Source organism: Pseudomonas monachiensis, assembly GCF_047345015.1.
GTDB lineage: Bacteria > Pseudomonadota > Gammaproteobacteria > Pseudomonadales > Pseudomonadaceae > Aquipseudomonas > Aquipseudomonas monachiensis.
In genome coordinates this window covers 5,736,667-5,848,404 of the sequence record NZ_CP178857.1, presented here as the reverse complement: position 1 = coordinate 5,848,404, position 111,738 = coordinate 5,736,667, and the positions used below count along the sequence as shown (strand labels likewise).

At 61.2% G+C, this 111,738-nt stretch carries 105 protein-coding genes, 2 pseudogenes and 1 riboswitch (1 of these 108 only partly in view); of the genes and pseudogenes, 51 read left to right on the top strand and 56 right to left on the bottom strand.

Annotation, left to right across the window (positions count from 1 at the left end; translation table 11 throughout):
- Positions 1-1,164, bottom strand: partial view of a class I SAM-dependent rRNA methyltransferase gene (locus tag ACMDB8_RS26370; protein ID WP_046039197.1) — the 5' portion only. The gene continues 33 nt to the left of window position 1, outside the view; only the first 1,164 of its 1,197 coding nucleotides appear in the window; its start codon is at positions 1,162-1,164; the stop codon falls past the left edge of the window.
- 153 nt (positions 1,165-1,317) lie between these two features.
- Between ACMDB8_RS26370 and ACMDB8_RS26365 the strand changes: the two genes are divergently transcribed.
- Positions 1,318-2,187: an HDOD domain-containing protein gene (locus ACMDB8_RS26365; protein WP_056726464.1), complete on the top strand. Its 870-nt coding sequence runs from the start codon at positions 1,318-1,320 to the stop codon at positions 2,185-2,187.
- A 42-nt stretch (positions 2,188-2,229) separates the two neighbouring features.
- Positions 2,230-3,042 (top strand): bifunctional DNA-formamidopyrimidine glycosylase/DNA-(apurinic or apyrimidinic site) lyase, encoded by an 813-nt coding sequence (gene mutM, locus ACMDB8_RS26360; RefSeq protein WP_409078161.1) that lies wholly within the window; start codon positions 2,230-2,232, stop codon positions 3,040-3,042.
- Between the two features lie 126 nt (positions 3,043-3,168).
- Here the strand turns inward: mutM and ACMDB8_RS26355 are convergent, their stop codons facing one another.
- The 5 genes from ACMDB8_RS26355 to ACMDB8_RS26335 all read right to left on the bottom strand — a co-directional run bounded on the left by ACMDB8_RS26355 (position 3,169) and on the right by ACMDB8_RS26335 (position 7,856).
- Complete coding sequence (locus tag ACMDB8_RS26355; RefSeq protein WP_003195146.1) at positions 3,169-3,420, bottom strand: YfhL family 4Fe-4S dicluster ferredoxin; 252 nt, start codon at positions 3,418-3,420, stop codon at positions 3,169-3,171.
- A 148-nt stretch (positions 3,421-3,568) separates the two neighbouring features.
- Positions 3,569-4,048, bottom strand: a complete 480-nt coding sequence (coaD, locus tag ACMDB8_RS26350; RefSeq protein ID WP_046039203.1) for a pantetheine-phosphate adenylyltransferase — start codon at positions 4,046-4,048, stop codon at positions 3,569-3,571.
- A gap of 115 nt (positions 4,049-4,163) precedes the next feature.
- Complete coding sequence (locus tag ACMDB8_RS26345; protein WP_056726466.1) at positions 4,164-5,759, bottom strand: GMC family oxidoreductase; 1,596 nt, start codon at positions 5,757-5,759, stop codon at positions 4,164-4,166.
- 92 nt (positions 5,760-5,851) lie between these two features.
- On the bottom strand, positions 5,852-6,397 hold the full coding sequence (locus ACMDB8_RS26340) for a hypothetical protein (RefSeq protein ID WP_056726467.1): 546 nt from the start codon (positions 6,395-6,397) through the stop codon (positions 5,852-5,854).
- 28 nt (positions 6,398-6,425) lie between these two features.
- Complete coding sequence (locus ACMDB8_RS26335) at positions 6,426-7,856, bottom strand: coniferyl aldehyde dehydrogenase (RefSeq protein WP_409078160.1); 1,431 nt, start codon at positions 7,854-7,856, stop codon at positions 6,426-6,428.
- 145 nt (positions 7,857-8,001) lie between these two features.
- On the opposite strand from ACMDB8_RS26335, the gene ACMDB8_RS26330 reads away from it, so the two are divergent.
- Together ACMDB8_RS26330 and ACMDB8_RS26325 are read left to right on the top strand one after the other, a co-directional pair.
- Complete coding sequence (locus ACMDB8_RS26330; protein ID WP_008048320.1) at positions 8,002-8,673, top strand: TetR/AcrR family transcriptional regulator; 672 nt, start codon at positions 8,002-8,004, stop codon at positions 8,671-8,673.
- A gap of 32 nt (positions 8,674-8,705) precedes the next feature.
- Positions 8,706-9,560, top strand: coding sequence for a sulfurtransferase (locus tag ACMDB8_RS26325; protein ID WP_056726469.1), 855 nt, complete (start codon positions 8,706-8,708; stop codon positions 9,558-9,560).
- 131 nt (positions 9,561-9,691) lie between these two features.
- Here the strand turns inward: ACMDB8_RS26325 and ACMDB8_RS26320 are convergent, their stop codons facing one another.
- The 9 genes and pseudogenes from ACMDB8_RS26320 to ACMDB8_RS26280 form a co-directional block, all read right to left on the bottom strand.
- The gene (locus ACMDB8_RS26320) at positions 9,692-10,531 is read right to left on the bottom strand and encodes an AraC family transcriptional regulator (protein ID WP_409078159.1); all 840 of its coding nucleotides are present in this window, start codon (positions 10,529-10,531) and stop codon (positions 9,692-9,694) included.
- A 3-nt stretch (positions 10,532-10,534) separates the two neighbouring features.
- Positions 10,535-11,530 (bottom strand): hydrolase, encoded by a 996-nt coding sequence (locus ACMDB8_RS26315; protein ID WP_236709709.1) that lies wholly within the window; start codon positions 11,528-11,530, stop codon positions 10,535-10,537.
- A 100-nt stretch (positions 11,531-11,630) separates the two neighbouring features.
- Positions 11,631-13,076: a M16 family metallopeptidase gene (locus tag ACMDB8_RS26310; protein ID WP_409078158.1), complete on the bottom strand. Its 1,446-nt coding sequence runs from the start codon at positions 13,074-13,076 to the stop codon at positions 11,631-11,633.
- Entirely contained in the window at positions 13,069-14,415 is a 1,347-nt protein-coding gene (locus ACMDB8_RS26305; RefSeq protein WP_409078157.1) for a M16 family metallopeptidase, read from the bottom strand. Before ACMDB8_RS26305 ends, ACMDB8_RS26310 begins: the two co-directional genes overlap by 8 nt.
- 238 nt (positions 14,416-14,653) lie before the next feature.
- Positions 14,654-15,979, bottom strand: a pseudogene (locus ACMDB8_RS26300) (M16 family metallopeptidase); the annotation flags it as partial.
- A 30-nt stretch (positions 15,980-16,009) separates the two neighbouring features.
- Positions 16,010-17,335, bottom strand: a pseudogene (locus tag ACMDB8_RS26295) (M16 family metallopeptidase); the annotation flags it as partial.
- A gap of 117 nt (positions 17,336-17,452) precedes the next feature.
- Positions 17,453-18,064, bottom strand: a complete 612-nt coding sequence (gene rsmD, locus ACMDB8_RS26290) for a 16S rRNA (guanine(966)-N(2))-methyltransferase RsmD (RefSeq protein WP_223541323.1) — start codon at positions 18,062-18,064, stop codon at positions 17,453-17,455.
- Complete coding sequence (locus ACMDB8_RS26285) at positions 18,064-19,554, bottom strand: M16 family metallopeptidase (RefSeq protein WP_409078156.1); 1,491 nt, start codon at positions 19,552-19,554, stop codon at positions 18,064-18,066. The genes rsmD and ACMDB8_RS26285 overlap by 1 nt, the downstream gene beginning before the upstream one ends.
- Positions 19,547-20,902, bottom strand: a complete 1,356-nt coding sequence (locus ACMDB8_RS26280) for a M16 family metallopeptidase (RefSeq protein ID WP_056726476.1) — start codon at positions 20,900-20,902, stop codon at positions 19,547-19,549. Before ACMDB8_RS26280 ends, ACMDB8_RS26285 begins: the two co-directional genes overlap by 8 nt.
- Positions 20,903-21,246: 344 nt before the next feature.
- Between ACMDB8_RS26280 and ftsY the strand changes: the two genes are divergently transcribed.
- The 4 genes from ftsY (at position 21,247) to rpoH (ending at position 25,414) form a co-directional block, all read left to right on the top strand.
- Positions 21,247-22,752, top strand: a complete 1,506-nt coding sequence (gene ftsY, locus ACMDB8_RS26275; RefSeq protein WP_409078155.1) for a signal recognition particle-docking protein FtsY — start codon at positions 21,247-21,249, stop codon at positions 22,750-22,752.
- Positions 22,749-23,420, top strand: coding sequence for a cell division ATP-binding protein FtsE (ftsE, locus tag ACMDB8_RS26270; protein ID WP_007975383.1), 672 nt, complete (start codon positions 22,749-22,751; stop codon positions 23,418-23,420). Before ftsY ends, ftsE begins: the two co-directional genes overlap by 4 nt.
- Positions 23,417-24,439, top strand: coding sequence for a permease-like cell division protein FtsX (ftsX, locus tag ACMDB8_RS26265; protein ID WP_409078154.1), 1,023 nt, complete (start codon positions 23,417-23,419; stop codon positions 24,437-24,439). The genes ftsE and ftsX overlap by 4 nt, the downstream gene beginning before the upstream one ends.
- A 120-nt stretch (positions 24,440-24,559) precedes the next feature.
- The gene (rpoH, locus tag ACMDB8_RS26260; protein WP_007975386.1) at positions 24,560-25,414 is read left to right on the top strand and encodes an RNA polymerase sigma factor RpoH; all 855 of its coding nucleotides are present in this window, start codon (positions 24,560-24,562) and stop codon (positions 25,412-25,414) included.
- Between the two features lie 147 nt (positions 25,415-25,561).
- On the opposite strand, the gene mtgA is transcribed toward rpoH, so the two are convergent.
- Positions 25,562-26,284: a monofunctional biosynthetic peptidoglycan transglycosylase gene (mtgA, locus tag ACMDB8_RS26255; protein WP_056726479.1), complete on the bottom strand. Its 723-nt coding sequence runs from the start codon at positions 26,282-26,284 to the stop codon at positions 25,562-25,564.
- 74 nt (positions 26,285-26,358) lie between these two features.
- Here mtgA and ACMDB8_RS26250 point away from each other — a divergent pair, with 74 nt between their 5' ends.
- From ACMDB8_RS26250 to trmB, 4 genes are all read left to right on the top strand, one after another.
- Positions 26,359-26,730, top strand: a complete 372-nt coding sequence (locus ACMDB8_RS26250; protein ID WP_056726480.1) for a DUF423 domain-containing protein — start codon at positions 26,359-26,361, stop codon at positions 26,728-26,730.
- A 90-nt stretch (positions 26,731-26,820) separates the two neighbouring features.
- Positions 26,821-27,021, top strand: a complete 201-nt coding sequence (gene thiS / locus ACMDB8_RS26245; RefSeq protein WP_167394879.1) for a sulfur carrier protein ThiS — start codon at positions 26,821-26,823, stop codon at positions 27,019-27,021.
- Positions 27,022-27,081: 60 nt separating this feature from the next.
- Positions 27,082-27,876, top strand: a complete 795-nt coding sequence (locus ACMDB8_RS26240) for a thiazole synthase (protein WP_007975390.1) — start codon at positions 27,082-27,084, stop codon at positions 27,874-27,876.
- A gap of 9 nt (positions 27,877-27,885) precedes the next feature.
- A complete protein-coding gene (trmB, locus tag ACMDB8_RS26235; RefSeq protein WP_056726481.1) occupies positions 27,886-28,611 on the top strand; it encodes a tRNA (guanosine(46)-N7)-methyltransferase TrmB in 726 nt (241 codons plus the stop codon).
- A gap of 131 nt (positions 28,612-28,742) precedes the next feature.
- Here the strand turns inward: trmB and ACMDB8_RS26230 are convergent, their stop codons facing one another.
- The 10 genes from ACMDB8_RS26230 to ACMDB8_RS26185 form a co-directional block, all read right to left on the bottom strand.
- Positions 28,743-29,066 carry a DUF3392 domain-containing protein gene (locus ACMDB8_RS26230; protein ID WP_007987827.1) on the bottom strand — a complete coding sequence of 108 codons (324 nt, stop codon included), beginning with the start codon at positions 29,064-29,066 and terminating at the stop codon, positions 28,743-28,745.
- Positions 29,067-29,075: 9 nt separating this feature from the next.
- Entirely contained in the window at positions 29,076-30,281 is a 1,206-nt protein-coding gene (gene hemW / locus ACMDB8_RS26225; RefSeq protein WP_409078153.1) for a radical SAM family heme chaperone HemW, read from the bottom strand.
- Complete coding sequence (rdgB, locus tag ACMDB8_RS26220; RefSeq protein WP_409078152.1) at positions 30,278-30,874, bottom strand: RdgB/HAM1 family non-canonical purine NTP pyrophosphatase; 597 nt, start codon at positions 30,872-30,874, stop codon at positions 30,278-30,280. Before rdgB ends, hemW begins: the two co-directional genes overlap by 4 nt.
- Positions 30,871-31,305 carry a DUF4426 domain-containing protein gene (locus tag ACMDB8_RS26215; protein ID WP_056726484.1) on the bottom strand — a complete coding sequence of 145 codons (435 nt, stop codon included), beginning with the start codon at positions 31,303-31,305 and terminating at the stop codon, positions 30,871-30,873. Before ACMDB8_RS26215 ends, rdgB begins: the two co-directional genes overlap by 4 nt.
- A 26-nt stretch (positions 31,306-31,331) precedes the next feature.
- Positions 31,332-31,952, bottom strand: a complete 621-nt coding sequence (metW, locus tag ACMDB8_RS26210) for a methionine biosynthesis protein MetW (protein WP_056726485.1) — start codon at positions 31,950-31,952, stop codon at positions 31,332-31,334.
- Between the two features lie 7 nt (positions 31,953-31,959).
- Positions 31,960-33,099 carry a homoserine O-succinyltransferase MetX gene (gene metX / locus ACMDB8_RS26205; RefSeq protein WP_056726486.1) on the bottom strand — a complete coding sequence of 380 codons (1,140 nt, stop codon included), beginning with the start codon at positions 33,097-33,099 and terminating at the stop codon, positions 31,960-31,962.
- A gap of 184 nt (positions 33,100-33,283) precedes the next feature.
- Positions 33,284-33,577, bottom strand: a complete 294-nt coding sequence (locus tag ACMDB8_RS26200; protein WP_056726487.1) for a DUF167 domain-containing protein — start codon at positions 33,575-33,577, stop codon at positions 33,284-33,286.
- 4 nt (positions 33,578-33,581) lie between these two features.
- Positions 33,582-34,172 carry a YggT family protein gene (locus ACMDB8_RS26195; protein ID WP_056726488.1) on the bottom strand — a complete coding sequence of 197 codons (591 nt, stop codon included), beginning with the start codon at positions 34,170-34,172 and terminating at the stop codon, positions 33,582-33,584.
- A 10-nt stretch (positions 34,173-34,182) separates the two neighbouring features.
- Complete coding sequence (proC, locus tag ACMDB8_RS26190) at positions 34,183-35,001, bottom strand: pyrroline-5-carboxylate reductase (RefSeq protein WP_056726489.1); 819 nt, start codon at positions 34,999-35,001, stop codon at positions 34,183-34,185.
- Between the two features lie 35 nt (positions 35,002-35,036).
- Positions 35,037-35,723, bottom strand: a complete 687-nt coding sequence (locus ACMDB8_RS26185) for a YggS family pyridoxal phosphate-dependent enzyme (RefSeq protein ID WP_056726490.1) — start codon at positions 35,721-35,723, stop codon at positions 35,037-35,039.
- Positions 35,724-35,779: 56 nt separating this feature from the next.
- Between ACMDB8_RS26185 and ACMDB8_RS26180 the strand changes: the two genes are divergently transcribed.
- Positions 35,780-36,814, top strand: coding sequence for a type IV pilus twitching motility protein PilT (locus tag ACMDB8_RS26180; RefSeq protein ID WP_056726491.1), 1,035 nt, complete (start codon positions 35,780-35,782; stop codon positions 36,812-36,814).
- 104 nt (positions 36,815-36,918) lie between these two features.
- Here ACMDB8_RS26180 and ACMDB8_RS26175 read toward each other — a convergent pair whose 3' ends face one another.
- Positions 36,919-37,539: a C40 family peptidase gene (locus ACMDB8_RS26175; RefSeq protein ID WP_056726492.1), complete on the bottom strand. Its 621-nt coding sequence runs from the start codon at positions 37,537-37,539 to the stop codon at positions 36,919-36,921.
- A 251-nt stretch (positions 37,540-37,790) separates the two neighbouring features.
- On the opposite strand from ACMDB8_RS26175, the gene ACMDB8_RS26170 reads away from it, so the two are divergent.
- The gene (locus tag ACMDB8_RS26170) at positions 37,791-38,219 is read left to right on the top strand and encodes an NINE protein (protein ID WP_056726493.1); all 429 of its coding nucleotides are present in this window, start codon (positions 37,791-37,793) and stop codon (positions 38,217-38,219) included.
- 99 nt (positions 38,220-38,318) lie between these two features.
- Here ACMDB8_RS26170 and ACMDB8_RS26165 read toward each other — a convergent pair whose 3' ends face one another.
- From ACMDB8_RS26165 to gshB, 7 genes are all read right to left on the bottom strand, one after another.
- A complete protein-coding gene (locus tag ACMDB8_RS26165) occupies positions 38,319-39,590 on the bottom strand; it encodes a dihydroorotase (protein WP_056726494.1) in 1,272 nt (423 codons plus the stop codon).
- Positions 39,587-40,591 carry an aspartate carbamoyltransferase catalytic subunit gene (locus ACMDB8_RS26160; protein ID WP_056726495.1) on the bottom strand — a complete coding sequence of 335 codons (1,005 nt, stop codon included), beginning with the start codon at positions 40,589-40,591 and terminating at the stop codon, positions 39,587-39,589. The genes ACMDB8_RS26165 and ACMDB8_RS26160 overlap by 4 nt, the downstream gene beginning before the upstream one ends.
- Positions 40,592-40,618: 27 nt before the next feature.
- Positions 40,619-41,122: a bifunctional pyr operon transcriptional regulator/uracil phosphoribosyltransferase PyrR gene (gene pyrR, locus ACMDB8_RS26155; protein WP_056726496.1), complete on the bottom strand. Its 504-nt coding sequence runs from the start codon at positions 41,120-41,122 to the stop codon at positions 40,619-40,621.
- 78 nt (positions 41,123-41,200) lie between these two features.
- A complete protein-coding gene (ruvX, locus tag ACMDB8_RS26150; RefSeq protein WP_056726497.1) occupies positions 41,201-41,638 on the bottom strand; it encodes a Holliday junction resolvase RuvX in 438 nt (145 codons plus the stop codon).
- On the bottom strand, positions 41,638-42,210 hold the full coding sequence (locus ACMDB8_RS26145; RefSeq protein ID WP_056726498.1) for a YqgE/AlgH family protein: 573 nt from the start codon (positions 42,208-42,210) through the stop codon (positions 41,638-41,640). The genes ruvX and ACMDB8_RS26145 overlap by 1 nt, the downstream gene beginning before the upstream one ends.
- A gap of 180 nt (positions 42,211-42,390) precedes the next feature.
- Positions 42,391-43,290 (bottom strand): energy transducer TonB, encoded by a 900-nt coding sequence (locus ACMDB8_RS26140; protein WP_056726499.1) that lies wholly within the window; start codon positions 43,288-43,290, stop codon positions 42,391-42,393.
- Between the two features lie 64 nt (positions 43,291-43,354).
- Positions 43,355-44,308, bottom strand: coding sequence for a glutathione synthase (gene gshB, locus ACMDB8_RS26135; RefSeq protein WP_056726500.1), 954 nt, complete (start codon positions 44,306-44,308; stop codon positions 43,355-43,357).
- Positions 44,309-44,543: 235 nt separating this feature from the next.
- Between gshB and pilG the strand changes: the two genes are divergently transcribed.
- The 15 genes from pilG to madM all read left to right on the top strand — a co-directional run bounded on the left by pilG (position 44,544) and on the right by madM (position 62,021).
- Positions 44,544-44,948: a twitching motility response regulator PilG gene (gene pilG, locus ACMDB8_RS26130; protein WP_007987791.1), complete on the top strand. Its 405-nt coding sequence runs from the start codon at positions 44,544-44,546 to the stop codon at positions 44,946-44,948.
- Positions 44,949-45,005: 57 nt separating this feature from the next.
- Complete coding sequence (gene pilH / locus ACMDB8_RS26125; RefSeq protein ID WP_007897961.1) at positions 45,006-45,371, top strand: twitching motility response regulator PilH; 366 nt, start codon at positions 45,006-45,008, stop codon at positions 45,369-45,371.
- A gap of 10 nt (positions 45,372-45,381) precedes the next feature.
- Positions 45,382-45,921 (top strand): chemotaxis protein CheW, encoded by a 540-nt coding sequence (locus ACMDB8_RS26120; RefSeq protein WP_056726501.1) that lies wholly within the window; start codon positions 45,382-45,384, stop codon positions 45,919-45,921.
- Positions 45,922-46,089: 168 nt separating this feature from the next.
- On the top strand, positions 46,090-48,150 hold the full coding sequence (locus ACMDB8_RS26115; RefSeq protein ID WP_056726502.1) for a methyl-accepting chemotaxis protein: 2,061 nt from the start codon (positions 46,090-46,092) through the stop codon (positions 48,148-48,150).
- Positions 48,151-48,187: 37 nt separating this feature from the next.
- Positions 48,188-54,094: an Hpt domain-containing protein gene (locus ACMDB8_RS26110; RefSeq protein WP_409078151.1), complete on the top strand. Its 5,907-nt coding sequence runs from the start codon at positions 48,188-48,190 to the stop codon at positions 54,092-54,094.
- Entirely contained in the window at positions 54,087-54,545 is a 459-nt protein-coding gene (locus ACMDB8_RS26105) for a chemotaxis protein CheW (RefSeq protein WP_409078150.1), read from the top strand. The genes ACMDB8_RS26110 and ACMDB8_RS26105 overlap by 8 nt, the downstream gene beginning before the upstream one ends.
- Positions 54,546-54,762: 217 nt before the next feature.
- Positions 54,763-56,433 carry a malonate decarboxylase subunit alpha gene (mdcA, locus tag ACMDB8_RS26100; protein ID WP_056726505.1) on the top strand — a complete coding sequence of 557 codons (1,671 nt, stop codon included), beginning with the start codon at positions 54,763-54,765 and terminating at the stop codon, positions 56,431-56,433.
- Complete coding sequence (locus tag ACMDB8_RS26095) at positions 56,433-57,308, top strand: triphosphoribosyl-dephospho-CoA synthase (protein ID WP_409078149.1); 876 nt, start codon at positions 56,433-56,435, stop codon at positions 57,306-57,308. The genes mdcA and ACMDB8_RS26095 overlap by 1 nt, the downstream gene beginning before the upstream one ends.
- Entirely contained in the window at positions 57,308-57,607 is a 300-nt protein-coding gene (locus tag ACMDB8_RS26090) for a malonate decarboxylase subunit delta (protein WP_056726507.1), read from the top strand. Before ACMDB8_RS26095 ends, ACMDB8_RS26090 begins: the two co-directional genes overlap by 1 nt.
- Positions 57,600-58,451 carry a biotin-independent malonate decarboxylase subunit beta gene (locus tag ACMDB8_RS26085; protein WP_056726508.1) on the top strand — a complete coding sequence of 284 codons (852 nt, stop codon included), beginning with the start codon at positions 57,600-57,602 and terminating at the stop codon, positions 58,449-58,451. The genes ACMDB8_RS26090 and ACMDB8_RS26085 overlap by 8 nt, the downstream gene beginning before the upstream one ends.
- Positions 58,448-59,251 (top strand): biotin-independent malonate decarboxylase subunit gamma, encoded by an 804-nt coding sequence (gene mdcE, locus ACMDB8_RS26080; RefSeq protein WP_409078148.1) that lies wholly within the window; start codon positions 58,448-58,450, stop codon positions 59,249-59,251. The genes ACMDB8_RS26085 and mdcE overlap by 4 nt, the downstream gene beginning before the upstream one ends.
- Positions 59,245-59,865 (top strand): malonate decarboxylase holo-ACP synthase, encoded by a 621-nt coding sequence (locus tag ACMDB8_RS26075; protein ID WP_056726510.1) that lies wholly within the window; start codon positions 59,245-59,247, stop codon positions 59,863-59,865. Before mdcE ends, ACMDB8_RS26075 begins: the two co-directional genes overlap by 7 nt.
- Positions 59,862-60,773, top strand: a complete 912-nt coding sequence (gene mdcH / locus ACMDB8_RS26070; RefSeq protein ID WP_409078147.1) for a malonate decarboxylase subunit epsilon — start codon at positions 59,862-59,864, stop codon at positions 60,771-60,773. The genes ACMDB8_RS26075 and mdcH overlap by 4 nt, the downstream gene beginning before the upstream one ends.
- Positions 60,774-60,838: 65 nt before the next feature.
- Positions 60,839-61,255 carry a malonate transporter subunit MadL gene (gene madL, locus ACMDB8_RS26065; RefSeq protein WP_056726512.1) on the top strand — a complete coding sequence of 139 codons (417 nt, stop codon included), beginning with the start codon at positions 60,839-60,841 and terminating at the stop codon, positions 61,253-61,255.
- Position 61,256: 1 nt separating this feature from the next.
- Positions 61,257-62,021 (top strand): malonate transporter subunit MadM, encoded by a 765-nt coding sequence (madM, locus tag ACMDB8_RS26060; protein ID WP_056726513.1) that lies wholly within the window; start codon positions 61,257-61,259, stop codon positions 62,019-62,021.
- 158 nt (positions 62,022-62,179) lie between these two features.
- Here the strand turns inward: madM and ACMDB8_RS26055 are convergent, their stop codons facing one another.
- On the bottom strand, positions 62,180-63,094 hold the full coding sequence (locus ACMDB8_RS26055) for a LysR family transcriptional regulator (protein ID WP_046039288.1): 915 nt from the start codon (positions 63,092-63,094) through the stop codon (positions 62,180-62,182).
- A gap of 131 nt (positions 63,095-63,225) precedes the next feature.
- Here ACMDB8_RS26055 and trhA point away from each other — a divergent pair, with 131 nt between their 5' ends.
- Positions 63,226-63,843 carry a PAQR family membrane homeostasis protein TrhA gene (trhA, locus tag ACMDB8_RS26050; protein ID WP_007975433.1) on the top strand — a complete coding sequence of 206 codons (618 nt, stop codon included), beginning with the start codon at positions 63,226-63,228 and terminating at the stop codon, positions 63,841-63,843.
- On the opposite strand, the gene ACMDB8_RS26045 is transcribed toward trhA, so the two are convergent.
- Entirely contained in the window at positions 63,840-64,757 is a 918-nt protein-coding gene (locus tag ACMDB8_RS26045) for a LysR family transcriptional regulator (RefSeq protein WP_056726514.1), read from the bottom strand. The genes trhA and ACMDB8_RS26045 overlap by 4 nt on opposite strands.
- 109 nt (positions 64,758-64,866) lie before the next feature.
- On the opposite strand from ACMDB8_RS26045, the gene ACMDB8_RS26040 reads away from it, so the two are divergent.
- Genes ACMDB8_RS26040 through ACMDB8_RS26030 form a run of 3 tightly spaced genes read left to right on the top strand, consistent with a single transcriptional unit; the run spans position 64,867 to position 67,418 of the window.
- On the top strand, positions 64,867-66,108 hold the full coding sequence (locus ACMDB8_RS26040; protein WP_056726515.1) for a D-amino acid dehydrogenase: 1,242 nt from the start codon (positions 64,867-64,869) through the stop codon (positions 66,106-66,108).
- Positions 66,109-66,135: 27 nt separating this feature from the next.
- Complete coding sequence (locus ACMDB8_RS26035) at positions 66,136-66,486, top strand: RidA family protein (protein WP_007975437.1); 351 nt, start codon at positions 66,136-66,138, stop codon at positions 66,484-66,486.
- Between the two features lie 29 nt (positions 66,487-66,515).
- Positions 66,516-67,418, top strand: coding sequence for a transporter substrate-binding domain-containing protein (locus ACMDB8_RS26030; RefSeq protein ID WP_056726516.1), 903 nt, complete (start codon positions 66,516-66,518; stop codon positions 67,416-67,418).
- Between the two features lie 81 nt (positions 67,419-67,499).
- On the opposite strand, the gene ACMDB8_RS26025 is transcribed toward ACMDB8_RS26030, so the two are convergent.
- Entirely contained in the window at positions 67,500-68,219 is a 720-nt protein-coding gene (locus ACMDB8_RS26025; RefSeq protein WP_056726517.1) for a 16S rRNA (uracil(1498)-N(3))-methyltransferase, read from the bottom strand.
- A gap of 157 nt (positions 68,220-68,376) precedes the next feature.
- A complete protein-coding gene (locus ACMDB8_RS26020; protein ID WP_056726518.1) occupies positions 68,377-69,783 on the bottom strand; it encodes an adenosylmethionine--8-amino-7-oxononanoate transaminase in 1,407 nt (468 codons plus the stop codon).
- 223 nt (positions 69,784-70,006) lie between these two features.
- Here ACMDB8_RS26020 and ACMDB8_RS26015 point away from each other — a divergent pair, with 223 nt between their 5' ends.
- The 3 genes from ACMDB8_RS26015 to ACMDB8_RS26005 all read left to right on the top strand — a co-directional run bounded on the left by ACMDB8_RS26015 (position 70,007) and on the right by ACMDB8_RS26005 (position 73,194).
- Positions 70,007-71,758 carry a flavin monoamine oxidase family protein gene (locus ACMDB8_RS26015; RefSeq protein WP_409078146.1) on the top strand — a complete coding sequence of 584 codons (1,752 nt, stop codon included), beginning with the start codon at positions 70,007-70,009 and terminating at the stop codon, positions 71,756-71,758.
- 264 nt (positions 71,759-72,022) lie between these two features.
- Positions 72,023-72,574: a cytochrome b gene (locus ACMDB8_RS26010; RefSeq protein ID WP_056726520.1), complete on the top strand. Its 552-nt coding sequence runs from the start codon at positions 72,023-72,025 to the stop codon at positions 72,572-72,574.
- 32 nt (positions 72,575-72,606) lie between these two features.
- Positions 72,607-73,194 (top strand): YceI family protein, encoded by a 588-nt coding sequence (locus tag ACMDB8_RS26005; RefSeq protein WP_015097179.1) that lies wholly within the window; start codon positions 72,607-72,609, stop codon positions 73,192-73,194.
- Positions 73,195-73,340: 146 nt separating this feature from the next.
- Here ACMDB8_RS26005 and ACMDB8_RS26000 read toward each other — a convergent pair whose 3' ends face one another.
- The 4 genes from ACMDB8_RS26000 to ahcY form a co-directional block, all read right to left on the bottom strand.
- Positions 73,341-75,209, bottom strand: coding sequence for a DEAD/DEAH box helicase (locus tag ACMDB8_RS26000; protein WP_056726521.1), 1,869 nt, complete (start codon positions 75,207-75,209; stop codon positions 73,341-73,343).
- Between the two features lie 222 nt (positions 75,210-75,431).
- Positions 75,432-76,250, bottom strand: a complete 819-nt coding sequence (locus ACMDB8_RS25995) for a substrate-binding periplasmic protein (protein WP_056726522.1) — start codon at positions 76,248-76,250, stop codon at positions 75,432-75,434.
- A 192-nt stretch (positions 76,251-76,442) separates the two neighbouring features.
- Positions 76,443-77,288, bottom strand: coding sequence for a methylenetetrahydrofolate reductase [NAD(P)H] (metF, locus tag ACMDB8_RS25990; RefSeq protein ID WP_056726523.1), 846 nt, complete (start codon positions 77,286-77,288; stop codon positions 76,443-76,445).
- Between the two features lie 160 nt (positions 77,289-77,448).
- Positions 77,449-78,858: an adenosylhomocysteinase gene (gene ahcY / locus ACMDB8_RS25985; protein ID WP_056726524.1), complete on the bottom strand. Its 1,410-nt coding sequence runs from the start codon at positions 78,856-78,858 to the stop codon at positions 77,449-77,451.
- Between the two features lie 23 nt (positions 78,859-78,881).
- Positions 78,882-78,984: riboswitch (S-adenosyl-L-homocysteine riboswitch) on the bottom strand.
- Positions 78,985-79,182: 198 nt separating this feature from the next.
- On the opposite strand from ahcY, the gene ACMDB8_RS25980 reads away from it, so the two are divergent.
- Together ACMDB8_RS25980 and ACMDB8_RS25975 are read left to right on the top strand one after the other, a co-directional pair.
- A complete protein-coding gene (locus ACMDB8_RS25980; protein WP_056726525.1) occupies positions 79,183-79,587 on the top strand; it encodes an acyl-CoA thioesterase in 405 nt (134 codons plus the stop codon).
- Positions 79,588-79,759: 172 nt separating this feature from the next.
- Positions 79,760-80,656: a formate/nitrite transporter family protein gene (locus ACMDB8_RS25975; RefSeq protein WP_056726526.1), complete on the top strand. Its 897-nt coding sequence runs from the start codon at positions 79,760-79,762 to the stop codon at positions 80,654-80,656.
- A 3-nt stretch (positions 80,657-80,659) separates the two neighbouring features.
- Here ACMDB8_RS25975 and ACMDB8_RS25970 read toward each other — a convergent pair whose 3' ends face one another.
- Complete coding sequence (locus ACMDB8_RS25970) at positions 80,660-81,829, bottom strand: MFS transporter (RefSeq protein WP_056726527.1); 1,170 nt, start codon at positions 81,827-81,829, stop codon at positions 80,660-80,662.
- A 218-nt stretch (positions 81,830-82,047) separates the two neighbouring features.
- Between ACMDB8_RS25970 and ACMDB8_RS25965 the strand changes: the two genes are divergently transcribed.
- Together ACMDB8_RS25965 and ACMDB8_RS25960 are read left to right on the top strand one after the other, a co-directional pair.
- Complete coding sequence (locus ACMDB8_RS25965; RefSeq protein WP_056726528.1) at positions 82,048-82,881, top strand: EamA family transporter; 834 nt, start codon at positions 82,048-82,050, stop codon at positions 82,879-82,881.
- Positions 82,882-82,912: 31 nt separating this feature from the next.
- Complete coding sequence (locus ACMDB8_RS25960; protein ID WP_056726529.1) at positions 82,913-83,296, top strand: MAPEG family protein; 384 nt, start codon at positions 82,913-82,915, stop codon at positions 83,294-83,296.
- Positions 83,297-83,386: 90 nt separating this feature from the next.
- On the opposite strand, the gene mltA is transcribed toward ACMDB8_RS25960, so the two are convergent.
- Entirely contained in the window at positions 83,387-84,559 is a 1,173-nt protein-coding gene (gene mltA / locus ACMDB8_RS25955) for a murein transglycosylase A (RefSeq protein ID WP_056726530.1), read from the bottom strand.
- 128 nt (positions 84,560-84,687) lie between these two features.
- Between mltA and ACMDB8_RS25950 the strand changes: the two genes are divergently transcribed.
- Positions 84,688-85,137, top strand: coding sequence for a c-type cytochrome (locus ACMDB8_RS25950; protein WP_056726531.1), 450 nt, complete (start codon positions 84,688-84,690; stop codon positions 85,135-85,137).
- 66 nt (positions 85,138-85,203) lie between these two features.
- Here the strand turns inward: ACMDB8_RS25950 and ACMDB8_RS25945 are convergent, their stop codons facing one another.
- From ACMDB8_RS25945 to ACMDB8_RS25930, 4 genes are all read right to left on the bottom strand, one after another.
- Positions 85,204-85,599, bottom strand: a complete 396-nt coding sequence (locus ACMDB8_RS25945; protein WP_056726532.1) for a DUF1090 domain-containing protein — start codon at positions 85,597-85,599, stop codon at positions 85,204-85,206.
- A gap of 96 nt (positions 85,600-85,695) precedes the next feature.
- Positions 85,696-87,375: an NAD-dependent DNA ligase LigB gene (ligB, locus tag ACMDB8_RS25940; RefSeq protein ID WP_409078145.1), complete on the bottom strand. Its 1,680-nt coding sequence runs from the start codon at positions 87,373-87,375 to the stop codon at positions 85,696-85,698.
- 198 nt (positions 87,376-87,573) lie between these two features.
- The gene (metK, locus tag ACMDB8_RS25935; RefSeq protein WP_008050251.1) at positions 87,574-88,764 is read right to left on the bottom strand and encodes a methionine adenosyltransferase; all 1,191 of its coding nucleotides are present in this window, start codon (positions 88,762-88,764) and stop codon (positions 87,574-87,576) included.
- Positions 88,765-88,782: 18 nt separating this feature from the next.
- A complete protein-coding gene (locus ACMDB8_RS25930) occupies positions 88,783-89,778 on the bottom strand; it encodes an ArsR/SmtB family transcription factor (protein WP_223541335.1) in 996 nt (331 codons plus the stop codon).
- A gap of 261 nt (positions 89,779-90,039) precedes the next feature.
- Here ACMDB8_RS25930 and tkt point away from each other — a divergent pair, with 261 nt between their 5' ends.
- The 6 genes from tkt to fba all read left to right on the top strand — a co-directional run bounded on the left by tkt (position 90,040) and on the right by fba (position 96,285).
- The gene (gene tkt, locus ACMDB8_RS25925) at positions 90,040-92,037 is read left to right on the top strand and encodes a transketolase (RefSeq protein ID WP_409078144.1); all 1,998 of its coding nucleotides are present in this window, start codon (positions 90,040-90,042) and stop codon (positions 92,035-92,037) included.
- A 181-nt stretch (positions 92,038-92,218) separates the two neighbouring features.
- Positions 92,219-93,271, top strand: coding sequence for an erythrose-4-phosphate dehydrogenase (gene epd / locus ACMDB8_RS25920; RefSeq protein WP_056726537.1), 1,053 nt, complete (start codon positions 92,219-92,221; stop codon positions 93,269-93,271).
- 12 nt (positions 93,272-93,283) lie between these two features.
- A complete protein-coding gene (locus tag ACMDB8_RS25915) occupies positions 93,284-94,447 on the top strand; it encodes a phosphoglycerate kinase (RefSeq protein ID WP_056726538.1) in 1,164 nt (387 codons plus the stop codon).
- Positions 94,448-94,481: 34 nt separating this feature from the next.
- On the top strand, positions 94,482-94,703 hold the full coding sequence (locus tag ACMDB8_RS25910; protein WP_056726539.1) for a hypothetical protein: 222 nt from the start codon (positions 94,482-94,484) through the stop codon (positions 94,701-94,703).
- Between the two features lie 56 nt (positions 94,704-94,759).
- Entirely contained in the window at positions 94,760-95,101 is a 342-nt protein-coding gene (locus ACMDB8_RS25905) for an MliC family protein (protein ID WP_056726540.1), read from the top strand.
- Between the two features lie 119 nt (positions 95,102-95,220).
- On the top strand, positions 95,221-96,285 hold the full coding sequence (fba, locus tag ACMDB8_RS25900) for a class II fructose-bisphosphate aldolase (RefSeq protein ID WP_007981624.1): 1,065 nt from the start codon (positions 95,221-95,223) through the stop codon (positions 96,283-96,285).
- Between the two features lie 87 nt (positions 96,286-96,372).
- Here the strand turns inward: fba and ACMDB8_RS25895 are convergent, their stop codons facing one another.
- Complete coding sequence (locus tag ACMDB8_RS25895; protein WP_056726541.1) at positions 96,373-97,041, bottom strand: polysaccharide lyase family 7 protein; 669 nt, start codon at positions 97,039-97,041, stop codon at positions 96,373-96,375.
- A gap of 323 nt (positions 97,042-97,364) precedes the next feature.
- Between ACMDB8_RS25895 and ACMDB8_RS25890 the strand changes: the two genes are divergently transcribed.
- Genes ACMDB8_RS25890 through ACMDB8_RS25880 form a run of 3 tightly spaced genes read left to right on the top strand, consistent with a single transcriptional unit; the run spans position 97,365 to position 100,356 of the window.
- Entirely contained in the window at positions 97,365-99,488 is a 2,124-nt protein-coding gene (locus tag ACMDB8_RS25890; protein WP_223541339.1) for a putative bifunctional diguanylate cyclase/phosphodiesterase, read from the top strand.
- Positions 99,489-99,533: 45 nt separating this feature from the next.
- Complete coding sequence (locus tag ACMDB8_RS25885; protein ID WP_046039320.1) at positions 99,534-100,022, top strand: M48 family metallopeptidase; 489 nt, start codon at positions 99,534-99,536, stop codon at positions 100,020-100,022.
- A 37-nt stretch (positions 100,023-100,059) separates the two neighbouring features.
- Positions 100,060-100,356, top strand: a complete 297-nt coding sequence (locus ACMDB8_RS25880; protein WP_008050237.1) for a winged helix-turn-helix domain-containing protein — start codon at positions 100,060-100,062, stop codon at positions 100,354-100,356.
- A 141-nt stretch (positions 100,357-100,497) separates the two neighbouring features.
- Here ACMDB8_RS25880 and ACMDB8_RS25875 read toward each other — a convergent pair whose 3' ends face one another.
- Complete coding sequence (locus ACMDB8_RS25875; protein WP_056726543.1) at positions 100,498-100,950, bottom strand: GNAT family N-acetyltransferase; 453 nt, start codon at positions 100,948-100,950, stop codon at positions 100,498-100,500.
- A 258-nt stretch (positions 100,951-101,208) separates the two neighbouring features.
- On the opposite strand from ACMDB8_RS25875, the gene ACMDB8_RS25870 reads away from it, so the two are divergent.
- Complete coding sequence (locus ACMDB8_RS25870) at positions 101,209-101,946, top strand: substrate-binding periplasmic protein (RefSeq protein ID WP_056726544.1); 738 nt, start codon at positions 101,209-101,211, stop codon at positions 101,944-101,946.
- A gap of 157 nt (positions 101,947-102,103) precedes the next feature.
- Here ACMDB8_RS25870 and yccS read toward each other — a convergent pair whose 3' ends face one another.
- The 6 genes from yccS to ACMDB8_RS25840 form a co-directional block, all read right to left on the bottom strand.
- On the bottom strand, positions 102,104-104,287 hold the full coding sequence (gene yccS, locus ACMDB8_RS25865) for a YccS family putative transporter (protein ID WP_056726545.1): 2,184 nt from the start codon (positions 104,285-104,287) through the stop codon (positions 102,104-102,106).
- A gap of 218 nt (positions 104,288-104,505) precedes the next feature.
- A complete protein-coding gene (locus tag ACMDB8_RS25860) occupies positions 104,506-105,684 on the bottom strand; it encodes an NAD(P)/FAD-dependent oxidoreductase (RefSeq protein WP_056726546.1) in 1,179 nt (392 codons plus the stop codon).
- A 153-nt stretch (positions 105,685-105,837) separates the two neighbouring features.
- Positions 105,838-107,175 carry an ATP-dependent RNA helicase DbpA gene (gene dbpA, locus ACMDB8_RS25855; RefSeq protein WP_236709710.1) on the bottom strand — a complete coding sequence of 446 codons (1,338 nt, stop codon included), beginning with the start codon at positions 107,173-107,175 and terminating at the stop codon, positions 105,838-105,840.
- A gap of 105 nt (positions 107,176-107,280) precedes the next feature.
- Positions 107,281-108,708 (bottom strand): multidrug transporter subunit MdtD, encoded by a 1,428-nt coding sequence (gene mdtD / locus ACMDB8_RS25850; RefSeq protein ID WP_056726548.1) that lies wholly within the window; start codon positions 108,706-108,708, stop codon positions 107,281-107,283.
- A 133-nt stretch (positions 108,709-108,841) separates the two neighbouring features.
- Entirely contained in the window at positions 108,842-110,179 is a 1,338-nt protein-coding gene (locus ACMDB8_RS25845) for a TldD/PmbA family protein (RefSeq protein ID WP_409078143.1), read from the bottom strand.
- Entirely contained in the window at positions 110,179-111,621 is a 1,443-nt protein-coding gene (locus ACMDB8_RS25840; protein WP_056726550.1) for a TldD/PmbA family protein, read from the bottom strand. The genes ACMDB8_RS25845 and ACMDB8_RS25840 overlap by 1 nt, the downstream gene beginning before the upstream one ends.
- Positions 111,622-111,738: the final 117 nt, after the last annotated feature.

Genomic DNA, 111,738 nt, shown 5'->3' with positions numbered 1-111,738 from the left:
CTTGATGTACCGCGTCTCGGCAATGGCCGGGTGCACTGGATGATCCGGACCTTGACCACCACGTTCCAGTATCTGAATGTTGCGGTCCAGGTGACGGGCGCTGGTCAGCAGAATGTTCTGCAGGTCGTCTTCCGGCAGGTGCATCGAGCACGATGCGCTGACCAGGATGCCGTCCTTGGTGAGCAGGCGCATGGCTTGTTCGTTCAGGCGGCGGTAGGCGCCTTCGCCGTTCTTCATGTCTTTCTTGCGCTTGATGAACGCCGGCGGGTCGGCCACGATCACGTCGAAGCGTTCCTCGCTGGCTTTCAGCTCTTTGAGGGCTTCGAACACGTCGCCTTCGATGCAGGTCATTTTCTCGGCGAAGCCGTTCAGCGCGGCGTTGCGCTCGACACCGTCGAGGGCGAAGGCCGAAGCGTCGACGCAGAACACTTCACTGGCGCCGAACGCGGCAGCCTGCACGCCCCAGCCGCCGATGTAGCTGTAGAGGTCGAGCACGCGTTTGCCTTTGGCGTACGGCGCCAGGCGTGCGCGGTTCATGCGGTGGTCGTAGAACCAGCCGGTTTTCTGACCCTGGATGACCGGGGCTTCGAATTTCACGCCGTTCTCTTCGAGGGCAACCCACTCCGGCACCAGGCCGAATACGGTTTCTACGTAGCGGGTGAGGCCTTCGGCGTCACGGGCAGCGGAGTCGTTCTTGAACAGGATGCCGCTCGGCTTGAGCACTTGGGTCAGCGCTGCAATCACGTCGTCTTTATGGGCTTCCATGGTCGCCGAGGCGATCTGTACCACCAGGATGTCGCCGAAACGGTCGACCACCAGGCCTGGCAGCAGGTCGGAATCACCGTAGACCAGGCGGTAGAACGGCTTGTCGAACAGACGATCACGCAGGGACAGGGCTACGTTCAGGCGATGCACCAGCAGCGACTTGTCCAGCGGCAACTTGATGTCGCGCGACAGCACACGGGCGCAGATCAGGTTGTTCGGGCTCATGGCAACGATGCCCAGCGGCTTGCCGCCGGCGGCTTCGAGGATCGCCTGGTCGCCGGCCTTGAAACCGTGCAAAGGCGTAGCGGCTACATCGATTTCGTTGCTGTAGACCCACAAGTGACCGTTGCGCAGACGACGGTCGGCGTTGGCTTTGAGGCGCAGGCTAGGCAGGGACATGTCGTCGCTCCGGAAAAAAGAGCGGGAGTATAGCGTGTTGGGACCCCGGATTGGCCTGCAAGTGGACATGTGGCGAGTGTTGTCATGCGATTTGGTATGTCGGATCCAACTTCATAAAGGTTAGAATCACCGTCTGACCCAGAGTGTGCACAAATGTCCCAAGAGCTGACTTCCGAACAGATCCAACAAGCCCTGCAGGGCATCAGCGTACCGGCCCAGCCGCAAATCATGGTGGATTTGCAGATGGAGCAGTACATGCCCGATCCGGACCTGGAAGTCATTGCCAAACTGATCTCCCAGGATCCGGGACTTTCCGGGTCCCTGCTGAAGATCGTCAATTCGCCGTACTACGGGCTGAGCAACAAGATTGCTTCGATCCAGCGCGCGGTGAATCTGCTGGGCAGCCGTTCGGTCATCAACCTGATCAATGCGCAGTCGATCAAGGGCGAGATGAATGACGACACCATTGTCACCCTGAACCGTTTCTGGGACACCGCTCAGGACGTGGCCATGACCTGCCTGACCCTGGCCAAGCGCATCGGCATAGAGAACGGCGATGAAGCCTATGCCCTGGGCCTGTTCCACGACTGCGGCGTGCCCTTGATGCTCCAGCGCTTCCCCGACTACATGGGCGTTCTGGAGCAGGCCTATGCCAACGCCAGCGCCGAATGCCGGGTGGTGGACACGGAGAACCAGGTGTTCAATACCAATCACTCGGTGGTCGGGTATTACACGGCCAAGTCCTGGCGCCTGCCGGAACACGTGAGCGCGGCGATCGCCAATCACCACAATGCCCTGGCGATCTTCAGCGATGAATCTTCGCGCAACAGTTCGTTGAAGAACCTGTTGGCGATCCTGAAGATGGCCGAGCACATTTGCGCGTCGTACCGCGTGCTGGGCAATCAGACCGAAGATCACGAGTGGAACAGCATCGCGCCGCTGGTGCTCGATTATGTCGGCCTCTCGGACTACGACTTCGAGACCCTCAAGCAGACGATCCGCGACCTCGGCACTCATCGCTGAGTGTCGGAACCTTCCAGGCCATGCGCCTGAGCCGAGAGCACCATGCCTGAATTGCCAGAAGTCGAAACCACCCGTCGCGGCATCGCGCCGTACCTGGAGGGTCAGCGTGTCAGCCGGGTGATCGTGCGTGACCGGCGCTTGCGCTGGCCAATTCCCGAAGACCTCGATGTGCGGTTGTCCGGACAGCGTATCGTGCTGGTGGAACGACGCGCCAAGTACCTGCTGATCAATGCCGAAGTCGGCACCTTGATCAGCCATTTGGGTATGTCAGGCAATTTGCGGCTGGTGGAAGCCGGGCTGCCGGCGGTCAAGCATGAGCATGTGGACATCGAACTGGAGTCGGGCCTGGCCCTGCGTTACACCGACCCGCGACGCTTCGGCGCAATGCTCTGGAGCCTCGACCCGTTCAATCACGAATTGCTGATCCGCCTGGGCCCTGAGCCACTGACTGACCTGTTCGACGGCGAGCGTCTGTTCCAGCAGTCCCGCGGACGTTCGATGGCGGTCAAGCCGTTCATCATGGACAACGCGGTGGTGGTGGGCGTGGGCAATATCTACGCGACTGAAGCGTTGTTCGCCGCCGGGATCGATCCGCGCCGCGAAGCCAAGAGCATTTCCCGTGCGCGTTACTTGAAGCTGGCCATCGAGATCAAGCGCATCCTGGCCGCCGCCATCGAGCGCGGCGGTACAACGTTGCGGGACTTTATCGGCGGTGACGGTCAGCCTGGTTATTTCCAGCAGGAACTGTTCGTGTACGGCCGTGGCAGTGAACACTGCAAGGTCTGTGGCACGGGCTTGCGGGAAGTGAAGCTCGGGCAGCGCGCCAGCGTGTTTTGCCCGCGTTGTCAGAGCTGATACGTCAGTTAGATTTTCAGTGAGGCTGATGACGCCTTCGCGAGCAAGCCCGCTCCCACAGGGGAATGCATTCCAAATGTGGGAGCGGGCTTGCTCGCGAAGGCGGCCTGACAGGCGCCGAATGGCTTAAGCCTTCCCGGTAATTTTCCGGTACTTCTCCATCAACTGCTCTTCAGTCTCCGGATGAGCTTCGTCCAGTGGAATGCAATCCACCGGGCAAACCTGCTGGCACTGCGGTTCGTCGTAGTGGCCGACACACTGGGTGCACAGGTTCGGGTCGATCACGTAGATCTCTTCGCCTTGGGAAATGGCGGCGTTCGGGCACTCGGGTTCGCAGACGTCGCAGTTGATGCAATCGTCGGTGATGATCAGGGACATGCTAACTCCAGCCAGGGCGGCAAGCCCGGGCGCAATAAACCAATGCGCACAATTGTGCCGCATTGGCGCCCGCAGTGCACGCGGGCGCGATCAAGTGCAGAAAGGTGCAGGCTGCGAAAGCTGAAAAGACCGCAGTCTGCGCCAGCTCCTACTTCTTGAAGCGTTCGGTCAGTGCATCCGCCACCACAGGGTGCACGAACTTGGTGATATCGCCGCCCAAGGCTGCAATTTCACGGACCAGCGTCGAGGAAATGAACGAATAACGCTCGGACGGGGTCAGGAACAGGCTTTCCACGTCCGGCGCCAACTGGCGGTTCATGTTGGCCAGCTGGAATTCGTATTCGAAGTCCGACACCGCACGCAAACCACGCAGGAACACATTGGCGTTCTTCTCTTTGGCGAAGTGCGCCAACAGCGTCGAGAAGCCGACGACTTCAACGTTCGGCAGATGTTTAGTGACCTCGCGCGCCAGTTCTACCCGTTGTTCCAGAGGAAACAGCGGGTTTTTCTTCGGGCTCGCGGCGACGGCGATGATCACGTGATCGAACAGGCGCGAGGCGCGTTCGACCAGATCGCCATGGCCCTTGGTAATAGGGTCGAAGGTACCTGGGTACAACACTCGGTTCATCGCGTCGTCCTGGCGGGAATCCGTTGGGGAGTCGGATGGTATCGCAGCCTTCCCGGTCGGCCAAGTCGCCTGTTGGGTAAGAAAGCACTATAGACGATGGGAATATTCGTCATTTTCATGGATTTTTTAAACGTTCGGCCAGGGAAGTCGCCAGTTGTGCCGTCAGTCCGTAGACCGACAACTGCGGATTGGCGCCAATGCTGGTGGGGAACAGCGAGCCGTCGTGAATCGACAGATTGCCCAGTTGGTGATGTCGGCCGAGGCTGTCGGTCACCGCGATTGTCGGGTCTTCTCCCATGGCGCAACCGCCCATCACATGGGCACTGCCCAGGCGTGTGCGATACAACTCCAGGCTCAGGCTGTCGATCAGCGTGCGCGCTTCGGCGAGGGTCTTCACGTAGCGGGCGTCGGCGTGCATCGGCATCACGGCCTTGGCGCCACCGGCAAACTGGATCTCGGCCATGGTATGGAACGCCCGACGCAATCCATCCCAGGCGTAGGGTGATAGCTGGTAATCCAGCACCGGCGTGTCATCGCTGCGCAATTCGACGCTGCCACCGGGGCTGTCCGGGTGAAAACCGTCCCGCAGCAACGCCAGCATGGCGTGGGTATGGGCCAGATTGGCCATGTGCTGCGAGTTTTCCTGGCCGAAACCACCGAGCAGTGTCGTGGCCAGCGCCGGATGCAGGGGCGGGACTTCCAGTTTGTAGGACATCTTGCCCGTGGTGCCGTCCTGCCACTGGAAATGGTCGGAATAGATCGACTGCGGCGCGCCGTAGAAAGGGTTGACCACTTCGTCGAACAACGCAGCGGACATGTTCACCGGGTGCAGGAATGTGCGTTTGCCCAGGCGCTTGTGCGGATCGGGTGCTCCGGAACGCATCAGCAGGGCCGGGCTGTTGATGCCGCCACCGGCCAGCACGAAATGCCGCGCCTTGACCGTGATGGTGCGTCCGGTCGGTGCGACGCAGCGTTCATCCATCGCCGAACATTGCAGGCCGATGACCTTGTCGCCGCTGATGTTGAGTTTTTCGGCGCGGGCCAGGTAAAGCAGCTCGCCGCCTTTTTCCAGGGTTGCTGGAATGGTGGTGACCATCATCGATTGCTTGGCGTTGGTCGGGCAGCCCATGCCGCAGTAGCCGAGGTTCCAGCAGCCGCGAACGTTGCGCGGGATGACGTGCCATGAGTAATTCAGTGCTTCGCAGCCCTTGCGGATCACATCGTTGTTGGCGTTGGGTGGCACCATCCACGGCGCGACGCCCAGGCGTTGCTCCATTTTCTCGAACCACGGCGCCATTTCCGCCGGGCTGTGGCCCTTGACGTTGTGCTCTTTGGCCCAGTGTTCCAGGGTCGGCTCCGGAGTGCGGAAACTGGAAGTCCAGTTGATCAGCGTGGTACCGCCCACTGCCCGGCCCTGGAGGATGGTGATCGCGCCGTCCTTGCTCATGCGGCCGATGCCTTCCTGGTAAAGGCTGGCGTAGGCCTGGTCTTCCAGCAGCTTGAAGTCGCTGCTGGTCTTGAGCGGGCCTTCCTCGATCAGCAGCACCTTGTAGCCGGCGGCACTGAGGATTTCGGCGGTGGTGCCGCCGCCGGCACCACTGCCGATGATCGCCACGTCCGCTTCGAGCGTCAGGTCCTGGGTCAGTTGCGAGCCGTTGTAGGTTTTCCAGCCTCGGGCCATGCCTTCGCGGAACGGATCGGGTACGGGCATCTTTCAGGTTCTCTTTATTATTTTGGATGCGGTGGTGTGGCGACTGGCGCCATCGCGGGCAAGCCACGCTCCCACAGGTTATGTGCAGAGTTTTAAACGGTGGGTGGCCCGGGATACCCGCAATGCGCCCACGATTCCTTGCGGCCGTACCAGGCCATCATCACCAGTTGCAGCAAGGAACTGTGACCCATGCGCAACAGGCTCAACGAGCTGTTTTCCCAGCGGTTCAGAAACTGCCGGATATCATCGGCCCTGGCATTTTCCCAGCTGCCCCAGATCCCGGTCAGCGGTCCGCGGGTCACGGCCATGCCCAGCACATCGAACAGTTGCTGGGTCAGCTTGAGCATCTCCGGCGACAGGTGGGCGAGGTTGTAGTCCAGGCTTTTCAGTGTGCCCTCGACAGCCTCGGGCATCCGTTCGGTGGTCACGGCACCCTCGAGCATGACCGGAATCAATGCCCGCAAGAACAGCAGGTCGCCGCTGCGCAACGTGACAAAACCATTGGCCGGAACGCTCGACGAGCAACCGCTGAGGCTGGCTCCGAGCCCGGCGGTGGCAAGGAAAGCTGTGGCGCCGAGGCTGAATTTAAGCAGCCCGCGCCGTGACAGCGCGGGTGTATCGGACAGGCTGGGGATCATTATTGTTATTACCTGACGGTGATGATCGTTAGCGGATGAACAGCTTCTGGATCAGCTTCTGAATCGACTTGCCGTACGGCGGGTAGATCAACTTCGCGGCGTTGAACCGTTGTTTGATCAACACGCCTTTGGCCTTGCTGAAGGTCAGGAAGCCTTCATGGCCGTGGTAGTGGCCCATGCCCGAGGCACCGATGCCGCCAAACGGCATGTCGTCCTGGGCGACGTGCAGCAGGGTGTCGTTCAGGCACACGCCGCCGGAATGGGTTTCGTGCAGCACGCGCTGTTGTTCGCGCTTGTCGTAGCCGAAGTAATACAGCGCCAGTGGGCGAGGGCGCTGGTTGATGTAGGCAAAAGCCTGGTCCAGATCCTTGTACGGCACGATCGGCAGCAGCGGCCCGAAGATTTCGTCCTGCATCACCGTCATCTCGTCCGTGACGTTGAGCAGCAGGCTATGGCCCATGCGGCGGCCCTGGCCCTGGTCGAACAGCGGCATCAGCAGCGCACCCTTGCTGGTGGCGTCGCTGACGTAACCGTTGAGACGCGCCAGTTGTCGCTCATTGATGATCGCGGTGTAGTCCGGGTTGTCGGCCAGCGTCGGATAGAACCCGCGGACGGCTGTGCGATAGGCTTCGACGAAACTTCCGACGCGATCCTCCGGCACCAGCACATAGTCAGGGGCCACGCAGGTCTGGCCGGCATTCAGGGTCTTGCCGAAGGCGATGCGCTCGGCGGCGTCCTTGAGCGGCACGTCGTGAGAAACAATGGCCGGGGACTTGCCGCCCAGTTCCAGGGTCACCGGGGTCAGGTTTTGCGCAGCGGCGCGCATCACGTGTTTGCCAATGCTGGTGGCGCCGGTGAACAGCAGGTGATCAAACGGCAGGCGTGAAAACGCCACGCCCATATCCGCCTCGCCCAGGACCACGCAAACCAGGTCTTCGGGGAAGATTCGCGCCAGCAGTTGCTTCATCAGCAAGCCGGTCGCGGGGGTCGACTCACTGAGTTTGAGCATTACCCGATTGCCCGCCGACAGCGCGCCGACCAACGGACCGATGGCCAGGTACAGCGGATAGTTCCACGGCACGATGACCCCGACCACGCCCAGCGGTTGGTAAACCACTTTGGCCGAAGCCGGCTGGAAGGCGGCGCCCACCTTGCGTCGCGAGGCGCGCATCCAGCCCTTGAGGTGTTTGCTGGCGTAATGGATGCCGTGCAGGCTGGGCATCAGTTCGGCGAGCAGGGTTTCATCGGCGCTGCGATGGCTGAAGTCCTGGCTGATCGCATCGATCAGGGCCTGGCGTTCATTGTTCAATAAATCCTTTAGTGCCTTGAGCCATTGCTGGCGCTGCGCGGCCGGTGGCATCGGGTTGGCGGCGTAGGCGGCACGCTGTGCGTCGAACAGGGCCTGAAGCTCTTCCAGCGGCTGCTGTAGGTTCTGCAGGTAGGAAATTTCAGCAGTCATGGTCGGCTCCGGATTTATTGTAATGAAGCACTTTTTAGAGTCTATGCTCTAAAAAGTCAAATGACATCCTGGAACAGCTTGGTTTTATCCGCTCGCGGATAGATCTAAGATGCCCGTCAACGCACTCTGAATTAAAGCTCAAGCCATGGCCCCACGGATCAAAACCAGCGAGCGCATCGTGCAGAACAGCCTGGAGCTGTTCAATCAGCAGGGCGAGCGCAGCATCAGCACCAACCACATTGCTGCCCACATGGAAATTTCCCCGGGCAACCTGTACTACCACTTCCCGAACAAGCAGGCGATCATCGCCGTGCTGTTCAGCGAGTACGAAAGCCTGGTGGACAGCTTCCTGCGCCCGCCCCAGGGCCGCGCCGCCACGGTGGAAGACAAACGCTTCTACCTCAAGGAGCTGCTGTCGGCGATGTGGCGCTACCGGTTTCTGCATCGCGATCTCGAGCATCTGCTCGACAGCGATCCGGACCTTGCCGACCGCTATCGACGCTTCTCCCAGCGCTGCCTGATCCAGGGTTCGGCGATCTACGAAGGTTTCGTCGCCGCCGGCATCCTGAAGATGGACAAGGTGCAGATCGAGTCCCTGACGCTCAATGCCTGGATCATCCTCACTTCCTGGGTGCGCTTCCTGTGCACCACGCGGGAGAACTCCAGCCACTTGAGCGAACAGGCCATTAAACGCGGGGTGTATCAGGTGCTGGTGCTGGAAGCCGGGTTCGTCACGGATGAGGCCCGCGATGCGGTCAGCGCCTTGTTCGAAGAGTTTTACGTGCCCCTCGCCCAGGCGCTGGAAGAAGTACAGTAGGATCAAGTTCGAGTTATTCAAAGGAGCCCGCTATGCCCATTGCGCAACTGATCAGCCCGCAAGCACTGGACCTGAAAAAGGACCAGCCGGGGCTGGTGATTCTGGATTGTCGTTTTGCCCTCGAAGACCCGGATTACGGTCAGCGCAGCTATGCCGAAGGGCACATCGCCGGTTCGAGCTATGCCGACCTCGAACGCGATCTGAGTGGTGCCGTGGTCAAGGGCGTGACCGGGCGTCATCCGTTGCCCGAGCCGGCGCAACTGATCGAGCGCCTGCAAGCCTGGGGCATCAATGCCGATAGCGAAGTGGTTCTGTATGACGACGGTCCGGGAGCCTATGCGGCGCGGGCCTGGTGGTTGCTGGCATGGCTGGGCAAGCGCGACGGTGTATTCATCCTCGATGGCGGTCTCAAGGCCTGGCACGCGGCCGGTTTGCCGCTGAGCCTGGATGCGCCGGTGATCACCCCTGGATCCTTCACCGGCAGTCCTGACACGGCGTTGCTGATCAGTGCCGAGCAGCTGCAAAAGCGCCTTGCACGGCCGGAACTGACCCTGCTTGATGCCCGCGCACTGCCGCGTTTCAAGGGTGAAATGGAACCAATCGATCCGGTTGCCGGGCACATTCCCGGTGCCCAGTGTGCGGCGTTTACCGACAACCTGGACAGTGACGGGCGCTTCCTGCCAGCCGATCAGCTCAAGCAGCGCTTCGCCGCGAAATTGGGCGATCGCTCACCGAGTGATCTTGTAGCGTATTGCGGTTCCGGTGTGACGGCGTGCCACAACCTGTTTGCGCTGTGTCTGGCCGGTTATCCGTTGGGTTCGTTGTATGCCGGGTCGTGGAGCGAGTGGATCAATGAGCCTGCGCGGGGCATCGCCACCGGCGAATGAGCGCCACGAAACCTTGTGGGAGCGAGCTTGCTCGCGATGGGGCCATTACATTCAATATTGATGCTGATTGTTAAGCCGCCATCGCGAGCAAGCTCGCTCCCACAGGGATGGATGGTGTTTGTGAGACCTCGTTAAGCCTCAAGTCCCCGCTTTGCACTGCGATACGCCCCCGGTCCAACCCCATACACCTGCTTGAACTGTCGGCTCAGATGGCTCTGGTCGGCAAACCCCAGTTGCATCGCAACTTCCAGCGGCAAACAACCACTTTGCAGCAAGGCCCGCGCCCGGGCGATGCGTTGTTGCATCAGCCAGGTGTGTGGCGGCATACCGGTGGCCCGACGGAACACCCGGGCGAAATGGAATGGCGAGAGGTTGACCGCCGCCGCCAGCACCTCCAGGGAGGGTGGTTCTGCCAGTTGTGCGTGCAGCAGTTCCTTGGCCACTGTCACCGCCCGGTGTTCTTTCCCGGGTTTTCCAGCGTTCGGAACCGCCGCATGACGCTGCAACAGCGACAGCATCAGTTCGCGCCAGACCGTTTGTTGCTGCAATGCGGTGGCGGGGCTTTCCAGTAAACGGTGAAGCTGGCAGAAACCGTTCACCAGATCCCGATCGCGATACAGCGTGGCGCCGAACGCCGGCAAGTGATGGGTCGGCAGTTCGAGTTCGGCCAGTAGCGAAGTTATCTGCCCGCTGTCTGGATAAAACGCCCGGTACAGCCAGCCATCCTCGGTGCCTTTGTGGCCGGTGTGCAGTTCATCGGGGTTGATCAGCACCAGCGTGCCGCTACCCGCCAGGTGTTCGGCGCCGCGATAGCGATAACGCTGGGCGCCGGCCATGATCATGCCGATCACATAGCCGTCATGCACATGGGGGGCAAAGCGATGATCGATGTAGCGGGCGGACAACAACTCGACCCCGGCCAGTGGCGGGGTTTGCCAGAATTGGATTGACTCGCCTTGTTCGGCATCCATGATTCAAGTGCGCCCTGCGGCGGCCAGCCACTCGGGGATGCGCCGTTCCAGGTAGTAACCCGGTTGCCTGAGCGTGCCGTCGACGAAGCCGACATGCCCGCCCTTGGCTTGCAGTTCGAATTGCGTGCAAGCGGACAACTCGTCGACTTGCGGCAGGCTGTGGGGAAAAACGAAGGGGTCGTCGGCGGCCTGAATCATCAAGGTCGGCGTACGAATTTCACCAAGGAAATAGCGGCTTGAGGCGCGACGATAGTAATCCTCGGCATCGGCGAAACCGTGCAGTGGTGCGGTGACGCGACCATCGAAATCCCAGAACGTGCGCATGTTTTCCATGGATCCGAGGGCCGCCAGTGCGGCCAGGCCCTCCTCGCGTCCGTCGTGCTGGAACTGTCGCTGTTTGTTCTTGATGTAGGCGACCATCTCGCGCATGAAATGTGCCTGGTAAACCTTGGAAAAGCCTTGGCCGATACGGTCGGCGCACTGGTCCAGGCGGAACGGCACCGACACCGCCACGGCGCCCATCAAATTACTGTCGCTACCGGTTTCGCCCAAATGCTTGAGCAGGACATTACCGCCCAGGGAGTAACCCACCGCATACAGTGGCGCCAGAGGCCGTTTGGCCCGCAAGTGTTTGATGGCTTCGGCCAGGTCTTCACTGGCACCGGAATGGTAACTGCGCGGCAGCAAATTGGGTTCGCCCGAACAACCGCGCCAGTTCAGCGCGACGCTGGCCCAACCTCGGTCGTCCAGGGCCTTTTGCATGCCAGCGACATAAGGCGAATTCGAGGAGCCGGTGAGCCCGTGCAACACCAGTACCAGGGGTGCGTTGGCGCTGTGTGGGCCATGCCAGTCGAGGTCGAGGAAGTCGCCGTCTTCAAGCCACAGGCGTTCGCGTTCGCGGTCGATGTGCACGGTTTTACGCCACAGCGGCCCCCACAAGGTTTGCAAGTGCGGATTGCCGATGCCGAAGGCAGGGGTAAAGGACGGCGGTGGGGCCAGGGCGGGGTGCGGTTGCACAGTCATTCTCGGTGGAGGTGTTCATGAGTCTGCCCGAAGACGCGGCGGGGCAGCGCCGCGACCGCGTCATCATGGCTGCTGTCTAACTTGCCACAATCTCGCCAGGCATGCGACACATGGCATTGGTTGCGCTTTCGCTCGGAGCTGGCAGCGGTTGTTGATCTGTCTTCGGCCCCAGAATGACAACGCGCCATTGGTCGGCGTGGTGATGCCGGTTGAGCGCGCTTTTGATTGAAGCGAGGTCCAGCTTCAAGGCCGCTTGCGTGGAAAAATCGAGGTCCAGCGGCAGATCGTGGGCGCTGATGATTTGCAATCGCTTCAGGATCTGCGCGTTGGTAGCACTGTTCAACGGTGAGCTACCGGCCAGTTGCTGTTGGATGTCGTCAAGTTCCTGTTGGGTCGGCCCTTGGGCGAGGAAGTCGCTGAACATTGTTTTGATATGGGCCAGCACGGCATCGGCCTGCTCTGGTGGGGCCTGCAATTGAACGGTCAGCCACCCCTGTGCCTGAAGAGCTGAAAGGCCGGCTTCAACGTGGTAGGTCAGGCCTCGGCGCTCACGAAGTTCATTCATCAGTCGGTTGGTGAAAATACTGCTGGCCATGTAAAGCGCGACATAGTCCGGACTGCTTCGCAGGACACTTGGCTGGGTAAGACGCAGGTAAGCCTGGGTCGATGGTCGCTCAATGCGCAGCAGACCTGGAGCGCCTGGGCTTGTCACTGGCTGGATCGCGGCAATGGCCGGTCCCAGGGGCAAGGCCGCTGATATCTGCGCACCGATGCGCTGGGCTTCTTCCTCGGTGAGGTCGCCGACCAGTGTGATCTGGGCATTGCCCGCGGCATAAGCCTGGCGATGAAAGTCTTGCGCCTGGGTGCGGGTGATGGAGGTAAGCCCGGCCCGGGTTCCATAGAGGGACTGAGCATAACCGTGGCCGGGAAACATCTGGCCGAGATTGGCTTCTCGGGCTTGAGCGGCATGGGACTGATCTTCAAGGTCCAGAAAGTACTGAAATTGGGATTTCACCTCAGGCAGGGATTCTTCCGGCAACAGCGGCTTGCCGAGTACCTGGGCGAACAGCTCCAGGGCTGGAGTGCGCCGTGATTCGTCACTCAGGCTACGCAGGGAAAGCCAGGTCCGGTCCTGGCTGATACCCATGTCCATCCTTGCCCCCAGATTATCGAACGTCGCCTGTATGGCATTGACGTCCTTGCCAGCCACACCCTCATTCAAAAGGCCATAGGTGAGCGCAGCCAGGCCGGGTTGATCTGGTGTGAGGGCGCTGCCGGCGGCAAAGCTCACCAGGGCATCGAACATCGGCAGGCCGGGGATGCGGATGAACAGGATCTTCGTTCCGCCGAGGGTTTTGTAACCCTTGATCGGCAGTGTGCGGTGGGTCGTCGGAGTCTGGGGTTCATTGAGCGATTGCAGCGCTGGTTTCCGGGGCGCCGTGGTTGCAGCGGCAGGGGCCTGGGTACTCAACAGCATGCCGGCCAGGATCAATCCATTGATGAGGCCTTTGAACTTATCCATTGTTTTTCTCCGGCAAGATTTTCGCGGTAGTCAGGCGATCACGCGTCAGGTACGTCTTTGCCACCTCCTGAATCTCCAGGGGCGTAACTTTGCTCAACTCATTCGTATCCTGATCGGCCAGCCGCCAGTCCAGGCCGATGGTTTCCAGCAGGCCCAAGGTGTTGGCCTGCCCTTCCAGATCGTCCTGCGCATAAACGGTGTCAGCGATCAGGAGATTTTGCGCGCGTTCCAGCTCCGCCGGTTCCGGTGCCTTGTTCTTCAGTGATTCGATCACTTGCCACAGGCGGGCAAGGGCTTCGTCAGCATCATTGAGCTTGTCCGGGTTGAGCTGTGTGCTGATGGTCAGCAACGAATCACCACGATTGAAGGCGTCGTACTCTGAGCGGGCCTCAGTGAATATCGCTTCGCTCAGTTGCAGTTGTTGTTTGATCCGCGCGCTACTGGATCCGGCCAGTAACATATTAAGAAGGCGCAGGGCATGGGCGGTCCGACGATCCGGTGCCGTGGCCAGGCTTGGCGCGTTGAAGCTCATGATCAGGCGTGGGGAAGCTATCGGTGCATACAGGGTCAGTGACCGTTCACCGGCAGAAGCCAGCTCGACGGGGGCATGGGCCACGGGTGTCGCGCGCCGCTCAAGATGGCCGAAGTGCTGCTGTGCAAGGGCCTTGATCCGCTCAGGCGTTACATCGCCAACCACCACCAGCGTCGCATTGTTTGGCGAATACCAGGCCTGATACCACTGCCGCAATTGCACGGCGTTCATGCGTTGCAAATCGTGCATCCAGCCAATCGTCGGGGTGCGATAGCCGCTGGCCGGGTAGGCAATGCTGTTCAGTCGCTCGCGAGCCGAAGCGATGATTCCATCATCAACGTGCATCCGGCGCTCTTCCTGAATGACCTTGAGCTCCGGAGTGAAGTCCTGTTCATTGAGCTCGGCCGTACTCATCAGGTCAGCCAGTATTTCGAAAGCAACACCTGTCCGGGCAGAGGGCAGTGTCTGGTGAAACGACGTGTAGTCCGTGTAAGTTACGGCGTTTTCACTGGCGCCAATCTTCTTCAGTATCGCCTCGAACTCTCCGGCGCAGGCCTTGCTGCTGCCTTTGTAGACCATGTGTTCGAGGGCGTGGGACAGGCCCGACTGGCCGGGCGGTTCGTAGCTTGCACCGACCTTGATCCAGAGTTGGGCGGTGACAATGGGGGAGCGGTGGTCCTCGCGCACGACAACCTTGAGGCCGTTATCCAGTACGAAGTCTTGCGTCGCAGGGGGGGTCGCCGCGCTGGCCATGAGCGGCAGCCAGGCGATGAAGGGCAGCACAAGCGTGCTGCATGAGATGTTCATCCGTGTTCATCCTCAGTGGTTTGCAGTTAATTGCGCAAACCACTGTGGATGATCCGTAAGGACGTCAGGCGGTAACTATGTAGTGCACTTCACGACCGGTTTGGGGTGGTCGTCTCGCGGGAATCAGAGGTGCGTTGCTCGCAGCTTGTCTGGAAATACCGTGCACCACAGCCGGTCCGCAAGGGACAGGAAACAATTGATGGTGGGTCCATTATTAATGTTCCGGAACCCCCAGCGGTTACTCGAAAGGGTTATCAGTAGGGGCCGGTAACGGCTTTTGCGGCACGGTCGGGCCAGCACTGACGATGACCATCTTGTCCATGCTCAGGTGTTTGTTCATGGCGGCCTTGACCTGCTCGACGGTCAGGGCCTGGGACTGTTGCATGAAGTCTTCCAGGTGACTCAACGGCAAATTAAAGTAGCCGATGACCGCCAGTTGATCGACGATATCGGCGTTGCTGGCGGTGGACAGCGGGAAGCTGCCGGCCAATCCGCGCTTGGCATCGTCAAGCTCTTTTTCGGTCGGGCCGTTCTCAAGGTAGTCGGCCAGCACGTCCTGCACCAGTTTCACGGTGCCTTCGCTCATTTCGGCGCGGGTTTGCAGTTCGATCATGAACGGGCCACGCACCTGCTTTGGGGTGAGGCTCGAATACACGCCGTAAGTCAGGCCGCGTTTCTCGCGCACTTCGCTCATCAAGCGGGTGCCGAAGCCGCCGCCACCGAGAATCTGGTTACCCATGGACAACGCCGCGTAATCCGGGTCGTAGCGGTCGATGCCCAATTGCGCGAGTATCAGGTTGGTCTGCTTGGACGGGAACTCGATATGGCCGACGCTGGCCTTGGGCTCGACCGGTTGCGCGATTTTCGGCAAGGCTGGCCCTTTGGGCAGGGCGCTGGAAATCTGGGCAGCAATCGCTTCGGCTTCCGCGCGGGACAGGTCGCCGACCAGTGCGATCCCAACGTTACCGGCTGTATAGGCTTTCTCGTGGAAAGTACGCAGTTGCGCCAAAGTAATCGCCGGTACGGTTTCCGCCGTGCCGTAGCTGGAATGAGCGTACGGATGATCACCATACAAGCGGCTCATCAGTTCCAGGTTCGCCAATTTACCGGGGTCCTGCTTGTAATATTCGAAATGGGTGAATATCAGATTCTTCATGCGGGTTAACGAGTCGGCCGGGAAGATTGGTTTGCCCACGACTTCAGCGAACAGCTTCAGGGCCGGCTCGCGCTTGTCCTTGGCACTCAGGCTGCGCAGCGTAGCGACTGCCATGTCGTTATAAGTGTCGTTGCCGAAATTGGCGCCAAGGTCTTCGAAGCCCTGGGCAATGGCACTGGCGTCTTTGCCGGCCACTCCTTCGCCGAGCATGGCGTTGGTCAATAGCGCCAGACCGAGTGCGTTGCCGTCGTGGCTGCTGCCGGCGGCGAAGGTCAGGCGCATGTCGAACATCGGCAGTTCATGGGCTTCGACAAACAGCACCTTGGCACCGTTGGCTGTGTTCCAGGTTTGTACGTCAAGTTTGCGGGAGCTCGGTACTTTGCCGTCGAGCATCGCCAGTGATTCCACCGGCAGGTTGGGGCCATCAGGACCGTCAGTCTCATGAGTTGTTTCCTCGGGCAAGGCATGGGCAACACTCACGCGAGAGCGGGTGAAAAATGTGTGGGCCGCTTTCTGGATGTCCTCGGCAGTTACCTCCTGCAGACCGGCAAGTTCAGTATCCATCAGCTTCCACGACAGGCCGATTGTTTCCAGCTGTCCGATGGTGTGAGCCTGACTGTTGATCAAGTCTCGTTGGTAGACCAGTTGAGCGATCGCTCGAGCGCGCGCCCGCTCGATTTCTTCAGCAGAAGGCGCGGTGGTTTTGAGCTGTTCGAGCAGTCGCCACAGGCCGGCTTCAACCTGCTCTATGGTTTTGTGTTTCCGGACGTTAGGTGTCGCTGACAAGGTGAACAAGCTGTCGCCTCGGGTGTAGGGGGAGTAGTACGAGGACGCAAAGGAGACAAGCTCTTCACCACGTTGCAATAGCGCCGGGATACGGGCGCTATAACCACCATCAAGCAGGGACACAATCAGCCGCAAGGCGTTTACCGCGTGTTTGTCTTCGGCGGTGGCTATACCGGGCACGTTGAACGCCATGAGTATTTCCGGTTCCCGGGTCTGTGTGTGCACTGTAATCCTGCGTTCGCCTGGCTCTGCCAGTTCCAGCGGAATCTTGACTGGGGGGATGTCACGACTTTGGATCGGCCCGAACCAACGCTGGGCCAGAGTGACGACCTCTTCCTGTGTCACATCACCCACCACAACTAGCGTGGCATTGTTCGGCGCATACCAGGATTGGTACCAGTGACGCAGCTCTTCGATCTTCATGCGCTCAAGATCGGCCATCCAGCCAATGGTTGGCGTTCTGTAGCCGCTGCTGGGGAAAGTGATGGTAGAGAAGAGTTCTCGCGCCCTGCTCATCGAGCTGTCGTCGACACGCAGGCGGCGTTCTTCCTTGATGACTTCGATCTCTTTATTGAACTCTTCGGCTGGCAGGTGTGCGTTCACCATGCGGTCGGCTTCGAGTTCGAAGGCCACGCCAAGGTAGTCGCGGGACAGCAACTGGTAATAAACGGTAGCGTCGTCGCTGGTGAAGGCATTCTCCTCAGCGCCGAGGCTGCGCAATATTATCGATGCTTCACCGGGTCGGGTTTTATTGCTGCCCTTGAACACCATGTGTTCCAGGGCGTGGGATAGCCCCGATTGCCCCGGATGTTCATAGCTGGAACCGACTTTGTACCAGAGCTGGGAGATCACCACAGGTGCTCGATGATCTTCGCGAACGATGATCTTCAGGCCATTTTCGAGAGTGCACTCATGCGTAGGGGTTGGAGTTCGTTCAGTCATTGGCTTGTTCATCCATTGGTTATTCATTGCATCCATGCGAGACATTTCGCACGTCAACGATGATCCAGGAGCAGAGGAACAAGCCACCTCAGATGTGTTGCGTTTTAAGAAGCCACCGTGGTGCCGGGCAAGCCATCGGCCTGCCCGTGCGCTTTACTCGGCAGGGTTTTCAGTGCTGCGCTGCCACAATGAGTAATACACGCGCCCGGATTTCTGTTCCCGGTGCAGGCGCCAGTTCTCCGGCAGGCCCAGGGTCGACGGCGCCGACTCGCTTTCGGTGTACACCCAGGCGTCTTCGGCCAGCCATTGGCGCTCTTCGAGCAACTTGCAGACGGTGGGCAGCAGGTCCTGGTTGAACGGCGGGTCAAGGAACACCAGGTCGTAGGCCGTTGCGGTCTGGGTTTCCAGGTAGCGCAGGGCGTCGGCGGTCTGGACCTGGCCGTTGGTGCAACGCAATGTGCCCAGGTGTTCCTTCAGGCTGGACACCGCGATGCTGCTGGCGTCCAGCGCCTGACCCATGGCTGCGCCGCGGGACAGGGCTTCGAGGAACAGCGCGCCACTGCCGGTGAACGGGTCGAGTACCTTGGCACCGGGTACATAAGGTGCGAGCCAGTTGAACAGGGTTTCACGCACTCGGTCCGGCGTCGGGCGCAGGCCCGGGGCGTCGGGGAAGCTCAGCTTGCGGCTGCGCCATTCACCGCCGATGATGCGCAACTGGTTTACGCCGTTGTGGACGTTTTTGGCGGGTTTTTTAGGGTGGGCCATTAATGCTCCGGAACCCCGAGCGGCTGCTCGGAAGGTTTATCAGTAGGGGCCGGTAACGGCTTTTGCGGCACGGTCGGGCCAGCGCTGACGATGACCATCTTGTCCGTACTCAGGTGTTTGTTCATGGCGGCTTTGACCTGCTCGACGGTCAAGGCCTGGGACTGTTGCATGAAGTCTTCCAGGTGACTCAGCGGCAAGTTGTAAAAACCGATGGCGCCCAGCTGACCGACGATATCGGCGTTGCTGGCGGTGGACAGCGGGAAGCTGCCGGCCAGTTCGCGCTTGGCGTCGTCCAGCTCTTTTTCGGTCGGGCCGGTATTAAGGTAGTCGGCCAGTACATCCTGCACCAGTTTCAGGGTGCCCTCGCTCATCTCGGCACGGGTTTGCAGGTTGATCATGAACGGGCCGCGTGCCTGCATCGGGGTGAAGCCCGAATACACGCCGTAAGTCAGGCCACGCTTTTCGCGCACTTCACTCATCAAGCGGGTGCCGAAGCCGCCGCCACCGAGAATCTGGTTACCCATGGACAACGCCGCATAGTCCGGGTCGTCGCGATCGATGCCCAGTTGCGCAAGCATCAGGTTGGTCTGCTTGGACGGGAACTCGATATGGCCGACGCTGGCCTTGGGCTCGACCGGTTGCGCGATTTTCGGCAAGGCCGGGCCTTTGGGCAGGGCGCTGGAAACCTGGGCGGCAATCGCTTCAGCTTCCGCGCGGGACAGGTCGCCGACCAGCGCGATCACCACATTACCGGCTGCGTAGGCTTTCTCGTGGAAAACACGCAGCTGTGCCTGGGTTATCGCCGGGACGGTTTTCGCCGTGCCATCGCTGGCGTGTGCGTACGGGTGATCACCGTACAAGCGGTTCATCAGTTCCAGGCTCGCCAGTTTGCCGGGGTTCTGTTTCTGGTATTCAAAACCGGCGAGCATCTGGTTCTTGATGCGGGCCAGCGAGTCGGCAGGGAAAGTCGGCTTGCCGATGACTTCGGCGAACAGCTTCAGGGCCGGTTCGCGCTGGTCCTTGGCACTCAGGCTGCGCAGCGAAGCGATTGCCATGTCCTTATAAGCGCCGTTGCCGAAATCGGCACCCAGGCCTTCGAAGCCCTGGGCAATGGCACCGACGTCCTTGCCGGCCACACCTTCGTTGAGCATGGCGTTGGTCAACACCGCCACGCCCGGTGCATCGCCGTCCTGGCTGCTGCCGGCAGCGAAGATCAGGCGCATGTCGAACATCGGCAGCTCATGGGCTTCGACAAACAGCACCTTGGTGCCTTCGGCGGTGTTCCAGGTCTGCACGTCCAGCTTGCGGTGTTGCGGTGCCTTGCCGTTGAGTTCGGTCAGCGATTGCAGTTTCTGGCTGGCCTTGGCCTTGTCGAGGGCTTCGCTGGCATTGGTTTCACCGGAGCGCGACAGATAGAACGCGGCGGAGCCGATAACGGCGACGGCGACCAGGCCGATCAGGGCCAGGCGGGAGGGTTTACGCTCACTCATGAGTCGTCTCCAGAGGCAATACATGGGCGACGCTGAGACGTTCGCGGGTGAAGTACAGCTTGGCGGCTTTCTGGATGTCTTGCGGCGTGACGCTTTCCAGATCGGCCAGTTCGGTGTCCATCAGTTTCCATGACAGGCCGACCGTTTCCAGTTGGCCGATGGCGGTGGCCTGGCTGGTGATCGAGTCGCGCTCGAAGACCAGGCCGGCGATGACTTGTGCGCGTACGCGTTCCAGTTCTTCGGCGGTTGGCGCCGTGGTTTTCAACTGGTCGAGCAGCTTCCACAAACCGGCTTGCGCCTGGGCGATGGTCTTGTGTTTCTGCGAGTTTGGCGATGCCGACAGAGTGAAGAGGCTGTCGCCACGGGTGTAGGCGTCGTAACTCGACGAGCCGCCGGACACCAGTTCTTCTCCGCGTTCCAGTTGCGTCGGGATGCGCCCGCTGTAGCCGCCGTCGAGCAGCGCCGAGATCAGACGCAGGGCATTGACCAGGCGCTTGTCTTCGGCGGTGGCGATGCTCGGCACGTTGAAGGCCAACATCAGGCTGGGCAGTTGGGTCTGTACGTGCAGAGTGATCTGGCGCTCGCCTGGTTCGGCCAGTTCCAGCGGTTTTTTTGCGGCGGGCACATCACGCTTGGCGATCGGGCCGAAATAGCGTTGGGCCAGGGTTTTGACTTCGTCCGGAGTGACATCGCCAACCACCACCAGCGTAGCGTTGTTGGGCACGTACCAGGTTTCGTACCAGTGGCGCAGCTCTTCGACCTTCATCCGCTCAAGGTCGGCCATCCAGCCGATGGTCGGCGTGTGATAGCCGCTGGCCGGGTAGGCCATGGCCTTGAAGCGCTCGTAGGCCTTGGCCATCGGCTTGTCGTCGGTACGCAGGCGACGTTCTTCCTTGATGACCTCGATTTCCTTGGCGAACTCGTCGGGCGGCAGGCGCAGGCTGGCCATGCGGTCGGCTTCCAGCTCGAAGGCAACGCCCAGGCGATCACGGGCCAGCACCTGGTAGTACGCGGTGAAGTCGTCACTGGTGAATGCGTTCTCTTCGGCGCCGAGGTCGCGCAGGATCAGCGAGGCTTCGCCGGGGCCGACTTTCTCGCTGCCCTTGAACATCATGTGCTCCAGAGCGTGGGACAAACCGGTATTACCCGGCGTCTCGTAGCTGGAGCCGACCTTGTACCAGACCTGGGAAACCACCACGGGCGCACGATGGTCTTCGCGCACGACCACCTTCAAGCCATTGTCGAGAGTGAATTCGTGGGTGGGTTGCGGGTCGGCAGCCAAGGCCGAAAGGGGCAGGCAAACTGTGCTGAGCAGCAGGCCTGCGGCGCGGCGGGCAAGAGCATTCATTCGTTTTCAAACCTTTGGGGCTGCCCGCTTGGTCTTAGCCTAGGCGGGCGAGGAGGTGCTAGGATACTGATCCGTTTTACTGGCGGCCACGCCTATCAGGCCTTTGATTGGCCTGCGGGTTGTATGGGTTACCGGCAGAAACTTTGAGTTTGTCAGCTAAACTCTGCGTTTTCGCCGACGATGCCGTTCCAGTCCTTCGTATTAGTCGAGTTTTGAGGTGCCGTTGAGCACCTCGACAAAATGTTGCGCGTGAACAAGCTGGGTCAATCGCAGTCTGTTCTGCATCGAATATTTATTTGCCGGGGCGCCATTGGCGCGTCGCTACCGTGAGATAGCCGTCCTCCATGTTTGGTTCCAACGACGACAAGAAGACCCCAGCTGCGGCTGGCGAGAAAAAAAGCCTGTTCGGATGGCTGCGCAAAAAGCCGCAGGAACCCGTCGTCGAACAGCCACAAGCCATTCCTGAACCAGCGCCGACGCCGGTCCCGGTAATAGAAGAAGCGCCCGCGTCGGTTGTTTTGCCGATTGCCGAGCCGTTGCAGCAACCCAAGGTTGAAGCCGCTCCCGAACCCGTCAGCGAAATCGTCACCGAACAGCCGTTGGCCCCGACGGCCGAGCCGTGGTTGACCCTGCCGGTGGCCGAAGAACCCGTGGCATTGGTCGAAAATGACCTGGCTCCTCACGTGACACCACCGATTCCGGCTCCGGTAGCGTTTACGCCTGCACCGGCTCATGTGCCTGTGGTCGAACCTATTGTTGAGCCAGCCGTCGTAGCCGAGCCTGTGCCTGTTGTCAGCCAGCCAGAGGTTCCGGTATTCGTTGCTCCGGTTGCTCAAGCACCGGCACCCGCTCCGATTCCTGAGCCGATCGCGGTACCCGTTGAAGCTCCGGCGGAGCTGGTACGCACCGAAGAAACCAAAGCCGGTTTCTTCGCCCGCCTCAAGCAGGGCCTGTCCAAGACCAGCGCCAGTATCGGCGAAGGCATGGCCAGCCTGTTCCTGGGCAAAAAGGTTATTGATGACGAGCTGCTCGAAGACCTCGAAACCCGTTTGCTGACCGCCGACGTTGGTGTTGAAGCCACCTCGGTGATCATTCAGCGTTTGACGCAGAAGGTTGCGCGCAAGGAGCTGGCCGACGCCGATGCCCTGTACAAATCCCTGCAAGCCGAGCTGGCAGCGATGCTCAAGCCTGTCGAGCAGCCGCTGAAAATCACCTCGCAGAACAAGCCGTTCGTGATTCTGGTCGTCGGCGTCAACGGTGCCGGCAAGACCACAACCATCGGCAAGCTGGCGAAGAAACTGCAGCTGGAAGGCAAGAAAGTCATGCTCGCCGCCGGCGATACCTTCCGTGCCGCGGCGGTGGAGCAATTGCAGGTCTGGGGTGAGCGCAACAAGATCCCGGTGATCGCGCAGCACACTGGCGCCGACTCGGCCTCGGTGATCTTCGATGCCGTGCAGGCCGCCAAAGCCCGTGGCATCGATGTGTTGATCGCCGACACCGCCGGCCGCCTGCACACCAAAGACAACCTGATGGAAGAGCTGAAAAAGGTTCGTCGGGTGATCGGCAAGCTCGACGCCGACGCCCCGCACGAAGTGCTGTTGGTGCTTGACGCCGGCACCGGCCAGAACGCCATCAACCAGGCCAAGCAATTCAACCAGACCGTCGAACTGACCGGCCTGGCGCTGACCAAGCTCGACGGCACCGCCAAGGGCGGGGTGATTTTCGCCCTGGCCAAGCAATTCGGCCTGCCGATCCGCTACATTGGCGTCGGCGAAGGCATCGATGATTTGCGTACCTTTGAAGCAGAACCCTTTGTCCAGGCATTGTTTGCCGAACGGGAGCGTTCATGATTCGTTTCGAACAGGTCGGTAAGCGCTACCCGAACGGTCACGTCGGCTTGCATGAGCTGAGCTTTCGAGTCCGTCGTGGCGAGTTCTTGTTTGTCACCGGCCATTCCGGCGCCGGTAAATCCACGCTGTTGCGCCTGTTGCTGGCGATGGAGCGCCCGACCAGCGGCAAGCTGCTGCTCGCCGGGCAAGACCTGAGCACCATCAGCAACGCGCAGATTCCTTTCTTGCGCCGGCAGATCGGCGTGGTGTTCCAGAATCACCAGTTGCTGTTCGATCGCACGGTGTTCAATAACGTCGCGCTGCCTTTGCAGATCCTGGGGCTGTCCAAGGCCGAGATCGCCAAGCGCGTGGACTCGGCACTGGAGCGCGTGGCGCTGTCGGATAAAACCGATCTGTACCCGGGCGACCTGTCCACCGGTCAGCAGCAGCGCGTCGGCATCGCCCGCGCCATCGTCCATCGTCCGGCCTTGCTGCTGGCGGATGAACCGACCGGTAACCTCGACCCGCGTCTGGCCGCCGAGATCATGGGCGTGTTCGAAGACATCAATCGCCTGGGTACCAGCGTGCTGATCGCCAGTCACGACCTGGCCCTGATCGCCCGCATGCGCCATCGCATGCTGACGTTGCAACGCGGTCGATTGATCGGTGACGGGGAGGCCGCGGTATGAGCGCAACACGTAGCCCCAAGGTTTCCGAGCGTGTGGCCCCGAAGGCCGCCGATCCGCAGCCGCAAAAGAAAAAACGCGATGATGACGACGGGCCGGACTTTGCCACGTTGTTCCGCGCCTGGATCGAAAGTCATCGTGCCAGTCTGGTGGACAGCCTGCGCCGCCTGGGCAAGCAGCCCATCGGCAGTTTCTTCACCTGCATGGTGATGGCGGTGGCCCTGAGTTTGCCCATGGGGCTGTCACTTTTGCTAAGTAACGTCGAGCGCCTCGGTGGCTCCTGGCAGCGTGCGGCACAGATTTCCCTGTATCTGGACCTTGAGGCCAAGCCGGCCGAAGGTGAATCTCTGCGCGATCAGATCAAGGGCATGCCTGGCGTCGCCGAGGCCGAATATGTTGGCCGGGATCAGGCGCTGGAAGAGTTCCAGCAACAGTCCGGGCTGGGCGAGGCGCTCAAGGAATTGCCGGAGAACCCGCTGCCGGGCGTGGTCCTGGTGACGCCGAACGAAGTCGACAAGCCGGCCCTTGAAGCATTAAGACAAAAACTATCCGAGTTACCGAAGGTACAACAGGCGCAACTTGATTTAGTCTGGGTCGAGCGTCTGGCAGCCATCCTCAAGCTGGGTGACCGTTTTGTCTTCGGTCTGACCGTGCTTCTGGTTTCTGCATTACTTTTGGTGATAGGCAATACCATTCGTCTTCATATTGAAAACCGCCGCACAGAGATAGAAGTGATTAAACTGGTTGGCGGCACTGACAGCTATGTGCGCAGGCCCTTTCTGTATATGGGCGCGTTGTATGGCTTCGGTGCGGGGATTCTGTCCTGGGGCGTCCTGGCGTTCGGCCTTGATTGGCTGAACGACGCGGTGGTAGGGCTGGCCGGTTTGTACGGCAGTGATTTTGCACTGGCTGGAGTGCCAGTTGCCGACGGTCTGTCTCTCTTGCTTGGCGCGGTGCTGTTGGGGTATATCGGTGCATGGATTGCAGTCGCACGCCACCTGAGGGAGCTTGCGCCTAAGTAGTATCATTTTGCTCGTATTGACCTTTCAGCGTTTTTGGGTTTTAGGGAACTTGTCTTTCGGTTTCCGGTCAATTTTCGCAGTGCTGAACTGCACGAGTTTGTAAGTCGGAGGTTTTTTCGTATGACCAATTCTTTGCAACCTGCATATGCTCTGGTCCCGGGTGCGAACCTGGAGGCCTATGTGCACACCGTCAACAGCATTCCATTGCTGTCGCCGGAGCAGGAGCGTGAACTGGCCGAGAGTCTCTATTATGAGCAGGATTTGGGGGCGGCTCGGCAGATGGTGCTCGCCCACCTGCGTTTTGTCGTACATATCGCCCGTAGCTATTCCGGCTACGGCCTGGCCCAGGCTGACCTGATCCAGGAAGGCAACGTCGGCCTGATGAAGGCCGTGAAGCGCTTCAACCCGGAAATGGGCGTGCGCCTGGTGTCCTTTGCCGTGCACTGGATCAAGGCGGAAATCCACGAGTTCATCCTGCGCAACTGGCGCATCGTGAAAGTCGCGACCACCAAGGCCCAGCGCAAGTTGTTCTTCAACCTGCGCAGCCAGAAGAAGCGTCTGGCCTGGCTGAACAACGAAGAAGTCCATCGCGTAGCGGAAAGCCTGGGTGTAGAGCCTCGGGAAGTGCGCGAGATGGAAAGCCGCCTGACCGGCCATGACATGGCCTTCGACCCGGCTGCCGAAGCGGACGACGACAGTGCTTTCCAGTCGCCGGCCAACTATCTGGAAGACCACCGGTACGACCCGGCCCGTCAACTGGAAGATGCCGACTGGAGCGACAACTCCAACCACAACCTGCACGAAGCGCTGGAAGTGCTGGACGACCGCAGCCGTGACATCCTCTACCAGCGCTGGCTGGCGGAAGAAAAAGCCACGTTGCATGACCTGGCGCAGAAGTACAACGTGTCGGCCGAGCGTATTCGTCAGCTTGAGAAGAGTGCGATGAACAAGCTCAAGTTGTCGATCGCTGCGTAATCGGCGAGCAGGCAATAAAAAACGCCCCGGTCATTGATCGGGGTGTTTTGTTTTCAGGCTCAAAAGATCGCAGCCTTCGGCAGCTCCTACATAGGATTGCGTACCCCAGTAGGAGCTGCCGAAGGCTGCGATCTTTGATTTTTTCAGTTACTGCGCCCAAGGCGCCCGACGCGAATCGTTCAGCCCGACCAGATAGCTGTCGCCGCCCAGTTGGCTCATCTGTCGCCGAATCCAGCCTGCACGTCGCGCCACGTAAGCGGTCGGATGGCTCGCACTCCACACGCGAGGATTGGGCAATACCGCAGCCAACAAGCTCGATTGCTGACGGCTCAGGTTCTTGGCGCTCACACCAAAGTGATGCCGGGCCGCCGCTTCGGCGCCAAACACGCCGTCATCCCACTCGACGCTGTTGAGGTACACCTCAAGAATTCGCTGCTTGGGCCAGAGCACTTCGATCAGTCCGGTGAACCAGGCTTCCAGGCCTTTGCGCAGCCAGCTGCGGCCAGACCACAGGAACAGATTTTTCGAAACCTGCTGGCTCAGGGTGCTGGCGCCACGGATCGAACCGCCGCGCTCGTTATGGGCAAACGCCGCCTGAATCGCGCCGATATCGAAGCCCCAGTGCTCCGGGAATTTTTGGTCTTCGCCGGCAATCACCGCGACTTTCAGGTCATCGGAGATCTCGTCCCAGGGTTTCCAGGTCCGTTGCAGGTCGATGGGTTCGCCGTCAAACCAGGACTCGATCTTGCGCTCGACCATCAGCGTCGTCCCCGGCGGCGGCACCACGCGAAAGATCAGCACCAGCAATACGCTGCCACCCATGAACCAGAGCACGGCCTTGGAGAAATGACGGAAATAGATACGCAGCATAGAGATGGCTTGGCCGAACCCGTTGAGCGGGCCATTATACAGACCCTTTGAATCGAAACTGACTGGAGTTCTGCATGCTGCGTGGCTTTGTGATGCTGGCCGCTTTTTTCGGCTTCACCGGTGTCGGCCTCGGGGCCTTTGCCGCCCATGGCCTGAAGAGCCGCCTGAGCGCCGATTACCTGGCGATCTTCCACACTGGCGTCACCTATCAACTGGTGCACGCCCTGGCGTTGCTCGGTGTTGCAGCGCTGGCCACGCAAATTCCCGGTCGACTCGCCACCTGGGCCGCTGCATCGTTTGCCATCGGTATCCTGCTGTTCTCCGGTAGCCTGTATGTATTGACGCTGACGGGCATCAGCAAGTTCGGCATCATCACCCCGTTCGGTGGTCTGGCCTTTCTGGTGGGCTGGTTTTGCCTCGGACTTGCCGCCTGGCGCCTGAGCTGACTTAACGGTCCATTTCATGACGAATGGCTTGGGTCGGCCTGACTGATCGGGCTAGAATGCCAGCCCCTAAAAATGATGGCGGCATCCGGCATGCGCATTCAGTTGAACGGCGAATCCCTTGAACTGCCCGACGGTGAAACCGTTGCGGCCCTGCTGACCCGTCTGGACCTGACCGGACGTCGGGTGGCGGTCGAACTCAATCTGGATATCGTCCCGCGCAGTCAGCATGCAGACACCACATTGAATGACGGCGACAACGTCGAAGTGGTGCACGCCATCGGCGGCGGCTAGCAGCCTCGGCCCAGTGGCCACAGAATTCAGCAAGTACCTCACCCCTACAGAGGATTTCCCATGAGCATCGTTCGCAGCGACAAGCCTTTCGTCCTGGCCGGTCGTACTTACCAGTCGCGTTTGCTGGTCGGTACCGGCAAGTACCGTGACATGGAAGAAACCCGCCTGGCCATCGAAGCCTCGGGTGCCGAGATCGTTACCTTCGCCGTGCGCCGCACGAACCTTGGCCAGATCGAGGGCGAGCCGAACCTGCTCGAAGTGCTGTCGCCGGATCGCTACACCTTCCTGCCGAACACCGCCGGTTGCTACGACGCCATCGAAGCCGTGCGCACCTGCCGCCTGGCCCGTGAGCTGCTCGATGGCCACAACCTGGTGAAGCTGGAAGTGCTGGCCGACCAGAAAACCCTGTTCCCCAACGTGATCGAAACCCTCAAGGCCGCCGAAACGCTGGTCAAGGAAGGCTTCGACGTCATGGTCTACACCAGTGATGATCCGATCATCGCCCGTCAGTTGGCGGAAATCGGCTGTATCGCGGTGATGCCGCTGGCCGGTCTGATCGGCTCTGGTCTGGGGATCTGCAACCCGTACAACCTGCAGATCATCCTCGAAGAAGCCAAAATCCCGGTGCTGGTGGATGCCGGTGTCGGTACTGCTTCCGACGCTACCATTGCCATGGAACTGGGTTGTGATGCGGTGCTGATGAATTCGGCCATCGCCCACGCCCAGCAGCCGGTCATGATGGCTGAAGCCATGAAACATGCGATCGTCGCAGGCCGCCTGGCTTACCTCGCCGGCCGCATGCCGAAAAAACTCTATGCCAGCGCCTCTTCGCCGCTGGATGGTCTGATCAAGTAAGAGCCATTGATGACTGAATCGAACGACACGCCAATCCAGACGGAAGAAGGCGACGAGCGCCAACACCGCCGCATCAAGAGCTTCGTGATGCGCGCCGGGCGCATGACCGAAGGCCAGCAAAAGGGCCTGGAGCAGGGCACTCCGCTGTTCGTGCTGCCGCTGGCCGACGCGCCGGTGGATTTCGACCAAGTGTTCGGTCGCTCGGCACCGCGCTCGCTGGAAATCGGTTTCGGTATGGGCCATTCGCTGCTGGAAATGGCCGCCGCTTCGCCGGATCAGGATTTCATTGGCGTCGAGGTTCACCGTCCGGGTGTCGGGGCGCTGCTCAATGGCGTGCTGACGCAAGGCCTGACCAACCTGCGGGTCTACGATTGTGATGCCATCGAAGTGCTCAACCGTTGCGTGGCCGATAACAGCCTCGATCGCCTGATGCTGTTTTTCCCGGACCCATGGCACAAGAGCCGTCACCACAAGCGTCGTATCGTTCAGGCGTCCTTCGCTGAGCTGGTGCGCAGCAAGTTGAAAGTCGGCGGCATTCTGCACATGGCCACCGACTGGGAACCGTACGCCGAGTACATGCTGGAAGTGATGAACGTTGCGCCGGGTTACCGCAACCTCGCCGAAGACGGCAAGTGCGTGCCACGCCCGGCCGAACGGCCGATCACCAAGTTCGAACGCCGTGGCGAACGTCTTGGGCATGGGGTTTGGGATTTGAAGTTCGAGAAGCAGTCCTAAGCATCACCCAATACAAACTGTGGGAGCGGGCTTGCTCGCGAAGGCGTCGTGTCAGTCGACATTAATGTTGTCTGATGCACCGCTTTCGCGAGCAAGCCCGCTCCCACAGTTGTTTTAAGGTGTGGCTGAGATCAGCGGCGGTCTGCCACAACGCCAATCAACACCAGCACCACCAGCAGCACCGGCGCCAGGCTGTAGTTGTTGAACTGGCTCAAGCCGCGCACGACCCACGGCGTGGCATAGATCAGCGCCGCGCCGCTGCCGATCATGCACAGCAGGGACATCAGTGGCACGCGCAAGGCGCCGGCGATGCTGCCCAGGCGTTGCTCGACCCAGCCTTTGAAATCCGCACCAAACAGCACCAGCAGGCAGCCCACCAGGGCCAGGGCGATTTCCGAGAGGTTGCTGCGGCTCCAGCGAGACACGGTGGCAAGCAGGTCGAGTACCAAATCCATTCGATTTCCTTATGTCAGAAATTTCTGCAGCAAGTCGTTGAGGAAGAGTTGTCCGCGTTCGGTGGCTACCAGACGTGACGGTTCGACCTGCAACAGGCCGCTTTGTTCGGCTTCGCGGCGGCCTTCAGCAAGGCTTTCCAGTGTCATGCCGGTGCGTTCCGGGTACAGCCGTGATTCGACGCCTTTAGTCAGGCGCAGCGCGTTCATCAGGAATTCGAACGGCATTTCATCGTTGCCCAGCGCTTTCTCGCCGGCCTGGAAGCTTTTTGCCGGATTCAGGTAATCCTTCGGCAGGCGGGTCTTCCAGGTGCGAATGATGCGCCCGTCCGGATGGCTGAGCTTGCCATGGGCGCCGGCGCCGATGCCAATGAAGTCGCCAAAACTCCAGTAATTGAGGTTGTGCCGTGCCGGGCGACCGGGCAGGGCGTAGGCCGAGACTTCGTATTGCGCGTAACCGTGTTCAGCCAGCAGCGCTTGCCCGGCTTCCTGGATGTCCCACAGCGTGTCGTCTTCCGGCAGCGTCGGCGGCTGGTTCCAGAACACCGTGTTCGGTTCCAGGGTCAGTTGATACCACGACAGGTGTGTCGGCTTCAGGGCGATGGCTGTGCGCAGGTCGGCCAAGGCATCGTCCAGGGACTGATTGGGCAAGCCATGCATCAAGTCCAGGTTGAAGTTGTCGAACCCGGCCTGTCGCGCCATGCCGGCGGCGCGTACGGCTTCGTCGCCGTTGTGAATCCGCCCCAGGGCCTCGAGCTTCTCTTGCTGGAAGCTCTGGATGCCGATCGACAGGCGATTGATCCCCAGTTTCCGGTACGCGACGAACTTGTCTTGCTCGAAGGTCCCCGGATTGGCTTCCAGCGTGATTTCGATGTCGCTGGCAAACGGGATGCGTTGTTCGATGCCTTTGAGCAAGCGACCCAGCGAATCAGCACTGAACAGGCTTGGCGTGCCGCCACCGAAGAAAATCGAGCTCAGCTCTCGACCATAAACGGCGTGCAGGTCCTGATCGAGATCGGCCAGCAATGCGTCGACGTACTCTTCTTCCGGCAACACAGGGCTGGCGGTGTGGGAGTTGAAGTCGCAATAAGGGCATTTGCGCACGCACCACGGGATGTGGATATACAGCGCCAGTGGCGGCAGCACAGGCAGGGCTGCCCGAGGCGATTGAGCATCGCCGCCGAAGATCAGCGGCGACGCGGATGATTCACGGGTCATTTCAAGCCCAGACGCTGGCGCAGCAGATCCATTGCACGGGCGCGGTGGCTGATCTGGTTCTTGTCGCCCGGGCTCAGCTCGGCGCTGGAGCAATCGCGCTCCGGCACCCAGAACAGCGGGTCGTAGCCAAAGCCGTGTTCGCCGCTGGCCTGGGTCAGGATTCGCCCGTGCCACAAACCTTCGCAGAGAATCGGCAATGGATCATCGGCGTGGCGCACCAGTGCCAGCACGCACACGAACTGCGCACCGCGCTCGGCTTCAGGCACGTCTTTCAATGCGTCGAGCAGCTTGGCGTTGTTCGCCGCATCGCCCTTGCCGTCGGCATAACGCGCCGAGTAGATGCCTGGCGCGCCGCCAAGGAAATCCACCGCCAGCCCGGAATCGTCGGCCAACGCCGGCAGGCCGGAAATGCGCGCGGCATTGCGGGCCTTGAGGATGGCGTTTTCGACGAACGACAAACCAGTCTCTTCGGGCTCGACACTGCTGAACTCGCCGATTGAGCGCAGATGCACCGACTCGCCGAGCATGGCCTGGAGTTCCTTGAGTTTGCCGGCGTTATGGCTGGCCAGTACGAGTTGCGTGAAGTTGATCATTGGCCAGGGAAGAGCTCTTGGTTGAAATTGATGGTGTTTATCTTGTCGCCGGTCTGCACCTTGATGTTGAAGGTGCGGACTTCCTGCTGGGGTACCGGGTATTGGGCGATGTAGTAGATCGCTCCTTGCTCGGTGACCTGCTTGAAGTTCAGTGTATAGCTTTGGCTGGTCAGGTCTTTGACGGTGCCGCTGACCTCGGCCGTCATCGGCGTGCCGGCCTTGATCACTGTAATGTTGATCACGCCCTGATCCTTGCTGCGAGTCAGTTGGGCGGCCTTGGCAACGTCCGGTAGCAGGTAGGTGGAGTTGAAGGTGTTGTAGTGCACCGTCACGTCACCGAAGGTTTCCTTGCGTTCGCTCTTGATGGCGTCGGCGGCCATGGCGGTGATGCTCAGGCAGGCAGTGAGTAGAAACAACGCTAGACGACCCATGATCGTTCTCCTTGAAATAGGGTGGATCAGACTGCGACCTTGTGATCGGAAAGTCCCGGGCTGCTGACCCGGTAGATACCGATCTCACCTAACAGATTAGGCCATAGCTTGCTGGCCCACCCGTGCCGATGCTGTTGATCCACGGCAAGCCGATCAATGACCTTCGCTTCACGTTCGCGACACAAGGCTTCAAAGTCCGCGAAGGTGCAGAAGTGAATGTTCGGCGTGTTGTACCAGGTGTACGGCAGGAACTCGGAAACCGGCATGCGGCCCTTGCTCGCCAGGTACCAGCGGCAGCGCCAATGACCGAAATTCGGGAAAGTGATGATGCACTGACGGCCGACGCGCAGCATTTCCTCGAGGATCCTGTCCGGGTAGTGCACCGCTTGCAGCGCCTGGGTCATGACCACGACATCGAAACTGTTGCTGGCAAAGTTGCCCAGGCCCTTGTCCAGGTCCTGTTCGATGACGTTGATGCCCTTGGCCACGCACTCGGCGATGTTGTCGGCGTCGTTTTCCAGGCCATAACCGGTGACTTGCTTGTTATCGCGCAGCCAGGTCAGCAGCTCGCCATCGCCGCACCCGAGGTCGAGCACGCGGCTGCCGGCGGGGATCCATTCCTGGATGATTTCCAGATCAGCTCTCATGGCTTTCTCACAACGTAATGCGGTTCATGTAATTGCCGAATGCCTGCAGGTAGCGCGGGATCGGAATCAGGAAGGCGTCGTGGCCTTGCGGAGCGTCGATCTCGAGGTAGCAGACGTCCTTGCGCGCGGCCATCAGTGCGTCCACCAGCTCCCGCGAGCGGGCAGGGGAGAAGCGCCAGTCGGTGGTGAACGACATTACGCAGAACCTGGCTTTTGCACCTTCAAAGGTTTTCGCCAGGTTATCGTCGAAGTTCGCTGCCGGATCGAAGTAATCGAGCGCTTTGGTCATCAACAGGTACGTGTTGGCATCGAAGCGTCCGGAGAACTCTTCGCCCTGATAGCGCAGGTAGCTTTCCACCTGGAACTCGACGCTGTGGAAGTCGTAGTTGAGCTTCTCGCTCTTGAGCCCGCGGCCGAATTTCTCGCCCATGGAGTCGTCGGACAGGTAGGTGATATGCCCGACCATCCGCGCCAGCATCAGGCCGCGCTTGGGGATCACGTTGTGTTCCTGGAACGAGCCGCCGTGGAATTCAGGGTCGGTGAGGATCGCCTGGCGCGCCACTTCGTTGAACGCGATGTTCTGTGCCGACAGCTTGGGCGCCGAGGCGATGGCCAGGCAGTGACGGATGCGGTCAGGGTAGGTGATGCTCCATTGCATCGCCTGCATGCCGCCGAGGCTGCCGCCGATCACGGCCGCGAACTGGGCGATGCCGAGGCGATCGGCCAGGCGGGCCTGGCTGTGCACCCAATCCTCGACGGTTAACACCGGGAAGTCGGCGCCGAACGGCTTGCCGGTGTCCGGGTTGATGCTGCTCGGGCCGGTGGAGCCGTTGCAGCCGCCGAGGTTGTTCAGGCTGACCACGAAGAACTTGCTGGTGTCGATCGGCTTGCCGGGACCGATGCAGCTGTCCCACCAACCGGGCTTGCGGTCGTCGACGCTGTGGTAGCCGGCGGCGTGGTGGTGACCGGACAGGGCGTGGCAGATCAGCACGGCGTTGCTCGCCGTGGCATTGAGCGTGCCGTAGGTTTCGTAAATCAGGTCATAGGCCGGGAGCGAACGGCCGCAGGCCAATGCCAGGGGTTCGCTGAAGTGCGCCACTTGCGGCGTCACCAGACCAACAGAATCGGGGGGGAAGGCAGCTGGCATCGACCCTGCTCTCATTGAAATGAGGCGTAAGTCTAAAGACCGCTGGGGTAAGCGGCAAGCAAAGGCCGGGCCTGATTTCATTCAGTAAGACTGAGGTGCACCATTCGCGAGCAAGCCCGCTCCCACAGGGGGACGCATTCCAATGTGGGAGCGGGCTTGCTCGCGAATGAGGCGACTCGGTGGATCAGGCTGGACGCACCAGATCAGGCAAGTCCGGCAGCTTCTTCGGCGAACAGATCCGCACCCGTTTCTGCCGGTTCAACTCGCCGCTGAGCAGGCTGACCTGGCTCTTGGATACGCCAAAGGCCTTGGCCAGGAACGCCATCAGATACGCGTTTGCCTTGCCCTCGACCGGCGGCGCGGTCAGGCGGATCTTCAGGCGATCGCCGTGCAGCCCGCAGAAGTCATCGCTACGGGCTGCCGGTTGCAGGTGACACTCCAGAATCAGGTCGTCACCGTCCCAGCGAAACCAGCTCACCGGGTCAGATCAACACGCGGAGGATTTCCGGCATCATGGTCATGGCGGCGAGGTTGTTGATCACCAGCATGTCGAACAGCTTGAGTGCCAGGAACGCAAAGATCGGCGACAGGTCCAGACCGCCCAGGTTCGGCAGGAACTTGCGGAACGGCGCCAGGGCCGGTTCGCAGACGTCGTTCACCAGTTCGGCGCCGGGGTTATGGCTGCCCGGGGCGACCCAGGACAGGATCACGCTGATGATCAGGGCGAAGAAGAAAATCTTCATGAACAGCGCGGTCACCCCGATGATCGACCAGATCAGCAGTTGCAGCGGGTTGCCGGTGGTGCCGTAGGTCAGCAGCAGGGTCAGGGCCATCAGCGCCAGTTGCACCAGGATCGCCAGCACCAGCGAGGACATGTCCAGGCCGAACACGCTCGGGATGATCCGGCGCAGTGGCTTGAGCAGTGGCTGAGTGGCCTTGACGATGAACTGGCAGATCGGGTTGTAGAAGTTCGCCCGCACCAGTTGCAGCACGAAGCGCATCAGCACGATCAGCAGGTACAGGCTGCCGAGGGTTTGCAGCACGTAGACCGCTGCGGTGTTCAATCCAATCATGAAAAGCTCCTTATTGACCCAGTTGTTCGGCCATCTCGGCCGAGCGATGCGCGGCAGCGCCGAGTGCTTTTTCGACCAGGGCTTCAAAGCCATTGGCCTGGAACGACTTGATTGCAGCTTCCGTGGTGCCCGCAGGCGAGGTGACGCGGCGGCGCAGCTCGGCTGCGTCGACGTCGCTGGAGACCGCCATGTGTGCGGCGCCCAGGGCGGTTTGCAGGGTCAGCTGCGCGGCGATGTCCGCCGGCAGGCCGAGCTTCACGCCGGCGGCGGTCATGGCTTCGATCAGCAGGAAGAAGTACGCCGGGCCCGAGCCGGAAACGGCGGTGACGGCATCCAGTTGCTGTTCTTCATTCAGCCATAGGGCGATGCCGACCGCGGACAGCAACTCCTGGGCCTGCTGACGTTGTTCGGCGGACACCTCGGCTGTCGCAAACAGGCCGCTCGCGCCCTGACGCACCAGCGCCGGGGTGTTGGGCATGCAGCGCACGATCGGCTGGGCGCCGAGCCAGTTGTTCATGCTGGCGCAGGTGATGCCCGCTGCAATCGAAACCACCAGTTGATCGGGCTTGAGGCTTGGGCGAATGGCTTCGCACACGGCTTTCATCGCCTGCGGCTTGACCGCCAGCACGACCACGTTGGCGCCATCGATGGCCTGGGCGTTGTCGGCAAAGGTTTCGATGCCGTGTTCAGCGCTCACGCGGGCGCGGGTTTCTTCGCCCGGATCGCTGGCGCGGATCTGCGCTGCTTCCAGACCCTTGGCCCGCAGGCCGCCGATCAGGCTGGCGGCCATGTTGCCGGCACCGATAAAGGCAATACGTGTCTTGCTCATGTCAGGTCCTTATAAAGAGAGGAGTCAGCCATTTTTCAAGGCTGACCGTAGTCGCGGGCGCCAAACAGGGCGGTGCCGATCCGCACCCAAGTGGCGCCTTGGGCGATGGCCGATTCGAGATCGTGGCTCATACCCATGGAAAGTGTGTCGAGCGGCAGGTTCAGGCTGGCTTGCAGGCTTTGCACGGCCGCGAAAGAGGCATCCTGGGCGGCGCGATCTTCAGTCGGCTCCGGAATGGCCATCAATCCGCGCAGTTTCAGGCGCGGCAGGTTACTGATGGCGTTGGCCAAGGCTGGCAGGTCGGCCGGGGTGCAGCCGGATTTGCTGGCTTCACCGCTGACATTGACCTGAATGCAGATGTTCAGGGGCGGCAGATCGGCGGGACGTTGTTCGGACAGGCGTTGTGCAATTTTCAGGCGATCCACGGAATGCACCCAGTCGAAGTGCTCGGCGATAGCGCGAGTCTTGTTCGATTGAATGGGGCCGATGAAGTGCCAGATCAAGGGCAGGTCGGCCAGTTCCAGCTGTTTGCCCAGCGCTTCCTGCAAGTAGTTCTCGCCAAAGTCGCGCAGGCCGGCAGCGTAGGCTTCACGCAGGTCCTGAGCGGGTTTGGTCTTGCTCACAGCCAGCAACCGGACGCTGTTTTCGGCGCGGTTCGCGGCAAGTGTTGCGGCATGTATGCGCGAACTAACCTGAAGAATGTTGTCTGCTATGGTGGACATCAAGAGGCGCCAGCGGTCTGAAGGTTCGCGGCATTCTACTGGAATTGAGAGGCGCTATGGATATCACTGAGCTGCTGGCATTCAGCGCCAAACAGGGGGCATCCGACCTGCATCTGTCCGCGGGCCTGCCACCGATGATTCGGGTGGATGGCGATGTGCGGCGCATCAACCTGCCGGCCATGGACCACCAGCAGGTGCAGGCGCTGATCCATGCCATCATGAATGACACCCAGCGGGCGGACTTCGAAAAGCATCTGGAAACCGATTTTTCCTTTGAAGTGCCCGGCGTGGCGCGCTTTCGGGTCAATGTGTTCAACCAGAACCGTGGCGCGGGCGCCGTGTTTCGCACCATCCCGGCGAAAGTGCAGAGTATGGACGAACTGGGCATGGGCGACGTGTTTCGCAAGATGACCGACGCTCCCCGTGGCCTGGTGCTGGTGACCGGCCCGACCGGTTCCGGCAAGTCCACCACGCTGGCAGCGATGATCGATTACCTCAATACCCATCGTCATCACCACATTCTCACCATTGAGGACCCCATCGAGTTTGTTCACGAGTCGCGCAAATGCCTGATCAATCAGCGTGAAGTCCATCGCGATACCCGTAGTTTCGCCACCGCGTTGCGTTCGGCACTCCGGGAAGACCCGGATGTGATCCTGGTGGGGGAGATGCGCGATCAGGAGACCATTCGCCTGGCGTTGACCGCAGCCGAAACCGGCCATCTGGTGTTCGGCACGCTGCACACCACGTCGGCGGCGAAAACCATCGACCGGGTGGTCGACGTGTTTCCGGGGGACGAGAAGTCGATGGTGCGTTCTATGCTCTCCGAGTCGCTGCTGGCGGTGGTATCCCAGACCCTGGTGAAGAAAATCGGCGGCGGACGCATCGCGGCACACGAGATCATGCTGGGGACATCGGCGATCCGGAACCTGATCCGCGAGGACAAGGTGGCGCAGATGTACTCGGCGATTCAGTCGGGAGGGTCGCTGGGGATGCAGACGCTGGATATGAGCCTGAAGGATCTGGTGACCAAGGGGTTGGTCAGTCGTGATCATGCGCGGGAGAAGGCGCGGTCACCGGATGGTTTTTGATGACCCTGAAAGCAAAGGATCGCAGCCTTCGGCAGGTCCTACACAGGAATATGCGATTCCATGTAGGAGCTGCCGAAGGCTGCGAGCCTTTGATCTTGCTTCAATCAGCGCTGAACAACCCGCAACGCATTTTGTTCTTTCGGCAGAACCCGCTTGGCAACTACGTAGTGGTTTTCCCAGTACGGCTTCTTCAAGGTGTCGATGGACACCGACTTGCCGCGGCGTGGCGCGTGGATGAAACGGTCGTTGCCCAGGTAAATGGCAACATGATTGACCCGACGGCTCTTGATGTTGAAGAAAATCAGGTCGCCCGGCTTCAGGTCGTCGCGATCGACTTTCTCCCCATGACCGCTGGCCATGGCGTTGGAGGTGCGTGGCAGGTCGAACGTGGCGTCGTTGAACGCGTATTTCACCAGGCCGCTGCAATCGAAGCCTTTGCTTGGGCTGCTGCCGCCCCAACGATAGGGAGTGCCAAGGACGTTCACGGCGCGGCTCAGCACGTCGCTGCTTTCCTTGGTGCCCATCGGTGGAACCAGGCCGCTTTTGCTGCTGGCCAGGCTTGGAGCGTATTTAGCGGATTTCTTGTCTTTGCTCGAAGGAGCAGAGGCATGGGATTTCGGGGTGTAACCATTAACGTTTGGAAGACGTTGCTCACGATTGGTGGCGTGGGCGGCCAGTGGCATCAAAAGGCAAATGGTTAGCCATGTCTTGAAAAATGAACGCATTAGGCAAGGCTCTTAATAAGTTAGCGCGCAACTTTATAACAGCTTTTTTCCCGCTTCCGAGGCCGTTGGTCGATTCAATAAGGGGGGCAATGGTGGCAAAAAAGCAGCAAAATGGCGCCATTGTCGGACAGGAGTCCGGTGTTACAAGGCTTTGACAGGTGCGAAGGTAGCACTTGCCATACGTCGGGTGCCTGTAAAAAAGTCACAAAGAATTAAAGAATATTTATCTATCGTGTGAATCGAGGTCATTCATGAACCCCTATCAACAGGCTGTCCAGCAGCAAGACACCCACAGCAAAGTGATCGGTTACCTGCTGTGGATTTTCGGTTTTACCGGTGCTCACCGCTTCTATTACGGCAGGCCGGTGACCGGGACGATCTGGTTCTTCACCTTCGGCTTGCTGGGGATCGGTTGGCTGATCGACCTTTTCCTGATTCCGGCGATGGACCGAGAGGCTGACCTGCGGTTTACCGCGGGCCCGATCGAATACAACGTGGCGTGGATCCTGCTGACGTTTCTCGGGGTGTTCGGCGTTCACCGGATGTATCAGGGGAAATGGATCAGCGGGTTGCTGTACCTGCTGACCGGCGGGTTGTTCTTTCTTGGGGTGCTGTATGACTTCTGGACGTTGAATGACCAGGTTTCTGTGCGTAATGCGCAGAATCGCGGCGCCTTTTAGTCAGTTGTGGCGAGGGAGCTTGCTCCCGTTGGGTCGCGAAGCGACCCCAAAACAGGTCTGCTGCGCAGCCCAGCGGGAGCAAGCTCCCTCGCCACAGTCTTAAGCCTGGTGGCTAATGCGCCCATCCACCAGGGTATAACGCACCACGCCTGGCAGGCTGTGGCCAATGAACGGGCAGTTTTCGCCCTTGGACAGCCAGCGTTCACCCGCCACGGTCGAGGCCGCAGGGTCGAACAGCACGATGTCCGCCGCGCCACCCACCGCCAGTTTGCCTGCCGGCAGACGCAAGGCCTCGGCAGGGCCGGCGCTCAGACGCTTGAGCAACGTCGGCAGGTCCAGCAAGCCGTCTTCGACCAGGGTCATTGCCAATGGCAAGAGCAGTTCAACGCTGCTGATGCCCGGCTCGGTCGCACCGAACGGTGCCAGTTTGGCGTCACGCTCATGGGGTTGGTGATGACTGGAGATGGCCGAGATCACGCCGGATTTCACCGCAGCGCGCAGGCCCTCGCGGTCGGCGCGGGTGCGTAGCGGCGGCTGGACGTGATACAGGCTGCTGAAGCCGATCAGGGCTTCGTCGGTCAGGATCAGCTGGTACAGGGCGACATCCGCGGTCACCTTCAGGCCTCGGGCCTGGGCCTGGGCGATCAGCTCCACGCCGCGGGTGCTGGTGAGCTGGCTGAAGTGCGCGCGCACGCCGGTCTGTTCAACCAGCAGCAGATCCCGGGCCAGGGCGACGGTTTCGGCGCTTTCCGGGATGCCCGGCAAGCCCAGGAAGCTGGCGGTCGGACCTTCGTGAGCCAGGCCACCTTCGGCCAGGTCGTAATCCTGGGAGTTGAAAATCACCGTCAGGTCGAAAGTCGCTGCATAGTCCAGTGCCCGGCACAGGGTGCGGGTGTTGCGGAAACTCTCCAGGCCGTTGCCGAAGGCCACGCAGCCGGCGTCGCGCAGTGCCACGAGCTCTGCCAGTTGCTCACCGTCCAGGCCTTTGCTCAGGGCGCCAATCGGGAAGACTTTGGTGTTGCCGGCCTCACGGGCGCGGTCGAGGATCAGCTCGGCCACCGCCGAGGTGTCCAGCACCGGTTTGGTCTTTGGCGGGCAGCACAGGCTGGTCACGCCGCCAGCCGCCGCCGCGCGGGTTTCGCTGACAATCGAGCCTTTGCGGCTGTAGCCTGGCTCGCGCAGGGCAACGTTGAGGTCGACCAGGCCGGGAGCGGCCACCAGGCCTTTGGCGTCGATGGTGTCGACTGCGACAAAACCGGCCGGCGCGGCGCCAAGGGCGACGATCTTGCAGGCTTCAATATGGATATCGGTGATTTGATCCAGGCCGCTGGCCGGGTCGATGACGCGTGCGCCGAGAATGCTGAGCTTCACTGAACGTTCTCCTGGTCGAATTGGCGCTGCGCAGTCTGCCCGCTCATGGCCATGGACAATACGGCCATACGAATGGCGATCCCGTAGGTCACTTGGTTGAGGATCACCGAGTGCGGGCCATCGGCCACCGCCGACTCGATTTCCACCCCACGGTTGATCGGCCCCGGGTGCATGACGATGCAATCGGGTTTGGCCCCGGCCAGGCGCGCGGTAGTCAGCCCGAACAGGCGATAGAACTCGCCTTCGCTCGGCAACAGGCCGCCGGTCATGCGTTCACGCTGCAGGCGCAGCATGATCACCACGTCGACGTCTTTGAGGCCTTCGGTCATGTCGGTGTAGACCTTCACGCCGTACTGCTCGATGCCGATCGGCAGCAAGGTTTTCGGCGCGATCACGCGGATGTCCGGGCAGCCCAGGGTTTTCAGGGCCAGCATGTTCGAGCGCGCAACCCGCGAGTGCAGGATGTCGCCGACGATGGCCACCGAAAGGTTTTCGAAGCCGCCCTTGTGCCGGCGGATGGTCAGCATGTCGAGCATGCCCTGGGTCGGGTGCGCGTGCCGGCCGTCACCGCCGTTGATGATCGCCACTTGCGGGCAGACATGTTCGGCGATGAAGTGCGCTGCGCCGGAATCACCGTGACGCACGACGAACATGTCGGCGGCCATGGCTTCCAGGTTGCGCAGGGTATCGAGCAGCGTTTCGCCCTTGCTCGCCGACGATGTCGACACGTTCAGGGTGATCACGTCCGCCGAGAGCCGCTGGGCCGCCAGTTCGAAGGTGGTGCGGGTGCGGGTCGAGTTTTCGAAGAACACGTTGCACACGGTCTTGCCGCGCAGCAACGGGACTTTCTTCACGGCCCGGGCGCCGACTTCAAGGAAGGAGTCGGCGGTGTCGAGAATTTCCGTCAACAGCTCGCGGCGCAAACCGTCGAGCGAGAGGAAGTGGCGCAACTGGCCCTGATCATTGAGTTGCAGCGGGCGCTTGGTTTCTAGAGGCGTCATCGCGAGGGGGACTCTCAATAGGGCGAATTAAAGGGCGAGGTCTTGCAGTTCGAGCGCAAGTTCCGGGCCGGACAGCTTCACCCGTTCGTGGGCCGCCAGCGACAGGGTCGCGCCAACCACGTTCGGGCGGATCGGCAGTTCGCCGGCGTCCAGGTCCAGCAGGCACACCAGCGTCACGCTGGCCGGGCGGCCGTAGTCGAACAGTTCGTTCATGGCGGCGCGGATGGTCCGGCCGCTCATCAGCACGTCGTCGATCAGCACCAGGTGCTGGCCTTCGATCTCGAACGGCAGCGCCGAAGGGCGAACCTGTGGGTGCAAGCCGTTCTGGCTGAAGTCGTCGCGGTAGAAGGACACGTCCAGGGTGCCGAGGGGCTCATTGCTGCCCAGCTCCTTGAGCAGGGCCTGGGCCACCCAGACACCACCGGTACGGATGCCGATGAAGCGCGGGTCGCTGATGCCTCGTTTGGCCAGATAGGCGTCAAGTCGGATCGCCATCTGGCTGATCAGTTCGGCGGGATTGGGCAGGCTCATGGTTGCTCCTTCTTTGGCCCGGGCCAGCCTGTGCGGGAGTGGCTCGGGTTGTAGCTAAGAGAGACGGACAGCGGCTCTTCAGGATTCAAACAGTGCGGTGTTTTCGTCGAGCCAGCCTTGCAGCAGCAGGGCGGCGGCGATGGCGTCGACCGGGTTGTCGCGGTAACTGCCTTTCTGGCCGCCGCGAGCCAGGCGTTCGCCCTTGGCCTCGAAGGTAGTCAGGCGTTCATCGTGGGTATAGAAGGGCAGATTGAAGCGGCCGTTCAGGCGCCGGGCGAACTTTTCCGCGCGGGCGCACATGTCACTGGGTGTGCCGTCCATATTCAACGGCAGGCCGACCACCACGGCATCGGGTTTCCACTCTTTGATGAGGGCTTCGACCTGGTTCCAGTCGGGAATGCCGTTCTGCGCTTTCAGGGTGCACAGCTCGCGGGCCTGGCCGGTAATCACCTGGCCGACCGCGACGCCGATCTGTTTGGTGCCGTAGTCAAAACCCAGAATCAGCTTCAGGGCCATCAAGCGTGCCCCGCCTGGCTGGTCAGCAGGCTGAGGTTGACGCCCAGGTGCCTGGCCGCCGCCTCCAGGCGCAACTCACTGCTGGTATTGAACAGGATGTCCGCGTCAAACGGGCAGGTCAGCCAGGCGTTTTGCGCCAGTTCGGCTTCAAGCTGCCCGGCTTCCCAACCGGCATAGCCGAGGGCAATCAGGCTTTTTGCCGGGCCGACGCCGTCAGCGATGGCGAACAGCACGTCCTGGGAGGTTGACAGGGCCAGTTCGTCTTCCAGATCAACGGTCGCCTGGAAGCTCAGGCCTTTGGGGTGAAGGACGAAACCGCGATCGGTCTGCACCGGGCCACCGATGAAGATCGGCACATGCTGGCAGAGCGCTGGCGGTTCGATTTCCGGGCGCAATTGCTCAAGGATATCGGCCAGGCTCAGATCTTGCGGACGGTTGACCACCAGCCCCATGGCGCCATTGGCCGTGTGCTCGACGATGTAGGTCAATGTGTGCGCAAAGTTCGGGTCGGCCATGTGTGGCATGGCGATCAGGAATTGATGCTTGAGGTAGCTGGGGCTGACGTTTTTCATGACCGCTAGTGTGGCGTTCGAGGGGCGAACTGACAAGCTGGGGATGCCGTAATTTGGCTGTCGACACGGATCAAATGTGGGAGCGGGCTTGCTCGCGAAGGGGTCGTGTCAGTCGACATCTATATTGAATGACTGACCGCATTCGCGAGCAAGCCCGCTCCCACAGGGGATTTGCGGTGATCAGTTGCTGGAAAGTCGATCCCCGCGGGCAAATTTCCAGGTGCGGATGATCTCCAGCCGGTCGATATCCGACAAATCCCCGGTAAACGGTGCAAACGGCGCTGCCAGCCGCACAATCCGTTGCGCTGCCTGGTCCAGCAGCGGTTGGCCCGAAGACTCCAGCACCAGCACTTCATACAGCGAACCGTCGCGGTTGATCGACACCATCAGGCGCAAGTTACCGTAGATCTGTTTGCGCCGCGCTTCATCGGGGTAGTTGAGGTTGCCGATGCGCTCGACCTTCTTGCGCCATTCGTCCTTGTACCAGGCGCCCTTGTCGCGCATGGTCGATGCCGCGCTCAAGCGGTGGATGCGCGGGCGCTTGGCGTACAACTGTTGTTCGGCGGCCAGTTCCGCTTCGAGGCTGGCGATGTCGCTGGACAGTTGCTCGCTGTCGAAGGTCGGCGCCTGGACCTGGGGCTTGACCTCGGTCTTGGGTTCCTCGGTTTTGGCGGGGGCCTTTTTCGGCTTCGGCGCCACGGTGGTCACGGCAGCCTTGGGCGGGGCTTCCTGAATTTCAGGCTTGGCGGCCGGCGGTGGCGTGACCTTTTGCACCTTGTTGTCCTGGAACGGCGCGACCTCGGTGGTCTTGGGAATCGCCTTTTTATCCAGGGTGCCGCTGCCTTGCTGATTCTCCTGAGCCAGGAAATCGGCTTTCTCGGGCTTCTTTTCGCTCTTGAAGGTGGCGAGGGTGATTTCCAGGGTTTTGCTGATCTGCTTGGGCTCGACCACTGCAAACCCGACACCCAACAGCAAGGCCAGGTGGATCAGCGCCGCCAGAAACAGGGTAAAACCGAGGCGATCAGCCGGGCGCACGCCACGGTGGGCGAGTTCGGCAGGCAGATCGGACGGGAGTGTCATGACAAGGAAACCAACATCGCGTTTTCACAGGCCGCGCATGATAACGCAATGTTGGTTTGGCTAATCAACGTGCCTTGAGCTTCTGATCGATGGCATCCATCAGCATGCCGCCGATGTCAGTGCCAAACGCATTATCGATCTCGCGAATGCAGGTCGGGCTGGTGACGTTGATTTCGGTCAGGTGTTCGCCGATCACGTCCAGGCCAACGAACAACAGGCCTTTTTCACGCAGGGTCGGGCCGACTTGCGCGGCGATCCAGCGGTCCTTGTCGGTCAGTGGGCGCGCTTCGCCACGGCCACCGGCGGCCAGGTTGCCACGGGTTTCGCCCGCCGCGGGAATTCGCGCCAGGCAGTAATCCACGGGCTCGCCGTCGATCATCAGGATGCGCTTGTCGCCATCGACGATGGCCGGCAGGTAACCCTGGATCATGATTTGCTGTTGACCATGCAGGGTCAGGGTTTCGAGGATCACCGACAGGTTCGGATGCCCTGCGGTGTGGCGGAAGATCGAAGAGCCGCCCATGCCGTCCAGCGGCTTGAGGATCACATCGCCATGATGGTCGGCGAATTCGCGCAGCACGTCAGGACGACGGCTGACGATAGTCGGCGGTGTGCACTGCGGGAACAACGTGGCAAACAGCTTTTCGTTGCAGTCACGCAGGCTTTGCGGCTTGTTGACCACCAGCACGCCAGCGCGCTCGGCCTGCTCCAGCAAATAGGTGGAGTAGACGAACTCCATGTCGAACGGCGGATCCTTGCGCATCAGGATCACGTCCAGATCGCTCAGCAGCGCGTCGCTTTCGGCGCCCAGTTCGAACCATTTTTCCGGGTTGGCGAAAACCTGCAGCGGACGCATCCGGGCCCGGGCCTGGCCTTCGCCCTGATACAGGTCGCGCTGTTCCATATAGAACAATTCCCAGCCACGCTTCTGCGCGGCCAGCAGCATGGCCAGCGAGCTATCCTTTTTATAGGAAATGCTGGCGATAGGGTCCATGACAATCCCGACGCGAACGCTCATTGGGTTTTCCTCGAAAATTGGCTACCGGATCGGTATGAAAAAAGTGGCGTCAGAGTGGCGCTGAGTGTGTTCCCGGTCAAGGAAAAACCACCTTGCGGGTCGTCCGATAGATTGGTTCTGGAGACTGTGCTAAAAAGGCTGCCATGTCGTGCCGGCCCTTGAGCATCAAGGGTTTCGAGCCGCGTTAACCGGCAAACGGACAATTTGTTTCGCAAAGGCGACGGTAGAGCATTTTATGGAACAGCACCCCAGCGCCTTGAAGGTCATGGTGATCGACGATTCGAAGACGATCCGTCGCACCGCCGAAACACTGCTCAAGAACGTGGGTTGTGAGGTCATCACGGCCATCGACGGTTTTGATGCCCTGGCCAAGATTGCCGACAACCACCCCGGCATCATCTTTGTCGACATCATGATGCCGCGCCTTGATGGCTATCAGACCTGCGCCCTGATCAAGAACAACAGCGCGTTCAAGTCCACGCCTGTGATTATGCTGTCGTCCAAGGACGGGCTGTTTGACAAGGCCAAGGGGCGCATCGTCGGCTCCGACCAGTTTTTGACCAAGCCGTTCAGCAAGGAAGAATTGCTTGATGCGATCCAGGCCCATGTTCCTGGCTTCGCCGCCGTTTTGCCGCAGTAGGACACGCACAGTGACGCTCGGCCATCGGGCCCGGCGTCGACAAGAATGGGGAAAACCATGGCACGTATTCTGATCGTCGATGATTCGCCGACCGAAATGTACAAACTGACCGGCATGCTGGAAAAGCACGGTCATGAAGTATTGAAAGCCGAAAACGGCGCCGACGGCGTGGCCCTGGCCCGCCAGGAAAAGCCCGATGCGGTGCTGATGGACATCGTCATGCCCGGCCTCAACGGCTTCCAGGCCACCCGCCAACTGACCAAGGACCCGGAAACCGGGCACATCCCGGTGATCATCATCACCACCAAGGATCAGGAAACCGACAAGGTCTGGGGCACGCGCCAGGGTGCCAAGGACTACCTGACCAAGCCGGTCGATGAAGACACCCTGATCAAGACCCTGAATAACGTGCTGGCCGGTTGATCGTCGGGTCATGAACGAGTCGCTGACGGCTTTCGAACTGCTGCTGCAAATCGACCAGCGCTGTCGTCTGCTGGCGGCGGACCTGCCGTCCCAGCCTGCCCGGCGGGACAGCTGGAGCGGCATTGGTTTTCGCCTGGGCGAACACTGGTATGTCGCGCCCATGAGCGAAGTCAGCGAAGTCCTGCACGAGCCGCGCTCCACTCAGTTGCCGGGGGTCAAGCCTTGGGTCAAGGGTGTCGCCAACCTGCGCGGGCGTTTGTTGCCGGTCATGGATTTGTGCGGTTTCTTCGGGCACGAGCTTTCGGCGGCGCGCCGGCAGCGGCGGGTGTTGGTGGTGGAACATGAAGAGGTGTTTGCCGGGTTGCTGGTCGATGAAGTCTTCGGCCTCCAGCACTTTGCCCAGGACAGCCTGGAGCCAGTGCCGACGGACGAGTTGAAGGGCCCGGTGGCGGCGTTCGTCAAAGGCCGGTTTCAGCGCGAGCAGTGCTGGCAGGTGTTCAGCCCGTTTGCGTTGACGCAGTCCCAGGGGTTCATGAACGTCGCGGTGTAACCGGAACAACAGAGATCCAATGTGGGAGCGGCGGTGCGGCGATCCGACTTGCTCGCGAAGGCGGCAGTCCATTCGACATTGCTATTGGCTGATCTACCGCTTTCGCGAGCAAGCCCGCTCCCACAGGGTCTCGGGTAAGCGCAGAAGTTGGTTAACAGGCGAGGACCGATGATAAAAGCAAAAGCAGGCAAGCCAATGGAAGGGTCGCGCAGCCGGTCGCAGATTATCGTGCTGTTCATCGCGCTGATCGTCTTCATCATGCTGCTGTTCGCCAACTTCGCGTACCTCAACACCCAGGCTATCTACGACAAACAGTACATCGGCCACGCTGGCGAACTGCGCGTGCTGTCCCAGCGTATCGCCAAGAACGCCACCGAAGCCGCCGCCGGCAAGGCGGCCGCGTTCAAGTTGCTCAGCGATGCGCGCAACGATTTTGCCCGGCGCTGGGGTTATCTGAAGAAGGGCGACCCGGCCACCGGCCTGCCGCCGGCGCCCGCCACTGTGCGTCCAGAGATGCGCGCGGTGCAACAGGACTGGGAACGCCTGCTGAAAAACACCGACGCGATTCTGTCCAGCGAGCAAACCGTACTGTCGCTGCATCAGGTCGCCGCGACCCTGGCCGAAACCGTGCCGCAGCTGCAGGTCGAGTACGAGAAAGTCGTCGAGACTCTCCTGCAACGGGGCGCCCCGGCGGCCCAGGTGGCCATGGCCCAGCGTCAGTCGCTGCTGGCCGAGCGGATCCTCGGCGCGGTCAATACGGTGTTGGCCGGCGACGAAAATTCACAACAGGCAGCCGATGCGTTCGGACGCGACGCGACGCAGTTCGGCAAAGTGCTCAACGGCATGCTCCAGGGCGACCCTGCGCTCAAGGTCAGCCAGGTCGAAGACCGCGACGCCCGTGCTCGACTCGCGGAAATCTCCGAGCTGTTCGAGTTCGTCTCGGGCTCGGTGGACGAGATCCTCGAAACCTCGCCTGAACTGTTCAAGGTCCGCGAATCGGCCTCGAACATTTTCAGTCTGTCGCAAACCCTGCTCGACGAAGCCTCACACCTGGCCAGCGGGTTCGAAAACATGGTCGGCGGGCGTACCACCGACACCATTGGCGGTTATGTGCTGGGCTTGTTGGCGCTGGCTTCGATCATCCTGATCGGCATGGTGATGGTGCGCGAAACCAATCGTCAGTTGCGTGAAACCGCCGAGAAAAACGAGCGTAACCAGAACGCGATCATGCGTCTGCTCGACGAAATCGAAGACCTGGCCGACGGCGACCTCACGGTGACGGCCTCGGTGACCGAAGACTTTACCGGCACCATCGCCGACTCGATCAATTACTCCGTCGACCAGTTGCGCGATCTGGTCGCGACCATCAACCTCACCGCCGGCCAGGTGGCCGCCGCCGTGCAGGAAACCCAGGCGACCGCCATGCACCTGGCCCAGGCGTCGGAGCACCAGGCCCAGCAAATTTCCGAGGCCTCCATGGCGATCAACGACATGGCCGAGTCCATCGACCAGGTGTCGGCCAACGCGGCGGAATCCTCGGCGGTTGCCGAACGCTCGGTGGAAATCGCCAACAAGGGCAACGAGGTGGTGCACAACACCATCCACGGCATGGACAACATTCGCGAACAGATTCAGGACACCGCCAAACGCATCAAGCGCCTGGGCGAATCCTCACAGGAAATCGGCGACATTGTCAGCCTGATCGATGATATTGCCGATCAGACCAACATCCTGGCCCTCAACGCGGCCATCCAGGCGTCCATGGCCGGTGACGCCGGTCGCGGTTTCGCTGTGGTCGCCGATGAAGTGCAGCGCCTGGCCGAACGCTCGTCCGCCGCCACCCGGCAGATCGAAACCCTGGTGCGGGCGATCCAGACCGATACCAACGAAGCGGTCATCTCCATGGAGCAAACGACGACCGAAGTGGTGCGTGGCGCTCGTCTGGCGCAGGATGCCGGTGTGGCCCTGGAAGAAATCGAAGGCGTCTCCAAGACACTTGCGGCGTTGATCCAGAGTATTTCCAATGCGGCGCAACAGCAGACGTCGTCGGCCGGTCAGATCTCCCTGACGATGAACGTGATCCAGCAGATCACCTCGCAGACGTCGTCGGGCTCCACCGCCACGGCTGATAGCATCGGTAACCTGGCGAAAATGGCCAGTCAGTTGCGTCGTTCGGTGTCCGGCTTCACCTTGCCGGATGCCAAGGCGCAGGTTGTGGACAAAGCTTGAACCGCCCATGGGTGTCTGAATTGTGATTGGAGTGGTTATGGGTGATCGGCACGACTATGTGGCCCTCGAGTGGGTCAAGGGCGAGATTGCCGAAACGCTGAAACAGGCTCATCACGCGATTGAAAACCTGCTCGATGACCCGCAGGCGACCCAAGCGCTGGATGATTGCCTGGCATGCATCCATCAGGTCCACGGCAGTTTGCAGATGGTCGAGTTCTACGGCGCGGCGTTGCTCGCCGAAGAAATGGAACAACTGGCCATGGCCCTGCAAGGCAATCGTGTCAGCCATCGCGACGAGGCGTTGCACCTGTTGATGCAGGCCCTCGGGCAACTGCCGATCTACCTTGACCGGGTGCAAGGCGCGCGTCGCGACCTGCCATTGGTGGTGTTGCCCTTGATCAACGACCTGCGCAGCGCCCGGGGCGAAAGCCTGCTGTCGGAAACCAGCCTGTTCAGCCCGCAATTGCCCGAGTTGCCAGCGTTGGACGCACAAACGCTGGCGCAGCTGGAACCGGCCGAGTTGCCCGGTGTGCTGCGCAAGCTGCGGCAGATGCTGCAAATGGCGCTGGTCGGATTCCTGCGTGAACAGGACAACGACACCAACCTAGATTACCTGGCCAAGGTCTTCACCCGCCTCGAAACACTGTGCGCAGACGCCCCCCTGAGCCCGTTATGGCAGGTGGCATCGGCGCTGGTCGAAGGCATGCAGGGCGGTGCGATCGCCAATAGCCCGGCCTTGCGCAGCCTGTTCAAGGAGGCCGACAAGGAACTCAAACGCCTGCTCGAACAAGGCATGCCCGGCATCAATCAACCGGCCCCGCCGGAGCTGCTCAAGAGTTTGCTGTTCTACATTGCCAAGGCCGAACATCCCACCGGGCAGATGCTGACCATGAAAGAACGCTACTCACTGGACGACGCGCTGCCCGACAGCGCGATGGTCGATGAAGAACGCGCGCGGCTGGCAGGTCCCGACCGTGACGCCATGCGCTCGGTGCTGGCTGCACTGTGCGAAGAGCTGGTGCGGGTCAAGGAGCGCCTGGACCTGTTCGTGCGCAGTGACCGCCAGCACACCTCCGACCTCGACAGCCTGCTGGCGCCGCTGCGGCAAATCGCCGACACCCTGGCGGTGCTGGGTTTCGGCCAACCGCGCAAGGTGATCATCGATCAACTGGCGGTGGTGCTCAGCCTCGCTCAGGGCCAGCGCGAACCCAACGATGCGATCCTCATGGACGTTGCCGGGGCCTTGTTGTACGTCGAAGCGACGCTGGCCGGCATGGTCGGAACCGTTGAGCCGGAGAGCCAGGACGACAACCGCCTGCCGACCACCGATCTGACGCAGATCCATCAGATCGTGATCAAGGAGGCCCGCATCTGTTTGCAGCAGGCCAAGGACATGATCGTCGACTATATCGACGCCGATTGGGACCGCCAGCACTTGCAGGCGTTGCCGGCCTTGCTGACCCAGGTGCGCGGGGCGCTGGCGATGATTCCCTTGAGCCGGGCGGCGAGCCTGGTGGAAACCTGCAATCACTTTATCCGCGAGCACCTGTTGCTCGAGCCGGGCCAACCGGGCTGGCAGGAACTGGACAGCCTGGCCGACGTGATCACCAGCATCGAGTACTACCTTGAGCGCCTCAGCGATGACCCGCAGGCCCAGTGCGAAAACCTGCTCGATGTCGCGGAAAAAAGCCTGGCGAGCCTCGGTTTTTTCCCTAGTGAGCAACACGTACCCGTGCTGGATGATGTGCTCAACCCGAGCGATGCGCAGGTCATGCAGATGATGCAGGAGCTGGATGATCCTCAGGTCGTCCAGACCCTGGCCGATGTGCTCGCCAGCCCGGTTTCGAGCCTGAACCCGCCCGCGCAGAACACCCCTGGCAGCCTGCTGCCGCCGCCCTCGGGCGAAGTGCCGGTGGACGAGGAACTGCGCGAAGTGTTCCTCGAAGAAACCGACGAAGTCCTGGAAATCCTGCGCGAGTACTTGCCGCGCTGGTCCGCCAACCCTGACAACCGCTCGGCCCTGAGCGAACTGCGCCGCGCTTTCCACACCCTCAAGGGCAGTGGTCGCATGGTGCGCGCCCTGGTGCTGGGTGAGCTGGCCTGGGCTGTGGAAAACCTGCTCAACCGGGTACTGGAAAGCAGCGTGGAGCCGGGTGCCAAGGTGCAGCAACTGATCGGCGATGTGCTGCATCTGCTGCCGGAGCTGGTGGCCGAATACGCCGCCAATGCCCAGCGCCAGCGCAACGATGTCGATCAGCTGGCCGCCCGCGCCCATGCCCTGGCCAAGGGCAATGAACCCGTGTCCGATGAGGATACGCAAGATGTCGCGGCCCTCGATCCGCTATTGCTGGAGATCTTTCGCAAAGAGGCCGAAACCCATCTGGGTAGCCTCAATCGCTTCCTTGATCAGGCCGCCGAACATGTACCGTTGCAGGCCAGCGACGAATTGCAGCGCGCCTTGCACACCCTCAAGGGCAGTGCCTACATGGCCGGCGTGTTGCCGATTGCCGAACTGGCCGCACCGCTGGATCAACTGGCCCGGGAATACAAGGCGCACCTGCTCGCGCTGGATCTGGATGAAGTCGAATTGCTGCTGGAAGCTGAAGGGCTGTTTCGCCTCGGCTTGCGCCAGCTCAAGACAGATCCGCTGGCGGAAATTCCCGGTGCCCGGGGTTTGAACGAGCGCGCCAGGGCGCTGCTGGCCGAGCGCCTGGAAAGCCTCCTGAGCACACCAAACACCGGGCTGCGGATCAAGCGCGACCCGCAACTGATCAACAACTTCCTCGCCCAGGGCATGGACATCCTGCTGGACGCCGAAAGCCTGCTGCAGCGTTGGCAGCAACATCCCGGCGAACGTCAGGAACTCAGCGCTCTGCTGGACGAATTGACCACCCTTGGCGAAGGCGCCCATCTGGCCGACCTGCACCCGGTGGATGAACTGTGCGAAGCGTTGCTCGATCTGTACGGCGCCGTGGAAGAAAGCAGCCTGGCGGTCAGCGAGCGGTTTTTCCAGGAGGCACAGGCTGCCCACGAAGCGCTGATCAACATGCTCGACGAGTTGGCCGCGGGCCAGGAAGTCAGCCCCCAACCGCAACGGATCAGGGCCTTGCGCGAACTGCTCGACGAGAGCCTTGACCCGTCGGCCGTGGGCCTGATCCGCAGCGATGGCAGCCGCAGCCTGAGCATCCGTGAATTGGGTACGGCCACCGCCGAGCTTGAGCAGCGTGCGACGGCGCCGGGGGTGGACGATGAGATCGTCGCGATCTTCCTTGAAGAAGCGGTGGATATCCTCGAGAGCGCCGGTCAGGCCTTGCAGCGCTGGTTACGCGACTCGGACAACGCCGCGCCGCTGTCGTCCCTGCAACGGGATCTGCACACCCTCGAAGGCGGCGCGCGCATGGCCGAGATCGGGCCGGTCGGCGATCTGGTCCATGAATTGGAAAGCCTTTACCAGGGCCTGGTGGATCGTCGTTATGCCTTCAGCGATTCACTGGCGGTGCTGCTCAAACAGTGCCATGAGCGACTGGCGTTGTACCTCGAACAGTTGCAGCTCAACCAGCCGCTGGACAATTCCCGTGAGCTGATCGAAGCCATTCGCGCCTACCGTCAAGGGCATGCAGGTGTCGCCGAGGGGGCCCGGCAGGCGACCGGCACCGACCCGACTGCGCACGATCCGGAATTGCTGGAGATCTTCCTTGAGGAAGGTTTCGACATCATCGAAAGCTCGGGGGCGGCGCTGGCGCGCTGGCAGGCCCAGCCTTCGAGTCGCCAGGAAGTGGAAACCCTGCTGCGGGACCTGCACACCCTCAAGGGTGGTGCGCGCATGGTGGAAATCGCCGCGATTGGCGATCTGGCCCATGAACTGGAGTTCCTCTACGAAGGCCTGTCCACTGGCGTGCTGCAACCGACTGAACCCTTGTTCGCGTTGTTGCAGCGCAGCCATGACCGCCTGGCGCAGATGCTCGATGCGGCCCGCGCCGGTGAGCCGATGCCGCCGGCCGACCGCTTGATCGATGCAATCAAGAACTTCAGCCACCCGGCCGTGCCGGAATCGCCCGCGCCGGTTGCGCCGCCGGCCAAGGCCAAGGCCGAGCCGCTGGCGCCGCCGCCCGATGCCGGCGCCGACATGGTCAAGGTCTCGGCGGAACTGCTCGACGATCTGGTCAACCTGGCCGGTGAGACCTCGATCTTCCGTGGCCGGATCGAACAGCAGGTCAACGATGCGCACATCGCCCTGAATGAGATGGAGACCACCATCGAGCGGATGCGCGACCAGTTGCGCCGCCTCGATACCGAGACCCAGGGGCGGATCCTCAGCCGCCAGCAAGTCGACGCCGAACGCTTGGGCTACGAGGAATTCGACCCGCTGGAAATGGACCGCCACTCACAGTTGCAGCAGCTGTCCCGGGCGCTGTTCGAGTCGGCCTCTGACTTGCTCGACCTCAAGGAAACCCTCGAGCGACGCAATCACGACACGGAAAACCTGCTGCAACAGCAGGGCCGCATCAACACCGAATTGCAGGAAGGCCTGATGCGCACGCGCATGGTGCCGTTCGAACGCATGCTCCCGCGTTTGCAGCGCATCGTCCGGCAGGTGTCCAGCGAACTGGGCAAGGACGTGGACTTCATCGTCGACAACGCCGAAGGCGAGATGGATCGCAACGTTCTCGAGCGCATGGCCGCGCCGCTGGAACACATGCTGCGCAACGCCGTCGACCATGGCCTGGAGTCCGTCGAAGCGCGGCTGGCGGCAGGGAAACCGGCCAAGGGCAAGATCTCCCTCGATCTGCTGCGCGAAGGCGGCGACATCATTTTCGACATCCGCGACGACGGCGCCGGTGTGCCGCTGGACGCGGTGCGGCGCAAGGCGATCAAGCGCGGCTTGCTCGCCCCGGACAGCATCATCAGTGATCACGACGTGTTGCAGTTCATCCTGCAACCGGGGTTTTCCACCGCCGAAAAAATCACCCAGATCTCCGGGCGCGGCGTCGGCATGGACGTGGTGCACGAAGAGGTGCGGCAACTGGGCGGCACCATGAGCATCGACTCGGTGCCCGGGCAGGGCGTGCATTTCCGCATTCGCCTGCCGTTTACCGTATCGGTCAACCGGGCGTTGATGGTGCAGTGCGGTGAGGACCAATACGCGATCCCGCTCAATACCATCGACGGCATCGTGCGTGTCCTGCCCAATGAACTCGAAGGGTATTTCCGTTTCGATTCACCGACCTACGAATACGCCGGACAACGTTACGAGCTGTGCTATCTGGGCGAGTTGTTGAAAACCAGCCAGCGCCCGAAACTCTTGGGCCAGAGCCTGCCATTGCCGGTGTTGCTGGTGCAGTGCAACGAACGGCACATTGCGGTGCTGGTGGACGCCATGGCCGGCACTCGCGAAATCGTGGTCAAGAGCCTGGGGCCGCAGTTTGCGGCGGTACAAGGGGTATCCGGTGCGACGATTCTCGGCGACGGCCGGGTGGTGCTGATTCTGGATTTGCTGGCGCCGATCCGCGCCATGCAGGCCCGTGTCCCCCAGCGTTCGCCGGGGCAAGAGATCGAGGCCGAACCGCAGCGCCCGCTGCTGGTGATGGTAGTCGACGACTCGGTCACCGTGCGCAAGGTCACCAGCCGCTTGCTCGAACGCCATGGCATGAATGTGCTGACCGCCAAGGACGGGGTCGACGCCATGCTGCTGCTGGAAGAGCACATGCCCGACCTGATGCTGCTGGACATCGAGATGCCGCGCATGGATGGCTTCGAAGTCGCGACCCAGGTGCGCAACGACGAGCGCCTGCAACACCTGCCGATCATCATGATCACCTCCCGCACCGGGCAGAAACACCGCGACCGCGCCATGGCCATCGGCGTCAACGACTACCTGGGCAAGCCGTACCAGGAATCGGTGCTGCTCGAAAGCATCGCCTTGTGGAGCAAGACCCATGCTTGAACACCGCACCAGCAACCTCACCGGCCTTCTGCTGCCGTTGGCCGACCGCAACCTGATCCTGCCCAATGTCGCCGTTGCCGAGCTGATCGATTACCAGCAGCCGGGGACCTTCGACCTCGACACACCGCCGTGGTACCTGGGCCTGGTGACGTGGCGCGACCGGCAGATTCCGCTGCTGAGTTTCGAGTCGGCATGCGCGCAGAAAATCGTCATTGGCGAACGCGCGCGGATCGTCATTCTCAACGCCCTCGGCGGGCGTCCCGAGCTGAAATTCATTGCGCTGTTGGTGCAGGGGATTCCGCGCTCCTGCAAGCTCGATAGCCAGTTGAGTTACGTGGATGTGCCGTTGTGTGCGCTGGAACAAGCGGCGGTGCAGGTGGGCGAGCAGGTGGCCAAGGTGCCGGATCTGTTGGCGCTGGAGGCGTTGTTGGTGGATGCGGGGCTCGCCTGAAGGGCCCCATCGCGAGCAAGCTCGCTCCCACAGTGGATCTGCTGTGCACACAAAACCCTTGTGGGAGCGAGCTTGCTCGCGATGGCGTCTTGCGCGTCGACGAAAATCTCAACTCTAACCATTAACCTGAGCGTAACGATCCACCACTCTGCTTGATTGATACGCTGCGCCCAACACTCCTAAGGTAGCTCCACGACAGCGAACCCGTGGAGTGGTCATGACAACAACAATATCCCCCGACTCGCGATGGACGCGGCGGCGCAGCGAAAAGCAGCGGCGCCTCGAGCTGGTGCGAGGTCTTGCCGACGGTGTGGTGTTGCCCACCGACAACATCGTCGCGGCGCTTGAAGCGCTGATCCTGCCCGGCGACCGCGTGGTGCTCGAAGGCAACAACCAGAAGCAGGCGGATTTCCTTTCGCGATCCCTGGCCAAGGCCGACCCCGCGAAGCTGCATGACTTGCACATGATCATGCCCAGCGTCGGACGCTCCGAGCACCTGGACCTGTTCGAACGCGGCATCGCCCGCAAGCTCGACTTCTCTTTCGCCGGCACCCAGAGCCTGCGCATCAGTCAGTTGCTTGAAGACGGCCTGCTGGAAGTCGGCGCGATCCACACCTACATCGAACTCTACGCACGGCTGGTGGTGGACCTGATCCCCAATGTCGTACTTTCGGCCGGGTTCATGGCCGACCGCGCCGGCAACATCTACACCGGCCCCAGCACTGAAGACACCCCGGCACTGATCGAGCCGGCGGCCTTCAGCGACGGCATCGTCATCGTCCAGGTCAACCAGTTGGTGGACGACGTCAGCGACTTGCCACGCGTCGACATTCCCGCCTCCTGGGTCGACTTCGTGGTGGTGGCCGACAAGCCGTTCTATATCGAACCGCTGTTCACCCGCGACCCTCGGCACATCAAGCCCGTGCACGTGCTGATGGCGATGATGGCGATCCGCGGGATCTACGAAAAACACAACGTGCAGTCGCTCAATCACGGCATCGGTTTCAACACGGCCGCCATCGAACTGATCCTGCCGACCTATGGCGAGTCCCTCGGCCTCAAAGGCAAGATCTGCCGCAACTGGACCCTCAACCCGCACCCGACCCTGATTCCCGCCATCGAAAGTGGTTGGGTGGAAAGCGTGCATTGCTTCGGCACCGAACTGGGGATGGAGAACTACATTGCGGCGCGGCCGGATGTGTTCTTTACCGGGCGCGACGGCTCCCTGCGTTCCAATCGGATGTTCAGCCAACTGGCCGGGCAATACGCCGTGGACCTGTTCATCGGCGCGACTTTGCAAGTCGATGGCGACGGGCATTCTTCCACCGTGACCCGCGGGCGTCTGGCCGGTTTCGGCGGGGCACCGAACATGGGTCACGACCCGCGCGGTCGTCGTCACAGCACACCGGCCTGGCTCGACATGCGCAACACCGACGTGGCAGAGCCGATGCTTGAGCGCGGCAAAAAGCTCGTGGTGCAGATGGTCGAAACCTTCCAGGAGGGCGGCAAACCGACTTTCGTTGAAACCCTCGATGCGGTCGATGTGGCGAAGAAGAGCGGCATGCCACTGGCGCCGATCATGGTCTACGGTGACGACGTGACCCACCTGTTGACCGAAGAAGGCATCGCCTACCTGTACAAGGCGCGCTCGCTGGAAGAACGCCAGGCGATGATCGCCGCCGTCGCCGGGGTGACCGCCATCGGCCTGCGCCACAACCCCAAAGACACCGCACGCATGCGCCGCGAAGGGCTGATCGCCTTGCCCGAAGACCTCGGCATCCGCCGCACCGATGCCACCCGCGAACTGCTCGCGGCGAAAAGCGTGGCCGATCTGGTGGAATGGTCCGGTGGCCTCTACAACCCGCCCGCCAAGTTCAGGAGCTGGTAATGCACGCACTTAACCTGCAACCCAAAAGCCTGAGCCTGGCCGAACGGCTGGCGGACCTGGCAGTGGACGCGCTGATCGACGAGGCTGATCTGTCGCCAAAGCCGGCACTGGTCGACCGTCGCGGCAATGGCGCCCACACCGATTTGCACCTGGGGCTGATGCACGCTTCAGCGCTGTCTTTGTGGCCGGCCTTTAAAGAAATGGCTGAAGCCGCCATCGAGCTCGGCGAAATCGGCTTGCCCCTGCGCGAAGCCGTGGGCCGCATCGGTCGCGAAGGTGAGCAAGTCATGCTCGACACTACCGGCGGGGTGAACACCCATCGCGGGGCAATCTGGGCCTTGGGCTTGTTGATCACTGCCGCTGCACTGGAACCTCAATCCTGCAGCGCCAATAGCGTGGCGTTACGTGCTGCGAGGTTGGCCTTGCTCGACGACCGTTTTGCACCACGTCCGCTCAGTCACGGTGCGCAAGTCGCCCAACGCTACGGCGCTCGCGGCGCCCGTGAAGAAGCGCAACTGGGTTTTCCTGCGGTGACTCAACGTGCTCTGCCACAACTGCTGCGCAGCCGCGCCGCCGGTCATGGCGAACAGAACGCCCGGCTCGATGCGCTGCTGGCGATCATGACCGATCTGGCCGACACCTGCGTGCTTTATCGCGCCGGTGAAGAAGGCCTGAACACCATGCAACTGGGCGCCCGGGCGGTGCTCGATGCCGGTGGCAGTGCCAGCCTCGGCGGACGTCGCCGCCTGCATGAGCTGGACCAACAACTCATCGCGTTGAATGCCTCGCCCGGCGGCGCTGCCGACCTGCTCGCAGCCTGCCTGTTCATCGACCGTATCGCGTCTGGCGACGGACTTATCCAGGGAGTGTTTTGATGGAAACCTTATCCTTTGAATTCCCTGCCGGGCAGCCGTCACGCGGTCGTACCCTGGTGGGCTGTGTCGGCTCTGGCGATCTGGAAGTGCTGATCGAACCGGGCCAGGCCGGCAAGCTGACGATCAATGTGCAGACCTCGGTCAATGGCAGCGAACAACGCTGGCAGCATCTGTTCGCACGGATGTTCGACGGCCAGACGCCACCGGCCATGGATATCGACATCCACGATTTCGGCGCGACACCCGGCGTGGTGCGCCTGCGCCTGGAACAGGGCTTCGAGGAGATCGGCCATGACTGACAGCGCATCCCTGCTCAACAAGCACAGCTTCGTCGAACTCGGTGCCCGGCAACGGACCAGGGCCCTGCTCGACGCCGGCACCTTCCGTGAATTGCTCGACCCCTTTCAACGGATCATGTCGCCGTGGCTATCGCGCCAGGGCGTGGTGCCGCAAGCCGACGACGGCGTGGTGATCGCCAAGGGCAATCTCGATGGTTTGCCGGTGGTGATCGCAGCCATCGAAGGGGCGTTCCAGGGCGGCAGCCTCGGTGAAGTCGGCGGAGCAAAAATTGCCGGCGCACTGGAACTGGCCGCCGAAGACAACCGCAACGGCATCCCGACCCGCGCCGTGCTGCTGCTGGAAACCGGCGGCGTGCGCTTGCAGGAAGCCAACCTCGGCCTGGCGGCCATTGCCGACATCCACGCGGCGATTGTCGATTTGCAGCAGTACCAACCCGTGGTCGGGGTGGTGGCGGGCAGCGTCGGTTGCTTTGGCGGCATGTCGATTGCCGCCGGGTTGTGCAGCTATCTGTTGGTGACCCGGGAGGCGCGACTGGGCCTGAACGGTCCACAGGTGATCGAACAGGAAGCCGGACTCGAGGAGTACGACTCCCGCGACCGGCCCTTCATCTGGAGCCTGACCGGTGGTGAGCAGCGCTTTGCCAGTGGCCTGGTGGATCGCTATGTTGCCGACGACGTGGCGCAGATCCGCCAGCAAGTCGGCGAGTTGCTCCAGCAAGGTTTGCCTGAACAACCGCGCAGCCGTCAGGCGGAGTTGTTCCTGCAACGCCTGGCGCGCCTGGATGCCGAGCCGCAAATCGAGCCATCTGTGGTTCGCGATCTGTACCAAGGAGAACGCCCATGAGTTCGTATTCCCTGCGAGGCTTGAACTGGTTCAATGCCTTGAGTGCCGGGGCGAAAGCGGTCGAGGGTTTGCCGGCTTCGCTGAAGGTCGCCGACGGTTCGCTGGGCGATCAGCCTGTGCGTTTCATCGCGGTGGTGGCCGACCCGGAAAACCGCTTCGTCCGTGCCCGCAACGGCGAGGTTGGCTTGCTCGAAGGCTGGGGCCTGGCCAAGGCTGTGGATGAAGTCATCGCCGCCGATCAGGACAAGGCACAAAAACGTGCCCTGATCGCCATCGTCGACGTGCCGAGCCAGGCTTACGGTCGACGCGAAGAAGCCCTCGGCATTCATCAGGCGCTGGCCGCTGCGGCGGACAGTTATGCCCGTGCCCGTCTGGCCGGTCATGCGGTGATCGGCTTGCTGGTGGGCAAGGCGATGTCCGGGGCGTTTCTGGCCCACGGCTATCAGGCCAGCCGCTTGATCGCCCTGCGCGATCCGGGGGTGATGGTGCATGCCATGGGCAAGGCGTCGGCGGCGCGGGTAACCTTGCGCAGCGTCGAAGAACTCGAAGCCCTGGCGGCCAGCGTGCCGCCGATGGCCTATGACATCGACAGCTATGCCAGCCTCGGGCTGCTGTGGGAAACCTTGACGGTGGAGCAGATTGAGCAGCCGACGGCGGCGGATCTGGCGCGGGTGACCGAGTGCCTGCATCTGGCGATTGGCGATGTGGCCGCCACTGGCCGTGATCTGGGCGGTCGCCTGGGGGCGGCCAATCGGGCGGCGTCGAGCAAGGTTCGCCAAATGCTGAGAGCGCAGTGGTGAGCACGCTCTTGGCTCACGACCTGCTGTGGGGCATGACCCCACGGCAGTTGCCGGCGGATGCGCCTGCCTGGGTGATCGAGTCGATCAGTGCCGGCCAGCCGGTGGTGGTCCGTCGCGCCTTGAGTGAGGCGGGGCAGGTGGCGGTGGGCGTGCGCGGGCCGTTGCGCGAACAGCGATTTGCGGCGGTGATGGAAGTCGCTGCCATCACGCGGCGGGTGCGGCCGCAAGAGCTGTGCCATGTTCAAGGCCAGCGCGATTTCCCGGCGCTGCGGGCCTTGGCGCAACTGCGCTCGCACCTCGATGACAGCGGTTGGGTCTGGGGTGTCAGCGGCAGCGCCGGGTTCGAGTTGGCCAGTGGATTTGCCGCCTTGCACGAGGGCAGCGATCTCGATCTGATCCTGCGTACGCCACGTCCGTTGAGTCGTGTCGATGCCCGGGCGTTGGTGGCTGTTCTCGATGCAGCCGTGTGCCGCGTGGACTTGCAATTGCAGACACCGTCGGGCGCCGTTGCCTTGCGCGAATGGGCCGGCGCTTCGTCGCGGGTCCTGCTGAAAAGTGCCACTCAGGCCAGCCTGGTGACTGATCCGTGGAATCCACAGGAGCAAGCAGCATGAGCAGCTTGCTGGTGTTCCCCGGCCAGGGCGCGCAACAACCCGGAATGCTCGCGCGTTTGCCTCGGGAAACATTGAACGAGGCGAGCGACCTGCTCGGTGAGGATGTGACGCAGCTGGATTCTGCCGAGGCGTTGCAGTCGACGAGGGCGGTGCAGCTTTGCCTGCTGATCGCTGGTGTCGCCGCTTCACGCCAGTTGGGCTTGACCCCGGACTACGTGGCCGGCTTGTCGATCGGTGCTTACCCGGCAGCGGTGGTGGCCGGTGCCCTGGGGTTCAGCGATGCGTTGCATCTGGTCAGCCTGCGCGGTGAGCTGATGCAGCAGGCTTATCCGCAGGGCTACGGTATGACCGCGATCATCGGTCTGGACCTGGCCACGGTGGAAGGATTGCTGGCCCGGGTGCACAGCGCGCAAATGCCGGTTTATCTGGCCAATATCAACGCCGATAACCAGGTGGTGATTGCCGGTAGCGACACGGCGATGAAAGCAGTGGCCGAGTTGGCGAAAGGTTGCGGGGCTGGCCTGGCCAGGCGTCTGGCAGTGAGCGTGCCGTCCCACTGCCCATTGCTTGAGGTGCCCGCGCAACGGTTGGCCGAAGCCTTCGCCAAGGTGCCGCTGCAAACCCCGAAGATCGGTTACCTGAGCGGCAGTCGCGCGCGCCCGCTGATCAAGCCTGAAGCCTTGCGTGACGACCTGGCCTTCAATATGTGCCGCATCGTCGATTGGCGCGGCACGGTACAAGGCGCCTACGAGCGTGGTGTACGTCTACAGATCGAACTGCCGCCCGGTGCGGTGCTGACCGGACTGGCGCGCCGGGTGTTCGAGCAGGGTACCGTGATTGCCTTCGACGGTGCCCGGCTCGATACCTTGCAGGCGCTGATGCGAGAGGAGGAAGGCCGCCACTCTTAAATCACCCGACTTAAGGCTTCGAACAACAAAAACAACATTCGAAATGCACTTTGAGGACTACAACAATGATTATTTACGGTGTGGCGCTGTTGGCGATCTGTACGCTGGCAGGGGTGATCATGGGTGACATGCTCGGTGTGTTGCTGGGAGTGAAGTCAAACGTCGGCGGAGTCGGGATCGCGATGATCCTGCTGATCTGCGCACGGTTGTGGATGCACAGGCGTGGCGGCATGACCAAGGATTGCGAGCTGGGCGTCGGCTTCTGGGGCGCCATGTATATCCCGGTGGTGGTGGCGATGGCCGCGCAACAAAACGTGGTCACGGCGCTGCATGGCGGTCCGGTGGCGGTGTTGGCGGCGATCGGTTCGGTGGTGATCTGCGGCTGCACCATTGCCCTGATCAGCCGGACCCACAAAGGCGAACCCTTGCCCGATGAACCGGTGGATGTAACACCGGTTGGCGCACCGGCAGGAGGTCGCTGATATGTGGGATCTCATCAAGAGCGGTCTGGAGCACAACGGTCTGGTCACCGCATTCGCCTTCGTCGGCGTGATCATGTGGGTGTCAGTGCTGATCTCCAAGCGCCTGACCTTCGGGCGTATCCACGGCTCGGCGATTGCCATCGTCATTGGCCTGGTACTGGCCTGGGTCGGCGGCACGATGACCGGCGGGCAAAAAGGCCTGGCGGACCTGACACTGTTTTCCGGTATCGGGCTGATGGGCGGCGCGATGCTGCGGGACTTCGCCATCGTCGCCACGGCATTCGAGGTGCAAGCCACCGAAGCGAAAAAGGCCGGGTTGATCGGTGTGATTGCGCTGCTGCTGGGCACCGTACTGCCGTTTATTGTCGGCGCGTGCATGGCCTGGGTCTTCGGTTACCGCGATGCGGTGAGCATGACCACCATCGGCGCCGGTGCGGTGACCTACATCGTCGGCCCGGTGACGGGAGCTGCGATTGGCGCCAGTTCCGATGTGGTGGCGCTGTCGATTGCCACGGGTCTGATCAAGGCGATTCTGGTGATGGTCGGCACGCCGATGGCGGCGCGCTGGATGGGCCTGGACAACCCGCGCTCGGCGATGGTGTTCGGCGGGCTGGCCGGGACGGTCAGTGGCGTCACCGCCGGCTTGGCGGCGACGGATCGGCGTCTGGTGCCTTATGGCGCGTTGACTGCGACCTTCCACACCGGGCTTGGCTGCTTGCTCGGGCCTTCGCTGTTGTACTTCATTGTTCGCGGGATTGTTGGGTAGTCCAGTGACTGCTGTTTGTGGCGTGGGAGCTTGCTCCCGCTGGGCTGCGTAGCAGCCCTGAAATCTACCACCGAGATGAGTCAGGTAAATCCGGTGGCCTGATTTTGCGGGCGCTTCGCACCCGAACGGGAGCAAGCTCCCTCGCCACAAGGGCTCCGTCAGACCTGCCGATTGGCATACATCCGACACTCCGCCAGCAACGCCAGCAGATTCGGATCACGCTCCTTGGCCTTCAGGAACACCACGCCAATGTGCTGCTGCAACCGGTACTTTTCCTGCAACGGGATCAGCTTCACCCGGTTCTCGTACACCGCCGCAATCCGCCCCGGCAGCAACGCATAACCCACACCTGAACTGACCATGCTCAGCAGGGTGAAGATGTCGTTGACCTGCATCGCCACCTTCGGCTCGAACCCTGCCTGCTCGAATACCCGCTTGCCGTCCTGATGGGTGGCGAAGCCTTGGGTCAGGGTGATGAAAGTTTCGTCGCGGACCTCGGCCAGGTCGACTTCGGTGCGCTGGGCAAACTTGGAATCGGCGGGTGTGGCGAGGAAAATATCGTCGGAAAACAGCGGGATCTGCTCGCAATCCGGATCGTTGACACTCTCGTCCAGGGACACCAGGGCCGCATCGACTTCCATGTTCTTGAGCTTGTAGAGCAGGTCGATGTTGGAACCCAGAATCAGGTCGATGTTGAGCTCGCTGCGACGGATCTTCAAACCCATGATCAGCTGTGGCACGGTCTTCACCGTCAGTGAGTACAGCGAGCCGAGTTTGAAACGCTCGGCCGAGAATCCGGCGGCTTCGCGGGTCAGGCGCACGCTTTCGACGACATCCTGAATCAGCTTCTGCGCTCGCTCTTCCAGCACATATGCGCTTTCCAGCGGCGTCAGGCTGCGGCCTTCGTGCTTGAACAAAGGACAGCGCAGGGCGCTTTCCAGGGAATGGATCGCCCGATGCACGCTGACGTTGCTGGTCTGCAACTCGGCCGCGGCCCGCGCCAGGTTGCCGGTGCGCATGAAGGCCAGGAACACCTCGAGTTTTTTAAGGGTCAACTCTTCATCGATCAGCATGGGGCGGACTCTTTTTGGAATGACTCGATTGTGCCCAATTACGCCGGGCCCGTCGTACAGAAACATTGCGCTTTTACGCTGCAAGCCTGAGCCTTGCGCTCTGCGGCAATGAAATTCGAGGTGAGCAACGTATGTATCACGGGGAAAGACTGAACGCCTGGACGCATCTGGCCGGGGCCGTGGCGGCGTTTATCGGCGGGGTGTGGCTGATTGTGCTGGCCAGTCTCGACGGCAGCCCGTGGAAGATCGTCAGCATGGCGATCTACGCCTTTACCTTACTGGTGCTCTACAGCGCATCGACCGTGTACCACAGCGTGCGCGGGCGCAAGAAAGCGATCATGCAGAAGGTCGATCACTTTTCGATCTACCTGTTGATCGCCGGCAGCTACACGCCGTTTTGCCTGGTGACCCTGCGCGGGCCGTGGGGCTGGACGTTGTTCGGGATTGTCTGGGGACTGGCGCTGATCGGCATCCTGCAGGAGATCAAGCCACGTTCGGAAGCGCGGATTCTGTCGATCGTGATTTATGCGGTGATGGGCTGGATTGTGTTGGTGGCGGTCAAGCCGCTGCTCGCGGCGCTGGGCGGCGCCGGGTTTGCGTGGCTGGCATCAGGCGGGGTGCTGTACACCGTCGGGATTATCTTTTTTGCCCTCGATCATCGCCTGCGCCATGCCCACGGGATCTGGCATCTATTCGTGATCGCCGGGAGCTTGCTGCACTTTGTGGCGATTTTCTTTTATGTCCTTTAAGGCTGTACCGGGACCAGGCGATCCAGCTGCTCCCGGGCTCGACGGCTGAATACCTGCAACAGATCGTTCAAGGTGTGGGGCGGCGGTTCGGCGGCGCGGGTCACTGCGTACAGGGTGATGGGTAACGGCGGTGCCAGGGGGCGGATCGTTGTGGTGGCGGGAGAGGCGCCAAGGGCGGTGAACGGATCGATCACCGCCAGGCCCGCGCCGGACTCCACCATCGCCCGTGCCAGTGAGTAGGTTTGTACGGCGATGCGTACCCTAGGCGGCGGTTCGACCGCTTCCAGGTAACTGTCGAGTCGCGCGGCCAGCGGATCGGCGCTGGATAAACCGATCAGCGGCGCATCCGCCAGCGCCAGCAGAGGCAACGGTTTACCCACCTCTTCCTGGGGCCAGTAACCAATCGGAGCCAGCGCCACCAGCACGCCGGACGCCAGCGCCTGGGCCTTGAGCCCCGGGTGATCCGGACGTTGCAGGGTCAGGGCGACATCCACTTCGCGCATCAACAGGTTCTGCACCAGTTCGCGACTGTGGGCGCTGGAGAGTTCGCAAGCGATGTCCGGGTAACGCCCGGTCCATTCGTGAATGGCCGGCGGCAGCAATGACAGGGCCAGCGCCGGAGTGGCACCGATGCGCAGGCTGTGGCCCGGTTCGCGGCGCAGGCTCTGCGCCAGGCGTCGCACGCCTTGCAGGCTTTCGCTGACCTTGTCCACTTCGCGCTCCAGTTCCAGCGCTTCCGGCGTCGCCTGCAACTTGCCGCGTACCCGCAGGAACAGCGGAAAACCCAATTGTTGCTCGGCGTGCTGCAACACCTTGCTCACCGCCGGTTGCGAGACGTGCAGCAATTGCGCGGCAGCGCTGATCGAACCGGTCTGGCGGATGGCCTGGAAAATCTCGATATGGCGAAGACGCATGGCAAGTCCATAACCTTTGTTTATGGGTTTGCCATCTTTATGCATTGTTCAGCGTCTGTCACCTGGCTCTAACCTTGGCCTCGTCTTCACAACAGTTTTAAGGACGGACATGGCTCAGCGTGTGTGCATCATCGGTGGCGGTGTGATTGGCCTGGCAACGGCCTACGCGCTGGTGCGCGACGGCTTTGAGGTGACGGTGGTCGAGGCCCGGGACTCGCTGGGCAGCGAAACCAGCTTCGCCAACGGCGGCCAGTTGTCCTATCGCTATGTCGCGCCCCTGGCCGACGCCGGTGTGCCATTGCAAGCCATCGGCTGGATGCTGCGCGGCGATTCACCGCTGAAGCTACGCCCGCGCTTCGACCTGGCCCAGTGGCGCTGGATGGCGTCGTTCCTCGGCGCTTGCCGTCGCTCGGTCAACCGCGAGAACGCCGCGCACTTGCTGCGTCTGGCGCTGTTCAGCCAGGACACATTGAAGTCTTGGCGCGAGGATGATGGACTGGCGGGATTCCAGTGGCGGCGCAACGGCAAACTGGTGACTTTCCGCCAGAGCAGCAGCTTCGAGCATGCGCGCCTGGGCCTGGCTGACCCGCAGCACCAGCAGGTGTTGTCGCCGGCCGAATGCGCGCACCTTGAACCGGCGCTGATCGATGCGCCCTTTGTCGGCGCGATCTACACCCCGGACGAAGAGGTCGGCGACTGCCACGGTTTTTGCCAGCAACTGGCCGCCCGGCTGCAAGCGTCCGGCCGTTGCGAATTTCGTCTCGGACAAGCAGTGACCGGCATCCGCCACAGCAACGGCGGCGTCAACGCCATCGAACTGGGTGAGCTAGTGCTGCCGGTCGATCAACTGGTGATCGCCGCCGGTCACCGCAGTCCGCTGTTGGCGCTTCCCGGGCTGCAACTGCCGCTTTATCCGCTCAAGGGCTACAGCCTGACCGTGCCGATCGACGCCGGTCACCGGGCGCCGGACGTGAGCATCACTGACTACGACCGCAAGATCGTTTACGCCCGCATCGGCCAGCAATTGCGAGTGGCGGCGATGGTCGACATCGTCGGTTTCGACCCTGCCCTGGACCCCAAGCGCCTGGCGCTGATCAAGCGTCAGGCCCATGACACCTTTCCCAATGCCGGCGCCTATGACGAAGCCATTGAGTGGGCCGGCATGCGTCCGGCCACCCCCAGCGGTGTACCGTTGCTGGGCGCGACGGCGTATCGCAACCTGTGGCTCAACCTCGGCCACGGCGCGCTGGGTTTCACCCTGGCCTGCGGCAGCGGGCGCTTGCTCAGCGAGCTGATCGGCGAGCGCCGGCCGTCCATTGACCTTCAGGGTTTCAGCCACCGGGCCGCCTGAATACTGATTTTTGAAGAGGGCACTGCAATGACCATTACCCGACTGCACAGCAACCCGCGCCTGTCTGGCGCCGTGACCTTTGGCGACCTGGTGTTTCTCTCCGGGCAGGTGCCGGGCGATGCCCGGGATGCCAGCGGTCAGACCCGCGAAGTGCTGGCGAAAATCGATACCTTGCTGGCCGAGGCGGGCAGCGACAAGGATCATCTGCTCAGTGCGACCATTTACCTGAAGAACATCACCGAGGATTTTGCCGCGATGAACGAGGTCTGGTCGGCCTGGCTATCGCCGGGACAGGCACCGAGCCGCACCACCGTGCAGGCCGAACTGGCCCGACCGCAGGTGCTGGTGGAAATCACCGTCATCGCTGCGCGCGTCTGATAAACCAACACCCACAACGGAGAATAACAATGCAAAAAATCACGTTGCTCGCTTGTACGCTTGGCCTGTTGCTCGGCAGTCAGGTCCGGGCCAATGAAGCGCCGCTGACCGGCACCCTGAGCAAAATCGCCAGCGCCAACAGCATTACCCTGGGCTATCGCGATGCTTCGGTGCCGTTTTCCTACGTGGGTGATCACAGCGGCAAGCCGATGGGTTACTCGGTGGATCTGGCGGGCAAGATCGTCGAGCGCATCCAGCAGCAACTGGCGCTGCCGGACTTGAAGGTGAAGTACAACCTGGTGACCTCGCAGACCCGCATTCCACTGGTGCAGAACGGCACCGTGGACCTGGAGTGCGGCTCCACCGGCGTGACCGCCGAACGGCAGAAGCAGGTGGCGTTCTCCTATGGCTTCATCTACGTCAAAGGCCAGTTGCTGACCGCGAAGGACAGCGGGATCAAGAGCTTCGCCGATCTGCGTGGCAAGAACGTGGTGACCACCGCCGGTACTACCAACGAGCGCTTCCTGAAAAGCTACAACGTCGATCACAAGATCGACATGTTCGTGATCAGCGCCAAGGACCACGGCGAAGCCTTCCAGATGCTGCAGTCGGGCCGGGCGGTGGCGTTCTACATGGACGACGCGCTGCTCTACGGTGAGCGTGCCAAGGCCAATGACCCGCACAAGTGGGTGGTGGTCGGGGAGGAGCAATCTCGGGAGATCTACAGTTGCATGGTGCGCAAGGACGATCCGCAGTTCCTGGCGCTGGTCAACGGCGCGTTGGCGGATCTGTACAGCTCGGGCGAGATCAATGGCATCTACAAGCGCTGGTTCGAGCAGCCGATCCCGCCGAAGGGGTTGAACCTTGAGTTCCCGATGACCAGCGAACTCAAGGCAATCATTGCCAAACCGGTGAGTGATCCGGTGCAGTAAATGCAAAAGATCGCAGCCTGCGGCAGCTCCTACAATTGGATGGCGTACATCCTGTAGGAGCTGCCGCAGGCTGCGATCTTTTTAGAAATCACCCCAAAGCTGCTGGGCCACCGCCAGTGCAACAACCGGCGCGGTTTCGGTGCGCAGCACCCGTGGACCGAGGCGGGCGGCGTGGAAGCCGCTGGCCTTGGCCTGATCGACTTCGGCATCGGACAAGCCACCCTCCGGACCGATCAGGAATGCCAGACTCGAAGGTTTGGCATGGCTCACCATCGGCTCCGCCACCGGATGCAGCACCAGCTTCAATTCGGCTTCGGTCTGCTTCAACCAGTCAACCAGCAACAGCGGCGGATGAATCACCGGTACTCGCGAGCGTCCGCACTGTTCGCATGCGCTGATCGCCACCTGGCGCCAGTGCAGCAGGCGTTTGTCGGCGCGCTCGTCCTTGAGCCGGACTTCGCAGCGTTCGGTGAAGATCGGGGTGATTTCGGTGACGCCCAGCTCCGTGGCTTTCTGGATCGCCCAGTCCATGCGCTCGCCCCGGGACAGGCCCTGGCCGAGATGGATCTGCAGCGGCGATTCGATCTGCCCGGCGAAGCTTTCATCGATCTGTACCACGACACGCTTTTTGCCGACGTCGACCAGCCTGGCGCGAAACTCCTGGCCCGAACCGTCGAACAACTGCAACGCATCGCCCTCGGCCATGCGCAGCACGCGGCTGATGTAATGGGCCTGGGCTTCGGGCAACTCGTGCTCGCCGATGCTCAGGGGGGCGTCGATAAAGAAGCGGGACAGTCTCATGCGGGGTCTCTGTAATTCATGTATAGGTCTTATGGGCGTCTTCGCGAGCAAGTCGGATCGCCGCACCGCCGCTCCCACAGGGGATTGCGGTCAACTGTGGGAGCGGGCTTGCTCGCGAAAGCTTCAGCCCTGACACCACAGAAACTCAGGAAACTAATCAGCCCGGATCACGGAACCCAGGATGGAAGTCCTTCGGCACCGCCACGCTGACGCTGTCACGGGTCGCAATGTCGATCCCTTCGCTGGCCACTTCGGCAAGGAAGTCGATCTGCTCCGGGGTAATCACATAGGGCGGCAGGAAATACACCACGCTACCCAGCGGCCGCAGTAAAGCACCGCGCTCCAGGGCATGCTGGAACACCTTCAGGCCGCGACGTTCCTGCCATGGGTAAGCTTCCTTGGTGGCCTTGTCCTTGACCATCTCGATGGCCAGTACCATGCCGGTCTGGCGCACTTCGGATACGTTCGGGTGATCGACCAGGTGCGCCGTCGACGAAGCCATGCGCTGGGCCAGGGCCTTGTTGTTCTCGATGACGTTGTCTTCTTCGAAAATATCCAGGGTCGCCAGGGCCGCCGCGCACGCCAGCGGGTTGCCGGTGTAGCTGTGGGAGTGCAGGAAGGCGCGCAGGGTCGGGTAGTCGTCGTAGAACGCGCTGTAGACGTCGTCTGTGGTCATGCATGCCGCCAGCGGCAGATAGCCGCCTGTCAGGGCCTTGGACAGGCACAGGAAATCAGGGCGGATGCCGGCCTGTTCGCAGGCGAACATCGTCCCGGTGCGGCCGAAGCCGACGGCGATTTCGTCGTGGATCAGGTGCACGCCGTAACGGTCGCAGGCCTCTCGCAGCAGCTTGAGGTATACCGGGTGGTACATGCGCATGCCACCAGCGCCCTGGATCAGCGGCTCGACGATCACCGCCGCGACCGTGTCGTGGTTTTCGGCCAGGGTCTGCTCCATGGCGGCGAACATGTTGCGCGAGTGTTCTTCCCAGCTCATGCCTTGGGGGCGCAGGTAGCAGTCCGGGCTCGGTACCTTGATGGTGTCCATCAACAGCGCTTTGTAGGTCTCGGTGAACAGCGGTACGTCGCCCACCGACATCGCCGCCATGGTTTCGCCGTGGTAGCTGTTGGTCAGTGTGACGAAGCGCTTCTTGTTCGGCTGGCCGCGATTGAGCCAGTAGTGAAAGCTCATTTTCAGTGCGACTTCGATGCAGGACGAGCCATTATCGGCGTAGAAGCACCGGGTCAGGCCTTCCGGTGTCATCTTCACCAGGCGCTCGGACAACTCGATCACCGGTTGATGGCTGAAGCCGGCAAGAATCACATGTTCGAGCTGGTCGACCTGGTCCTTGATGCGTTGGTTGATCCGCGGGTTGGCGTGGCCGAACACATTGACCCACCAGGAGCTGACCGCATCGAGGTAGCGCTTGCCTTCGAAGTCTTCCAGCCACACGCCTTCCCCGCGCTTGATCGGGATCAGCGGCAGTTGTTCGTGATCTTTCATCTGGGTGCAGGGATGCCACAGCACGGCGAGGTCGCGTTGCATCCACTGATTATTCAGGCCCATTTTCACTCTCCTGGAGGCGGTCCGTGACCAGCGCGGACAAACAATCGCGCAAGCCTATGCAATGCGTGCCACGGGGACAACCCATTGTGTCGAATGAGCTACTTTGTACAGGCCGATAGACGTTGCTGGCGGGCGTCTGAAGGCTGACGTATCCTTCGCCGTTCTTGAGCCGTCTGGCTCGCAAAAACTGCTGTTTTCCTCGTGTGATTCCGGAGTTCGCTGAATGTCTGTCGGTTGGCTGCGCGCCTGTGCGCTGGTGATGTTGGGGCTGTTCAGCGTGTCTGCGCTGGCCAAGGATAAAACCGCGATCGTGATCGGCGGCGGCCTGTCGGGCCTGACTGCCGCGTACGAACTGCAGAACAAGGGCTGGCAGGTCATCTTGCTGGAAGCCAAGTCGAGCCTGGGCGGTCGCTCCGGCATGGCCACCAGCGAGTGGATCGGCAACGACAAGGTCCAGCCGGTGCTGAACAAGTACGTCTCGACCTTCAAGCTGAGCACCACGCCGGCCCCTGAGTTCGTGCGGACCCCAGGCTACCTGATCGATGGCGAGTATTTCTCCGCCGCCGACCTGGCGACCAAACAGCCGGCCACCGCCGAGGCGCTCAAGCGCTTTGACAAGACCGTGGACGATCTGGCCCGCTCGATCGACGACCCGCAGAACCCGGCCGCCAACAATACGCTGTACGCGCTGGACCAGATCAACGTGTCGAGCTGGCTCGACAAGCAGAACCTGCCGGCCACCGCCCGCCAGTTGATCAACCAGCAAATCCGTACCCGCTACGACGAACCTTCGCGCTTGTCGCTGCTGTACTTCGCGCAACAGAGCCGCGTCTATCGTGGCGTCTCCGATCGTGACCTGCGAGCTTCGCGCCTGGTCGGTGGCAGCCCGGTGCTGGCCCAGGCCTTCGTCAAGCAGCTGAAAACCATCAAGACCAGCTCCCCGGTCTCGTCGATCATTCAGGACAAGGACGGCGTGACCGTCAAAGTCGACAACGTCGGCTATCAGGCGGACTACGTGGTACTGGCCGTGCCATTGCGCGCCCTGAACAAGATCCAGATGACCCCGGCGCTTGACGCCCAGCACCTGGCGGCGATCAAGGGCACCAACTACGGTTGGCGCGACCAGATCATGCTCAAGTTCAAGACGCCGGTGTGGGAAAGCAAGGCGCGCATGTCCGGCGAGATCTACAGCAACGCCGGCCTGGGGATGTTGTGGGTCGAGCCTGCCCTGAAGGGTGGCGCCAACGTGGTGATCAACCTGTCCGGCGACAACGCGCGGGTGATGCAGGCATTCGGCGACAAGCAGATGGTCGACCAGGTGTTGATCCGCCTGCACGCGTTCTATCCACAGGCGCGTGGTTCGTTCACCGGTTATGAAATCCGTCGCTACAGCACCGACCCGTCCACCGGCGGCGCCTACCTGGCCTTCGGTCCGGGCCAGATCAGCAAGTTCTGGCGCCTGTGGGAACGCCCGATTCAGCGCGTAGCCTTCGCTGGTGAACACACCGATACCCTGTACCCGGGCACCCTGGAAGGCGCGCTGCGTACCGGTCAGCGTGCAGCCAGTCAGGTTGAAGACCTGGCGGCGGGCAAGTCGTTCGAACCGGCGAAAGTGGGTCCGGCTGCCGCAGCGGCGGGCGCTGGTGCGGTGGTGGCGAAGAAAGGCAATTTCTTCAGCAACCTGTTCGGCGGCTCCGACGACGAGAAGAAGCCGGAGCCGGTCAAGGCGCCAGAGCCGGTAGCGCCGGCAACTCCGGCACCTGCTCCGGTACTGGTTGTTGCACCGGCTCCGGTCGAAGCACCGAAGCCAGTAACCCCGGCAAAAGCCGAGCCGGTCAAAAAGGCTCCGGCGAAACCGGCTGCCAAGACCGAAGCGAAAAAAGCCCCGGCCAAGGCACCGGTAAAGAAGGCCGAGCCAGTGAAGAAGCCAGTGGCTAAACCCGCGGCGACTCCGACAACGGATGCCAAGGCGTAGTCAGCCCTGGGATAAAAAAACGCGGCGCAAATGCCGCGTTTTTTTATGCCCGGAGAAATCTGGGCACACAATCGAATAAACCTTTGGCAGGAAGTGTTATTGAGTTGGGCTACATTTTTGTACACACATTGGCCTTTAATCTTTTCTTAACTCATCTGTTTCAGACTCTTGATCGTATTTCTCGATATTTCAAAGCAAAATTTTCCGCTTTAATTCGATAGATAACTCGATAGTCTTGGGCCAGCACTTACAGGGATCTAGGCAATGCAGCTACGTAACTCTACCTCCCGCTACGGCTGGGTCAGCATCGTTATTCACTGGGTGGTGGCACTGGCGGTCTTCGGTCTGTTCGCGCTTGGGTTGTGGATGGTCGGGCTCGATTACTACAGCACCTGGCGCAAAGACGCGCCGGACCTGCACAAGAGCATCGGCCTGGTTTTGCTGGGTGTGATGCTGCTGCGGGTGTTTTGGCGCTTCATCAGCCCGCCGCCACCGACCTTGTCCAGTTACAGCCGCATGACGCGCCTCGGCGCCAGGTTCGGCCATGGATTTCTCTATCTCAGTCTGTTTGCCGTGTTGATTGCCGGTTACCTGATTTCCACCGCAGAAGGTGTCGGTATCCCGGTATTTGGCTTGTTTGAAGTCCCGGCGCTGATATCCGGACTGCCGGACCAGGCAGATACCGCTGGCGTGATTCACCTCTATCTGGCGTGGGTGCTGGTAATTTTTTCCGGCCTCCATGCGTTGGCAGCATTGAAGCACCACTTTATCGACCGTGATGTGACCCTCAAGCGAATGCTGGGTCGCAAAGCCTGAAGTTCAACCTCGACTCCAAAGGAAAACAAAGCATGTTGAAAAAGACTCTGGCCGCCCTGGCAATCGGTTCGGCCCTGTTGTCCGCCGGTAACGTAATGGCCGCTGACTATGTGGTCGACAAAGAAGGCCAGCACGCCTTCGTTGACTTCAAGATCAGCCACCTGGGCTACAGCTTCATCACCGGTACTTTCAAGGACATCGACGGCAAGTTCAGCTTCGACGCTGCCAAGCCTGAAGACAGCAAGATCGAGTTCAACGTGAACACCGCCAGTGTGTTCACCAACAACGCCGAGCGTGACAAGCACATCGCCAGCAAAGACTTCCTGAACGCCAGCAAAGCCACGTTTGTGTCCACCAGCGTCAAACCCACCGGCAAAAACGCCGCTGGCAAGGACACTGCTGACGTGGCTGGTGACCTGACGATCCTCGGTGTAACCAAGCCAATCGTGGTCAAGGCCACGTTCCTGGGCGAAGGCAAGGATCCATGGGGCGGCTACCGTGCAGGCTTTGAGGGTACTTTCAGCCTCAAGCGTTCCGATTTCGGCAAGCAGAAAGACCTGGGCCCATCGTCCGATGCGGTTGAGATGTACGTGACCTTTGAAGGTGTAAAAGCGAAGTAATGCTGAGACCGTAGGAGCTGGCGCAGGCTGCGATCTTTTCAGAATCAAAAGATCGCAGGCTTCGCCAGCTCCTGTAAAAGCAATTCGCGGCACAAACAAAAATGCCCTGATCGCGAGATCAGGGCATTTTTTATTTCAGCGATAACTCAGCGATTGCGGGTCAGCAACGCTGGTTTTTCACCACGAGGACGGCTTGGCAGTTGATCGAGTTGCTCAGGTGTCGGGAAGCGGTCAGCCTTCGACTCCTTGTGCATGATCTTCGGCGCGGGACCGCGCGGGTTCTGTACGGCAGGCTCCGAACGCGGCTGGTCGTCACGGGCCGGGCGGCGATTGCGCGAGTCTTCGCGGCGGGCCTGGCCGTCGCGCGGTGCGCCACTGCGAGGACCGCTACGCTTGGCCGGTGGGGTGCCAGTGCTGGCGCCATCGCTGTTGCGTGGGCCGTTCTGGCGACCTTGTGGCTTGCCGGAACGTGGAGCGCCCGAACCTGCCGCGGTGCCCTGTGCCGGAGCGCCCGGACGGCGACCACGGCCTTGAGCCGGCTTTTGCTGTGGCACGTAGTCGACGCGGTTACCGAAGTTATCCACATCGTCGTCCAGGAACTCGTCCGGGGCACGGTCAGCGGCGGCACGAGGAGGCTGCGACGGACGCTGTTCGCGAGCCGGAGTGCCTTCACGTGGTTTTTGCTGACGGGCCGGGCGCTCACCGCGTTCGCCGGCCGGTTTTTCCTTGCCCTTGTCCTTGCCTTTGTCCTTGCGACCACCGCCGCCACCGCTGCCATTCGGACCGTCGCCGCGCGGGCCACGTGGATTGCGTGGGTTACGCATGTCCGGACGCTCGCGCACTTCAGGCTTTTCCGCCTCGATGGTGCTGGCATCGAAGCCCATCAGGTCGCCGTCGGCGATTTTCTGCCTGGTCATGCGTTCGATGCTTTTCAGCAGTTTTTCTTCGTCCGGGGCTACCAGCGAAATCGCCTCGCCCGAACGGCCGGCACGGCCGGTACGACCGATACGGTGCACGTAGTCTTCATCGACGTTCGGCAGCTCGAAGTTGACCACGTGTGGCAACTGGTCGATGTCCAGGCCGCGAGCGGCGATGTCGGTGGCGACCAGGATGCGCACGGTGCCGGCCTTGAAGTCGGCCAGGGCTTTGGTGCGGGCGTTCTGGCTCTTGTTGCCGTGGATCGCGACGGCGCTCAGGCCGTGCTTGTCCAGGTACTCGGCCAGGCGGTTGGCGCCGTGCTTGGTGCGGGTGAACACCAACACTTGTTCCCAGGCGCCAGCGGTGATCAGGTGCGCCAGCAGCGAACGTTTGTGGCTGGCCGGCAGGCGGAACACGCGCTGTTCGATGCGCTCGACCGTGGTGTTCGGCGGCGTGACTTCGATGCGTTCCGGATTGTGCAGCAGCTTGCCGGCGAGGTCGGTGATGTCCTTGGAGAAGGTCGCCGAGAACAGCAGGTTCTGGCGTTTGGCCGGCAGACGGGCCAGGACCTTCTTCACGTCATGGACGAAGCCCATGTCGAGCATGCGGTCGGCTTCGTCCAGCACGAGGATTTCCACGTGGGACAGATCGACGCTGCCTTGGCCGGCGAGGTCGAGCAGGCGGCCAGGGCAGGCCACCAGCACGTCTACGCCACGGGACATGGCCTGAACCTGCGGGTTCATGCCGACACCGCCGAAAATGCAGGCGCTGACGAACTTCAGGTCACGGGCATAGACCTTGAAGCTTTCATGCACTTGGGCTGCGAGTTCGCGAGTCGGGGTCAGGACCAGTACGCGCGGTTGGCGCGGGCCGTGACGCTGGGATTTGTCCGGGTGACCGTTGGGGAACAACCGCTCCAGAATCGGAAGGGCGAAACCGCCGGTTTTACCAGTACCTGTCTGTGCCGCGACCATCAGGTCGCGACCTTGCAACACGGCGGGAATGGCCCGCTGTTGCACCGGAGTAGGCTCGGTATAGCCCGCTGCCTCGATGGCGCGGACTAAAGCCTCGGAGAGACCGAGGGAAGCAAAGGACATGAGTAATCCTGTTCTAGTTAGGGCTTGGCCCAATGGGAGTCTTGCCTGGCGCGAATCGCGTTTAAGAGGACGCAATCCCGTCCGGTCCTGCTGGGTCTCGAAGGCTCGTCTGCAAGCGCTCGCGCGGGCTGAAAGCTGCGCAGTAGCGGGGTTGAGATGCCTTTAACGATTCCGAGCGTCCGGGCGTGAGCCTGGCGGGAAGGCCGGAGTATAACAGAGCAATCACTGCGCGCCGCTTTCCTGCTGCTCAACGGTTTTTTCCGTGGCAACCGTGGCCTTTTCAGTCTTCACGCTGGCTGCCGGTTCCGCGCCGTAGCGGGCACTCAGTTCAGCGTAGGCGGGCTCACGTTTGAAACGCTTGAGTTCGGCGCCGAAACGCTGCACCAGCAGATCCATGCCCGCATTGCGCCGTACCGCGAGAAACTGGCTTTGCTGGCTGATGATCGTGGGGTTTTCGGTGATCTTGTCGCGGATGCCCAGTTCGTCGAGCAAATGCTGACCGACCCGGCGGTCGGTGATCAGCAGGTCAATCCGCCCGCGCACCAGTTTGCCGAAGTTGGCTTCATGGGTAGGGGCCGGCTCGCGGGTGAACAACGTCGAATCGCTGAAATCCTTGCTGTAAAGGTAACCCGGCGAGGTGCCAATGGTCAGGCCTTGCAAGTCATCGAGGGTGCGAAACGGATGGGGCCGTTCATTGGCGTAGAACATCACGAACTGGACTTCAGACAGGGGTTCGCTGGGGTAGAGCAGGGTCGCTTCGCGTTCTTCGCTGTGAAAGATGTCCAGCGCGCCGTCGGCCTGGCCTGTCTCCAGCATCGACAGGCAGCGTTTCCATGGCAGGAACTGCCACTCCACTTCGATGCCCAGGCGCTTGAAGACAATGGCGGTGGTTTCGTAGTCCAGGCCCAGGGATTTGCCGTTGTTGTCTTCGTATACGTAGGGCGCCCAGGGTTCCGTGACAATGCGCAGCTTCTCGCCCCGGGCGGTGAGGCTCAGGCAAGTGAAGACAAGCACGGCGATTAGCTGCGTGATCAAAGGCATGGGCTGAGATTACGACGAGAAACCGGAAAGAGCCAGAAACTGACCGCAGATGCTCTAACTCCGTGGATTGCCGCACATTAATAGTGCGTTGAAAGCAAAAGATCGCAGCCTGCGGCAGCTCCTACAGGGAATACACATTTCTCTGTAGGAGCTGCCGCAGGCTGCGATCTTTTAATCGTGCTTTAACGACTTTTAACGCGGCAACTTCAGGTTGTTCCACACCGCCAGGCTCGCTTCAGCCTGGTTCAGGGTGTAGAAGTGCAGCCCTGGAGCGCCACCCTGCAGCAGTTGTTCGCACATCTCGGTGATGACCTGTTCGCCAAAGCGTTGAATGCTCTGGGTGTCGTCGCCGTAGGCTTCCAGTTGCTTGCGGATCCAGCGCGGGATTTCCGCACCGCAGGCATCGGAGAAGCGCGCCAGCTTGCTGTAGTTGGTGATCGGCATGATGCCCGGCACGATCGGGATGTTCACGCCCAGCGCCCGCACGCGTTCCACGAAGTAGAAGTAGCAGTCGGCGTTGAAGAAGTACTGGGTGATCGCACTGTCGGCGCCAGCCTTGGCCTTGCGCACGAAGTTGGCAACATCGTCTTCGAAATTGCGCGCTTGCGGATGCATTTCCGGGTAAGCGGCGACTTCGATGTGGAAATGATCACCGGTTTCTTCACGAATGAATTCAACCAGGTCATTGGCGTGGCGCATTTCACCGCTGGCCATGCCCATGCCCGAAGGCAGGTCACCGCGCAGGGCGACGATACGCTTGATGCCGGCGGCCTTGTACTGGGCCAGCAGGCCACGCAGGTCAGCTTTGCTATCGCCCACGCAGGACAGGTGCGGAGCGGCAGGGATTTTGACTTCGCTTTCGAGCTGCAACACGGTATTCAGCGTGCGATCACGGGTCGAACCGCCGGCGCCGTAGGTGCAGGAGAAGAAATCGGGGTTGTAGGCGGCCAGCTGGCGAGCAGTGGCCAGCAGCTTTTCTTGCCCAGCATCGGTCTTCGTAGGGAAGAACTCGAAGCTGTAGCGACGATCTTGGGACATGGGAATACCCTTGAAAACGCGTAAGCCTGTGAGGCTTGCACATCCCATGTGGGAGCGGGCTTGCTCGCGAAAGCAGTGGGTCAGTCGACATTAATGTTGAATGATAAATCGCTTTCGCGGGCAAGCCCGCTCCCACAGGGAGAGCAGGCAGCAGGTCCGATCAGTAGCGGTAAGCGTGCGGCTTGAACGGGCCTTCGACGGTCACGCCGATGTAGTCGGCCTGGGTCTTGGTCAGTTGAGTCACAACACCGCCGAAGCCGCGAACCATTTCCAGGGCCACTTCTTCGTCGAGTTTCTTCGGCAGTACTTCAACGGTCAGGCGCTCGGCTTTCTGGGCTGGCGACAGGTCGGCGTACTTCTGGCCGAACAGGAAGATCTGCGCCAGAACCTGGTTGGCGAACGAACCGTCCATGATGCGGCTCGGGTGGCCGGTTGCGTTACCCAGGTTAACCAGACGGCCTTCGGCCAGCAGGATCAGGTAGTCGTCGTTCTGCGGGTCGAAATCGCCAGCGCCGGTACGGTGGATCTTGTGAACCTGCGGCTTCACTTCTTCCCATGCCCAGTTCTTGCGCATGAAAGCGGTGTCGATTTCGTTGTCGAAATGGCCGATGTTGCAGACAACAGCGCGCTTCTTCAGGGCTTTGAGCATGTTCGCATCGCAAACATTGACGTTACCGGTGGTGGTCACGATCAGGTCGATCTTGCCCAGCAGTGCCTTGTCGATGCTTGCTTCAGTACCGGTGTTGATACCGTCGATGAACGGCGAAACCAGTTCGAAACCGTCCATGCAGGCTTGCATGGCGCAGATCGGGTCGACTTCGGAGACTTTGACGATCATGCCTTCCTGACGCAGGGACTGGGCCGAACCCTTGCCCACGTCGCCGTAGCCGATGACCAGTGCTTGCTTGCCGGACAGCAGGTGGTCGGTGCCGCGCTTGATCGCATCGTTCAGGCTGTGACGGCAGCCGTACTTGTTGTCGTTCTTGCTCTTGGTCACCGAGTCGTTGACGTTGATGGCCGGGATTTTCAGCTCGCCCTTGGCCAGCATGTCCAGCAGGCGGTGAACGCCGGTGGTGGTTTCTTCGGTCACGCCGTGGACGCGGTCCAGAACGGCTGGGTACTTCTTGTGCAGCAGTTCGGTCAGGTCGCCGCCGTCGTCGAGGATCATGTTGGCATCCCAAGGCGCGCCATCTTTCAGGATGGTTTGCTCCAGGCACCATTCGTACTCTTGTTCAGTCTCGCCTTTCCAGGCGAAAACCGGGATGCCGGCAGCGGCGATGGAAGCGGCGGCCTGATCCTGAGTCGAGAAAATGTTGCAGGACGACCAGCGCACTTCGGCACCCAGGGCAACCAGGGTTTCGATCAGCACGGCAGTCTGAATGGTCATGTGGATGCAGCCGAGGATCTTCGCGCCCTTGAGCGGTTGCTCTTCGGAGTACTTGCGACGCAGACCCATCAGGGCCGGCATTTCGGATTCGGCGATGATGGTTTCGCGACGGCCCCAGGCAGCCAGGGACATGTCGGCGACTTTGTAGTCGGTAAAATCTGCAGGCGTGATAACAGCGCTCATGAAGAGCCTCCATTCGTAATGTATGCGAATGGGCGCCGTTGTGCGTTTAGTGTCCAGCCACTGAAGGCCAGGCAACGCCCCATCCGAGCCTGACAGGTCGAACCTGCTGCAGCGCCCCTCGGACAGGTGGCGGGAAAACGGTATCAAGTAGAGGTTACCGTTTTGAAACGGTGGCGATTATAGCGGGCTATGCCGATCTTCCAAAGCGTTTCTGTCGGTCAATGTCCGAACGGTAATCGAGACCATAGACGACGCTCAATAGAGCTCTAGGTCGGGCTCTGCCATGATGGTCAGCATCATTCGGCAAGACGCTCAGGAGTGAACATGAATTTCCACACCCGCAAATGGGTAAAACCCGAAGACCTCAACCCCAACGGCACGCTGTTCGGCGGCAGCCTTCTGCGCTGGATCGACGAAGAGGCGGCGATCTACGCCATCGTCCAGTTGGGCAACCAGCGTGTGGTCACCAAGTACATCTCCGAAATCAACTTCGTCAGCGCCTCGCGCCAGGGCGACATCATCGAGTTGGGCATTACCGCTACCGAGTTCGGTCGCACCTCGATCACCCTGACGTGCGAAGTACGCAACAAGATCACCCGCAAGAGCATTCTCACCGTTGAAAAAATGGTGTTCGTGAACCTCGGTGAAGACGGCTTGCCGGCACCTCACGGCCGGACCGAGATCAAGTACGTCAAGGACCAGTTCAAGGATGATGACGTCGGCTCGTAATACGAGCCCCGTAGGAGCTGCCGCAGGCTGCGATCTTTTGATCTTGATTTTAAGCAGTCAGTGATGACGCCAGGATCCAAGTCAAAAGATCGCAACCTTCGGCAGCTCCTACCGAACGTAACTTGATCGGCGCGTGTCGTAGCTAAATAGCCCGCCACCGGTTGCGCATCCCATGAACTCGGCACAAGACGGCAAGACCCCGAACCTTTCGGCGCAAGAAGAGCACGAAGTCGAAAAGAGCCAGCCGCCCCGCGCCGCGGTGCTGCACGAGATCATCCGTACCCAGGGCGATCAGGAACTGGAGCGCAGCATTGCGGCGTTGTGGTGGTCGGCGCTGGCGGCGGGGTTGACCATGGGCCTGTCGCTGATGGGCATGGGGTTGCTCAATTCGCGTCTGCCGGATGGCGAAGGGTTCAAGGTGATCGCGAGTTTTGGTTATTGCGCCGGTTTTCTCGCGGTGATCCTGGCCCGCCAGCAGCTGTTCACCGAAAATACCCTGACCGCCGTGCTGCCGGTGATGACCAAGCCGACGCTGGCCAACTTCGGCCGGCTGCTACGGCTGTGGACGGTGGTGCTGGCCGGCAACCTCTGTGGCACCTTGCTGGTGGCGTACGTGATGCTGGAACTGCCGATTTTCGACAGCAAGACCGATGTCGCCTTCCTCGATATCGGCCGCAAGGTCATGGAAAACCACGCCAGCCAGATGTTCGCCAAGGGCATCATTTCCGGATGGATGATCGCCACCATGGTCTGGATGATCCCGTCCATGGAGAGTGCCAAGATGTGGATCATCATCCTCATCACCTACCTCATGGCGCTGGGGGATTTCACCCACATCGTGGTCGGTTCGCTGGAGGTTTCGTATCTGGTGTTTGCCGGCGAGTTGCCGTGGAGTGATTTCTGGCTGGTGTTCGCCGGGCCGACGCTGGCGGGGAACATCATCGGTGGCAGTTTTATTTTCGCGCTGATCAGCCATGCGCAGATTCGCAGCGAAAGCGGGCCGCCGAAAAAAACAGCGGATCAGAGCGAGGCGCCCGATCCGCAGCAGATCAAAAAACCATCAAGGTGATGTTCAGCCCACCACGTCGAGTGCAGCCGCACCGCGGCGCTGGCGATAGATGAAGAACAGTGCAGTCACCACAGTCAGCCCGCTGACCAGCGCGCCGGTCCAGGGCAGGTCTGCCAGGTCGGCGCCGCTGGCCACCACCAGCCCGCCGATCCAGGCGCCGGCCGCGTTGCCCAGGTTGAAGGCGCTCTGGTTCAGGGTCGAACCCAGGTTCGGTGCTTCGTGGGCCTGGTCGATGATCAGCAGTTGCAGGATCGGGCACAGGGCGAAGGCAAATGTCCCCCACAACACCAGCGTGATCGCCGCCGGGATCACCGAATGGCTGGTTTGCGTGAAGGCCGCCAACACCACCAGAACCGCCAGCGCCATGCCCACCAGAGAAGGCAGCAAGCGGCTGTCCGCCAGACGACCACCGAGCATGCTGCCGGCGGTCAAGCCAACACCGAACAACAACAGCATGATGGTGACGCCGTGGGGGCTGACACCGGTGATGTCCTGCAGGATTGGCGCAATGTAGGTGAACACACTGAACAGGCTGGTCGAGGCCAGCACGCTCATACCCAGGGCCAGCAGCACGTTGGCCTTGCCCAGCACCTTGAACTCGCTGGCCAGGTTGGCTTTATCCATCGCGATGTTTTTCGGCAGCCAGACCCATTGCGCAATCGCCGCCAGAACCCCGATCACCGACACCGCCCAGAAGGTCGAGCGCCAGCCGGCGTATTGCCCGAGTGCGGTGCCCAGTGGCACGCCGAGCACGTTGGCCAGGGTCAGGCCGGTGAACATCATGGCAATCGCCTGAGCCCGTTTGTTGGGGGCCACCAGTCCGGCAGCCACCACCGAACCGATGCCGAAAAATGCGCCGTGGCACAGTGCTGTGATCACGCGTGCGGCCATCAGCGTGGCGTAGTTCGGCGCCAGTGCACAGAGCATGTTGCCGAGGATGAACATCAGCGTCATGCCCAACAGCGTGGCCTTGCGGGGCATGTTGGCGGTGCCGACCGCGAGGATCGGCGCACCGAACACCACGCCCAGGGCGTAGCCGGTGATCAGCAATCCGGCATCGGGAATACTCACGCTGAGGTCGCGGGCGACATCGGGCAAAAGACCCATGATGACGAATTCAGTGGTGCCGATGCCGAAGGCGGCAACAGCGAGGGCAAGCAAAGCGAGTGGCATGCGCAAGGTCTCTGTCGGTAGTCTTGACGCTGTGATCAGGCATACGCAGGCCGACGACCGTTCTCGATGAGAGCGGGCCGGGCAGAATTTTTTTTGGAATTAGTCTGTGCGCAACTGAGTGCGGCGTGGTCGCTTGCAGTATAAACAGACACTGAAATATGGCGAATCAATTCTCTGCACCCCAACAAGGATCGTGGAGACAACAAAAGGAGTGGGTCGTGCTTGCGACTGCGTTGGTGTTGGTGGCGGCGCTGTTGCATGCGGCGTGGAATACCCTGATCAAGTTCAGTGCCGAGCGACTGTTGGTAGTGGCCTGCATGGACAGCGTGGCGCTGCTCTTTGTCGTGCTGATGTTGCCGTTCCTGAGTGTGCCGCCGCTGGAGATCTGGCCGTGGATCCTGGCATCGGCGGCGTTCGAGTTGCTCTATCGCTATTTGCTGATCCAGGCCTATCGGGTCGGCGACCTCGGGCTGGTCTATCCATTGATGCGCGGCCTCTCGCCGTTGGTGGTGCTGGCGCTGACGCTGATCTTTGCCGGGGAAGTGCTGACCCATCAGCAGATTTTCGGCATCCTGCTGATTCCGTTCGGCATGTTGTGCCTGCTCTGGCAGGGCGGCGGCGGAGCGCGTTTGCCGTGGTCAATGTTGCCGGTGGTGGCACTGATCGGCCTGTGCATCGGTTGCTACACCTACATCGACGGGCAGGCATTGCGGCGCTGGTCCCATCCACTGGATTACCTGGTCTGGGTCACCTTGCTCAGTGCCTGGCCTTTTCCGCTGTTGGCATTGGTGCGCAAACGGCCTGCGTTCATGTTGTTCTGGCGCGAGCAGTGGCGACTGGGCCTGGCCGTCGGGTTCTGCGTGTTGTTCAGCTACGCTCTGGTGCTGTGGGCGATGCAATTGGGATCGATTGCAGAGGCAGCGGCGTTGCGCGAGATCAGCGTAATCCTGGTGGTACTGTTTGGCATGCGTTACCTCAAAGAACCTTTTGGCGGGCCGCGCCTCTTAGCCTGTGGGCTGGTGCTGATCGGTATATTGATCATGAAATTTTGACTGTTCTGAAACGTGAAGAAGGGACTGCTTTATGACGGTTGCTCTGTGGTGCATTTTGATTGCGATCTTCCTGCCATATCTGTGCACGGGTGTCGCGAAGGTCAGTGGCGGGTACAGACTGAAAGACAATCATGATCCACGAGGGTTTCTCGATTCCCTGGAGGGGTTGGGCAAGCGGGCGAATGCGGCGCAGCTGAACAGTTTTGAAGTGACGCCAGCGTTCGCAGCCGCGGTGATCGTGGCGCACCTGGCGGGCAACGCCGAATTGGTGACAATCAATGTGTTGTCGGTGTTGTTCATCACCAGTCGTCTGCTCTACATCATTTTCTATCTGACGGACCTGGCGACGCTGCGGTCGTTGATGTGGTTGGTGGGGATGGGGTTGATCGTGAGTTTCTTTGTGGCGTCGGTTTAAAGGCAAGATCAAAGGATTGCAGGCTTCGCCAGCTCCTACCGGGTGTCGAATGTGCCTGTAGGAGCTGGCGAAGCCTGCGATCTTTTGACGTTAAAGTTTGTCCGCCACCTGCGGCACTTGCGGTAGCACTGCACCTTTGGGCCAGAGCATCCAGATCTGTCCCTGCTGTTTCATGTCCCCGGCCAGTTGCCCGGCCGCATCGCCGGTACCCCAGAACAGATCTGCCCGAACCTCGCCGGCAATGGCGCCGCCAGTGTCCTGCGCTGCCACGGGGCGAACCAGGGCCGTGCCGTCCGGTTTTGTAGTGGACAGCCACAACAGACTGCCCAGCGGAATCACCTTGCGATCCACCGCCGCGCTGTAGCCGGCGGTCAACGGTACGTTCAGCGAGCCGCGCGGACCTTCATTGCTGTCCGGGTTTCGGGTGAAGAACACGTAGCTGGGGTTGCTGCCGAGCAGTTCGGGAATGCGCGAAGGATTGGCCTTGGCCCAGGTGCTGATGGCGCCCATGGTCACGTCTTCTTTTTTCAACTCGCCCTGTTCCACCAGCCAGCGGCCGATCGGTCGATACGGATGGCCGTTCTGATCGGCGTAAGCGATGCGCAGCTGGCGACCATTGTCGAGCTGGATACGACCCGACCCCTGGATTTGCAGGAACTGCAGGTTCATCGGGTCGGTCAGCCAGGCCACAACCGGCGCCTTGACCCCTTTGCTCTCGATGGTTGCCGCATCGTCGTACGGCTTGAGCACGCGACCTTCGAGTCGCCCGCGCAGGCGCTTGCCCTTGAGTTCCGGGTAAATGCTGTCGAGGGCGACGATGATCATGTCTTCGGGGACGCCATAGACCGGGACATTGGCAGCGCCGGTCTGGGTCAGGCTCCCGGGATAGACCGGTTCGTAGTAGCCGGTGATCAGGCCGTTGGGGTTGTCGTTGGCGGCGCGCAGGCCATAGACATCGAGGTTCTGCTTGAGAAAACCGCGAATGTCGCTGGCGGTTTGCGGCACGTTGGCAGCCGCGGCGCAGGTGCCACCCCAGACCGGGTCCGCCTTGAGTCGGGTGCAGGCGCTGCGCCAGGAACCGAAACCGGCGACCAGATCGCTGTCGGACACCGCCGGCAGTGCTTCCCATGTGGCGCTGGAGTAGGTGGCAAGGGCGTGGGTTTTCGGTTGTTGTTTGTCGCCACCGGTGCAGCCTGCGAGCAGGGCCACCATCGGCAGGGTCCAGGCCAGGCTGTGACGCCATGCCTTGAAACGGCTGTTCATGGAGTGATTCCTTTGCCGGTTGCCTGAGCGCTCCATGTGCTCAAGCAACCCTTGTTGATAATAGGGCTATTGGTCTTTGCCGATGACGCGAGGATACTGGCCGCCGTTTCCCGTGACCTGAAGCCACCATGACTCTTAAAAGACTTTCTGTTGTATTGCTGGCCTGCCTGACGCTGTCCGCTTGTGGCGGTATCGACCCCAACTCGCCGCTCGGCCAGCGCAAGGCCATTTTCAAGCAGATGCTCAAAACTGGCGAAGACCTGGGCGGCATGTTGCGTGGACGCATTGCGTTCGATGGTCCTAAGTTCGCCGAAGGCGCGGTGAAGCTCGATGCGTTGTCCCGTGAGCCGTGGCAGCATTTTCCGCAAGTGCGCGAAGAGGATCACACCAGCGCCAAGAGCGATGTCTGGGAGCAACAGACACGTTTTCAGGCAATGGCCCGTGACCTTGAAGGCGCCACCGGTGAATTGGTGATTGCCAGCCAGGTCCAGCCCTACAAGGCTAGCAACCTGGGGCCGGCGGTGCAGAAAGTCGAAGATGCTTGCAGTGCTTGTCATAAGGCGTTTCGGGATCATTGATTGGTGTTGCTCGGTCCGACGAAGGCTGCTTCGGCAATACCAAAGCTCTTTGTTCGTTATCCGTTCTTACTTATCCAGCTCATCCAATGCGTTCTGCAATTCCTTGCGGGCATCGGCGAGTTTGTCTTTGCGCTTGTTGATCTTGTCGGGGTCGCCTTTGCTCATGGCCTTGTCGAGGTCCGCCTGACGCTTGCTGACTTCGTGCTTGGCGTCGAGCACCTTGTTTTCCCGTTCCTTCTTCAGCGAGGCGTCGGTGCAGTTGGCTTCGACTTCGCTCAGGGCCTTTTCCAGCCCGGCCTGCTGATCGGCATTGCCGTGGACCTTGGCCAATTCGATCTGGTTGACGATACCTTGCTTCTTGGCGGCGCAACCGGTCAGCCCCGGCGCTTCCTCGTCCGCCATCAACGGGGTGGCCAGCACGCTGCAAAGGGTCAACAGGGCGAGCGGTGAAAGAAGTTTCATAAAAGCTCCATGTAGGAAAGCAAGCAGACCGGTGTGGCAATGGCTTGTTGGAGCCCAGCGGTCTCCTGGGGTTCCCGGTGGGCGCAGGGCCGACCGCTAAAAGCCGTCAATCCCCGCATCACGTAACGTTTCACTCAAGGCCAGAACCTGCGGATCGCGGAAAAAAGCGTTCAGTTGCGCTGCGCGCCCTGGCCCGATATCGGCCGCGGCCCGCCATTGTTCGATGTCGCGCCGGGCCAGTGCCTGCCATGAGTCGCCGAGAGGCGCCTGGCCTGTCGGCGGTAATCCCAAGGCTTTGAGCCAGTGTATAAACGGGCGTTGCCGGGCCTGGCTGAAGCTGTCCGCAAGGCGAAGCGCACTGCGCTCGCCGAAACCGTCAATGGTAGCAAGCTCTTGGGCATCGAGGGTCAACCAATCCAGCAGACTGTTCAGGCGACCTGTTGCAAGAAGTTTTTCCCAAGTCCCCGGACCCACATTGGGCAGCGCCAGGCCCTGTTTGCTGCTGAGCCAGGTCAGGCGCGCGAGGAACTGGCTCTCGCAGCCTGGAGTCGGTTGCCAGCAACTCAATGAATGAAAGTCCTCTGCCAGGGGGGCGTTCAATTCGGCGCGCTCGCTGCTGCGCAATACAACGCTATCGAGCCTGGGAATGGTCAGCCCGGCCAGGCTGATGGCAACCTGATCACCCGGGCGGATATCCAGCGTCTGCCAGCGTTGCAACGAACCGACGCTGACGTGTTTGATCTGCCGGTCATCGAGCTTCACCGGGGTCAGTTCAAGTACCGGAGTGATCCGCCCGGTCCGGCCGATTTTGAAGTGAACCTGGCGGACTTCGGCCAGTGCCTTGGCGAAGGGGTATTTCCAGGCAATGGCCCAGTAGGGTGACCTGGTCTGCCAGCGTTCGGCGGCTGGGCGCTGGTTTTGACGCAGGACCACACCGTCGCTGGCAAAGGGCAGGGGGGAGCTATACCAGTGTTCGCGCCAGCGTTCGGCATCGATGACTGAAGTAACTGGCTGGCTGTATGCCGTGGTATTCGGGAAGCCCAGCGCAGTCAGCGCCGCGGCACGCTCGGGCACGCTCGCCGGCCCTTGGGGCCAGTCCCAGACAAACAAGTCGATGTTGGCGGCCTGTTCGGCGCTCAAGACCTTGCGCGCCATCAGGCCGGCCACCGAGCCGCGGGCATTGAGGCTGCCGGCCCGGGCCTGCACATGATCGGTCAGGCGCCAATACAGTTCGCCTTGCACGATCAAGTCCCGGGCCTGCGATAGCCGTTGCGGGATGGCCGGAATCAGCCGCGCAGGAACCGTCCAGTCCTGACCGCTCTGGCCGTCACCACGACTGATTGCCTGGGCCAACAGGCCGTTGCGGTAAACCAGGGTCACCGCCACACCATCGATTTTAGGCTGGACCCAGACGTCCACCCGGTCACGCAGCCATTTTTCCACGGCGGGCCGATCGTGCAGCTTGTCCAGGCCGGTGTGGACGATGGGGTGGGGCAAGGTGCCGCGCGCGGTGCGCAAGGGGTCTGCGGACGGGCTCAGGTTGAAGCAGTGGCGCCATTGGGTGAGTCGCGCGCGGGACTGGTCGTAGAGTTCATCGGCGACCAGTGAACGTCCCAGGCGGTGATAGCTGTCGTCCCAGAGGTCGATTTGCTGTTGCAGTTTGTCGACTTCGTTCCGGGCGCGTTCGGGTGGCCAGGCCGGGCACTCGGCGGCGCTGGCGGTCAGATAGGTAAAGGTCAGTAGAGCGGCGAAAAACAGGCGCAGGTCGGGAAGCATCTTGAGCGTCCTTGCTCGGTGAGGTGCGTGAAGGCTAGGTCAGTATGGGGTGGCGCGCAGAGGGGTGTTTTTGCCGGGTATTTCCAGTGGCTGTGCTGGCCACTTCGCGAGCAGGCTGCGACGCGGTGTAAAGCGAATCCCAATAAAAAGCCCCGCAGGGCGCGAACCGTGCGGGGCTTCGGGTGTTGCGGGGAATCCTTACAGGCCGGCAGCGGAACGCAGGGCGTCGGCGCGGTCGGTTTTTTCCCAAGTGAACGTGGTGAAGGTGTCGTCACCCACGGTCTTGGTCGCCGGGGTGCGACCGAAGTGGCCGTACGCAGCGGTTTCCTGATACATCGGGTGCAGCAGGTCGAGCATGGTGGTGATCGCGTATGGGCGCAGGTCGAATACTTCGCGGACCAGTTTGACGATCTTGTCATCGCTGATCTTGCCGGTGCCGAAGGTGTTCAGCGAGATCGACGTCGGCTGGGCAACGCCGATGGCGTAGGACACCTGGATCTCGCAACGCTCGGCCAGGCCGGCAGCGACGATGTTCTTGGCCACATAACGACCGGCGTAGGCCGCCGAACGGTCAACCTTCGATGGATCCTTGCCGGAGAACGCGCCGCCACCGTGACGGGCCATGCCGCCGTAGCTGTCGACGATGATCTTGCGACCGGTCAGGCCGCAGTCGCCCACCGGGCCGCCGATGATGAACTGGCCGGTCGGGTTGATGTGGAACTGGGTGTCCTTGCTCAGCAGTTCGGCAGGCAGCACGTGCTTGACGATCAGCTCCATCACGCCTTCGCGCAGGTCGTTGTACGACACTTCAGGGTTGTGCTGGGTCGACAGAACGACGGCGTCGATGCCGACAACCTTGCCGTTTTCGTAACGGCAGGTCACTTGCGACTTGGCGTCCGGGCGCAGCCAAGGCAGCAGGCCGGATTTACGGGCTTCGGCTTGCCTTTGTACAAGCTGGTGCGAGAAGGTGATCGGTGCTGGCATCAAAACGTCGGTTTCATTGCTGGCGTAGCCGAACATCAGGCCCTGGTCGCCGGCGCCCTGATCTTCAGGTTTGGCACGGTCGACACCCTGGTTGATGTCAGGGGACTGCTTGCCGATGATGTTCATCACGCCGCAGGTCGCGCCGTCGAAGCCGACGTCGGAGCTGGTGTAGCCGATGTTGGTGATCACGTCACGAACGATCTGCTCCAGGTCAACCCAGGCCGAAGTGGTGACTTCGCCGGCGATGATGGCCACGCCCGTTTTCACCAGAGTCTCGCACGCCACACGGGCGAACTTGTCTTCAGCAATGATGGCGTCCAGCACCGCATCAGAAATCTGGTCGGCGATTTTGTCCGGATGCCCTTCAGACACGGACTCGGAGGTGAAAAGGGAGTATTCGCTCATCTCGATGTTTTCCTGAAATTACCGATGGTGAGTGTCGCCAGCCGGTCGCTGAAAATGGCGGACCTGGATCTGGAAACCATTACGTAAGCCTACATAGAGGCTTTCCCCGGGAACGAGTCCCGCAGCGGTGGCCCAACGGGCCAGATCGTCCTGTTCAAACCCCAGCCAGAGATCACCGCAGGCCTCCTTGGCCCAACTCTGGTTGTGGCTACATAACTCTGTCACTAACAGGCTACCGCCTGATTGCAGCAAATTGGCCATGTGCTTGAGCGCATCGGCCGGCGCGGCAAAATGGTGCAGCACCATGTTCAGTACAACGCAATCGGCCTTGAGGCTGACGCCGTTCAATGCATCGGCCAATTGCAGACTAACGTTAGTCAGCTTGTCGCGTTCGCAGACCTGGCGCGCCAGTTCGAGCATTGCGCTGCTGTTATCCAGCGCCGTCACCTGCGCGAAGCGGCGCGCCAGTTCCGGCAGGAATGCGCCGTCTCCGGGGCCGACTTCAATGGCCGTGGCGTCTTTGTCAAAACTCAGCTTGTCGAGCAGGGCCACCACGCTTTCGCGGTATTGCGGCAGGCCGGCGATCAAGTCTTGCTGGGCGCGAAACTTTTCCGCCACCCGTGAGAAAAAGTCCTGGCTGGCGGCCGCCCGTTGCCCATGGACCTGAGCGATGCGCGACTGTACGTCAGTCGGCAGCGTCAGGTTGTCCACCTCTTCGAGCAAGGCGGCGTGCAATTTGCCACCCAGCAGTTCGGTGTGGGGCAGGGCGCGACGGTAGAAAATCGCGTTGCCTTCGCGGCGCGTCGCCACCAGGTCGGCCTGGGCCAGTACCTTGAGGTGGTGGCTCATGCCTGACTGACCGATGCCGAAGATCTGCGCCAGCTCCAGTACGCCGAACGAGTCGTTGGCCAGTGCGCGTAAAACATTCAACCGCAGAGGATCGCCGCCAGCCTTGCACAAGGCCGCCAGCTCATCGCAATCGTCGTGTTGAATGGATGGCACGCGTAAATTCATAAGGCCGGCAGTCTAGTCACGGGTCGAAGGCATCGCAAGAGCAATATCAAAAAGTTTTGATATTGCTCGATAGATGGCACTTCTTAACGTTAGCTTCTGTCAACAAACGGATGGCGGAAAGGTTTCACCAAGCGAAACCGTCGTTATCCATTGGAAAAACGCCTTCAGATGACTATCTGTCATTGCCCCGAGGCGTCCCGGTGAGGGAAAATGCTCGCCTTTTTTCCGTTTCGTTTTATTCAAGCCCCCAGGAGAACAGCGATGCCTAGCCGTCGTGAGCGTGCCAACGCCATTCGTGCCCTCAGCATGGATGCCGTGCAAAAAGCCAACAGCGGCCATCCCGGTGCCCCGATGGGTATGGCGGATATCGCCGAGGTACTTTGGCGCGACTACCTCAAGCACAACCCGAGCAATCCATCGTTCGCCGACCGTGACCGCTTCGTGCTGTCCAACGGCCACGGCTCGATGTTGATCTACTCGCTGCTGCACCTGACCGGCTACGACCTGTCGATCGACGACCTGAAGCAGTTCCGTCAACTGCACAGCCGCACCCCGGGCCACCCGGAACTCGGCTACACCCCGGGCGTCGAAACCACCACCGGTCCACTGGGCCAGGGCCTGGCCAACGCCGTGGGTTTTGCCCTGGCTGAAAAAGTCATGGCGGCGCAATTCAACCGTCCTGGTCACAACATCGTCGACCACCACACCTATGTGTTCCTGGGTGATGGCTGCATGATGGAAGGCATTTCCCACGAAGTCGCTTCCCTGGCCGGTACCCTGGGCCTGGGCAAGCTGATCGCCTTCTACGATGACAACGGCATCTCCATCGATGGCGAAGTCGAAGGCTGGTTCACCGACGATACGCCGAAGCGTTTTGAGTCCTACAACTGGCAAGTGATCCGCAATGTCGACGGTCACGACCCGGAAGAAATCAAGACGGCGATCGACACTGCACGTAAAAGCGAGCAGCCAACCCTGATCTGCTGCAAGACCACCATTGGTTTCGGTTCGCCGAACAAGCAAGGCAAGGAAGATTGCCACGGCGCTCCACTGGGTGACGCGGAAATCGCCCTGACCCGTGCGGCGCTGAAATGGAACCACGGTCCGTTCGAAATTCCGGCCGATATCTACGCCGAGTGGGATGCCAAGGAAGCAGGTCGCGCCGTGGAAGCCGAGTGGGACCAGCGTTTCGCCGCTTACTCCGCCGCGTTCCCGACTGAAGCCAGCGAACTGGTGCGTCGTCTGAGCGGTGACCTGCCAGCTGACTTCAGCGAAAAAGCCTCGGCCTACATCGCCGAAGTGGCGGCCAAGGGCGAAACCATCGCCAGCCGTAAAGCCAGCCAGAATGCCCTGAACGCGTTCGGCCCGTTGCTGCCTGAGTTCCTCGGCGGTTCGGCTGACCTGGCCGGTTCCAACCTGACCCTGTGGAAAGGCTGCAAAGGCGTCACCGCCGAAGACGCCAGCGGCAACTACATGTACTACGGCGTGCGCGAGTTCGGCATGACCGCGATCATGAACGGTGTTGCCCTGCACGGTGGCCTGGTGCCTTACGGCGCGACCTTCCTGATGTTCATGGAATATGCCCGCAACGCGGTACGCATGTCGGCCCTGATGAAGCAGCGTGTGATCCACGTCTACACCCATGACTCCATCGGTCTGGGCGAAGACGGCCCGACTCACCAGCCAATCGAGCAACTGGCCAGCCTGCGCTGCACGCCGAACCTCGATACCTGGCGCCCAGCCGACGCCGTTGAATCGGCGGTGAGCTGGAAATACGCACTGGAGCGCAAGGACGGTCCTTCGGCCCTGATCTTCTCCCGTCAGAACCTGCAGCACCAGACCCGCGACGCCGGCCAGATCGCCGACATCAGCCGTGGTGGCTATGTGCTGAAAGACTGCGCGGGCGAGCCTGAGCTGATCCTGATCGCCACCGGTTCGGAAGTCGGCCTGGCCGTTCAGGCCTTCGACAAACTGACCGAGCAGGGCCGCAAGGTTCGCGTGGTTTCCATGCCGTGCACTAGCGTGTTCGATGCCCAGGACGCCGGCTACAAGCAATCGGTCCTGCCGTTGCAGGTCAGCGCCCGTATCGCCATCGAGGCCGCTCACGCGGACTACTGGTACAAGTACGTGGGCCTGGAAGGCCGCGTGATCGGCATGACCACCTACGGCGAGTCGGCGCCTGCGTCGGCCTTGTTCGAAGAGTTCGGCTTCACTCTGGAAAACATCCTGGGTCAGGCTGAAGAGCTGCTGGAAGACTAAACACGACGCGGTGGTTTCACGACCACCGCGGTCCCTTGTAGGAGCTGCCGGAGGCTGCGATCTTTTGATCTTGATCTTCAAAACCAAGATCAAAAGATCGCAGCCTCGTTTCACTCGACAGCTCCTACAGGGTTTGCGTTGTTAACTAGATTTCGATCTGCCTGCGTCTATCGAGAACCCCATGCCTCAACCGCGTCCCTACAAAGTTGCACTCAACGGCTACGGCCGGATTGGTCGTTGCGTCTTGCGTGCGTTGTTCGAGCGAGGCTCGACGGCTGGGTTCGAGATTGTCGCGATTAACGATCTGGCGGACATGGCCAGCATCGAATACCTGACACGCTTCGACTCCACCCACGGCCGGTTCCCCGGCGAAGTGAAGGTCGACGGCGATTGTCTGCATATCAATGGCGACTGCGTGAAGGTCCTGCGCAGTGCCACCCCCGAAGGCATCGATTGGGCGTCCCTGGGCGTCGATCTGGTGCTGGAGTGCTCCGGCGCTTACCACACCCGCGAAGACGGCCAGCGTTTCCTCGACGCCGGCGCCCCGCGTGTGCTGTTTTCCCAGCCGATGGCCAGCGAGACGGACGTCGACGCGACCATCGTCTACGGCGTGAACCAGGATTGCCTGACCGGCGACGAGTTGCTGGTGTCCAACGCGTCCTGCACCACCAACTGCGGCGTGCCGTTGTTGCGTCTGCTGAATCAGGCCATTGGTCTGGATTACGTGTCGATCACCACCATTCACTCGGCCATGAACGATCAGCCGGTCATCGATGCCTACCACCACGAAGACCTGCGCCGTACCCGTTCGGCGTTCCAGTCGGTGATTCCGGTGTCCACCGGTCTGGCGCGAGGTATCGAGCGCCTGCTGCCGGAACTTGCCGGCCGAATTCAGGCCAAAGCCGTGCGGGTGCCGACGGTCAACGTGTCCTGCCTCGATATCACGATGCAGACCGCCACCGCGACCGATGCCACCGAGGTCAACCGGATCCTGCGCGAAGCCGCCACCAGCGGCCCGCTCAAAGGCCTGCTGGCTTATACCGAGTTGCCTCACGCAAGCTGTGATTTCAACCATGACCCACATTCGGCCATCGTCGATGCCAGTCAGACCCGCGTTTCCGGCCCACGGCTGGTGAACATCCTGGCCTGGTTCGACAACGAGTGGGGTTTTGCCAACCGAATGCTGGACGTTGCAGAACACTATCTGCAAACAGCAACTTCAAAAAAACCGTAGGAAGTGCGACCCATGACCGTGTTGAAGATGTCCGACCTCGATCTGCAAGGTAAGCGCGTATTGATCCGCGAAGACCTCAACGTCCCAGTCAAGGACGGTGTTGTCACCAGCGATGCGCGTATCCTGGCCTCGCTGCCGACCATCAAGCTGGCCCTGGAAAAAGGCGCGGCCGTGATGGTCTGCTCGCACCTTGGCCGTCCGACCGAAGGCGAGTTCTCGGCCGAGAACAGCCTCAAGCCAGTCGCCGACTACCTGAGCCGTGCCCTGGGTCGTGAAGTGCCGCTGGTAGCCGATTACCTGGGCGGTGTCGACGTGAAAGCGGGCGACATCGTGCTGTTCGAAAACGTGCGCTTCAACAAGGGCGAGAAAAAGAACGCTGACGAACTGGCCCGGCAATACGCCGCCCTGTGCGACGTGTTCGTGATGGACGCCTTCGGCACCGCTCACCGTGCCGAGGGTTCGACCCACGGCGTGGCCAAGTTCGCCAAAGTCGCTGCTGCCGGCCCGCTGCTGGCCGCTGAACTGGAAGCACTGGGCAAAGCCCTGGGCGCCCCGGCCCAGCCGATGGCGGCCATTGTTGCCGGTTCCAAGGTGTCGACCAAACTCGACGTGCTGAACAGCCTGAGCCAGATCTGCAACCAGTTGATCGTTGGTGGCGGTATCGCCAACACCTTCCTGGCCGCCGCCGGTCACCCGGTCGGCAAATCCCTGTACGAGCCGGACCTGCTGGACACCGCGCGCGCCATCGCCGCCAAGGTCAGCGTACCGCTGCCAGTAGATGTGGTGGTTGCCAAGGAATTCGCCGAAAGCGCCGTTGCGACCGTCAAGCTGATCGCTGACGTCGCTGCCGACGACATGATCCTGGACATCGGTCCGCAGACCGCTGCCAACTTCGCCGAACTGCTGAAGTCGTCGCAAACCATCCTGTGGAACGGTCCGGTCGGCGTGTTCGAATTCGATCAGTTCGGTAACGGTACCAAGGTGCTGGCCCAGGCCATCGCAGACAGCGCAGCGTTCTCCATCGCTGGCGGCGGCGACACCCTGGCGGCCATCGACAAATATGGCGTGGCCGAGCAGATCTCCTACATTTCTACCGGTGGCGGCGCGTTCCTCGAATTCGTCGAAGGCAAGGTCCTGCCAGCCGTTGAAGTCCTGGAAAGCCGGGCCAAGGCCTGAGGGTCGCCCGTTTGACCAGGCAGGGAGTGTTGAAATGGTCAAGACGTTAGCGCTGTTGATCGTCGCAGGTTCGCTGGTGGCGTGCGGGAGTAACCCGAAGGCCACCCCGGAACCTGCGCCGTCCGAGTCGGACAAAGGCTGCTACCAGGCTGACTGGCAGGCGGAAACCAACCCGGTGCTCAACAAGCGTTCCGGGCCGGAAGGCCTGGACAAATACGAGACCCAGGCACCCGCCAAGGAACATGGCTGCCCTTGACGGGTCTGACTCATTACTCAGGGCTGGCAGCGTGCGCCGTCAGTCGAGGGACACGGATGAAAGGTTTTATCGCCGTTGCGGCGCTGACGTTGTTGGCCGGTTGTGCTCAGTTCAATCAGTTGAACCCGTTCCAGTCGTCCGCGTCTGTGGATAACTGGACCACCTGGACCTGCGACAGCCAGGCCAAGGTGCTGTGGCGCTACACCGACGACAGCCACAGCGAAGTCGACGTGCGCTTGGGCGGTGCCGATCAGGTCTACCGCCTGAAGCAGGAACCGGGTGCATCGGGTTCGCTGTACAGCAATGACATGCTGGCGTTCCACATAAAAGGTGAGGAAGGCCTGGTTTACTGGGTCGCCACCAATGATTTGATCGGCCGTGGTTGCAAGGCCGAGTAAAACGAAGAACACCGAATCCGCAGCCCGGCTTAACCCCCGATCTGCAAAAACTTGAATAGCCGCCGCCGCTCCGGCAGGCTGGCACGATTAACGACCCTCAACCGGGAGAGATACACACAATGGCACTTATCAGCATGCGCCAGATGCTGGACCACGCAGCCGAGTTCGGCTACGGCGTTCCAGCCTTCAACGTCAACAACCTTGAGCAGATGCGCGCCATCATGGAAGCCGCTGACAAGACTGACTCCCCGGTGATCGTCCAGGCTTCGGCCGGTGCTCGCAAATACGCCGGCGCACCGTTCCTGCGTCACCTGATCCTGGCTGCCATCGAAGAATTTCCGCACATCCCGGTGTGCATGCACCAGGACCACGGCACCAGCCCTGACGTCTGCCAGCGCTCCATCCAGTTGGGCTTCAGCTCGGTGATGATGGACGGTTCCCTCGGTGAAGATGGCAAGACCCCGACCGACTACGACTACAACGTCCGCGTTACCCAGCAAACCGTCGCCATGGCTCACGCCTGTGGTGTTTCGGTAGAAGGCGAGCTGGGCTGCCTGGGTTCGCTGGAAACCGGCATGGCCGGTGAAGAAGACGGCATCGGCGCCGAAGGCGTCCTGGATCACAGCCAGATGCTGACCGACCCGGAAGAAGCCGCTGACTTCGTAAAACGCACTCAGGTGGATGCCCTGGCCATCGCCATCGGCACCAGCCACGGCGCCTACAAGTTCACCAAGCCGCCTACCGGCGACGTGCTGGCCATCGACCGTATCAAAGAGATCCACAAGCGCATTCCGAACACTCACCTGGTGATGCACGGTTCGTCTTCGGTTCCGCAAGAGTGGCTGGCGATCATCAACCAGTACGGCGGCGACATCAAGGAAACCTACGGCGTACCGGTTGAAGAAATCGTCGAAGGCATCAAGCACGGCGTGCGCAAGGTCAACATCGACACCGACCTGCGCCTGGCATCCACTGGCGCCATGCGTCGCCTGATGGCCACCAACCCGAGCGAGTTCGACCCGCGTAAATTCTTCGGCGCCACCGTCACCGCCATGCGCGATGTATGCATCGCTCGCTACGAAGCCTTCGGCACTGCCGGCAACGCTTCGAAGATCAAGGCGATCTCGCTGGAAGGCATGTATCAGCGTTACCTGAAAGGTGAGTTGAACGCCAAGGTCAACTGAGCCTGAGCGTTAAACTGCCTTGATGAAAAACCCGTCGAGAGGCGGGTTTTTTGTGGGCCAGAGAAATGTATGCCACGGGCTTTCGGGCTATTGATTGTGATCGATATCCAGCTTGCTGAAGGTCACCTTGCCGCCTTCGGTGGTGTACCCGGTGTTGTCCTGCACATAGACCCCGGCCTTGAAGTACAGCGGTTTGTCGCGCCAGGTTGTGCTGATTTGCGTATCCCACTGATAACCTGCCGCGCTGATGCCCAAGGCGCCACCGGGGCTGAGGTGTATGAGGTAGTTGAACTCCTGATCGAGTTTCACCCCCGTCGCAACGATGATCACCCGGCCAGTATCGTCATCGGGATGCATCCGGACCTTGGCGACGATATTGCCGGTGCCTGTACTGGTTTTGTATTGGTATTCGACCTTCACCAGAGGTTTCTGGCTTTGATAGGCATGGATCTGGCCGATGACGACCTTCCCGGAACTCGGCACCTGGTTTACTGCCAAAGTGGCATACAACAAATTGTCGGCCTCCGGGTAGTACCAGTTTTTCAACGTGCCGTTGCTGTAGGTTTCACGCAATTCGGTGCGCGGATAAATCGCGTTTTCGGTACGGGAACCGGTCACGGGCGTCCAGAAAAACAATGTGCCGGTGTCGGAATGGAAGTATTGATCCTTGAAGCCATCCACCAGTTTGGCGGTTTCGACGGTGTACGGCGGGCTGCCAACGGGAACGCTGAGGTTCCAGGTTGCGAGGTCGATCATGTCGGTTCTTCCACTGGGTTCATGCTGCACGGGCGTGCCAGAAGCTCTAGACCGCACCTTTGGGGCGGCCTTTATAAGCGTAGCGGGGGATTTTGTTAATGCTCCCCTGACGGGTGGTTGACGTCAACATCCTGTCGAAATGCCATCTTTCGGGTTTTCACCGGACTGGGCATTCGACCGTTAGTCGGTAAAAAGACACAATGATTAAGTGGTGGCTCACTGACACCTTCTGCTTTTGCAGAACCGGGTCTAGAGTGAGGGCACAGTATTTGTCCGGTTTTCACGAGAAACCGGCCTGACACCCCCGCAATTAGAGAAGCAGCATGGAATGCGCGCAACCCACGCCAGTAGAAGGCGGCTCAACCCTTTTAGTCGTCGACGATTACCCTGAAAACCTGATCAGCATGCGCGCGTTGTTACAGCGCCAGGGCTGGCGGGTCATTACTGCCACCTCGGGTTTCGAGGCTCTCGGCTTGTTACTTGAACACGAAATCGACCTGGTGCTGCTGGACGTGCAGATGCCGGGCATGGACGGTTATGAAGTGGCACGCCTGATGCGCGGTAGCCAGCGAACCCGTCTCACCCCGATCATTTTCCTGACCGCCAACGAACAGTCCCAGGACGCCGTGATCAAGGGCTATGCCAGTGGTGCGGTGGATTACCTGTTCAAACCGTTCGACCCACAGATCTTCACGCCCAAGGTCCAGGCGTTGCTCGAACACCAGCGTAACCGTCGGGCCCTGCAGCGTCTGAGTCACGATCTGGAAGCCGCTCGTGCCTTTAATGCGTCGGTGCTGGATAACGCAGCCGAAGGCATTCTGGTGTTGGGCGAGGACGGTCTGATTCGTTTTGCCAATCCGGCGATGTCACGGTTGCTCAATGCCACGGTGCAGGAACTGCAAGGCAAGGAGTTTCTGGACTACCTGCAAAAGCCGCATATCCCGATCTGGGCCGATTCCGAGTTGCTGGCCGGATACAAGCGCGGCGAAACCTTGCGCCTGCACGATGCCCAGTTACGAACCGCGCCCGGCCAGCAGGTGCCGGTGGCCTTGTCCTGCGCGCCATTGCCCGCCGAGCAACACGCGATGGTTGTGACCGTGCTGGACATGTCGGTGGTGCGCCATCTGCATCAACAACTGGAATTTCAGGCGGTTACCGATCCGTTGAGCGGATTGCTCAACCGTCGGGGTTTCTACCAGACCGTAGAGAACCTGCTGTTGCGCGGTGAGCGTTCCAACAGCTCCTGGGTCTTGATGTACCTGGACCTCGACGGCTTCAAGCGAGTCAACGATTCCCTCGGGCACGATGCCGGCGATCGGGTGCTGCGCTGGGTCTCCGAACAGTTGAAGGCTTGCCTGCGGCCCTTCGACATTCTGGCGCGGATGGGCGGCGACGAGTTCACCGCGCTGCTGGATCTGGAGTTCCCCGAGCAGGCGGCGAAGATTGCCGAGAAGCTGATCGAGCGAGTGTCGATCTGTCAGCAGATCGATGGCCTCGATATCGCCCTGGGTGCCAGCATCGGCATTGCCACGTTCCCTGAATGTGGCGCCAATCTCGACGGCATGCTGCGGGCGGCCGACATCGCCATGTACGAAGCCAAGCGTGCCGGCCGCCAACAATATCGTTTCTACGATCATGAAATGAACGGCCGGGCGCGCACGCGGCTGATGCTGGAAGAAAGTGTGCGCACAGCCATCGAGAACCGGGATTTCAATCTGGTGTATCAGCCTCAGGTTGCGATTTCCGACGGGCGGATTCGGGGTTTCGAGGCCTTGTTGCGCTGGCAGCATCCGAGCGTTGGCGATGTCCCGCCGGGGCTGTTTTTGCCATTGCTGGAGGAGGCACGGCTGATCAGTCGCCTGGGCAGCTGGATCTACCATCGCGGCGCCGGGCAGCGTAAAGCCTGGGAATCCCTGTTTGCCGAGGACCTGGTGCTCGGCGTCAGCTTGAGCAGTACGCAGTTCGGCATGCCCAACCTGGTCACCGAGTTGCGCCAGGTGCTGGAGCGCCATGGCCTGCAACCGCATCATCTGGAGGTCGAGGTCACGGAAGAGGCCTTGATGCACAACCCCGAAGAAACCCGCAAGCAATTGCGCCTGCTGCACAATCTGGGCGTACGCGTGGCATTGGATGACTTCGGGGCCGGACCTTGCTCCCTGACGCACCTGCGTGACCTGGAGCTGGATACCCTCAAGATCGACCGCCATTTGATCGCCCGGTTGCCGGAGTCGGCAAGGGATGCGGCGCTGGTGCGCAGTGTGATCGACCTGTGCAGACAGTTCGGGATGCTGGTGATTGCCGAAGGGGTGGAAACCGTCGCGCAGTATGAATGGCTGCAAGCCAATGGCTGTGCATATGTGCAAGGTTTTCTCGTGGCCCGGCCGCTGATGGCCGAAGATACCGGGGCCTTTGTCCAGCCGTTTGACTGGAGCGCGCTGCCTCGCTGAATTCGCTACACTGGCGACCTTTCAGTGACCTGTATTGCCGCCCCGATGACCGTGTTGAAATATCTCCAGGCTTATCCTGCTACCTTGCAGGATCAGGTGCGCCAGCTGATCGCCGACGGTCGGCTGGGCGACTACCTGAGCCAGCGTTACCCGCAAAAGCACGGGGTGCAGAGTGACAAGGCGCTGTACACCTATGCCCTGGACCTCAAGCAGGAATACCTGCGTAATGCCCCGGCCATCGACAAGGTGCTGTTCGACAACCGTCTGGACCTGACCCACCGTGCCCTTGGCCTGCACACTACAATTTCCCGGGTGCAGGGCGGCAAGCTCAAGTCCAAGAAGGAAATCCGCATCGCTTCGCTTTTCAAGGAGGCGCCTTCCGAGTTCCTGAAAATGATCGTGGTGCATGAGCTGGCGCACTTCAAGGAGTCGGACCACAACAAGGCGTTCTACAAACTGTGCGAACACATGCTGCCGGGTTATCACCAGGTGGAATTTGATGTGCGGGTATACCTGACATGGCGGGATCTGTAGGAGCTGCCGTAGGCTGCGATCTTTTAAGGAGCATTGGATGGACGTGAGCAAGACCAAGAGCAGCTTCTATCGCCGGTTGTACGTGGCGTACCTTATCGACAGCGGTCTGGCCAGCAGCGTCCCGACGCTGACCGAGGTCACCGGCATGCCCCGGCGTACGGCGCAGGACACCATCGCGGCGTTGGCGGATCTGGATATCATTTGTGAGTTCGAGCAGGAAGAGGGCGCGCGCAACCATGCGGGGCGCTATCGGATTCGCGAGTGGGGGGCGATTGATCGCGGGTGGATCGAGCGTAATCTGCGGCAGATCAAGGCGGTGCTGGAGTATCCCTGAAATCTTTTCAGAGGATTGACTGGCGCCTTCGTCGGAACGCCGCCCGGAGCAAGCCCGCTCCCACATTTGATCTCTATCGCACACAAAATCTGTGTTCACTGCTGATCTGATGTGGGAGCGGGCTTGCTCGCGAAGAGGCCCTTACGGACGACGCATGCCAATGTGTGGAATGCCATCCTCGACAAATTCCTCACCCGTCACGACAAACCCGTACCGCCCGTAATACCCCTGCAAATGCGTCTGGGCCGAGAGGTAGATCGGCGTTTGCGGCCAGCGTTCTTCAATCTGCTTCAATGCCTGCTCCATCAACTCATGTCCAAGCCCGGCACCTCGTGCTTGTGGAGCAATGATCACCCGACCGATCACTACGTCCCCGCCTTGCAGTTCCGGGTCGAGCAGCCGCAGATAGGCCACCAGTTGATTGTTGTCCCAGGCCATCAAGTGACAAGTGTCACCTTCCAGGTCCTGGCCATCCACGTCTTGATAAGCGCATTGCTGCTCGACGACGAACACTTGCGCACGCAACTGCAAAATGGCGTATAGCTGTTCCTTGCCCAGGTCGCTGTGGTGTTTGCAAATCCAATCGACTGTCATGTTTTGATTCCCTGAAAACGTCGTTCCGATACTAAGCGCACTCACGCCAGAAGTCTTTATGGCGGAAGAATCTGTGACAAAGGCCAAAATGCCATCATTCATTTTTCGCGCGGATGTCTTCTTTGTGTAATCTGGATCGCAGCGCTGGGTTGTTGCTTCGATGAGCTAATGTTGAGTACCCGGGTCCTGCCGGTACGGGGGTCTTGGGGTTTTGGCTGAAAACACGTCGGGCAACCCGCCCGCTAAGGATTTTCTGGCATGCCGCGATTGCATCGAGCGTTGGCCTTGATTGGATTGCTGTGGCTGGCTCAGGGAGCGGCTGCAGAAAAACTGCGGTTGGTTGCTGATGCCTGGCCACCCTTTACCGACTCCACGCTCGTCAACGGTGGTCTGGCCACGGACATTGTCAGTACCGCGCTCGCCAGGGCTGGTTATGCCAGTGATTTCGAACAGGTGCCCTGGGCACGGGCCTTGATGGGATTGGGCGAGGGTCGATACGACGTGCTGGTCAACGCCTGGTACACCGAGGAGCGAACCAGGCTTGGCCAGTTTTCCGGCGAGTACCTGCTCAATCGCGTGCGTTTTCTCAAGCGCAAAGATGCGCCCATCGAATTCAATAACCTGCAGCAATTGCACACTTATCCGATTGCCATCGTGCGTGGATACGCCTATTCGCCTCCGTTCGACAACGACGAGTCGTTGCAGAAAATCCCCGTGCACAGTTTCGCCATGGCGGTGCGCATGCTCGCGGCCGACCGGGTCAAGCTGACGCTGGAAGATGAATTCGTCGCCCGCTACTACCTGGCCCGTGAGTCACCCAAGGTGCGAAACGCCGTGGAGTTCCTGCCCAAGCCATTGAGCGAGAACAGCCTGCATATCATGGTCAGCCTGAAGAATCCCGAGCATGCACGGATCGTCGCCGGTTTCGACCGGGAGATCGCGGCGATGAAGGCGGACGGAAGTTATGACAAGTTGATTAAACAGCACGGGATGTGAGTGGGTTGAGCCAGTTTCTGTGCTGTTGCTGATGGCCTCTTCGCGGGCAAGCCCGCTCCCACACTAGATCTTCAGTCGACACAAATTTTGTGAACACCAGAGAACCCCTGTGGGAGCGAGCTTGCTCGCGATGAGGGCAGACCAGGCACCACAGATCTCAATCCTCACTGGTGTCCTTGATCAGATGCGCCGCCAATGTCCTCAACGGCCCCAGCTGCCGGCAGATCAGTGCCAGTTGCGTCTGCACCAACCGTTGACCCTCATCGATTTCATCAGGCATCTGTTCCAGTTCATTGGCCAGTGCTTCTTCTTCATCGCTCTGAATCTCGATCGAAGACTTGCTCGCCAGTCCTTGGGCGATCGCGTCGATGCTGGCGGCCAGTTTCACCCCGGCCCCTTCGATCAAGTGCTCACGCATGTCCGGCGGCAGTTGGGTTTCCCGGTGCGCGCCCAGGCCCGACAGGTAACTCAGTAACGTGTGTGACAGCACCAGGAAGCGGAAGCCTACGTCCGCTTCCTTTCGGAAATGGCCCGGCTCCATCAGCATGTTGGCCAGTGTGGTCGACAGCGCCGCGTCGGCGTTGTGCGCGTTGCGGCGGGCCAGGCGGTAAGCCAGGTCGTCGCTTTTGCCCGCCGCGTATTGCTGCATGATCTGGCGCAGGTAAATGCTATTGCAGGCCAGGGTGTTGGCCAGCACCTTGTTCAGGCGTCGGCCTTGCCAGTCCGGCAGGAACAGGAACACCGCGAGGCCAGCGATCAGGCTGCCGAGCAAGGTGTCGAACAGTCGGGGCAGGAACAGCCCGTAACCGTCGCCCACCTGGTTGAAGCAGAACAGCACCATCAGGGTGATTGCCGCCGTCGCCAGGGTGTAGCGGGTGGTGCGGTTGGTAAAGAACACCACCCCGGCGGCGATGGCGAAACACGACTGGATCAGCGGATTCGGGAACAGGTCGAACAGCGCCCAGGCCAGGGTCAGGCCGATGGCGGTGCCGATGATCCGTTGACCGAGTTTGCGGCGGGTGGCGCCGTAGTTCGGTTGGCAGACGAACAGCGTGGTGAGGATGATCCAGTAGCCTTGGGACGGGTGAATCAAATGCACCATGGCGTAGCCGATGCTCAAGGCCAGGGGCAATCGCAGGGCATGGCGAAACAGCAGCGAGGTTGGCGTCAGTTGCGTGCGCAAGCGCAGCCACACGTCCTTGAGGTTGCGCGGCGAGCGGTCGAGCAGGCTGCTGTCGGTGGCATCGGCCAGGGCGTCGGGGTTGCTGGCATCGCTGAGCAGGCGGTCGAGGGTGCCGAGGTTGGCCGCCAGTGCCCGCAGTGAGCGCAGCAAGCCGCGCCAGGCCGGGTTGCTCTGGATGCGCAGGTGTTCGAGGGAGGCATCGAGGTCGCTCAGGGCCTCGGCGAAACTGGCGTCATAGGTGAACGGCTGGCGCATCTGGATCGATTCGGCCAGGGCCCGGCAGGCCTTGCCTTGCTGGCGCAACAGGCGTTGGCAGCGGAACAGCACGTCGCTGTGGAAGAAGGCGTCGGCCAGGGCGTTGTAAGGGTAGTGCGACGAACTGGCGCGCTCGTGGATGTCCTGGGCGAGGAAGTACAGCTTGAGGTAGCGGCTGACTTTCGACCCCGGGCGCCCGTTGCCGACCCGGTGCAGGATGATCTCCTTGGCGGCGTTCAGTGCCGCCACCACCCGGCCGTTCTGCTGGGCCAGTTCCAGGCGCCGAGCCTCCACGTCCATCTGCCGGATCGGCTCGAACAACGAAGATTTGAGCTTCAGGTAAAAGCCCAGTTCGCGGAACAACCGCGCCAGGCTCTGCTGCACCGGCTGATTGGAAAACAGCGCCTGCCACAACACTGACAGCACGCCGTACCAGGCTGCGCCTGCCACCAAAAGCAGGGGTTCGTGCCAGAAGTCGGTGACCGCGCCCCCACGCTGGTCCACGCCGATCATGGTGTAGACCGAAAGGATCAACGTCGCCGAGGCAATCGCGCCATAGCGTTCGCCCAGGGCGCCGAGCATGGTCAGGCAGAATGCTGCGAGGGCGAAGGCAATGATGAAGAGGTAGGGGTAGGGGAAGAGCAGTTCGACCGACAGAGCGGCAACCGCGAAACACACCAGCGTCACCGCCAGCGCGTTGAGACGGCCTTGCCAGCTGTCGTCGGTCTCGGCCAGGGCGCTGGCGATAATCCCCAGGAACAACGGGATCAGCAGGCCCATTTCATCCTGATACCAACACAGCGCCATGGTGCCGGTCAGGGCAATGAACACCCGCACGCTGTAGCTGAATTTATCCAGCGCCCAAAGGCGACGCAGAGACTGGCGGAACGAAGTCGATGACATGAAATGCGAAGGCCTTCCGAGGCAATGACGCTAAATTGAGCCACTAATGACGCCGACGCAATGGCGTCGATCACATCAGACAGCAAAATCTGTTCCTTTCCTGACTGAAATACGGTCCCTGTAGGAGCTGCCGCAGGCTGCGATCTTTTGACTTTGCTTTTCAAGATCAAAAGATCGCAGCCTCGTTTCACTCGGCAGCTCCTACAAGAACGGTGCGATCAGACGTACTGCGCAGCCGCGTAGCCCGAAGCCCAGGCCCACTGGAAGTTGAACCCGCCCAGATGCCCGGTCACGTCCAGCACTTCGCCGATGAAGTACAGCCCCGGGCTTTTCAGCGATTCCATGGTCTTGGACGACACTTCATTGGTGTTGACGCCGCCCAGGGTCACCTCGGCAGTGCGATAGCCTTCGGTGCCGGCGGGCACGACTTTCCAGTTCGCCAGTTTCTCCGCGATATCGGCCAGTTCCGCGTGGGTGTACTGCTTCATCGGTTTGGAGACGAACCAGTTGTCCGCCAGCAGGTTGGCCATCTTCTTGGTGAAGATTTCACCGAGCAGGGTTTTCAGCTCGCTGTTTGGACGTTCGGCCTGTTGCTGTTGCAGCCATTCCGGCACGTCGTGATCCGGCATCAGGTTGATCTCGACGGTATCGCCGGACTCCCAGAACGACGAGATCTGCAAGATCGCCGGGCCGCTGAGGCCGCGGTGGGTGAACAGGATATTCTCGCGAAAGCTCTGGTCGTTGCAGCTCACCAGGCAATCCACCGACGTACCGGACAGCTCGGTGCACAAGGCCTTGAGCTGATCGGTGATGGTGAATGGCACCAGGCCGGCGCGGGTCGGCAGCAGTTCGTGGCCGAACTGTTTGGCCACCTGGTAACCGAAGCCGGTGGCGCCCAGGGTCGGGATCGACAGGCCGCCGGTGGCGATCACCAGGGATTCGCAGGTGATCTGGTCAAGCGTCGTGTCCAGCAAATAGCCCTTTTCGAGCTTCTCGATGGTCTGGATCGAGGTGTCCAGGTGCAGGCTGACGCCGACCTGATCGCACTCGTTGAGCAGCATCTCAAGGATGTCGCTGGATTTGTTATCGCAGAACAGCTGGCCGAGTTTTTTCTCGTGGTACGGCACGCCGTGCTTGGCGACCATGCCGATGAAATCCCACTGGGTATAGCGGGCCAGGGCGGATTTGCAGAAGTGCGCGTTCTGTGAGAGGAAATTGCTCGGCTCTGTGTACATGTTGGTGAAATTGCAGCGGCCACCGCCCGACATCAGGATTTTCTTGCCGGCCTTGTTGGCATGGTCCAGCAGCAACACCTTGCGCCCACGCCCGGCGGCGGTCAGTGCACACATCAACCCTGCGGCGCCAGCGCCAATGATCACGACTTCGGTAGAGCGCAAAACGGTGTCCTCTTGATGTATCACCACAAAACCAATGTGGGAGCGGGCTTGCTCGCGAAAGGGCCATCACATTCAACATCAATGTCGACTGATAAACCGCTTTCGCGAGCAAGCCCGCTCCCACAGGGGGATCTTCGTTGGGTCGAAGATCGCTTACAAAATGCGAACGCGCAACGAACGGCCCTTGATCTTGCCGTCGTTCAAACGCTGCAAGGCCTGCTTGGCAACGCCGCGCTCCACGGCCACATAGGCCTGGAAGTCGAAAATCGCGATCTTGCCGACCTGGGCACCGGGGATGCCGGCGTCACCGGTCAGTGCGCCAAGAATGTCGCCCGGACGAACCTTGTCCTTACGGCCGGCAGCGATGCACAGGGTGCTCATCTGCGGCAGCAGCGGACCACCACCCTTGGAGGTGAGGTTGTCCACCTGATCCCAGGTCAATGGTGTCTTCTGCAATTGTTCGATGGCCTGGGCGCGCTGCGCTTCGGACGGCGCCACCAGGCTGATGGCGAGGCCTTTCTCACCGGCACGGCCAGTACGGCCGACGCGGTGGATGTGGATTTCCGAATCGCGGGCCAGTTCGACGTTGATCACCATGTCCAGCGAGTCGATATCGAGGCCGCGGGCGGCGACGTCGGTCGCCACCAGCACTGAAGTACTGCGGTTGGCGAACATCGCCAGCACCTGGTCGCGGTCACGCTGTTCCAGATCGCCGTGCAGGCCGACGGCGGAAATGCCTTTGGCGGTCAGGTGGTCGACGGTTTCCTGAACCTGCTGCTTGGTGTAGCAGAAAGCCACGCAGGAGGCCGGGCGGAAGTGGCCAAGGACCTTGGTCACCGCACTCATGCGGTCATCCGGAGAGATCTCGAAGAAGCGCTGCTCGATCTGCGTGTCGTCGTGGAACGCTTCGGCCTTCACTTGCTGCGGGTTGCGCATGAACTTCGAGGCCAACTGCTTGATGCCTACCGGGTAGGTGGCGGAGAACAGCAGGGTCTGGCGACGCTCCGGGGCCTGCATGATGATTTCTTCGATGGAATCGTAGAAACCCATGTCGAGCATGCGGTCGGCTTCGTCGAGGATCAGGGTGTTCAGGCCGTGGAGTACCAGCGAACCCTTGCGCAGGTGCTGCTGGATGCGTCCCGGGGTGCCGACGATGATGTGCGCGCCGTGTTCCAGCGAAGCGATCTGCGGGCCGAGGGACACGCCGCCGCACAGGGTCAGGACCTTGATGTTGTCTTCGGCGCGGGCCAGGCGACGGATTTCCTTGGCGACCTGGTCAGCCAGCTCGCGGGTCGGGCACAGGATCAGCGCCTGGCAACCGAAGTAGCGCGGATTGATCGGGTTCAGCAGGCCGATGCCGAAGGCAGCGGTCTTGCCGCTGCCGGTCTTGGCCTGGGCGATCAGGTCCATCCCCTTGAGGATCACCGGCAAGCTTTGCGCCTGGATCGGCGTCATCTGGGCATAACCGAGGGAGTCGAGGTTAGCCAGCATGGCGGCGGACAGCGGCAAAGTATTAAATTCGGTGGCGATGGTGGTCACGGGACTGGCCTGCAAAACAAAATGTCGCGCAGTGTACCAGCCCAGTGGCCATTCGCCCTAAGGCTCTATGTGTTCTTCCGGACGTTTAACACGCCGTCCGTCATTCCGTGACAGCTGGGAAAAGATCGTCGCGGCCAACATTGCCATGATTCCTACGGTCACGAAGGTCAATTGGAATGCCCCCAAAACCGTGTCCACGCCATCATTGCCAATCTCCGCCGTAAAGCCACCGAGCAACGCACCCGCGCACGCAACCCCCAGGCTCAGGGACAATTGCGCGACCACCGACAGCAAGCTGTTGCCACTGCTGGCGCTGGCATCGTCGAGGTCGATCAGGGTCACGGTGTTCATCGCAGTGAACTGCAAGGAGTTGATCGCGCCAAGGATCGCCAGCTGGCACAGCAGCAGCCAGTACGGCGTCTGCTCGCTGACCAGGCCCATGCTCGCCAGCATGATCCCCAGGGCCAGGGTGTTGCCGGTGAGCACGATGCGGTAGCCCAGACGCTCGATCAGCGGCCGCGCCACCCACTTGGCGATCATCGCCGCCGCCGCCAGCGGCAGCATGCTCATCCCGGCCTGGGACGGCGAATAGCCCAGCGCCACTTGCAGCAGCAACGGCACCAGAAAGGGCAGGGCGCCGCTGCCGAGACGGGCGAACAGGTTGCCGAGAATGCCCACGGCAAAGGTCCGGGTCTTGAACAGCGACGGCGCGAACAACGGGTTCTCGATATGCCCGGCGCGCAGCCAGTACGCCGCCAGGCACGCCATGCCGCCGAACAGCAGTAACATCACCCGCAGATGCGGCAGGTGCAATTCGCCCAGGCCTTCCATGGCGATGGTGATCAGAATCATCGCCGCGCCAAACAGCACGAAGCCCAGGCTATCGAAGCGCGTGCGCTCGGAACCGCGCAGGTCCGGGATGAATTTCCACACGGCGTAGCAACCGACCAGCCCCACCGGCAGGTTGATCAGGAAGATCCAGTGCCAGGTCAGGTATTGCACCATCCAGCCGCCCATGGTCGGGCCGATCAAGGGGCCGAGCAGCCCGGGAATGGTGATGAAGCCCATGATCCGCACCAGCTCCGAACGCGGGTAGGCGCGCAGCACCACCAGCCGCCCAACCGGCAGCATCAATGCGCCGCCCAGGCCCTGGATCACCCGGGCACCGATCAGCATGCTCAGGCTGCTCGACAATGCGCAGAGCAGCGAGCCGAGGCTGAACAGCAAAATCGCACTGAAGAAGATTTTCCGGGTGCCAAAGCGGTCGGCGATCCAGCCGGACGCGGGAATCAGCAAGGCGACGGTGAGCATGTAGGCGATGATCACGCCCTGCATGCGCAGCGGATCTTCGGCCAGGTCCCGGGCCATGGCGGGCAGGGCGGTGTTGAGGATCGTCCCGTCGAGGGACTGCATGAAGAAGGCAATGGCGACGACCCAGGGTATCCAGCGGGCGGTCACGGCGTCGAGAGGCGGGCGGTTGGGCATGGGACCTCTTGTGGTGGTCAGGTAACCGGACCCTGTGGGAGCGGGCTTGCCCGCGAAGAGGTCGTAACATTCAACATCAATGTCGACTGATCCGCCGCTTTCGCGGGCAAGCCCGCTCCCACAGGTATTGCGTTTACAGGGTCAGGGTCAATCGGCTGACCAACGCCCCCGGCAACAACGCCGACGCCGTCGCTCGCTGACTATAGGTACTCGCCGACAACAACAACTCCCGCTCCTCGGTCAAGGCTTCCAGTTGCGAACCGAGCAGGCTGAAGGCGCTGTCATCGAAGCGCATGGTGTTGGCCGGCGCCTGGATCTCGCCGTTCTCGACCCAGAACGTGGCAAACCGGGTCATGCCGGTCAGGCGTGCGGCCGGTTGATCCGAGAAGTTCAGGTACCACAGGTTGCTGATGTACAGCCCCGTGCCCAGTTGCTTGAGGATGTCCGCGTCAGGCAATGCCCCGGCTTTCATGTTCAGCGCGCTCGGTGACTCACCGCCGCTGGCGCCATTGGCGGTCAAGCCGTATTCGGCGGCGCTGCGCGAACTGACCAGTCGTGCCCCGGCCTTGCCGTCGACGATCAACTTAAGATCGCTGCGTGGATAACCCTCATCGGAAAACGCCGGGCTCAGCGAGCCGCTGACTTTTTCATCCAGCGAGACCAGCGGGCTGAACGCGCTGTCGCCACCGTAGAGCTTTTGCAGCGGGCTGCTTTTGCTGGCGATCGACTGTGCCGAGAAACCACCCCAGCACAGCATGCCCATGATTTCTTCCAGCGCCGCCGGTGCCAGGTAAGCGCGGTACTGGCCGGGCGGCAAAGTGCGCAGCGGCCGGCCCAGAAACTCAAGCTGCTCGCGGGCCTGCTGGAAGCGTCTGGCAAAGCCTTCGCTATTCCAGTCGTGCCCGGCGTAGCTGGCTTTCACGGCCTGGCCATTCTCGTGGAACAGGCTGAAGTCGAAATTGAAACTGTTGGCCTGATGCCAGCCGAAGGCGCCCGAAGAACTGGCAAAGCCACGACTGATCGGGCCGGCGGCGTAGAAACCGACAAGATCCAGGCCTTCGGCGGCCTGGGTGATTTGCGCGACTACCTCCTCGGTGTCCGGCAGCGGATGCGATTGCACGTTGTTGCTCTGCCAGCCGTTGTGGTTGAGCAGCAAATAAGGATCCTGAGGCAGCAGCGGCAAGGTTTCCCGCAGCTGTTGCAGGCCTTCGGTCAAACGTTGCAGATCAACCTGGGGATCGCCGCCCAGGGTGATGTTCAGGTCGGCATGGCGGCCTTCGTTAATCAGTTTCAGGCCGATACTCGCCTGCTGCACCTGACCGGCCTGACGCACCCTGGCGTGGTTGAAACGCACGAAGGCCGACGACTCGGCGGCGTAGCTGAGGGTGAACTGCTCGGGCTCGCGCAGGGCTTCACGCAGGCTGTTGACCAGCGCCTTGAACGACGCGGACTGGCTGTTTGAAGGATTCATCAGGCGTCTCCTCCGAATACATCAACATTGCTGAACACGCAGGCCGGTGACGCGTGGCCGACGCGGATCACCTGGTTCGGTTCGCCCTTGCCGCAGTTCGGTGTGCCGAGGACCTTCAAGGTACTGGCATCGCCGACGGCGCTGAGGCTCTTCCAGAATTGCGCGGAGATGCCCCGGTAATTGGGGTTCTTCACCACACCCTTGAGTTCGCCGTTTTCGATCAGTTGGCCCCATTCGCAGCCGAACTGGAATTTGTTGCGCGCATCGTCGATCGACCATGAACGGTTGGTCGACATCAGCACGCCGTGTTCGATACCGCCGATCAGTTGTTCGATGGACTGGTCGCCCGGCTCGATGTTGAGGTTGGCCATGCGGTCGATCGGCGGGCGGTTCCAGCCACAGGCACGGCTGTTGGCGACGCCGTCCATGCCCGCACGAAATTGCGACAACGCACCGCCCAGCGGGCGCAGTAGCAGGCCTTCGCGGATCAGGAACTGTTTGCTGGCAGGCGTGCCGTCGTCGTCATGGCCGTAGCTGGCGAGCTCCTCGGGGATGTCCGGGTCGAAGGTCACGTTGAGCAGGCCGGAACCGTATTGCAGGCGCCCGAAATCACTGGCTTTGACGAAGCTGGTGCCGGCGTAGTTGCGCTCGTCGCCGAGGATGCGGTCCAGTTCCAGCGGATGGCCGATGGACTCGTGGATTTGCAGCATCATCTGGTCGGGCATCAGCAGCAGGTCGCGTTTGCCTTGCGGGGTGTTTGGCGCCAGGAGCAACTGCAGGGCCTGATCGGCCACCTGGGCACCGGCACCGATCAGGCCGCAGCGGCTGATGACGTCCGCCGCGCCTTGCTGGCCGAAGTTCTCGCGGCCAAGGCTGCGGGTCTGGCTGTCGTTGCCGTCGTAGGCCGTGACATCCAGGCCGGGGTACACAAAGCGTTGGGCCTGGCGCAGTTCGGCACCGGCGCTGTTGAGGTAGATCTGCTCGACGTGGGTGATACCGAGGCTGACCTGCCAGTTCACCAGGCGGTCGTCCTTGGGCACGGCGGCGGATTCGGCGCCGAGCAACTGGTAGCACTCACTCAGGGACGGGAAGGCCTGGTCGAGGTTGGGTGAAAAGTAATCGGCGCGGTCGCTGGAAACGGCTTGTTCGCGCAGGTCCAGCAAGGCGTGGGGCTTGAGTCGACGGGCCTGAAGTTCGGCGCGTTCGAGGGCGGCTTGCAGGCCTTGTGGCGACAAATCGTTGGTGGCCGCATAGGCCTCGACGCCATTGACCCGCACGGTCAGCATCGCCCCTTCGTCACGGCTCAGGCTCGGCGGTTCGGCGACGTTCTTGCGCACCGACAGGTACTGCCCGGACTCGCGTACATAACGCAGGGAAAAGAATTCGGCACCCGTGCGCAAGGCAGCGAAGCGCTGCTTGAGCTGGGGGTAAAAATCGAACATTCGTGAACCTCCTGGGTATGGAGTGGCGATGGAGCGGTGCTGCGAGGGGAGGGGTGAAACGATTGCGTGGCGCTAGATTAGGCCTGCGAGGGGGGCGGATCAAGTTTGGATCGGACT

Excerpts from the sequence above, each read along its gene's own strand:
- ACMDB8_RS26005 (WP_015097179.1), top strand. The coding sequence starts at position 72,607 with ATGTTGAAAAAGACTCTGGCCGCCCTGGCAATCGGTTCGGCCCTGTTG.
- ACMDB8_RS25870 (WP_056726544.1), top strand. The coding sequence starts at position 101,209 with ATGCCGCGATTGCATCGAGCGTTGGCCTTGATTGGATTGCTGTGGCTG.
- rpoH (WP_007975386.1), top strand. The coding sequence starts at position 24,560 with ATGACCAATTCTTTGCAACCTGCATATGCTCTGGTCCCGGGTGCGAAC.
- ACMDB8_RS26240 (WP_007975390.1), top strand. The coding sequence starts at position 27,082 with ATGAGCATCGTTCGCAGCGACAAGCCTTTCGTCCTGGCCGGTCGTACT.
- mdtD (WP_056726548.1), bottom strand. The coding sequence starts at position 108,708 with ATGCCCAACCGCCCGCCTCTCGACGCCGTGACCGCCCGCTGGATACCC.
- madM (WP_056726513.1), top strand. The coding sequence starts at position 61,257 with ATGTGGGATCTCATCAAGAGCGGTCTGGAGCACAACGGTCTGGTCACC.
- ACMDB8_RS25950 (WP_056726531.1), top strand. The coding sequence starts at position 84,688 with ATGACTCTTAAAAGACTTTCTGTTGTATTGCTGGCCTGCCTGACGCTG.
- ACMDB8_RS26030 (WP_056726516.1), top strand. The coding sequence starts at position 66,516 with ATGCAAAAAATCACGTTGCTCGCTTGTACGCTTGGCCTGTTGCTCGGC.
- rdgB (WP_409078152.1), bottom strand. The coding sequence starts at position 30,874 with ATGATCAACTTCACGCAACTCGTACTGGCCAGCCATAACGCCGGCAAA.
- ACMDB8_RS26330 (WP_008048320.1), top strand. The coding sequence starts at position 8,002 with ATGGCCCCACGGATCAAAACCAGCGAGCGCATCGTGCAGAACAGCCTG.
- ACMDB8_RS26015 (WP_409078146.1), top strand. The coding sequence starts at position 70,007 with ATGTCTGTCGGTTGGCTGCGCGCCTGTGCGCTGGTGATGTTGGGGCTG.
- ACMDB8_RS26040 (WP_056726515.1), top strand. The coding sequence starts at position 64,867 with ATGGCTCAGCGTGTGTGCATCATCGGTGGCGGTGTGATTGGCCTGGCA.
- gshB (WP_056726500.1), bottom strand. The coding sequence starts at position 44,308 with ATGAGCGTTCGCGTCGGGATTGTCATGGACCCTATCGCCAGCATTTCC.
- ACMDB8_RS25960 (WP_056726529.1), top strand. The coding sequence starts at position 82,913 with ATGACGGTTGCTCTGTGGTGCATTTTGATTGCGATCTTCCTGCCATAT.
- ACMDB8_RS26250 (WP_056726480.1), top strand. The coding sequence starts at position 26,359 with ATGCTGCGTGGCTTTGTGATGCTGGCCGCTTTTTTCGGCTTCACCGGT.
- ACMDB8_RS26340 (WP_056726467.1), bottom strand. The coding sequence starts at position 6,397 with ATGATCCCCAGCCTGTCCGATACACCCGCGCTGTCACGGCGCGGGCTG.
- ACMDB8_RS26105 (WP_409078150.1), top strand. The coding sequence starts at position 54,087 with ATGCTTGAACACCGCACCAGCAACCTCACCGGCCTTCTGCTGCCGTTG.
- ACMDB8_RS25890 (WP_223541339.1), top strand. The coding sequence starts at position 97,365 with ATGGAATGCGCGCAACCCACGCCAGTAGAAGGCGGCTCAACCCTTTTA.
- ftsY (WP_409078155.1), top strand. The coding sequence starts at position 21,247 with ATGTTTGGTTCCAACGACGACAAGAAGACCCCAGCTGCGGCTGGCGAG.
- ACMDB8_RS26335 (WP_409078160.1), bottom strand. The coding sequence starts at position 7,856 with ATGACTGCTGAAATTTCCTACCTGCAGAACCTACAGCAGCCGCTGGAA.
- madL (WP_056726512.1), top strand. The coding sequence starts at position 60,839 with ATGATTATTTACGGTGTGGCGCTGTTGGCGATCTGTACGCTGGCAGGG.
- ACMDB8_RS26115 (WP_056726502.1), top strand. The coding sequence starts at position 46,090 with ATGATAAAAGCAAAAGCAGGCAAGCCAATGGAAGGGTCGCGCAGCCGG.
- ACMDB8_RS25915 (WP_056726538.1), top strand. The coding sequence starts at position 93,284 with ATGACCGTGTTGAAGATGTCCGACCTCGATCTGCAAGGTAAGCGCGTA.
- hemW (WP_409078153.1), bottom strand. The coding sequence starts at position 30,281 with ATGACCCGTGAATCATCCGCGTCGCCGCTGATCTTCGGCGGCGATGCT.
- ACMDB8_RS26000 (WP_056726521.1), bottom strand. The coding sequence starts at position 75,209 with ATGTCCTTTGCTTCCCTCGGTCTCTCCGAGGCTTTAGTCCGCGCCATC.
- ACMDB8_RS26230 (WP_007987827.1), bottom strand. The coding sequence starts at position 29,066 with ATGGATTTGGTACTCGACCTGCTTGCCACCGTGTCTCGCTGGAGCCGC.
- ACMDB8_RS26180 (WP_056726491.1), top strand. The coding sequence starts at position 35,780 with ATGGATATCACTGAGCTGCTGGCATTCAGCGCCAAACAGGGGGCATCC.
- ACMDB8_RS26345 (WP_056726466.1), bottom strand. The coding sequence starts at position 5,759 with ATGCCCGTACCCGATCCGTTCCGCGAAGGCATGGCCCGAGGCTGGAAA.
- dbpA (WP_236709710.1), bottom strand. The coding sequence starts at position 107,175 with ATGCTGGCTAACCTCGACTCCCTCGGTTATGCCCAGATGACGCCGATC.
- ACMDB8_RS26095 (WP_409078149.1), top strand. The coding sequence starts at position 56,433 with ATGCACGCACTTAACCTGCAACCCAAAAGCCTGAGCCTGGCCGAACGG.
- ftsX (WP_409078154.1), top strand. The coding sequence starts at position 23,417 with ATGAGCGCAACACGTAGCCCCAAGGTTTCCGAGCGTGTGGCCCCGAAG.
- proC (WP_056726489.1), bottom strand. The coding sequence starts at position 35,001 with ATGAGCAAGACACGTATTGCCTTTATCGGTGCCGGCAACATGGCCGCC.
- ACMDB8_RS26305 (WP_409078157.1), bottom strand. The coding sequence starts at position 14,415 with ATGAACATCTCATGCAGCACGCTTGTGCTGCCCTTCATCGCCTGGCTG.
- ACMDB8_RS25895 (WP_056726541.1), bottom strand. The coding sequence starts at position 97,041 with ATGATCGACCTCGCAACCTGGAACCTCAGCGTTCCCGTTGGCAGCCCG.
- yccS (WP_056726545.1), bottom strand. The coding sequence starts at position 104,287 with ATGTCATCGACTTCGTTCCGCCAGTCTCTGCGTCGCCTTTGGGCGCTG.
- ACMDB8_RS25970 (WP_056726527.1), bottom strand. The coding sequence starts at position 81,829 with ATGCCACTCGCTTTGCTTGCCCTCGCTGTTGCCGCCTTCGGCATCGGC.
- tkt (WP_409078144.1), top strand. The coding sequence starts at position 90,040 with ATGCCTAGCCGTCGTGAGCGTGCCAACGCCATTCGTGCCCTCAGCATG.
- ahcY (WP_056726524.1), bottom strand. The coding sequence starts at position 78,858 with ATGAGCGCTGTTATCACGCCTGCAGATTTTACCGACTACAAAGTCGCC.
- metW (WP_056726485.1), bottom strand. The coding sequence starts at position 31,952 with ATGAGAGCTGATCTGGAAATCATCCAGGAATGGATCCCCGCCGGCAGC.
- ACMDB8_RS26035 (WP_007975437.1), top strand. The coding sequence starts at position 66,136 with ATGACCATTACCCGACTGCACAGCAACCCGCGCCTGTCTGGCGCCGTG.
- ACMDB8_RS26170 (WP_056726493.1), top strand. The coding sequence starts at position 37,791 with ATGAACCCCTATCAACAGGCTGTCCAGCAGCAAGACACCCACAGCAAA.
- ACMDB8_RS26110 (WP_409078151.1), top strand. The coding sequence starts at position 48,188 with ATGGGTGATCGGCACGACTATGTGGCCCTCGAGTGGGTCAAGGGCGAG.
- thiS (WP_167394879.1), top strand. The coding sequence starts at position 26,821 with ATGCGCATTCAGTTGAACGGCGAATCCCTTGAACTGCCCGACGGTGAA.
- ACMDB8_RS26160 (WP_056726495.1), bottom strand. The coding sequence starts at position 40,591 with ATGACGCCTCTAGAAACCAAGCGCCCGCTGCAACTCAATGATCAGGGC.
- ACMDB8_RS26285 (WP_409078156.1), bottom strand. The coding sequence starts at position 19,554 with ATGAGTGAGCGTAAACCCTCCCGCCTGGCCCTGATCGGCCTGGTCGCC.
- pyrR (WP_056726496.1), bottom strand. The coding sequence starts at position 41,122 with ATGAGCCTGCCCAATCCCGCCGAACTGATCAGCCAGATGGCGATCCGA.
- metK (WP_008050251.1), bottom strand. The coding sequence starts at position 88,764 with ATGAGCGAATACTCCCTTTTCACCTCCGAGTCCGTGTCTGAAGGGCAT.
- ACMDB8_RS26045 (WP_056726514.1), bottom strand. The coding sequence starts at position 64,757 with ATGCGTCTTCGCCATATCGAGATTTTCCAGGCCATCCGCCAGACCGGT.
- ACMDB8_RS25885 (WP_046039320.1), top strand. The coding sequence starts at position 99,534 with ATGACCGTGTTGAAATATCTCCAGGCTTATCCTGCTACCTTGCAGGAT.
- ACMDB8_RS25880 (WP_008050237.1), top strand. The coding sequence starts at position 100,060 with ATGGACGTGAGCAAGACCAAGAGCAGCTTCTATCGCCGGTTGTACGTG.
- ACMDB8_RS26195 (WP_056726488.1), bottom strand. The coding sequence starts at position 34,172 with ATGATTGGATTGAACACCGCAGCGGTCTACGTGCTGCAAACCCTCGGC.
- ACMDB8_RS26055 (WP_046039288.1), bottom strand. The coding sequence starts at position 63,094 with ATGCTGATCGATGAAGAGTTGACCCTTAAAAAACTCGAGGTGTTCCTG.
- trhA (WP_007975433.1), top strand. The coding sequence starts at position 63,226 with ATGTATCACGGGGAAAGACTGAACGCCTGGACGCATCTGGCCGGGGCC.
- pilH (WP_007897961.1), top strand. The coding sequence starts at position 45,006 with ATGGCACGTATTCTGATCGTCGATGATTCGCCGACCGAAATGTACAAA.
- ACMDB8_RS26215 (WP_056726484.1), bottom strand. The coding sequence starts at position 31,305 with ATGGGTCGTCTAGCGTTGTTTCTACTCACTGCCTGCCTGAGCATCACC.
- ACMDB8_RS25980 (WP_056726525.1), top strand. The coding sequence starts at position 79,183 with ATGAATTTCCACACCCGCAAATGGGTAAAACCCGAAGACCTCAACCCC.
- mdcA (WP_056726505.1), top strand. The coding sequence starts at position 54,763 with ATGACAACAACAATATCCCCCGACTCGCGATGGACGCGGCGGCGCAGC.
- ACMDB8_RS26025 (WP_056726517.1), bottom strand. The coding sequence starts at position 68,219 with ATGAGACTGTCCCGCTTCTTTATCGACGCCCCCCTGAGCATCGGCGAG.
- ACMDB8_RS26140 (WP_056726499.1), bottom strand. The coding sequence starts at position 43,290 with ATGACACTCCCGTCCGATCTGCCTGCCGAACTCGCCCACCGTGGCGTG.
- ACMDB8_RS26320 (WP_409078159.1), bottom strand. The coding sequence starts at position 10,531 with ATGGATGCCGAACAAGGCGAGTCAATCCAATTCTGGCAAACCCCGCCA.
- mutM (WP_409078161.1), top strand. The coding sequence starts at position 2,230 with ATGCCTGAATTGCCAGAAGTCGAAACCACCCGTCGCGGCATCGCGCCG.
- metX (WP_056726486.1), bottom strand. The coding sequence starts at position 33,099 with ATGCCAGCTGCCTTCCCCCCCGATTCTGTTGGTCTGGTGACGCCGCAA.
- ACMDB8_RS25945 (WP_056726532.1), bottom strand. The coding sequence starts at position 85,599 with ATGAAACTTCTTTCACCGCTCGCCCTGTTGACCCTTTGCAGCGTGCTG.
- ACMDB8_RS26355 (WP_003195146.1), bottom strand. The coding sequence starts at position 3,420 with ATGTCCCTGATCATCACCGACGATTGCATCAACTGCGACGTCTGCGAA.
- rsmD (WP_223541323.1), bottom strand. The coding sequence starts at position 18,064 with ATGGCCCACCCTAAAAAACCCGCCAAAAACGTCCACAACGGCGTAAAC.
- ACMDB8_RS26010 (WP_056726520.1), top strand. The coding sequence starts at position 72,023 with ATGCAGCTACGTAACTCTACCTCCCGCTACGGCTGGGTCAGCATCGTT.
- ACMDB8_RS25910 (WP_056726539.1), top strand. The coding sequence starts at position 94,482 with ATGGTCAAGACGTTAGCGCTGTTGATCGTCGCAGGTTCGCTGGTGGCG.
- ligB (WP_409078145.1), bottom strand. The coding sequence starts at position 87,375 with ATGCTTCCCGACCTGCGCCTGTTTTTCGCCGCTCTACTGACCTTTACC.
- ACMDB8_RS26310 (WP_409078158.1), bottom strand. The coding sequence starts at position 13,076 with ATGGATAAGTTCAAAGGCCTCATCAATGGATTGATCCTGGCCGGCATG.
- ACMDB8_RS26085 (WP_056726508.1), top strand. The coding sequence starts at position 57,600 with ATGACTGACAGCGCATCCCTGCTCAACAAGCACAGCTTCGTCGAACTC.
- ACMDB8_RS26120 (WP_056726501.1), top strand. The coding sequence starts at position 45,382 with ATGAACGAGTCGCTGACGGCTTTCGAACTGCTGCTGCAAATCGACCAG.
- fba (WP_007981624.1), top strand. The coding sequence starts at position 95,221 with ATGGCACTTATCAGCATGCGCCAGATGCTGGACCACGCAGCCGAGTTC.
- ACMDB8_RS26325 (WP_056726469.1), top strand. The coding sequence starts at position 8,706 with ATGCCCATTGCGCAACTGATCAGCCCGCAAGCACTGGACCTGAAAAAG.
- epd (WP_056726537.1), top strand. The coding sequence starts at position 92,219 with ATGCCTCAACCGCGTCCCTACAAAGTTGCACTCAACGGCTACGGCCGG.
- ACMDB8_RS26145 (WP_056726498.1), bottom strand. The coding sequence starts at position 42,210 with ATGAAAAACGTCAGCCCCAGCTACCTCAAGCATCAATTCCTGATCGCC.
- ACMDB8_RS26020 (WP_056726518.1), bottom strand. The coding sequence starts at position 69,783 with ATGGGCCTGAATAATCAGTGGATGCAACGCGACCTCGCCGTGCTGTGG.
- pilG (WP_007987791.1), top strand. The coding sequence starts at position 44,544 with ATGGAACAGCACCCCAGCGCCTTGAAGGTCATGGTGATCGACGATTCG.
- mtgA (WP_056726479.1), bottom strand. The coding sequence starts at position 26,284 with ATGCTGCGTATCTATTTCCGTCATTTCTCCAAGGCCGTGCTCTGGTTC.
- mdcH (WP_409078147.1), top strand. The coding sequence starts at position 59,862 with ATGAGCAGCTTGCTGGTGTTCCCCGGCCAGGGCGCGCAACAACCCGGA.
- ACMDB8_RS25845 (WP_409078143.1), bottom strand. The coding sequence starts at position 110,179 with ATGAATCCTTCAAACAGCCAGTCCGCGTCGTTCAAGGCGCTGGTCAAC.
- ACMDB8_RS26365 (WP_056726464.1), top strand. The coding sequence starts at position 1,318 with ATGTCCCAAGAGCTGACTTCCGAACAGATCCAACAAGCCCTGCAGGGC.
- ACMDB8_RS25875 (WP_056726543.1), bottom strand. The coding sequence starts at position 100,950 with ATGACAGTCGATTGGATTTGCAAACACCACAGCGACCTGGGCAAGGAA.
- ACMDB8_RS25840 (WP_056726550.1), bottom strand. The coding sequence starts at position 111,621 with ATGTTCGATTTTTACCCCCAGCTCAAGCAGCGCTTCGCTGCCTTGCGC.
- ACMDB8_RS26090 (WP_056726507.1), top strand. The coding sequence starts at position 57,308 with ATGGAAACCTTATCCTTTGAATTCCCTGCCGGGCAGCCGTCACGCGGT.
- ACMDB8_RS25995 (WP_056726522.1), bottom strand. The coding sequence starts at position 76,250 with ATGCCTTTGATCACGCAGCTAATCGCCGTGCTTGTCTTCACTTGCCTG.
- ACMDB8_RS26185 (WP_056726490.1), bottom strand. The coding sequence starts at position 35,723 with ATGTCCACCATAGCAGACAACATTCTTCAGGTTAGTTCGCGCATACAT.
- metF (WP_056726523.1), bottom strand. The coding sequence starts at position 77,288 with ATGTCCCAAGATCGTCGCTACAGCTTCGAGTTCTTCCCTACGAAGACC.
- ACMDB8_RS26175 (WP_056726492.1), bottom strand. The coding sequence starts at position 37,539 with ATGCGTTCATTTTTCAAGACATGGCTAACCATTTGCCTTTTGATGCCA.
- ACMDB8_RS25905 (WP_056726540.1), top strand. The coding sequence starts at position 94,760 with ATGAAAGGTTTTATCGCCGTTGCGGCGCTGACGTTGTTGGCCGGTTGT.
- ACMDB8_RS26280 (WP_056726476.1), bottom strand. The coding sequence starts at position 20,902 with ATGAATGCTCTTGCCCGCCGCGCCGCAGGCCTGCTGCTCAGCACAGTT.
- mltA (WP_056726530.1), bottom strand. The coding sequence starts at position 84,559 with ATGAACAGCCGTTTCAAGGCATGGCGTCACAGCCTGGCCTGGACCCTG.
- ACMDB8_RS25975 (WP_056726526.1), top strand. The coding sequence starts at position 79,760 with ATGAACTCGGCACAAGACGGCAAGACCCCGAACCTTTCGGCGCAAGAA.
- mdcE (WP_409078148.1), top strand. The coding sequence starts at position 58,448 with ATGAGTTCGTATTCCCTGCGAGGCTTGAACTGGTTCAATGCCTTGAGT.
- trmB (WP_056726481.1), top strand. The coding sequence starts at position 27,886 with ATGACTGAATCGAACGACACGCCAATCCAGACGGAAGAAGGCGACGAG.
- coaD (WP_046039203.1), bottom strand. The coding sequence starts at position 4,048 with ATGAACCGAGTGTTGTACCCAGGTACCTTCGACCCTATTACCAAGGGC.
- ACMDB8_RS25930 (WP_223541335.1), bottom strand. The coding sequence starts at position 89,778 with ATGAATTTACGCGTGCCATCCATTCAACACGACGATTGCGATGAGCTG.
- ruvX (WP_056726497.1), bottom strand. The coding sequence starts at position 41,638 with ATGGCCCTGAAGCTGATTCTGGGTTTTGACTACGGCACCAAACAGATC.
- ftsE (WP_007975383.1), top strand. The coding sequence starts at position 22,749 with ATGATTCGTTTCGAACAGGTCGGTAAGCGCTACCCGAACGGTCACGTC.